Raw genomic sequence first — 115,343 nt, 5'->3', positions numbered from 1 at the left:
GAGCGTCAGTCCCGCCCGGAAGCCACTGCCGCCCGGGGCCCGGTTCGCCGTCATCCCGGCTCAGCCCTTCAGACCCGAGGTTGCCACACCGTCGACGATGTAGCGCTGGAAGAGTACGAAGAAGATGATGACCGGTGCCAGCGCGAGGACGGCTGCGGCCATCTGGGCGCCGTAGTCGGAGACCGAGGTCTGGTCGGAGAACTGACGCAGCATCAGCGGTAGTGGGTACTTGTCCGGGCTGCGCAGATAGATCAGCGGCGCCAGGAAGTCGTTCCAGCTCCAGATGAAGGCGAAGATCGACGCGGTGGCCAGCACCGGGCGCATCAGCGGCAGCATGATCGACCAGTAGATGCGGCCGTGGCCCGCGCCGTCGATCCGCGCCGACTCATCCAGTTCGCGCGGCACCCCGCGCATGAACTGCACCATGAGGAAGACGAAGAACGCCTCCGAAGCGAGGAACTTCCCGATCAGCAGCGGAATGTAGGAGTCGGTCCAGCCCAGCTCGTTGAACATGATGAACTGCGGAATGATCACCACATGGAACGGCAGCAGCAGCGTGCCGATCATCAGGCCGAAATAGAGCTTCCGCCCCGGGAATTCGATCCGGGCGAAGGCGTACGCCGCCACCGAGCAGGACAGGCAGACGCCGATGACCGAACCGATGCCGAGAATCATGGAGTTGCTGAAGAAGGTCCAGAAGGACACTCCGCCGATTCCCTCGAACGCCCGGGTGAAGTTGTCCAGGGTGGTGTTCTTGGGGATCAGCCCGACCTCGCCGATGATCTGGTTCGTCGGCCGGAACGAGGACAGGATCATCCACACCCCGGGATAGAGCATCACGATGCCCAGCGCCCAGGTGACGGCGTGAAAGACAACGGATTTGGCGCCGCCGCGCACTTTCGCCTTCCGCCGGGCGACCTGTGCCTGGGCGGACCGGGTTTCCTCGATTCGGGTGGGAGTCGGGGTGGGAGTGGGGGTGGTGGCGCTCATCGTGTCTCCCCGCCGTAGTGCACCCAGTATTTCGAGGTTTTGAAGAAGACCAGCGTGATGATGCCGACGACGATCACCAGCAGCCACGCCATCGCGGCGGCATAACCGAGCTGCCCCTGGCCGAAACCGCGCTGGTAGAGATAGAGCGTGTAGAAGAGCGTGGAGTTCGCCGGGCCGCCCTTGCCACCGGAGATGATGAACGCGGAGGCAAAGACCTGGAAGGAGTTGATGGTCTCCAGCACCAGATTGAAGAACAGCACCGGGGAGAGCATCGGTAGGGTGATCCGCCAGAATTTGCGCAGCGGACCCGCGCCGTCGACGTCGGCCGCCTCGTACAACTCGGTGGGGATCTGCTTCAGACCCGCCAGGAAGATCACCATCGGCGCGCCGAACTGCCACACCGCCAGCAGGATCATCATCGGCAGCGTCATGTCGGGGTTGCCGACCCAGCCGCCCGGCTTCATGCCGAAGAACTGGCCGACCTCGTCCACGATGCCCTGGTCGTTGAACATCGCCTTCCAGATGATGGCGATGGAGACGCTGGCCCCGATGAGTGACGGCGCGTAGAAGAGCGAGCGGTACGTGCCCTGGCCGCGCCGCCGGTTGTTCAGCAGCATCGCCACGGCGAGCGCGGCGGCCAGCTTGATGGGGGTGCCGATGACCGCGTAGAGCCCGGTGACCTGGACCGAGTCGAGGAAGCGGGGGTCATCGACGAGCCGGGTGAAGTTGTCGAAACCGACCCAGCCCCAGTCCCGGATGGGGTGGTAGTTGGTGAAGGAGAGATAGAGCGAGGCGATCATGGGGCCGGCCGTCAGGGTGATGAAACCCAGCAGCCAGGGGGCGAGGAAGACGTAGCCGGCCCGGGTCTCAGCCCCCCGCCGCGGCGGCCGCTTCGGGCGCGGCCGCTGGGCGGGGGTGCTGGTCGCCGAACCCCGGGACGCCTCAGGCGTGAGTGACACGGGGATTCATCCGTTCGGTGTGTCAGTGCGGGGGATCGGCGGGTCAGCGGACGAGGTGGTTGCCCGCCTCGGAGAACCAGCGCTGTACGAAGGTGTCGGTGTCGATCTGGCGGAAGCCGAACTCCTGGGCCAGCACCTCGACATACTCGTTCTCCACGCCGCCGAAGCCCTCGGGCTGGAACGGCACGGTGGCGGTCATGTAGCCCTCGTCGCGGGCGCGCTGCTGGTACTCGATGACCCGCGCGTTCAGGCTGCCCGGCTCGATGTCCAGGGCGTTGAGCCGTTCGGCGGAGGCCGGGACGCCCAGGTCGGTGCCGATGATGGCGCCGGCCTCGGGTGAGTTGATCAGGAAGTCGATCAGCTTGGCGGCTTCCTCGGGGTGCTTGGTGTTGGCACCCATGCTCAGCTGCATGGTGGGCTTGAAGAACATCTGCTTCTGCCCGTCCGGGCCGCTGGGCACCGGCATCAGCTGGACGTTGTCGCTGCCCAGGTCGTGCGAGTAGTTGTGGATGAAGTTGTCCCAGTGGAACTCCATCACGGCCTCGCCGTTGGTGAACCCGCCCAGCGGGTCAAGCTGTTCGACGCGCTCGGCCGGGAAGATCTGGTCATCGGGGCTGCGCAGGTCTGCGGCGCTGTCGATGAATTCCCGCATGTCGTCCTCGGTGAAGTTCATGTCGCCGTTCTCCGCGAACGGTTCTATGCCCTTCTGGACGAGGCTCTGCATGAACAGCCACCACACCATGGTGGGGTCGTTGGCGCCGTAGACGCGCGGGCTGTGGTCGGCGCCGGCCGCGCTCACCTCGGCGAGGAAGGAATAGTACTCGTCCCAGGTGTAGTCCCAATCCGGGATTTCCAGGCCGAGTTCCTCGATCAGATCCGGGTTGTACATCAGGGTGAGCGTATTGGTGCCGGTGGGGATGGCCACCAGTTCGCCGTTGGCCTCACCGGAGGAGAGCAGCTCGGCATCGATCTGCGAGACATCCAGCTGGTCGCCGGCGTAGTCGTCCATGCCGAGCAGCAGGCCGGCTCCCGCGTACTCCAGCAGCCGGGAGGCGTCCATCTGGAAGACATCGGGGAGCTGGCCGGAGGTGGCGTCCGTGGAGCGCTGCGTCCAGTAGTCGGGGAACGCGGCGAAAGACGTCTGGACCTTGATGCCGGGGTTCTCGTCCTCGAACAGTTTGATGGCCTGCTGATAACGGTCCGCCCGCTCGTCGCCGCCCCACCAGGTGAACTTGAGGGTGACATTCCCTCCGTCACCGCTGCCGCCGTCGGAGCCGCACGCGGTAAGGGCCAGAGATCCCGCTACGGCGATCGCCAGACCCCGCAGCGCGGTCTTCTTGAATGACATGTAGAGCCTCCTTGCTCCGTTATGCACAACGGCACTCCACGGGAGGTGTCAATGGCTTTCCCACGCCTTACCGGCCCCCGGTGACACCCGAAGTGAATCGTTACAATACCGCCGGGGCCTGCTCCGGCAACCGGGCGGTGGATAACTTTTCGGAAACGCCGACGTCATGTCGGCGGGGCCCGAACGCGGCCGGGCGGCCCGCTGATCGGGCCGCCCGGCGCAGCGCGGAGCCTGTTTGGACTCTGTGCGGTCCTGGTGATTCCTGCGCTGACCTGCGCTGTTGTGGGGAGTGTGAGGGGGAGTCGTCAGCGGGCGTTCGGCGCCGGCACGTACCGGATCCGCGGCTTGGCCGGCTCGCTCATCCCGTCCCCGATGAAGAAGGACGGATGCGGCGGCTGGTTGTACGCCACGTTCTGCCACGCGATCGCCAGCCGGTACTGCGGATCGTGCATCAGCGTGCGCAGCCGCACATCCGTCTCGTCCACCGTGGTGAACACCCGCAGCGCCGAGTCGTCCTGGGTGCGGTAGACGACCTCCTCACGCCAGTCCCCGTACAGATCCGCCTGGATCACCGGCGTGCCCTTGGTCCAGTTGTTGGAGTAGACGCCCTCCGGATGGAAGATCTCCACCTGCTCCTTGTTCACCCAGTCCCACTTGGCGATGAACGGCACCCCGGCCGGATCGGTCGCCTCGTTGAAGGTGTGGTCCAGGATCTCCCGCAGCGGATCAGCGTCCCACCAGATCATGAAGTTCGCCGACGGGATGGTCCTGCTGAGCAACGTGCCGTCCGCCGCCCGCAGTTCACCCTCACGCGAGTTCCACGCCCCGGTGGCCGTCACCGCCCAGCCCTCCGCGCCCGGATGGGTCGGGTCGATGTCACCGATCGCCGCCCGCCCGGTGTCCCGGGTGGCCGGCATGTCGTACAGGATCTCGCCGGTCGCCGCGTCCCGGAACGTCGCGCCCCGGTTGCCTGACTGCGACATGCTCTCGTGCGCGCCGAACACCTCAAGCCCCGGCCGCGACGGGTCGAAGTCCCCGACATGCAGCGCGTCGCCGTGCCCCAGCGTCGTGTTGTACAGCGGGCTGCCGTCGTCGTCGATGGTGAGCTGGCCGTAGATGATCTCGTCCAGGCCGTCGCCGTCCACATCGGCCACCGACAGACTGTGGTTGCCCTGCCCCTCGTACGCCCGGCCCCAGTCCCTTGAGTCGAACGTCCAGCGCCGGGTGAGCGCACCGTCCCGGTAGTCGTACGCCACCAGCACCGTACGGGTGTAGTAGCCGCGCGCGAAGATCACGCTGGGGTTCTTGCCGTCGAGATACGCCACCCCGGCCAGGAAGCGGTCCACCCGGTTGCCGTAACCATCCCCCCAGTCCGCGACCGTGCCGCGCGGCGGCAGATAGTCGACCGTCTCCACGGCGGCTCCGCTCTCGCCGTCGAAGACGGTCAGGAACTCCGGCCCGGCCAGCACATAACCGGCGGAGTTGCGGTAGTCGGCCGCCGGATCGCCGAGCACGACACCCGTGCCGTCCGTCGTACCGTCCGCCGTCTTGACCACCACCTCCGCCTTGCCGTCGCCGTCCAGGTCATAGACCATCAGCTGCGTGTAGTGCGCCCCGGCCCGGATGTTGCGCCCCAGATCGATCCGCCACAGCTGCTCCCCGTCCAGGGTGTAGGCGTCGATGAGGACATTGCCGGTGTGCCCCGAGTGCGAGTTGTCCTTGGCATTGCTCGGCGACCACAGCTGAATGATCTCGTAGCGGCCGTCGCCGTCCAGATCGCCGATGCTCGCGTCGCCCAGGTGGTACGTGTACGTCACCCCGTCGGGAGTCGTCCCGCCCGCCGGGCGGTTGACCGGGATGTCGCGGTACTGCTGCGACCAGACCCCGAACTCCTCGGTGGTCTCCCCGCGCGGACCGTTGCCGCCCTGGACGACCGCCACCCGGTAGCGGGAGTCGACGGTGCCGCCCGGGTCGGTGTAGTTGGTGGCGCCGCGCAGCGGCTGCCGGGTGATGCGCTTGCCGTCCCGGTACACATGGAAGGAGATGTGGTCCGGATCCAGGCCCAGCATCCGCCAGCCCACGTACACACCGTCCTCGGTGAGCACGGCGACCGGTGAGCGGTCCAGCTGCTCCATGCCCCGGACCGGCGCGGGCGAGGGCCGTCCGGTGGGGGCGGCGGCCCCGGCCGGGGCGGTCAGCAGGGCGGCGGCGGTGGCCAGCGCGGCGAGGCCGGCCACGGCGAGCATACGGGTACGGGTACGGGTACGAGTGCGGGTGGATCTTCGGACGGTTGCGGCTCGGGAAGCCATCCGTGCTCCTTAGTGCGGGGTTGGCGCGGTGGGCCCCGGCGGGAAGGGGTGTGCCGGGGCCCACGACTGGCGGGTGGGGCGTGGTGGGGCCGGCGGGTCAGCCGACCCTGGTCAGCTCAAGGCCGTTGAGATGTGCGGTCTGTCCGGAGATGGAGACGTTCAACTGCCCGTCGCGGACGGTGATCCCGTTGAACGTCGCCTTGGTGACGCCGCCGGTGCCGGCCGAGACCTGGCCGTAGTCCACGCCTTCGAAGGCGAAGACGGTACGGGCCGAGCCGAGCAGATCGCCGACGTGCACGGTGGCCGAATAGGTGCCGTTGGGGACGTCCACCTTGAACTCGTAGACACCGCCGAAGTACGCGACGAAGTCCCGCTGCACGGCGTCCAGGGAACCGCCCCGGTCGCGATCGATCACATTGGTGGTGTTCGTGAAGCCGTAGCCGCGCTGCGCGGTGTACAGCGTCTGGGTGTTGACCTCGGTGTAGCCGGGCGCCACCACCTGGCCCACCGGACCGAAGTCGTAACGGTAGTCGGCGGAGCGGGTGGTGAGGGTGAGCGGATCGGAAGGGGCGGATTCGCCCCGGGCGTTGACCGCGATCACCCGCAGCTGATAGGCGCTGCCCTCGGCCAGCCCGCTGATGTCGGCCAGCGGGATGGTGGAGGTGGTGGCCAGGGTGTACTGGCTGTCGGCCGCGCCCTGCGGCTTGCGCTGGATCCGGTAGATGTCGGCGCCGGATACCGCGTTCCAGGTGAGCCGGGCGCCCTGGTTGGAGACGTTCTGCGCGGCCAGACCGGCCGGCTTGGCCGGCACCGTCCCCGGGGTGCCGGCGCCGGTGACCCGGCCGGCCAGCGGGGTGTTGAGGCGGGCCACGTCCTGGGCGACGAGGCGGGCCATCTGGATGGCGCCGTACTCCTGGAAGTGGGTGTCATCCACGGTGCCGGTGGGCCGGTTGGGATAGACTCCGGCCGGCACGTGCAGGAAGACCGACTTGGCCTCCTCCGGGCCGATGCTGTCCAGATAGGCGCGGGAGGTCGCGGACAGGTCGATCAGCGGGACGTTCTCCTCCCGGGCGACCGCGATGGCGCGGTCCACGTACTGGGGGAAGGAGACATTGAACTTGCCGGTGTCCGCGTTGAAGGAGCGGCGCGAGACGGGGGTGACGATCACCGGGATGGCGCCGCGTGCCTTGGCGCCCCGGATGTAGTCGTTGCGCAGGAACTCCTTGTAGTCGTCCGGCGGGGTGTAGCGCTCGGGCCGGTCGACGGTGGCGTCGTTGTGGCCGAACTGCACGAAGAGATAGTCGCCCGGCTTGATCTGGTTGAGGATGGTGGCGAGCCGCCCCTCCTCGATGAAGCTGCGGGAACTGCGCCCGCCGATGGCGTGGTTGGCGATGGTGACATCGCTGGTGAAGAACCGGTCGAAGACCTGGCCCCAGCCCGCCTGGGGGACCCAGTACGGGTCGTAGGTCTGGACGGTGGAGTCGCTGGCGAGGTAGACGGTGATCGGCTCGGCGGCCCGGGCCTGTTGGGCCTGGGCCGGGAGGGCGAGACCCACCACGGCGGTCGCGGTGGCGGCGACCGCCGTGACCACGGTGCGCAGCAGGGCGCGGCCCCTGCCTCGGGGACGGCCTCGGCCGCGTGGGCGCCTTGGGGTGGGTGTAGCAGCACTTCCGCCCATCATCACTCCTATGTGGTGGGTGGTACGGGACACGTGCGGGGGCGTGGTGGCACGCGAACGAATCTGAATCGATTCATTAGACATGCGCACGACACGATGCAAGCACTTGCTGATTCGCGGGGAGTGTTGCCAACCGGTAACCGGGCTGTCAAGACGTCTGCACGGATTCACACGCGAGCCAACATGACCGCGCAGGTGGCGCCGTCAGGACGGGACGATCCCCAGCGCCCTGGCGGCCACCTCGTACACCAACCGGTCCTCGGGAGCCCGGTTCTCCTTCAACTCATCCAGCGTCTCCGGGCCGAACCAGCCGTACCGCGGATGCTTGGACCACTCAAGACGCGGCGCGGACAGATCACCGTCCACCTCGACCACGTAATCCGCCTCGTGCCGCGGCCCCAGACCGTCGTCGCCCTCCCAGGTCAGCACCCCGAGATACCGGCGCACCCGGCGCACCCGCCAGCCGGTCTCCTCGGCCACCTCGCGGACGAGGGCCGCCAGCAGGGTCTCGCCGGGCTCGACATGGCCGCCGATCAGATCCCAGGTGTCCGGGAACAACCGCCGGTGAACGGACCGGCGCTGGGCGAAGACCTCCCCCCGCGCATTGAGCACCACCGCCCCGACGACCCACAGCTCACCCACCCCGGGCTCGGGGAACCCAACGCCCGCATCGATCCGTACGGAAGCGGTGCCATCAGTCATTCCACCACCCTGGAACGTACGGCACACGGTCGCGCCGGACGACGCAGAGTATGCGCCTTGCCACGCATCACCATTGACCTCAGCGAGGACGACATCGCCGCGCTGCCCGCCGAGGCCGCCGAGCGACGCGTCCCCCTCCGCCGGCCGGCACACGACCCCCTGGCCACCAAGGTGGCGAGGGGAACGGCTCAAGCGTCGGTTCACCGACGGCACCGTGCGCGCACCGGAGCAACGCGCCGGGTTCGAGCGTGGGTTTCCCGGAGACAGGACCTAGTCTTCTGAGTCAGGAATTCTGTTCAGATATGAGGCGAGGCGTTCGAGGATGTCGTCCGCGGTTTTGGTCCAGATGTAGGGCTTCGGGTTGGTGTTCCATGCGGCGATCCAGGAGTGGATGTCTTTCTTGTCGACGGCTTGATCCGGCGCACCAGGCCTGGCCAATCGGCTCTCTGGCCAGTTGTCAATGGCCGCGAAAGCCTCGTCCTGTATGCGCTGGGCGTCACTTCCTTGCGCCGAGGACGCTACCGCGAGCACCTGCAACGACCTGACGAACCTAGTCGCCGCGTCCATGCCGTCGCCGGTCACGCCGGATCGCCCATTCCCTCAAGTGGCCCTTCAGTGTCCAGGCGGGTTTCCACGTCATTGATGATGGTCCAGCATTCCAACCCGTATGGCCAGAGCTTGGTTAGGTGGGCACGGGCTTCGGCCGGGTCTAGGAAGATAAACGCGACGCTGTCGATCGGCTGTTCTGGACCGAGTACGTTGTCCCGGCGTGCGGCGCAAGCGTCGAGCATCTCCATTGGCTGAACTGTCCGTCCCAGCACCACGATCTTCAGCACACGACGGGTTTCGTCGTAGAAGCCTTTAAGTTCGTTCTCGTAGAAGTGTGGTCTCGGCAGGAATCCGCCCTCATCCGAGTAACCCATTCTGTGATGTGCCGGCCGCGCCTGGGCAAGAGCCGCCGCAGCGTCCAGATCTAGATCGTGGAACTGCACCAGCGTCGTATCGTTCGGCCCCCGCCGAAGGGTCCACGGCCCGGTGTCCAGCCAGCGACGGGAGACCAAGGAGCGATGACCCTGTCCACGGAATGCGCAGGCCCAGCCGTGGGGATAGTGTTCGCCTCCAAACCCCGGAGCCCAATAGCTCTCCCTGGTCTGCCATTCCCTGTACTGGCTTCGGAACGAAGCGATCTCAAACGGATACTCGCTCAGCACGTCGACGAGTTGGTCTGGACTGTCGTCGAAGTCGAATGCCACCTTGACCAGCTTGTTCGCGACAATGGTGAGGTAACGGTCGGAGCCCTCCCCGAAGAAGGCCGCAATGGTGTCGGTGGCACCAGCATGCCGGTCGATCCAGTCCATCGAAGGTACGACCGTGCGCGAGTCGACCGTGACTCTCCGCGGGAGCTCATCCGGGAACCATCGCATCCGCAGGCCATGCGCTATGTCAGTAATGTCGGGACCGGAAAGTGCCATTCCAATGCGCCCCACCGTCATCCTCAACCTCCGCCAGTTGGCGTACCCCGTGTCGCGGGTTGGTCACCAAGCTACTCACTCAGTGTCGCACCACCGCAGCCCGGGGGACGCAACGATCCTATATCTTGCGAGAAATCAAGCCCGGAATTTGCACCGATTGTCACAGGCTCCCCACTTGCGTTGAATATTTCGAGCTCAAGATTGAGCCCCTCACGCGCCCCGAGAAAATTGAGCAGCCATTCAGAATTCGCACGAAATCCCGCAGGATTAAGAAGCGAGTAAATTGCTCGGTTTATACGACGAGTTGCCTCATCACTTAGAGGGATCCTGTGGTTAATCATGTTTACGAGGTCTTCGAGTTGCCCCTCAAGCTTTCCCTTGTCCACATCCGTGATGTTCTTGATTTCCCTGATGGTGTTCCCGTCCACCAAGTCGATCCGACGCTCCGTGCTCAGGCTGAAGCCAAGCTGCTCAGCCTGCTGGGGAGTTACGGAAACCTGAGGCGTTGCGCCCTGTGCGTACCGATGCGCATACCATGCCTCACCCAAACTTCCCGTGTCCCCACTGTCCAGATTCCGGCATTGCCTCCAGCATCTCCGCATGACTCAGCTTCTCGGCCAATGCCTTGACATAGTCCTCCTTCACTCTGCTTCTTACGGTCCTGTGAGTCAGGTTCCCCGGCTTGTCGTGCATCGCCCTGAATCCAGGGCACCCATTGACGAACTTATCCACAGTGGTAAATAGTCCATGCCGCTTCAGGGCCTCGATAAACTTTCCGAACGGCTTGGTCGGATCGCTTCCTCCCAGCTGATCAAATGCATCTTCCTTTGAAGTGTTGGGACCGAATCTCGACTCAGGCTTCCTGGCACTCTGGGGCTGCGCATCAACAATGACACCCTTTACGTTCGGGTCGGCGGCAGGAACGTACCAACGCCTCGGAGAGCTTGAATCGGTATAGACAAGTTCCAGCGGCTTGCCAGGGCTCATTCTCCAATGGTGGCCTGGTGGCGGATCTCCCAAGCCAAGCCTTCCGGCTTCTTGTTGGCCTGCGCTCGTGGACCCAGCGGCGACGTAGCCGACACCGGGGTCGAGGTCCATCTCCCTGAGGGTGTTGGCGTGGGTTTCGACCTGGGAGATGAGGGAGTTGAGCTCGGCTTCGAGTTCAGCGCGGGAGACGGGATCGGCATCGGCATAGGCGCGGGCGCGGTCGGCAATGATGTCGGGGAGTTTGCGCAGTTCAAGCTCGGCTTCCCAGGCGCGGGAGCCGACCGGGGGTGCGCCGTGGATACCGACCCATTCGCCTGCCTGGCCAAGCAGTTGGCGCAGACGACCCGAGAGGCCGCCGTAGCGCAGCATGGTCCGGGCGGTGGGGGCGTACAGGCGAATGTCGGTAGGGGTGGCGGAGGGGCCAGCGGCCAAGCGGACATTGGTGACGAGGCCGTCGGCGTCCTGGTCGTAGTGGACGCGTACGGTGCGGCCGGGCAGTTCCGGGTCGATCGTGACGTCGACCCGGTTGGCCAGAGAGCCCAGGGCGTTGCGGAGTTCGGCTTCGACACCGTCCTGGTCGCGTGGCCGTACCGGACCGTCCGCGCTGCCGGTGCCGCCGCTCGGGTCGATGTCAGTGACGTCCCAGGAAGTGGCGCCGTCGGGGCCACGACGAGGCTGAGGGCTCCCTCCGCTCCCAGGACTGCCCCTTCCAGGCGTCGGGCCGGAGACATCCGGTTTGGGAACGGAGGGAGTGCCCGGGCTAGGCAGTTTCGTTTGGATCAGTTGGTCGTTGGTCCGGGTGTGCCGTTGACTGATGCGCAGTGGGCGCGGATCGAGCCGTTGCTCCCGGGCCGGACGCCGAAGCGGGGTGGCCGCTGGCGTGACCGTCGTGAGGTGATCGATGCGATCGCCTTCAAGTTCCGGACCGGCACGCAGTGGGTCCACCTGCCGGAGAAGTACGGTAACTGGCGAGGGGTCTGCAACCGGCTGCGGATGTGGGCCGTCGACGGCACGTGGGAGCGGGTGTTCACCGCTTTGGTGGCGCAGGCCGACGCGGACGAGGACCTCAACTGGGCCGTCCCGGTCGATTCCACGATCGTGCGGGCCGACCAGCACGCGGCCGGAGCCCGTAAGAAGGGGCTCCGGCAGGCGAGCCGCCCGACCGTGTCATCGGCCGCTCCCGCGGTGGACTGACCACAAAGATCCACCTTGCCGCCGATGCCCGCTGCCGGCCCCTCGCGTTCGTCCTCACCGCGGGCCGGGCCGGTGATGCACCCGCCTTCACCGAGGTCATGGCCCGCCTGCGCGTTCCCCGTCCGCGCGGCCGGCCCCGCACCAGGCCGGACGTGGTCCTGGCCGACAAGGCGTACTCCTCCCGCGCGCACCTGCGCGCACCTGCGCAAACGCGGCATCCAAGCCGTAATCCCCGTCCCCGCAGACCAGCGCAGCCACCGGCTCCGTCGAGGCAGCCGAGGCGGCAGGCCACCGGCATCCGACCGCGAGACCTACAAACAGCGCAACACCATCGAACGCTGCATCAACCGCCTGAAGCAGTGACGAGGCATCGCCACCCGCTACGAGAAGACCGCCACCATCTACCTGGCCGGACTCCACATCGCAGGCATCTTCCTCTGGTCCGCCCGATGATCCAAACGAAACCGCCTAGCCGCCCAGGCCCAGCTTCGCGCCGCCGGCCGCCTTCACCGCCGCCTCGTCGCCGTCCAGGGTCACCTTCGCCGCGCGCTGACGGCCCGACGCGAACAGCAGCAGCTCGCCGGGGTCGCCGGTCACCGTCACCACCGGGGTGCCCTTGTGCGCCACCACCGTCTGGCCGTTCGGCCGGCGCAGCACCAGGCCCACCGGGCTCTTGCGGCCCATCAGCCGCGCCGTCGACTCCAGCCGCTTCCACAGCGCGTCGGCGAACACCGGGTCCAGCTCGCGCGGCTCCCACTCCGCGCCCGCCCCCGCCCCCGCCCGGCGGACGTCCTCGGCGTGGATGAAGAACTCCACCGTGTTCGCCGCCTCGTCGATCGGCTTCAGCGAGAACGGCGAGGTACGCCCCGGGCCCGACCGGATCAGTTCCAGCAGCTCGGCGTACGGCTTCGCGGCGAACTCCGTGCGGATGTTCTCCCCGCGCGCCGCCAGCGGCTTGATCACCATGCCCGCCGCCGCGTCCGGGCGGCGCTCCCGCACCACCACGTGCGCCGCCAGATCACGCGTGTTCCAGCCGTCGCACAGCGTCGGGGCATCGGGCCCGGCCTCTTCCAACAGGTCCGCGAGCACCAGTCGTTCACGTTTGGCATGGGTAGACATGCCCTCCAGAGTAGGCGGCCCCCGCGCAAGCCGCCCAGCCACCGCGCCGCGCCCGGCACAATGGGAGTATGGCCCGCACCGCATCCGCCCTCGATCCCGCCGTCGCCGCCCGCCTCAAGCGCACCGCCGACGGCCTGGTCCCCGCCATCGCCCAGCAGTACGACACCGGCGAGGTGCTCATGCTCGGCTGGATGGACGACGAGGCCCTGCACCGTACGCTCACCACCGGCCGCTGCACGTACTGGTCCCGCAGCCGCCGCGCCTACTGGGTCAAGGGCGACACCTCGGGACACCACCAGCACGTCAAGTCCGTCGCCCTCGACTGCGACGGCGACACCCTGCTGGTGAAGGTCGACCAGGTCGGCGCCGCCTGCCACACCGGCGACCGCACCTGCTTCGACGCGGGCCCGCTGCCCGTCAGCGGTGGGCAGTAGCGTCACGGGCTAGGCTCACCAGCCATGACGCAGCAGCCGCAGCAGCAGGTGCACCGGGCAACGCCGGACCTCGACCGCTTCCGGATCCTGGCCAAGGACCGCAGAGTCATCCCGGTCACCCGCCGGCTGCTCGCGGACGGCGACACCCCGATCGCCCTCTATCGCAAGCTCGCCGCCGAACGCACCGGCACCTTCCTCCTCGAATCGGCCGAGAACGGCCGCACCTGGTCCCGCTACTCCTTCATCGGGGTCCGCAGCGCCGCCACCCTGACCGTCCGGGACGGTGCGGCCCACTGGCTGGGCACCCCACCCGTCGGCGTCCCCACCGGCGGCGACCCGCTGGACGCCCTGCGCGCCACCCTCGCCGCGCTGCACACCCCGCGCGAGCCGGGGCTGCCGCCCTTCACCGGCGGCATGGTCGGCTACCTCGGGTACGACGTGGTCCGCCGCCTGGAGCGGATCGGCGAGCACACCCGCGACGAGCTGGGCCTGCCCGAGCTGACCATGCTGCTCGCCTCCGACCTCGCCGTCCTGGACCACCGCGACGGCACGGTCCTCCTCATCGCCAACGCCATCAACCACAACGACCGCGCCAGCGGCGTCGACGAGGCGTACACGGACGCCGTGGCCCGCCTCGACGCGATGACCGCCGACCTCGCCCGCCCCGTCCCCGCGCAGGCCGTGCCGCTGCCGCCCTCCGAGCTCCCCCCGTACACCGCGCACTGGGGCGGCGCCGACTACCGCGCCGCCGTCGAGGACGTCAAGGAGCACATCCGGGCCGGCGACGCCTTCCAGGTGGTGCCCTCGCAGCGCTTCGAGACCCCGTGCGAGGCGAGCGCCCTCGACGTCTACCGGGTGCTGCGCGCCACCAACCCCAGCCCGTACATGTACCTCTTCCGCCTCGACGGCTTCGACATCGTCGGCTCCAGCCCCGAGGCCCTGGTCAAGGTCGAGGACGGCCGCGCCATGGTGCACCCCATCGCCGGCACCCGGCCGCGCGGCGCCACCCCGCAGCAGGACGCCGACCTCGGTACGGAACTGCTCGCCGACCCCAAGGAGCGCGCCGAGCACCTGATGCTCGTCGACCTCGGCCGCAACGACCTGGGCCGGGTCTGCGCCCCCGGCAGTGTCGAGGTGATCGACTTCATGACGGTGGAGCGCTACAGCCACGTCATGCACATCGTCTCCACCGTCACCGGCACGCTCGCCACCGGCCGTACCGCCTTCGACGCGCTCACCGCCTGCTTCCCGGCGGGCACCCTGTCCGGGGCCCCGAAGCCGCGCGCGCTCCAGATCATCGAGGAACTGGAGCCGGTACGGCGCGGCCTGTACGGCGGCTGCGTCGGCTATCTCGACTTCGCCGGCGACGCCGACACCGCCATCGCCATCCGCACCGCCCTGCTGCGCGACGGCACGGCGTACGTCCAGGCCGGCGCCGGTGTGGTGGCCGACTCCGACCCGGCCGCCGAGGACACCGAGTGCCGTAACAAGGCGGCGGCGGTTCTCAGGGCGGTCGGCACCGCCGCGAAGCTGCGCGGTAGCGTGGAGCGGTGACTCGTGAGCCGGCCAGCAGCAGCCCCACCCGTGCCCCGCGCCGCGCGCTCGGCGCGGCGCTGCTCAGCGGCGCCGCCGGGGCCGCCATCGTTCTGATCGCCGCGGGGCAGACCTGGGGCGAGGCCGTGGCGAGCCAGTCCGGGTTCGGTGCCGGCGAACTGCCCGTCGCGGCGAGCGGCAGCGCCGTCTCCGGGCTGCCGAGCGCGTTGGCGCTGGTCGGCCTCGCGTCGCTGGTCGCGGTGTTCGCGGTACGCCGTACGGGGCGGGTGATCGTGGCCACGGTGCTGGCGCTCAGCGGGGCGGGCGCGATCGGCGCGGCGCTGGTCGGCGCGTCCGACACCAAGGCATTGGAGCGGGCGGCGGCCGACACGCTGGGGCTGACCGAGGCGGCGGTGACCGGCGTGAGCCACAGCGGCTGGCCGTGGCTGTCGGCGCTGGGCGGGCTGCTGCTGCTGATCGCGGGGCTGCTGGCGCTCAGTTACGGGCGGCAGTGGCCGGCGATGTCCGGGCGGTACGAGCGGGCGGAGCGCGGCGCCGAACGCGGCGATCGGCGCGGGCGGCGTACCACCACCGACCCGGACCGGCCCGAGGACATCTGGAAGGCCCTGGACCGGGGCGAGGATCCGACGACCTAGGACAGGTCCCCCCGGGACCAAGGGCCTCATCCGGTCGCGGGGGAGGGCCTGACACAATGACGGGTGGGCATACCCCACACCTGAGAATCACAAGGAGCATGCGCATGGCGGGCCACGACGACCACGGAAACACCCCGGCCGCCTGGACCGGTGTCATCATCATGATCGCCGCCTCGATCGTGGGCAGTTACTTCATGGTCACGGGTCAGCCCTTCGTGGGCCTCGGGGCGTGGGTCGCCCTGTCCGCCGTCGGCGTCGTCGCCGGGCTGATCCTGCGGGCGATGGGCCTGGGCAAGCAGCCCCAGAAGCTGCCGGCGCAGCGCACCGCCCCGGCGGCCGAGCGCACCGACGAGCCGGCCCCGGAGCCGGTCGCCTCCGGCAGCTGACCGCACCGATACCCGTGCACGGCGCGGCACCGATCCCCCGATCGGCGCCGCGCCGTTGCGCGTGCGCGGTGCCGCCCGGAAGCTGAGCGAGTGCCGGCATCAGCACCTACCGCGCGTACCGCGCGTACCGCGCGTACCGCCCGAAGCGCCCGTACGAGACTGCGGCGGGCCGCCGCCCCGCTCGCCGCGCTGGGTACGGCCGGGGCCGCCTGGGCGGTGGTCGCGGCGGTGGACCCCGGCGCGCCCGGCAACCCGTACCCCGCCTGCCCGCTGCCCGCCCTCACCGGCTGGGACTGCCCCGGCTGCGGCGGCCTGCGCGCCGCCCACGCCCTGGCCCACGGGCGGCCGGCCGAGGCACTGGGCGCGAACCTCCTCGTGGTGGTGGCCGCGCTCGTCCTCGGCGCGGCGATGCTGTGGTGGCTGGTACGGGAACTGCGCGGCAGGCCGGCCGAACCGCCGGCGCTGGGCGCGCCGTACCGCTGGGCCCTGCTGGGCGTGGTCGCGGCGTTCACTGTGCTGCGCAATCTGCCGCTGCCCCTGCCTGGGGCGTAACCTCTGCCCCAGGCCCGATACCATCGGTGGTATCCGATGCGATCGGTTTTCGATCCTCGATCCCTTACGACAGGAGGCCGCCGCGTGAGTGTGCTCGATGAGATCATCGACGGAGTGCGCGCCGACCTCGCCGAACGGCAGGCCCGGGTCAGCCTCGACGAGCTCAAGCAGCGCGCGGCGAAGGCGCCGCAGGCCAGGGACGGCGTCGCCGCCCTGCGCGGCGACGGGGTGCGGGTGATCTGCGAGGTCAAGCGCTCCAGCCCGTCCAAGGGCGCGCTGGCCGCGATCGCCGACCCGGCCGGGCTCGCCGCCGACTACGAGGCGGGCGGCGCGGCCGTGATCTCCGTCCTGACGGAGGAGCGGCGGTTCGGCGGCTCGCTGGCCGACCTGGAGGCGGTCCGCGCCAAGGTCGACATCCCGGTGCTGCGCAAGGACTTCGTTGTCACCTCCTACCAGCTGTGGGAGGCGCGGGCGTACGGTGCGGACCTGGTGCTGCTGATCGTGGCCGCGCTGGAGCAGGACGCTCTGGTGTCGCTGGTGGAGCGGGCCGAGTCGATCGGTCTGACGCCGCTGGTGGAGGCCCACGACGAGGAAGAGGCGGAGCGGGCGGTGGCCGCCGGCGCGAAGATCGTCGGGGTGAACGCGCGCAACCTGAAGACGCTGGAGGTCGACCGGGGCACCTTCGCCCGGGTCGCCCCGGAAATCCCCGATCATCTGATCAAGGTCGCCGAGTCGGGGGTGCGCGGTCCGCACGACCTGATCGCGTACGCGAACGAAGGAGCCGACGCCGTACTGGTCGGCGAGTCGCTGGTGACCGGCCGCGACCCGCGTACGGCGGTGGCCGACCTGGTGGCGGCGGGGGAGCACCCGGCGCTGCGGCACGGGCGCTGACCACGATGCACGCCGCCGCCGCGAAGGACTTCCCCCGGCTGGTGCGGGGCGCCGCCCCGCGCGGCTGCCGCGCGCCGGCGCGGCGGATCCTGGGGCGGCGGGTGCGGTACCACATCGGCAGTGAGCCGGGCCAGATCAGCGGCCGGCGATGGCCGGGCCGCACGGAGCAGGGGCCGAGGGCTGCGCGCGGCCAGGTCATCTGATTTTTTGGATCTTCGTGGATCGGGTCTTGTCTCTCTCCCCCCGGCCTTCGCGGCCCCACGAAGATCCGGAAGAGCCGACCCGGGCGGCGCGGCACACCGTGATCAGCGTGGGCACCTCACGCCCCGCCGCACGCGGATCGGCCGCGCCGACGCGCCGTCGATCCTGATACGTCACTGACGAGCCGGCCGTGCGGCCTGCCGTACGGGCGACGGCTCCAGGCGTGGTCCGGAACCGCGGTGGCGTGGGCGATTCCGCCCGGCGCCCGCCGCTGCCCCTGCCTCCGCCCCTGCCTTCTTCGGTTCGTCCGTCTCTTCGTCTGTTCGTCGATCCATCGATCCAACGATCCATCCACACCCGGAGGGCTCACACATGTCCGACGCGTACTTCCATCCCGACCCGCAAGGGGCGGTCCCCGACGCCGGGGGGTACTTCGGGGCCTTCGGCGGCACTTTTATCCCCGAGGCGCTGCGCGCCGCCGTGGAGGAGGTGGCCGCCGAGTACGAGAAGGCCAAGGCCGACCCCGCCTTCGCCACCGAGCTGAACGACCTGCTGGTGGACTACACCGGCCGCCCCTCGCCGCTGACCGAGGTGCCCCGGTTCGCCGAGCACGCCGGCGGAGCCCGGATCTTCCTCAAGCGCGAGGACCTCAACCACACCGGCTCGCACAAGATCAACAACGTGCTGGGGCAGGCCCTGCTCACCCGCCGGATGGGCAAGACCCGGGTCATCGCCGAGACCGGCGCCGGCCAGCACGGGGTGGCCACCGCCACCGCCTGCGCGCTGTTCGGCCTCGACTGCACCATCTACATGGGCGAGATCGACACCGAGCGCCAGGCGCTCAACGTCGCCCGGATGCGCATCCTGGGCGCCGAGGTGATCCCGGTGCGCTCCGGCAGCCGCACCCTCAAGGACGCCATCAACGAGGCGTTCCGCGACTGGGTCGCCAACGTCGACTCCACCCACTACCTCTTCGGCACCGTCGCCGGCCCGCACCCCTTCCCCGCCCTGGTGCGCGACTTCCACCGCGTCATCGGGGTCGAGGCCCGCCGGCAGATCCTGGAACGTACGGGGCGGCTCCCGGACGCCCTGGCCGCCTGCGTGGGCGGCGGCTCCAACGCCATCGGGCTGTTCCACGCGTTCATCCCGGACGCCGGCGTCCGGCTGGTCGGCCTGGAGGCCGCCGGGCACGGCGTCGAGTCCGGCGAGCACGCCGCGACCCTGACCGCCGGCGAGCCCGGCATCCTGCACGGCTCCCGCTCGTACGTCCTCCAGGACGACGAGGGGCAGATCACCGAGCCGTACTCGATCTCCGCCGGCCTGGACTACCCGGGCATCGGCCCCGAGCACGCGTACCTCAAGGACAGCGGACGCGGCGAGTACCGTCCCATCACCGACGACCAGGCGATGCGCGCCCTGCGGCTGCTGTCCCGTACCGAGGGCATCATCCCGGCCATCGAGAGCGCCCACGCGCTCGCCGGCGCCCTCGACCTGGGGCGCGAGCTGGGCCCCGAGGGCCTGATCCTGGTCAATCTCTCCGGCCGGGGCGACAAGGACATGGACACCGCCGCCCGCTACTTCGGGCTCTACGACGACACCGAGGGAGCAACGGCATGACGGGCAATCTGGACCTGCTCAGCACCACCCTGGCCACCGCCCGTACCGCCGACCGGGCCGCGCTGATCGGCTACCTGCCGGCCGGCTTCCCCACCGTCGACGGCGGCATCCGCGCCGCGATCGCCATGGTGGAGGGCGGCTGCGACGTCATCGAGATCGGGCTGCCGCACAGCGACCCGGTCCTGGACGGCCCGGTCATCCAGACCGCCGACGACATCGCGCTGCGCGGCGGGGTCCGGATCGAGGGCGTGCTGCGTACGGTCCGCGAGGTGTACGAGGCCACCGGGGCGCCGGTGCTGTGCATGACGTACTGGAACCCGGTGGACCGGTACGGCGTCGAGCGGTTCGCCGCGGAGCTGGCGGCGGCCGGCGGGGCGGGCTGCATCCTTCCCGACCTGCCGGTGGAGGAGTCGGAGGGGTGGCGCAAGGCGGCCCAGCAACACGGCCTGGCCACCGTGTTCGTGGTCGCGCCCAGCAGCAGGGACGCCAGGCTGGCCACCATCACGGCGGCGGGCAGCGGCTTCGTGTACGCGGCCTCGCTGATGGGGGTCACCGGCACCCGGGAGTCGGTGGGGCAGGAGGCGGCCGGGCTGGTGCGCCGCACCCGTGCCACCACCGAACTGCCGGTGTGCGTGGGGCTCGGCGTGTCCAACGCCGCGCAGGCGGCCGAGGTCGCCTCGTTCGCGGACGGGGTGATCGTCGGCACGGCGTTCGTGAAGGCGCTGCTGGCCCACGAGGGCGACGAGCCGGCCGGTCTGGACGCGGTGCGCGCGCTGGCCGGGCAACTGGCCGCCGGGGTACGGCGCGCGGGCTGATTCCCGGCGGGCCCGGCCGCCCCGTACCGCACGGCGCGGGGACGGCCGGGCCCGATAGGGTCTGGGCCCATGGGGAGTATGGGGGCCACACCACAGGGGCCTTGGCAGCCGCCGACCACGGTGGAGGCGGGCCTGTACGCGGCCGGGATGAACGGCGACTGGCCGGCGTTCTTCGATGTGCTGGCCGGCACCGATCTGTTCTTTCCGATGTCGCGGGAGGTGGTGGACGCGGTGCCCGGCGGGTTCCGCTTCGCGCCGTTCCGCGATCCGCAGGTGGACGGGCTGTGCGTGGCCGTCTTCACCCGCGGGATGCTGCCGCCGCCGGCCGGCGGGCAGGTCTTCGAGCGCGGCAACCTGGGGCCGCTGGCCAAGGCATGGCCCAAGACGGTGCGCTGGCTTGCGGTGAACCCGGGGACGCCGGTGGAGACGTTCGTACCGGCCGATCCGCGGCAGTGGAAGCGGCACGCCAAGCGGGCCCGCCAGGAGCCGCGGCTGAAAACGCTGTGGACCGGGCCGCGTACCGACGCCATGGCGCACGGCATGGCCTGCGGGGCGCTGCTGCTCGTCAACAACGGCACGCTGTGGAACCAGCTGGGCTGGCAGAACGGCGGCTACTCCGAAACCCGTGACCTGCTGAAGACCTGGTGGGGGATCACCGGGCGGGAGGGCTGGCTGGAGGCGTCGGAGGGGCTGCTGCGCGGCGAGATGTCGCCGCCGGCCTGGGAGTTCTGTCTGCGGGTGCGGCAGGCGCTGATCCAGGAGTACGGGACGGCGCCGGGCGCGGTGAAGTGGCGGGAGACGGCCGAGCGGGTGCTGCTGGCGCGTACCGCCGAGGTGGTCGACAAGACGGGCCGGCCGCCGAAGTTCGACCTGGACGCGGACATCACGCTGGCGCAGGAGCTGATCGGGCGCATCCTGCGGTACGAGGCGCGGTTCCGGGCGGACGGCATTCTGGCGGCGGACGCCTCCGTACGATCCGTGCTGGCCTGGGACTTCGGGCGGGCGTCGTTCATGGCGCGGGACGGGCTGGGGGCGCGCTACTGCGACACGCACGAGGCACAGACGGCCCTGTTGCGGGCGGGTGCGGCGGCGCGGCAGGTGTACCGCTCGTGGCCGGAGTTCGCGGCCGGGTACATCCTGGGGCGCTGTCTGCACTTCGACGACGAGAAGTTCGGCGACTGGTACCGGGAGATGCTGGAGGTGCACCGCATCCTCAGTACGGAGCCGGAGAGTCCGTGGCTGACGGTGCCCTGGGAGACGGTCGACGGCTGACCGTGTCCTGCGGGCGGGTGGTTCGTTGGCTCAGGCGTGAGCCAGAAGAACCGTGACGGAAAAGGCAGGGCCCGCGATCGGATGCGGGAGGAGCGCGAGCGCGAGAAGGCCGCCGAGCGGCGGATGCGCACGCTGAAGGTCGGCGGGGCGGCGGCCGGGATCCTCGCCGTGGCCGCCGTCGTGGGGGTGCTGGCGGCCAACTCGGGCAGCGGCGGCGGCAACGACGGCCCGCCGGCGGAGCCGATCACGGTGGGCGTCGCGTCGGCGCCGGCCACGCTGACCGTGTACGAGGACTTCCGCTGCCCGGCGTGCGGGCAGTTCGAGAACGGCTTCCGGGACGTGATCCACGAGCTGACGGACGCCGGGAAGCTCAAGGCGGAGTACCACCTGGTCACGATCATCGACGGCAACATCCGCGGCGACGGCTCGAAGAACGCGGCGAACGCCGCCCAGTGCGCCAACGACCAGGGGAAGTTCCCGGCGTACCACGATGTGCTCTTCGAGAACCAACCGGCGGAGTCGGACGACGCGTTCGCGGCCAAGAACCATCTGATCGACCTGGCCGGCAAGGTCGACGGCCTGGACAACGACCAGTTCCGCACCTGTGTGAACGACGGCACCCACGACGACTGGGTGAGCCGCAGCAACGCCGACTTCATGAGCTCCGGCTACAACGCCACCCCCACCATCCTCCTCAACGGCGACAACATCTACGGCAACCCCTCCGAACCCCTGACCCCCGACACCCTCCGCGACCGCGTCAACCAACTGGCGGGCGGTTCCTAGAAGTCGATCACCATCCGGTCTCAACCCGCGGGCTATAACCGCACATGAGACGATCTTTCCTCTGACGGCGCGAGCCTGTCCGCCGTGACCCCCTTGCGAAGAGATCGTGAAGACCACAGTCCGTCCCCCACGGCTGTACGTTTCCCGTGGGGGGCTTCTGTGCGCCGCGCTCGGCCGCCGGGCACACCGTCCGGGCCGACTGCACCACCGCAGGTGACGTGCTGGCGGTGACCAATCGGGCGGGGGAGAGCGACACCTTCCGCTATGACGCGTTCGGCCGCCGGACCGGGACCGTAGACGCGACCGGGCGGCGCGGGGCGACGGCGTACAACGCGCTGGGGCTGGTGGTGCGCACGGAGGAGTACGGCACCGGAGAAACGATCCTGCGCAGCACCTCGGCCACCTATGACGCCGAGGGCAACCAACGGACGGTCACCAGCGCGACCGGCGTCACGACCACCTACCGTCATGACGCCCTGGGGCGGCTGATCGAACAGTCGGAGCCGGTGGCCGAGAACAGCGCCATCACCACCAGCTTCGGCTACGACGCGGCGAGACACCGCCCCCGGACCACGGACGGGCGGGGCAATTCCACCCACTACACCTACACCCCGTGGGGCCTGCCGGAATCGGTGACCGAGCCCGTCACCGAGTCCCATCCGGACGCCTCGGACCGCACCTGGACCACCCTCTACGACGCTGCGGGTCAGGACGTGCGGCAGTTGCTCCCCGGCGGGGTGGAACGGAACCGTACGTACGACGGCCTCGGCCGGCTGGTGCAGCCCTCGGTCGGCTACCAGTCCGGCTGGACCGACCCCGACAGCGGCGACGTCAACATGGCCGCCCGCTGGCACCAACCCGGCACCGGCACCTTCTCCTCCCGCGACACCTGGACCCTCCCCCCAACCCCCTCGGGCAACATCAACTCCTACGCCTACATCAACGCCTCCCCCCTGAACGGCACGGACCTCAGCGGCCACTGTTTCTGGGATGCGTGCGTCGCGGAGGGATACGGATCCGCACCCGCACTCATCACTGGCGAACAGCATCAGGGCCCAGGCCGTGGCCCAGGCCAGTGCGGCCTCGGCTGCGGCAGCGGCTGCCGAGGCCAGATTCATGTGGAACGCACTGTGGCAGCGGAGCCCGAGGAGTGGTCCCGGAGTCTCCCTTCCGGTTGCAGGTGGCCCCAGGGGCGCGGGCGGCGGTGGCGGTGGCGGCGGGAGCTTCCGTGGGGTGGATACAGCAGGCAGAGGGTCAACCGCCACTCGACCCAAGCCTCCGCCACCCCCGGCGAATCCCAACTGCGGCCCCAACCCGCCGTCTGCTCCTGCGCAAACCCCGGCCAGTCCCCACTGGGACCCCAGCGCGGGAATCTGGGTCCTGGCGAAGGGCTGGGATCTCATTATCACCCTGTCGGGGTTCCTCAACTCCTTGTCAGGCGCACCGTTCACGCCAGGTAGTTCGGAAGATATCTCGGGAGGAAGGGTCGGACCGGATGCGACCCCTGAAATCCGATGTCGAAAAATCACCCCGTCCTCCCGGTTGTCAATGGGCCGTTAATTATGCATGGTTCCTGAAGATTCTTCCGCGAGATAACATCAATAACTGCCATCTTCTCGGAAAGCAGCTGGATGGATCAGGAACAGATCTGGAGAATCTTGTAACCTGCACCCGGGTGGCAAACGCGATCAAGGGCGGCGATGATGGAATCAGAAGAAACATGCTGACGTTCGAAAATCGAGTGAGGGATGCCTTGCGGGACGATCGAGTTGTGCATTATTCCGTTGCGCCCTACTATATTGGCGACAGGACGGTTCCTGTGGCTATTGGAATCACTGCGACCGGATTCCATGAAGACGGAAGGGGTGGGATTCAGATAAATTCCCTTGTCCCTAATATTGTGCGTAGCGGGAACGGTTCCTGGAAGAACATGGGGCTGGTGACCGACCCAAGGAGCGGGCAGGCGGTCCCGGTTGGGTCGATGCCTTGAGGTCGACAATGGATGTCATATGATCAATATCAGCGATTACATGAGAAATGTCGACGGCCACCATTTCCAGGGCGTGGATACGAACTGGGGTGAAGTCGAGCGAATCTGGAAAACCGGGTTTCCGGATGATTATGTTCAGTTCATGGGCGCATATGGAGAGGGGGCTTTCGAAGACTTCTTGAGCATTTACTCCCCCATGTCGGTGTTTCCTTCTGGGCAGGGGAACATCATGGAGGATGAAAGCGCGACCGCTCGGCACACGTGGCTGATGTCTGGTGGTGGGGATCGGCCGGGCGGAGTCGTGGAAAGTTCCTTGATTGCATGGGGGGTAGATTCCAGCGCTGATCTCCTCTGCTGGGACTCTTCCGATAAAGACCCTAATCGCTGGCCGGTTGTGATATTTGGGAGACAGAAATATCCTGCTTGGAGTGTGTACAAGTGCGGGATGACAGAATTTCTAGTCGCCTCTTTCCTCCGGAAATTTGACGAGAATCCTTTGAGCGAAGGGAGCCTTTGGGGGAATCGCTTTCCAAGGTTCTTGAGCAGGGCCGAGGAGGAGCGTGCCCGTGCTGAAGGAATCGATCCGTGGACAGGAGAGGCGGATCCGTACTTTGGAATGTTTGGATAGTCGCAGCAATCTCCTGGAATTGACTGGGATCGTCACCTATGCCGATCTGGTCGATTCGCTGAGGTCCCGGCGTTGGGCAGCGGGGATCCGGGGGGCCTTTTATGCCCTGATGGTGGCCACCGTGGCGGCTTTGGGTGGATTATTGGGTTCGCGCATGCCGATTCCCCTGAGCCGGATCTCATGGCGTACGTTGCCATCTCCGGTGGTGCCGTGCTCAGTGGAAAGGATGTGTCCCGGGGGCAGTTGTGGTTCTCGGGCGTGACAGAACAGACGTAAGGGCCGGCTCCTGATCAGGGTGGGAGAGGGCGAGATCGAGGTCGCGGAGCGGGATGTGGTGATCCGCTTCGCGGTGGAGATGTTTCCCTTTTCCCGGGAGGCCCGGCGCTCCTTTGTGGTCTTTGCTTCGCGACGGCCGTTCTGCGGTGTGCTGGTGATTCCCAAGAGATTTGCCGTGGAAGATGCCGATGTGGATCGGCTTCGGGAATTGCTGAGTGGGACGCGGAAGCCGCTCAGGTGAGGAAGGGTGCGTGTGGTGGGGATGGGTGAGGGGCAGAAGTGGGAGCCCGAGGGGTGGCGGACCGGGCCCGCTTGGTGGAAGGGGTGGGGGGACGGGGTCGAGGGGATCGAGGTGCCCGAGGCCGGGGCGGTCGGGGGGATGTCCGCCGAGGCGGTCGCCGGGAGTCTTGAGCTGGCGCGGGAGTTTCTGATCGGCACCGACCTCGACCCCGACGTGCTCGCCGGGGCGGTGCCGGCCGACGCGCTCGCGCTTCTCGACCCGCTGTCCGGCGTGCCCGGCGACCTGGAGAGCGCTCTGGCGGAGCCCACCGTGGAGAACGATCCCACGATGGTCTTCAGCCGGTTCGATCCCGAGTGGGCGAAGGTGTTGGGAGACGCTGTGGCTCACCGAATGGATGGCCTACCTGGGGAACCACGACTGCACCCGCGTCGACGGCTATCTCAGCCCGATGTTCGACTCCCAGCTGCGCGCCTCCTCGCCCAGTGGCCCCGAAACGGATCCCTATGACAGAAGTGGTGACATCCCCGAAGGATGGGGCGTGACGTCACGCATCTGAGTGTGCGCTCAGTGTGATCTCGGTCGGGAATCCCGGGCGTGGATTCCCGGCCGGGGGTCCGGCGCGGTAGCGTCGGGGGCACCATGGAGATCCTTGCCTCTATTCCCAGCCCAGGCACCAGTGAGGTCCATCTCGGGCCGCTGCCCCTGCGTGGCTATGCCCTGTGCATCATCATCGGTGTCTTCGTCGCCATCTGGCTCGGCGGGAAGCGCTGGGTCGCCCGGGGAGGGCAGCCCGGGACCGTCGCCGACATCGCCGTGTGGGCGGTGCCCTTCGGTCTGGTCGGTGCCCGGCTGTATCACGTGATCACCGACTATCAGCTGTACTTCGGTGAGGGCCGCGACTGGGTGAACGCGTTCAAGATCTGGGACGGCGGTATCGGCATCTGGGGTGCCATCGCCGGTGGCGCGGTCGGCGCCTGGATCGCGTGCCGGCGGCGCGGGATCGCGCTGCCGGTGTTCGCCGACGCGGTGGCGCCGGGGATCGCGTTCGCGCAGGCGATCGGCCGGTGGGGCAACTGGTTCAACCAGGAGCTGTACGGGAAGCCCACCGATCTGCCCTGGGCTCTGAAGATCGACAACGGCATCGACGTCGGCACCTTCCACCCCACCTTCCTGTACGAGTCGCTGTGGTGCGTGGGCGTGGGTGTGCTGGTGATCTGGGCGGACCGGCGGTTCACGCTCGGACACGGCCGGGCGTTCGCGCTCTATGTGGCCGCGTACACCGTCGGCCGGTTCTGGACCGAGTATCTGCGGATCGACGAGGCCCATGAGGTGCTGGGGCTGCGGCTGAACAACTGGACCGCCGTCGTGGTCTTCCTCGGCGCTGTGACCTACCTGGTGCTCTCCGCCAAGCGGCGGCCCGGCCGCGAGGAGAACATCGAGCCGCAGGCTGCCGAGGAGCAGCAGCAGGAGGCGGAAGCCCCCGCCGAGGACAAGGCCGAGGACAAGGCCGAGGGTGAGTCGGCTGCCGCCAAGGACAGCGGCGACGGTGAGCCGGGGGACGGGACCGACAAGGCCGGAGCCGCTTCCGCGTCATGACGTCCGCCGAGGCCCATCACCGGCACCGCGATGTGAGCGGGGGCTGGCTGCGTCCCACGGTCTTCGGGGCCATGGACGGGCTGGTCTCCAATCTCGGGCTGATCAGCGGTGTCGTCGGGTCCTCGGCGTCCTCCCACACCATCGCCATCGCCGGCATGGCGGGCCTGGCCGCCGGCGCGTTCTCCATGGCGGCCGGGGAGTACACCTCGGTCGCCTCGCAGCGCGAGCTGGCGCTCGCCGAGATCGACGTCGAGCGGCGCGAGCTGGCCCGCAATCCCGTCGATGAGCTGGCCGAGCTGACCGAGGTCTATGTACGGCGCGGGGTGGAGCCGGAGCTGGCCCGCGAGGTCGCCCGGCAGCTGTCCCGGGATCCGGACCAGGCGCTGGAGATCCACAGCCGGGAGGAGCTGGGCGTGGGCCCGGCCGATCTGGCGTCGCCGCTGGTCGCGGCGGTCTCCTCGTTCGGTTCGTTCGCGCTGGGCGCCCTGCTGCCGGTGCTGCCCTATCTGCTGGGCGGTACGGCGTTCTGGCCGGGCGCCCTGCTGGCGCTGGCCGGGCTGTTTCTGTGCGGTGCCGTCGTGTCGCGGGTGACGGCCCGTTCCTGGTGGTACAGCGGGCTGCGCCAGCTGCTGCTGGGGGCCGGGGCGGCGGCGCTGACGTACGGGATCGGATCGCTTTTGAGTACCGCGATCGGTTGAGCTGATCGCCGGGAATATACCGGATGTCCGTGCACGCTATGTACTCAGCGGCGTGCTCATGGGTGAGCTTTGTTTCCGGAGGGTTTCAGCTCGTGTCCTGCGGGCATGAGCATGCAAGTCCAGCAGCAGTGACATATCCGCCAATTCCCCGGCGTGGCCCGGCAGAGCGAAGTCCGCATCGTGGACAGAGGTATCCACTTCTCGGGAACCTCGTCATCGTGTAACCTGCACGAAAATTTAAGCCAGCCAGGGCCAGCGTCGTCCCTCGGTACCAACACCTACCAAGAGACGACGGGAGAGCCGATGCGTTCTGCGTCCCACCCGGTGAAGCAGGGTATGTATGACCCGGGCAATGAACACGACGCCTGTGGCGTCGGCTTTGTCGCCACCCTGACGGGCGAGGCCAGCCACGAGCTGGTCGATCAGGCGCTGACCGTGCTGCGGAATCTGGAGCACCGCGGCGCCACCGGCTCGGACCCGGACACCGGGGACGGCGCGGGGATCCTCCTCCAGATCCCCGACGCATTTTTGCGGGATAACGTTCCTTTTGGTCTCCCCGAGGCCGGCTCCTACGCCGTCGGGACCGGTTTCCTTCCCGTCGACACCGACGAGCAGGCCACCGCCGTCGCCGCCATCGAGGCCATCGCCGCCGCGGAAGGGCTCACCGTCCTCGGCTGGCGCGAGGTCCCCGTCGCCCCCCAGCTGCTCGGCGCCGCCGCCCGCGAGGCCATGCCCGCCTTCCGCCAGCTCTTTGTCCAGGATGTGGACGGCGGCCGGACAGGCATCGAACTCGAACGGCTCGCCTTCGTGCTGCGCAAGCGCGCCGAGCGCGAGGCCGGCGTCTACTTCGCCTCGCTCTCCGCCCGCACCCTCGTCTACAAAGGGATGCTCACCACCGGACAGCTTGAGCCGTTTTTTCCTGATCTTTCAGACCGTCGCCTGGCATCGGCCATCGCCCTGGTCCACTCCCGCTTCTCCACCAACACCTTCCCCAGCTGGCCGCTCGCCCACCCGTACCGGTTCGTCGCCCACAACGGTGAGATCAACACCGTCCGCGGCAACCGCAACTGGATGCGCGCCCGCGAGTCCCAGCTGGCCTCCCCGCTCTTCGGCGACCGCATCGGCGACCGCGACGCCCTGGAACGCATCTTCCCCGTCTGCACCCCGGACGCCTCCGACTCCACCTCCTTCGACGAGGTCCTGGAGCTGCTCCACCTCGGCGGCCGGTCCCTCCCGCACTCGGTGCTGATGATGGTCCCCGAGGCGTGGGAGAACCACGAGTCCATGGACCCCGCCCGGCGCGCCTTCTACCAGTTCCACTCCACCCTCATGGAGCCCTGGGACGGCCCCGCCTGCGTCGCCTTCACCGACGGCACGCAGGTCGGCGCCGTACTCGACCGCAACGGCCTGCGCCCGGGACGGTACTGGGTCACCGACGACGGGTTCGTCGTCCTGTCCTCCGAGGTCGGGGTTCTCGACATCGACCCCGCCACCGTCGTACGCAAGGGGCGGCTCCAGCCCGGCCGGATGTTCCTCGTCGACACCGCCGAGCACCGCATCATCGAGGACGACGAGATCAAGGCGACCCTCGCCGCCGAGCACCCCTACGCCGAATGGCTCGACGCCGGCCTCATCGGCCTCGCCGACCTGCCCGAGCGCGAGCACGTCGTCCACACCCACGCCTCCGTCACCCGCCGCCAGCAGACTTTCGGCTACACCGAGGAAGAGCTGCGCGTCCTGCTCACCCCCATGGCCGGCAGCGGCGCCGAGCCCATCGGCTCCATGGGCACGGACACCCCCATCGCCGCGCTCTCCAACCGGCCGCGGCTGATCTTCGACTACTTCACCCAGCTGTTCGCCCAGGTCACCAACCCCCCGCTGGACGCCATCCGCGAGGAACTGGTCACCTCCCTGCACTCCTCGCTGGGCCCCCAGCACAACCTGCTGGCACCCTCGGCCGCCTCCTGTCGCACCGTGAACCTCCCCTTCCCGGTCATCGACAACGACGAGCTGGCCAAGCTCATCCACATCAACGCCGACGGCGACCTCCCCGGCTTCGGCTCCGCCACCCTCTCCGGCCTCTACCGGGTCAGCGGCGGCGGCACCGCGCTCGCCGACCGGCTCGCCGAGATCCGCGCCGAGACCGACGCCGCCATCGCCGACGGCGCCCGCCTCATCGTGCTCTCCGACCGGCACTCCGACGCCGAGCACGCCCCCATCCCCTCCCTGCTGCTCACCTCGGCCGTCCACCACCACCTCATCCGTACCAAGCAGCGCACCCAGGTCGGGCTGCTCATCGAGGCCGGCGACGTACGCGAGGTGCACCACGTCGCCCTGCTCATCGGGTACGGGGCCGCCGCCGTCAACCCCTACCTCGCCATGGAATCGGTCGAGGACCTCGTCGCCCGTGGCACCTACCTCCCCGGCATCGAGCCCGAGACCGCCATCAAGAACCTCATCAAGGCGCTCGGCAAGGGCGTCCTGAAGGTCATGTCCAAGATGGGCATCTCCACCGTCGCCTCCTACCGGGGCGCGCAGGTCTTCGAGGCGATCGGCCTGGACGAGTCCTTCGTCGACACCTACTTCCACGGCACCACCACCAAGATCGGCGGCGCCGGGCTCGACGTCATCGCCGACGAGGTCGCCGCCCGGCACGCCAAGGCGTACCCCGCCTCCGGCATCGCCCCCGCCCACCGCGACCTGGAGATCGGCGGCGAGTACCAGTGGCGCCGCGAGGGCGAGCCGCACCTGTTCGACCCCGACACCGTCTTCCGGCTCCAGCACGCCACCCGCGAGCGCCGCTACGACATCTTCAAGCAGTACACCGAGCGGGTGAACGAGCAGGCCGAGCGGCTGATGACGCTGCGCGGACTGTTCCGGCTCAAGGACGGCGAGCGCACCCCCGTACCCCTGGACGAGGTCGAGCCGGTCAGCGAGATCGTCAAGCGGTTCTCCACCGGCGCGATGAGCTACGGCTCCATCTCCCAGGAGGCCCACGAGAACCTCGCCATCGCCATGAACCGCCTCGGCGCCAAGTCCAACACCGGCGAGGGCGGCGAGGACCCCGAGCGGCTCACCGACCCCACCCGGCGCAGCGCCATCAAGCAGGTCGCCTCCGGCCGGTTCGGCGTCACCAGCGCATACCTGGTGCACTCCGACGACATCCAGATCAAGATGGCCCAGGGCGCCAAGCCCGGCGAGGGCGGCCAGCTGCCCGGACACAAGGTGTACCCGTGGGTCGCCAAGACCCGGCACGCCACCCCCGGCGTCGGCCTCATCTCGCCGCCGCCGCACCACGACATCTACTCCATCGAGGATCTCGCCCAGCTGATCCACGACCTGAAGAACGCCAACCCGGCCGCCCGCATCCACGTGAAGCTGGTGTCCGAGGTCGGGGTCGGTACGGTCGCGGCCGGTGTGTCCAAGGCGCACGCCGATGTGGTGCTGATCTCGGGGCATGACGGTGGTACGGGGGCTTCCCCGCTCACCTCGCTCAAGCACGCGGGCGGCCCCTGGGAGCTGGGCCTGGCCGAAACCCAGCAGACGCTGCTGCTCAACGGGCTGCGCGACCGGATCGTCGTCCAGACCGACGGCCAGCTCAAGACCGGCCGCGACGTCCTGGTCGCCGCGCTGCTCGGCGCCGAGGAGTACGGCTTCGCCACCGCCCCGCTGGTCGTCTCCGGCTGCGTGATGATGCGGGTCTGTCACCTGGACACCTGCCCGGTCGGCATCGCCACCCAGAACCCGGTGCTGCGCGAACGCTTCAGCGGCAAGCCCGAGTTCGTCGTCAACTTCTTCGAGTTCATCGCGGAGGAGGTGCGCGAGCTGCTGGCCGAGCTGGGCTTCCGCACTCTGGAGGAGGCCGTCGGCCACGCCGAGCTGCTGGACGTGACCCGCGCCGTCGACCACTGGAAGGCGGCGGGGCTGGACCTGGAGCCACTGCTGTACGTACCGCAGCTGCCGGACGGCGCGCCGCTGCACCGTACCGTCGACCAGGACCACGGCCTGGAGAAGGCCCTGGACAACGAGCTGATCCGGCTGTCCGCGGATGCCCTGGCGGCGGAGACCGCCGAGGATGCCCGGCCGGTGCGCGCCCAGGTCGCCATCCGCAACATCAACCGCACCGTCGGCACCATGCTCGGCCACGAGGTGACCAAGCGGTTCGGCGGCGCCGGACTGCCCCAGGACACCATCGACATCACCTTCACCGGCTCGGCCGGCCAGTCCTTCGGCGCCTTCGTCCCGCGCGGCATCACCCTGCGGCTCGAAGGCGACGCCAACGACTACGTCGGCAAGGGCCTCTCGGGCGGGCGGCTGATCGTACGACCCGACCGGGGCGCCGAGCACCTGCCCGAGTACTCCACCATCGCCGGCAACACCCTCGCCTACGGCGCCACCGGCGGCGAACTGTTCCTGCGCGGCCGGGTCGGCGAACGCTTCTGCGTCCGCAACTCCGGCGCCACCGTCATCGCCGAAGGCGTCGGCGACCACGGCTGCGAGTACATGACCGGCGGCCACGCCGTCGTCCTCGGCGAGACCGGACGCAACTTCGCGGCCGGCATGTCCGGCGGCATCGCCTACGTCATCGACCTCGACGAGAACAACGTCAACCCCGGCATGGTCGCCATCGAGACGACCCTCGGCGAGAACGACCGCGAATGGCTGCACGAAGTGGTGCGCCGGCACGCAGAGGAGACCGGCTCCACCGTCGCAGGCAAGCTGCTGAAGGACTGGGACACGGCCGTCACCCGCTTCAGCAAGATCATGCCCACCACGTACAAGGCCGTGCTCGCCGCCAAGGACGCCGCCGAGCTCGCCGGACTCAGCGAGTCCGAGACCCACGAGAAGATGATGGAGGCGGCGACCCATGGCTGACCCGAAGGGCTTCCTCACCACCGGCCGCGAGACCGCCACCTCCCGGCCCGCCGCCGAACGCGTCAAGGACTGGAACGAGGTCTACGTCCCCGGCTCGCTGCTGCCCATCATCAGCAAGCAGGCCGGCCGGTGCATGGACTGCGGCATCCCGTTCTGTCACAACGGCTGTCCGCTGGGGAACCTGATCCCCGAGTGGAACGACTACGCCTACCGGGAGGACTGGGCGGCGGCCAGCGAACGACTGCACGCCACCAACAACTTCCCCGAGTTCACCGGCCGGCTGTGCCCCGCGCCGTGCGAGTCGGCGTGCGTGCTCGGCATCAACCAGCCCGCCGTCACCATCAAGAACGTCGAAGTCACCATCATCGACAAGGCGTGGGCCGCCGGTGACGTCACCCCGCAGCCGCCGCAGCGCCACTCCGGCAAGACCGTCGCCGTCATCGGGTCGGGTCCGGCCGGGCTCGCCGCCGCCCAGCAGCTCACCCGGGCCGGGCACACGGTCGCGGTGTACGAGCGCGCCGACCGCATCGGCGGGCTGCTGCGCTACGGCATCCCCGAGTTCAAGATGGAGAAGCGGCACATCAACCGGCGCATCGAGCAGATGCGCGCGGAGGGCACCAAGTTCCGTACCGGTGTCGAGATCGGCCGCGACATGGACGCGACCAAGCTGCGCAAGCGGTACGACGCCGTCGTCATCGCGGCCGGCGCCACGACCGCCCGCGACCTCCCGGTGCCCGGACGCGAACTCAACGGCGTACACCAGGCGATGGAGTACCTGCCGCTCTCCAACAAGGTGCAGGAAGGCGACTTCATCACCTCGCCGATCAGCGCCGAGGGCAAGCATGTGGTCGTCATCGGCGGCGGCGACACCGGCGCCGACTGTGTGGGCACCGCCCACCGGCAGGGCGCGGCCTCCGTCACCCAGCTGGAGATCATGCCCCGGCCGAGCGAGAACCGCCCCGGGCACCAGCCGTGGCCGACGTTCCCCATGACGTACAAGGTCACCTCCGCGCACGAGGAGGGCGGCGAGCGGGTCTACTCCGTGTCCACCACCCACTTCGAGGGCGACGCGGACGGCAATGTGCAGTGGCTGCACCTGGTCGAGGTCGAGTTCATCGACGGCAAGCTCACCCAGAAGCCCGGCACCGAGCGGAAGATCCCGGCCCAGCTGGTCACGCTGGCGATGGGCTTCACCGGGACCGACCAGGAGAACGGCCTGGTACGGCAGTTCGGCGTCGAGCTGGACGCGCGCGGCAACATCGGGCGGGACGCGGACTACGCCACCAATGTGGACGGCGTGTTCGTGGCCGGCGACGCCGGGCGCGGCCAGTCGCTCATCGTGTGGGCCATCGCCGAGGGCCGCGCGGCGGCCCGTGGCGTGGACCGCTATCTGACGGGCCTGCCCAGCGCGCTGCCCTACCCGATCCGGCCGACCGACCGCTCCCTGACGGTCTGACCCGGATCCTCTGACCCGAGTCCACGACCCGGGTCACCACCGGCTTCCGTACAACGTCGTACGGAAAGTGGCCACGGCGCCTGCCTCTCCCCGACCGAGTGAGGGCAGGCGCCGAGGCATGTCCGGACACGGGTACGGGAGGTGCCCGGGGACGGGGTACGGGGCGGGGCAGGGGCGGGCGGGCCGACGTTGCCACGGTGCGGTCGGACCACACCGATGGAGCAGTACGTACCTGTCCGCACCACCTGACCGACCTCCAGTGGTCCAGGCCACAAACGGTGCCGTTCCGTGATGTCAGGACCTGGATCGGGTGAACACACCGCTGTCACAATCAACGCTCAGTCCGGCTGGATGATCTACATACCTTCAGGAGGGGACTGACCATGCCGCACATTCCCGGCACCCCCGGCACCCCCGGCACGCCCGCCCGCCGACTCCTCGCCGGCGCGGCAGTGCTCTCCCTCGGCCTGCTCACGGCCGGCTGCGGCGGCGACTCTTCCCCGTCCTCCTCGGACCCGGACGACAACGCGGGCAAGACCCTCGACGTCTGGATCATGGAAGGCACCAACCCCGACGCCGGGCCCTACTTCGAGGAACTGGAAGCCGCCTTCAAGGAGCAGACCGGCGCCTCCCTCAACGTCCAGTTCATCCAGTGGGCCGACGCCCACGACCGGATCACCACCGCCATGGCCGGCCGGGAACTCCCCGACGTCGCCGAGATCGGCACCACCTGGGCCCTGGAGTTCGGCGCCGTCGGCGCCCTGCGCGACCTCGCCGCCGACATCGAGGCCGACGGCCTCACCGGCGACCTCGTCCCCGCCCTCCACCAGGCCGGCACCATCGACGGCGTCACATACGGCATGCCCTGGCACGCCGGCACCCGCTCCCTGATGTACCGCGCCGACATCTTCGCCGAGCACGATCTCGCGCCCCCCACCACCTGGGACGAACTCCTCGACGTCGCACTCCAGCTGAAGGAACTGGAGCCCGACATGATCCCCTTCCCGGTGATCGGCGGCACCGAGTACACCGTGGACCCCTTCATCTGGGGTGCCGGCGGCCAGATAGCCGAGGCCGACGACAGCGGCCGGTGGGCATCCACCATCAACTCCCCGGAGGCGGTGGCCGGCATCGAGTTCTACACCTCGCTCGCCACCGAACACGGCCTGTCCGTCGCCGCCGCCGAGACCTGGCTGGAGACCGACCAGCTCCAGAGCTTTCAGACCGGCCAGGCCGCCATGGTCATCAACGGCAACTGGACCGTCAACACCCTCCTTGAGGACGACCCCACCTGGGCAGACCGACTCGGTATCGTCCCCATCCCCGGCCAGCAGCCCGGCAGTTACAGCCCCTCCTTCGTCGGCGGCTCGCTGCTCGGCGACTTCAACAGCGACGAACCCGAACTCGCCTGGGAACTCATCAAGCTCATGTCCACCGGCGAGTACGGCGCCAAGTGGGCCGAAGAATCCGGGTTCTTCCCCGGCCAGCAGTCCCTCCTCGAAGGCGTCGCGGGCGAAGCCGGCCCGCTGGTCGCCCCGTTCGCCACCCAGATGCTCGAAGCCGGCGCCAGCGTGCCGGTGACCGAGCTGTACGGCCAGGTCCAGGGCGCCCAGGTCATCCCGCAGATGCTCCAGTCCATCCTCTCCGGCTCCGCCTCCGTCCAGGACGCCGCCGACCGGGCGGCAGCGGCGATGGACGAGACCTTTGGCAACTGAACGCACCGATCCCGCGCGGCACCGGAACCGTGACCGGAACCGGCGTCCCGACCAGGACGCCGCCCGGCGCCGCGCGGAACGGGCCCGCGCCCTGCGCCCCTGGCTGCTGCTCGCGCCCGCCCTCGCCGTCCTCGCCGTCCTCCTGCTGTGGCCGCTGGTCCGCGTCCTCATGCTGTCCTTCCAGGACTACGGCCTGCGACAGATCTACACCGGTGAAACCAACTACACCGGCCTGGACAACTACCGCACCCTGCTCAGCGACGCCGCACTGTGGACCACGGTGCTGCCCAACACCGTCGTCTTCGCCGTCGTCTGCGTCGCCCTCACCGTCATCATCGGCACCCTCGTCGCGCTGCTCCTGCAACGCCTGGGCACCGTATGGCGGGTGATCTGCTCCACCGTCATCATGATGGCCTGGGCCATGCCCGCCGTCACCGGCACCTACGTGTGGATCTGGATCTTCGACCCGCTCAACGGCGTCGTCAGCGGCGGCCTCGACGCCCTCGGACTGATCGAACCCCGCGAGACCAACTGGTTCACCGACCGCTGGTCCTTCTACGCCATCGCCACCCTCAACGTCGTCCACCACGGCTTCCCGTTCGTCGCCATCACCGTGTTCGCCGGGCTGCTCACCATCCCCAAAGAGCTGCCCGAAGCCGCCCTCATGGACGGCGCCAACGCCTGGCAGCGATTCTGGAAGATCACCGTGCCGACCATCAAACCCGTCTTCATGGTCGTCACCATCCTGTCGACCATCTGGGACTTCAAAGTCTTCGCCCAGATCTATCTCATGCCGGGCGGCTCGGGCTCCAACCCCGACATCTTCAACCTCGGGGTCTGGTCGTACCACCAGTCCTTCGTCAAGAACCAGTACGGCATGGGCTCGGCCATCGCCGTCCTGCTGACCCTGCTGCTGCTCGGCATCACCGTCGTCTACATCAGGGCCCTGTTCAAGGAGAGGGACGAACTGTGAAGACCAGCCGCCGCACCTGGCCCCGCATCGGACGGGGCGCCGCCGTCGCCGCGCTGCTCGCCTTCTCCCTCTTCCCCGTCTACTGGATGGTCAGCTCCGCCTTCGACCCCGGCGCGAAGACCCGAGGCGCCTCCGTCCTGCCCTCCGGCTTCACCCTCGACCACTTCCGATACGTCCTGGACACCGGGGACTTCACCACCTTCCTCACCAACTCCGCCATCGTCGGCGCCGGTACGGTGCTGCTGTCCGGACTGCTGTCCCTGTTCGCCGCCGTCGCCGTCGCCCGCTTCCGGTTCCGGATGCGCACCAAGGTGCTGGTGATGATCCTCGTGGTCCAGATGGTGCCGCTGGAGGCCCTGGTCATCCCGCTCTTCCTCCAGATGAGCGACCTCAACATGCTCAACAGCCTGCTCGGGCTCACCGTTGTCTACCTCGCCTTCTCCCTGCCGTTCGGCATCTGGACCCTGCGCGGCTTCGTCGCCGCCGTGCCCAAGGAGATCGAGGAGGCCGCCTACCTGGACGGCTGCGGCTGGTGGCGGATGTTCCGCTCCGTGCTGCTGCCCCTGGTGGCACCCGGCCTGGTCGCCACCAGCATCTTCGCCTTCATCGTGGCCTGGAACGAGTTCATCTTCGCCTTCACCTTCATGCAGGACGACAGCAAATACACCGCGGCCGTCGGACTGCACCGGTTCTTCGGCCAGTACAGCACCGACTGGGGCGCCGTCATGGCCGGCTCCACCCTCATCACCGTGCCCGTACTCATCTTCTTCGTGGTGGTACAGCGACGGCTCGCCGGCGGCCTCGCCGCCGGCGCCATCAAGGGGTAGGGGCAAGGGGGCAGGGATATGGGGCAGGGGCCCGCTGTCAGGTCTCGCAGTCCAGCACCGTACGGCACAACCCGCAGCGCGCCCGGCGCCGCCCCGCCACCGGCAGCCGCAACCGCTGACCGCACACCGGACAGCCGAACACCACCTTCAACGACCGATCGGGCCCCCGCTCGAACGAGTAACCCGCGCCTCCCTCACCCGGAACCGCCCGGCCCCGTACGGCCAGCGCCCGCTCCGCCGCGTACCGCTGCCGCACCGCCCACGCACCCCCGGCCAACGGCGGTCGCACCGCGTCCCGCTCCGCCAGCCGGCGGCCCGCCTCGTACGCCTCGTACGCCTGCGGGCTGGTGAACCAGATCCGCGGATCCTCACCGAACAACGCCGCCCGCCGGGCCAGCACATACCCGTACTCCTGCGGCGTCAGATAACCCAGCCGCTGCGAACCCAGCGCGTCCGCACGGAACGCGTCCAGCAGCAGCCAGCCCGCACCCAGATACGCGGCGGCCGTATCGGTACGGATCTCGTCCTCGGCCGTGTCCGGCAGCGACAACCCGGCTCGATGCAGATACACATGCATCACCTCATGCGCCAACACCCCACCGATGTCACGCCGTTGCCCGTCAAAGCGGCGATGCAGATCCACCACGTACGCGCCCCCCGGCGCAGCCTCCAGCTCCACCCACGCCGCCTCCGGCATGTCGTCGCGGAACCGCACCCGTACCGGCCCCTCGGGCAACCCCAGATGACGCACCATCACCAGCGCCACCCGCTCCACGCCCGCCCGCAGATCCTCACCGTCGTCGAACGCCACATCCACCGGCAGCACACTGGTGGCGAAGCCCCGCACCGCCGCCGGCGACAGGCCACGATAGAGCGCGGTGATCGCCGAACGGACGGACGCGAGATGCGGAAACGCCCCCGACCCCGCCGACGTCAGGGCAGCTGTCCGTAACAGAGACAGAACGGATGGCCGGCCGGATCCTCGAACACGACGAAACCGCGCCGCTCACCGCCACTGTCATGCAGAAAACGCGCACCCAACGCCAGCACCTCCTCCTGCGCCCGCACCACATCCTCGCGGGTGGGCACATCGAAATCGAGATGCATCTGCTGCGGGTGGGACGGATCCGGCCAGCGCGGCGGCTGATGGTCGGGCGCGTACTGGAAGGCGATCTTCCGGCGGGTGGCCGCGTCGGTGAGCGTCACCCACGGGGGCTCCGTGGCATCCAGCTCCCAGCCCAGAATGGAGTGATAGAAGCCGCCCAGGGCGACAGGGTCAGGGCAGTCGATCACCGTACACTGCAACGTCGCGATCATAGGGGCAGCATAAGCCGCATAGGGTATACGACATGAACCACATCGACGACGACGTGCGCGCGGAGCTGACACGGCTGCGGGAAAGCATCGACAACATCGACGCCGCCGTCGTCCATATGCTGGCCGAACGCTTCAAATGCACCCAGCAGGTCGGCCGCCTCAAAGCCGAACACCAACTGCCCGCCGCCGACCCGGCGCGCGAGGCACGACAGATCACCAGGTTGCGGCAGCTCGCGGAGAGCGCCCACCTGGACCCGGCGTTCGCCGAGAAGCTGCTGAACTTCATCATCGCCGAGGTCATCAGGCACCACGAGACCATCGCCGGGGAGAAGACCGGGGAGAAGACCGGGAGCGACAGTCCAAGTGAAAGTAATAGCGAGAGTGGATCGGGGAGCGGTTTGACAGCATGACCCCATGGCCACACCACTGACGCGTGACGAAGCACAGCAGCGAGCCGCGCTGCTCGATGTCCACAGCTACACCATCGACCTCGACTTCACCCGTGGCGAGCACACCTTCGCCTCGACCACCACGGTGCGCTTCACCACCCGCCAGAACGATCAGGCCCAGCCCCATGCCCAGGCCGAGACCCAGCCCGAGAGCGGCGCCGACACCTTCGTCGAAGTGCGCCCGCACACCCTGCACCGCGCCACCCTCGACGGCCACGACCTCGACCCCGGCACCCTCGTCGACGGGCGCCTGCCCCTCACCGGACTCACCGCCGGCCCCCACGAACTCACCATCAGCGCCGACATGCCCTACTCCCACACCGGCGAGGGCATGCACCGCTTCACCGACCCGGCAGACGGGCTCACGTACCTCTACAGCATGTGCTGCATGACCGACAGCCCGCTGGTGTACGCCGCCTTCGACCAGCCCGACCTCAAAGCCACCTTCGACGTCACCGTCACCGCCCCCGACGACTGGACCGTCCTCGGCAACGGCATCGCCACCCCCATCGCCGGCGCCCCAGGACGCTGGCGCTGCGCCACCACCCCGCCCATCAGCACCTACCTGATGGCCATCGCCGCCGGCCCCTACCACTCCGTACGCACCGAACACGCCGGCCTGCCCTTCGGCATCCACGTACGCCAGTCCCTCGCCCCGTACCTCGACCAGGACGCCGACGAAATCCTCGGCATCACCCGCGCCGTGTACGACCGGTACGCCGAAATCCTCGACGAGCCCTACCCCTTCGACTCCTACGATCAGGCATTCGTCCCCGAATTCAACGCCGGCGCCATGGAGAACCCCGGACTGGTCACCTTCCGCGACGAATACATCTACCGCTCAGCGGTCACCGACACCCAACGGCAACTGCGCGGAGTCGTCATCGCCCACGAGATGGCCCACATGTGGTTCGGTGACCTCGTCACCCTGCGCTGGTGGGACGACATCTGGCTGAACGAGTCCTTCGCGGAGTTCATGGGCTACCAAGTCCTGGCCGACGCCGTACCCCACTACACCCCATGGACCGAGTTCGCCCTGGACCGCAAATCATGGGGCTACGACGCCGACCAGCGGCCCACCACCCACCCCGTCGCACCCGAACCGGACGGCGTACCCGACACCGCCTCCGCCTGGCTGAACTTCGACGGCATCTCCTACGCCAAAGGCGCCAGCGCACTGCGCCAACTCGTCACCTGGCTCGGCGAAGAAACCTTCCTGGCCGGCGTCAACGACCACTTCGCCCGGCACCGCTTCGGCAACGCCACCCTCGCCGACTTCATCGACGCGATGGCACGAGCCTCGGGACGCGACGTACACGGCTGGGCCGACGCCTGGCTCCGAACCAGCGGACCGGACCTCATCGCTCCGGACGACGTACAGGAGACGGAGGACGGCTGGGCGGTCACCCTGACACACGAGGGCACCCGCCCGCACCGGCTGCGCCTGGGCGCGTACGACGGCGCGCAGCCGCGCAACACCATGGACGTCGAGCTGGGCGCGGACCAGGCCACGACCACGGTGCACGCCACCGGCCACCGCCCCGACCTGCTCATCGTCAACGACGGCGACCTCACATACGCCAAGGTGCGGCTTGACCCCCGATCCTGGGAAACGGCGCAGGCCGTACTGTCGGAACTGCCCGACTCACTCAGCCGCACAGTGGTGTGGAACGCGGCCAGAGACATGGTGCGCGACGCCGAACTCTCCCCGCACTCCTATCTGGAGGCAGCCCGCCGACACCTGCCGACCGAACCCGAAACGGCCATCGTGGAAGGCGTCCTGGCCTTCGCCACCGGTCAGATCACCGACCGCTACCTCCCGCCGGCAGAGCGGAGCGCGGCACTGACGCTGCTGACAGAACTCTCCACCGACCTCGCCGGCCACGCGCGAGACACCAAGGACGAGGCCAAGCACCTCATCGCGGTGCGCACCGCCATCGCCTGCGCGACGGACGACCACGAACTACGGAACTGGCTGACCGACGACACCACCGGGGCCGACCCCGAACTGCGCTGGCAGATCCTCTACCGGCTCGCGACCCTGGGCGCAACGAACCAAGCCGAGATCCAGTCCGAGGCCGAACGCGACCCCAGCGCGAAGGGCGAGGAAGGCGCCGCCCGCTGCCGGGCCGCCCTCCCGGACGCCACGGCCAAGGCCGACGCCTGGCACGCCCTCTTCGACCCGGCGGACAGCCTGTCCAACTACCTCTTCACGGCAACGGCCCAGGGCTTCTGGCAACCGGGGGAGGAGCAGCAGGAACTGCTGCGCCCGTACGTGGAACGCTACTTCCCGGCTGCCGCCGCAGTAGCCACCCGCCGGGGCCACGCCCTCGCGGTGGCGGCAGCCCGCCAGGCGTTCCCGCACGCCTTCACCGAGCCGGCCACGCTGGCGCTGGCGGAAGCGGCACTGGGGCAGGACCTCCCCCAGGCCCTCCACCGCAAACTGACCGACGAAACGGACGACCTGCGCAGGGCGCTGCGGGTCAGGGCCAGGTTCTGACCCGGAGGGCTGGCCGGGTCGGCTGGGGGTAGCCCGGGGTGGTGTGCGGGGCCTCGTGCCCTGCACACCACCCCGGGGTCGCCCCCCTGGGCGAGACGGCGCGGCGGGCGCCGGGCAGCGGGAACACCGCGTGCGCGGGGAGGACGCCCACGGGGCAGCCTCGCGCCGCTTGTGGGCGGGCGCCTGGGGTGGGTGTCGAGGTTGCTCCTGGTGGGGTTGGCGGCTTGCGGTTCCTGCGGCACGGGTCCGTGACCGGTTGTTGTCTCGCTTCCCCATGCCCTGTCCGCCGGTTCGGGGTTGGTGTCACGGCTGGCAGCGGCGGGGGAGGGGTGGTGGGTGGCGGGGCGGTGTCTGCCGAGACGGCTGTTCGCTCCCACGCGGGCAGGCCCGACCGGGCGCAACCCCGCCACGTATGAAGGTGGCCGGCCCTTGTGGGCTCTTCGGCGACACTTTTCCCACCCCATACAAGGCTGGTTACGGGGATTGGATCGTCCCTGATCGATATCGACCGCCTTCCCGTTGTTGTGCCCGACTGGGTGATCGGTTGGGGCTTTCGTTGGTGATCACTGGGCCTTCGCTTCTCGTTTGTGTAGGTAGAGGTGCGCGTCACGCCGATGGAAGCGCGATTCCCTAAACGAAAGCAGCTGCCCGACATCAATCGGGACGTAAACGCGGCCACCCTCCCCCCGAGTGACCACACCCTGACCTCTACCGGTCGAATGAGTGGAATGAGTGACTGAAGTTGATCGCCACGACGATCGTCTGTGCTCAGGCCCTCAGAAGAGGTGGGAAAAGTGTCGCCGAAGAGCCCCCAAGGGTCCGCCACCCTCGACGTGCCGGGGTTGCGCCGGGTCGGGACTGCCCGCGTGGGAGCGAGCAGCCGTCTCGGCGAGCACGGCCCCGCCGCCCACCACCTCTCTCTCCCCCCCCCGCCGCTGCCAGTCGTGACACCAACCCCGAACCGGGGGACAGGGCATGGGGGAGCGAGACCTTGATGAGAGCGGACCCGTGCCGCAGGAACCCGCACGCCGCCAAGCCCACCAGGAGCAACCTCGACACCCACCCCAGGCCCCAACCCACCCACCCCCCACCTGACACCCACCCAAACTTGGCGGGAAGAAACGCCCTCCCTGTCACCCGTATGGGGGAAGAATGGCATTCCGTGGGATTGATGGTCCGCGTGGCGCGTAGCTTGTGGCCACTCATCCGCCCTCGTTGAAAGGGCTTTCCCATGCCCGCCTCTCCGCCCCATGACCCCACCCTGCTCGCCGGTGGCACCGCTGGGCCGCGTGCGTTGCGGCCGTTGGTCGACACTGTGCTCGCCGCCCTCGCCGAGGGCGCCGCCGCGCGGTGTGGGCCACTGCCCGGTGGAGGGCCGGACGGCGTGGCGAGACGGGTCGCCGACCGCGGCACTCCCGTACTGCCGGAGCAGGGGCACGGCGCCCATGACGCCCTGCGTGAGCTGGTGCACGTCCTCGCCGAGGGCGCGGCCGATCCCGCCGATCCGCACTGTGCCGCGCATCTGCACTGCCCACCGCTCGCCGTCGCCACGGCCGCCGATCTGGCGGCCTCCGCGCTCAACCCCTCAATGGATTCCTGGGATCAGGCCCCCGCCGCCTCCGCCCTCGAAGAGCGGGTCGGCGCCGGGATCGGCGCGCTCGTGCACCCGCACGGCGCCGACCCCGACGCGCTGGTGACGACCGGCGGCACCGAGTCCAATCTGCTGGGGGTGCTGCTCGCCCGCGAGGCGTTCGGCCGGCGGGTCCGGCTGGTGTGCGGCGCCGCCGCGCACCACAGCGCGCATCGCGCCGCCTGGCTGCTCGGACTCGCCGAGCCGGTCGTCGTACCCACTCCCCGGGGGGTGTTGGAGCCGGCCGCTGTTGCCGAGACGCTGCTCCGCCTCGATGCCCTGGACTGTTCGGCCCCGCAACAGCCCACCCCCGCCGTGCTGTTCGCCACCGCCGGTACCACCGACACCGGCGCCATCGATCCGCTCGGCGCTCTCGCCGATGTTGTCGCAGCCCACCGCCCCCGGCGGCCCGTCATCCTGCACGTGGACGCCGCGTACGGTGGCCCGCTGCTGTTCAGCGACCGGCACCGTACCCGGCTCGCCGGGATCGAGCGGGCCGACTCCGTCACCCTCGATCTGCACAAGCTGGGCTGGCAGCCGGTGGCCGCCGGCCTGCTCACCGTGCCGGACCGGGCCGCCCTGGCACCGCTCGCGCACCGCGCCGACTATCTCAACGCCGATGACGACACCGAGGCCGGCCTGCCGGATCTCCTGGGCCGGTCCATCCGTACCACCCGCCGCCCCGACATCCTCAAGATCGCCGTCACCCTGCGCGCGCTGGGCCGCCGCGGCCTCGGTGACCTCGTCGACACGGTGTGCGCCCTCGCCCACCAGCTCGCCGACCTGATCGAGGCCGAACCCCGGCTGCGGCTGCGCGCCCGCCCCGGGATCAGCACGGTGCTGTTCCGGCCGTGCGACGCCTCCGACGCGCAGGTCGCCGCGATCCGCCGCCGGCTGCTGCACGAGGGCCATGCCGTACTCGGCCGGGCTCAGGCCCCCGACCCCGCCACCGGCCGTCCCGCCCTGTGGCTCAAGGCCACCCTTCTCAACCCGCACGCTCAAGTCAGCGATCTGCACGCACTGCTCAAGCTCGTACTCGATCAGCACGACCACCCCAACCAGGACGGGGACCTGCCGCGATGACCACCCAGCAGCCCTACGATCTCGTCGGCATCGGCATCGGCCCCGCCAACCTCTCCCTCGCCGCCCTCGCCCACACCCAGCCCGGGCTGACCGCGGCCTGGTACGAGCAGCGCCCGGCGTTCCACTGGCACCCCGGACTGCTGATCGAGGGGGCCACCCTCCAAGTGCCGTTCCTCGCGGACCTGGTGACCCTCGCCGACCCCACCAACCCGTGGAGTTTCCTCAACTATCTGCGGCAGCACGACCGGCTGTTCCCCTTCTACTTCTCCGAGCGGTTCCACAGCCCGCGCGCCGAGTACGACGACTACTGCCGCTGGGTGAGCCGCCAACTCCCCTCCCTCCATTTCAGACATCACATCGACGCGGTCCGCTGGAACCCCGAACACGCGCTTTTCGACATCGACTTCACCCGCATCAGCCACGGCGGCGAGGCCGAGGCGGTCGGCCGCACCCACGCCCGTAACCTGGCGATCGGCATCGGCACCGCCCCGCACGTACCGGAGCCGTTGCGACTGCTCGCCGAGCGTCCCGTCGTCCCCGTCGTGCACTCCGCCGACTACCTCGATCACCGTGAACGGCTGCTGGGCGCCGGGCACATCACCGTCATCGGCTCCGGACAGTCGGGCGCCGAGGTCTTTCTCGACCTGCTGCGCCACCGCCCGCCCGGCCGGGAGCGGCTGCACTGGATCACCCGCACCCCGGCCTTCGCACCCATGGAGTACAGCAAGCTGGGCCTGGAACACTTCACCCCCGACTACACCCGCTACTTCCACGCCCTGCCCGAGCAGCGCCGCGACGAGCTGGTGGCGCGGCAGTGGCAGCTGCACAAGGCCATCGACCACGAGACGCTGGCGGCCATCCACGACGAGCTGTACCAGCACGGCATCGGCGGCGGCTGGCCGGATGTGGTGCTGACACCGGGGGTGAGCGTACGCACGGCGGGCCGGCTCGGTACGACGCAGGTGGAGCTGCATCTGGAGCACACCGAGCAGGGCGAGCGGTCCCGGCTGGTCACCGAGGCGGTGGTGCTGGCCACCGGCTATCGGGAGCGCCCGCTGGACCCGCTGCTCGCGGCGCTCGACCCGGTGCTGCGCCGGGACGGCGCCGGACGGATCGTGGTCGATGAGCAGTACCGGCTGGGGCTGGGCCGGGAGGTGACGGGCGCGGTGTACGTACAGAACGCGGAGCGCCACACCCATGGGGTCGGTGCCCCGGATCTGGGGCTGGTCGCGCATCGCAGCGCCACCATCGTGAACTCGCTCACCGGGGAGGAGCGGTATCCGTTGCCGGCGCGCAGCGCCTTCACCACCTTCGGGCTGCGGCCGGCGGGTGGCGACTCCCGGCGGAGTCGGCCGGCCGGGCAGTGGTCGGCGCGGGTCGGTGCGGCATTTCCCGGGTGAAACCGTCCGAATATTCCGAACATATGCCGTCCGGAAATGCCGGAAAGCTCAGAAGAGCGGCCTTCTGCTCATGGGGGAGTTGTCAATGCCTCTTTAATTTAAGGTCGTTGCCTGGTCACTTTCCGATAGCTCTCTACCCGCTGGTACCGCCTACTGTTGAGGTATGCGCCGAGCAAAAATTGTCTGCACACTTGGGCCCGCCACTGACTCATATGAGCGCATCGCCGCGCTCGTCGAAGCAGGAATGGACGTAGCCCGACTCAACCTCAGCCACGGCAGCCACCGCGATCACGAACAGCGCTACCAGCGCGTCCGCCGCGCCGCCGCCGAAGCAGAGCGCAGCATCGGAATTCTGGCCGATCTCCAAGGCCCGAAAATCCGCCTCGGCAGCTTCCGCGAAGGCCCCGTACTCCTCGAACCCGGCGACACCTTCACCATCACCACCGACAACATCGAAGGCGACCAGCACCGCTGCGGCACCACCTACGCCGGACTCGCCACCGACGTACGGGCCGGCGAACGCATCCTCATCGACGACGGCCGCGTCGCCCTCGACGTCACCGCCGTCGAAGGCCCCGCCATCCACACCACCGTCGCCGAAGGCGGCATGATCTCCGACCACAAGGGGATCAACCTCCCCGGCATCGCCGTCTCCGTACCCGCCCTGTCCACCAAAGACATCGACGACCTGCGCTGGGCCCTGCGCACCGGCGTCGACATCATCGCCCTCTCCTTCGTCCGCTCCGGCGACGACATCAAGGACGTCCACCGCGTCATGGCCGAGGAAGGCCGCTTCCTCCCCGTCATCGCCAAGATCGAAAAGCCCCAGGCCGAGGAGAACCTCCAGGACATCGTCGACGCCTTCGACGGCATCATGGTCGCCCGCGGCGACCTCGGCGTCGAAGTCCCCCTCGAAGTGGTCCCCATGCTCCAGAAGCGCGCCATCAAACTGGCCAAGCGCAACGCCAAACCAGTCATCGTCGCCACCCAGATGCTCGACTCCATGATCGAATCCTCCCGCCCCACCCGCGCCGAAGCCTCCGACGTCGCCAACGCCGTCATGGACGGCACCGACGCCGTCATGCTCTCCGGCGAGACCAGCGTCGGCCGCTACCCCATCGAAACCGTGCGCACCATGGGCCGCATCGTCACCGCCGCCGAGGAAGAAGTCCTCGCCCACGGCCTGGTGCCCCTGGACGAAGCCACCAAACCCCGTACCCAGGGCGGCGCCGTCGCCCGCGCCGCCGCCGAAATCGGCGACTTCCTCGGCGCCAAACTCCTCGTCGCCTTCACCCAGAGCGGCGACACCGCCCGCCGCCTCTCCCGCTACCGCTCACCCATCCCCGTCATCGCCTTCACCCCCGACCCCGCCACCCACGCCCAGCTCACCCTCACCTGGGGCGTGGAGACCTACCTGGTGCCCACCGTCCGCTCCACCGACGAGATGGTGGCCCAGATGGACGAGCAACTACTGCGCATCGGCCGCTGCGCCAAGGGCGAGATCGTCGTGATGACCGCCGGGTCCCCGCCCGCCATGGCCGGGACCACCAACCTGGTACGGGTCCACCACGTCGGCGAGGACGACGCGCCGAACTGACGGCGCACCGACACCGGACATACGCGTACCCGGGTACGCAGCCCCACGGGCGCCGCGGAGATTGCGCGGCGCCCCTTGTCATGCCGGGCGACGGCGTGGTTGGCTTTTGGCGCTTTCCGTTCGAAAGCGCTTACTACCGCCCAGCCAGGAGTCGCACCGCATGGCTGACCACCCCGCCACCGCCCCCGCAACCCCCCACCACCGCATCCGCACCGCCGTCGTCGGCACCGGCGGCATCGTCACCGGAGCCCACCTCCCCGCCATCGCCGCCCACCTCGACGACCTCGAACTCGTCGCCGCCGTCGACATCGACCAGGACCGCCTCGACGCCTTCCACACCACCGCCACCGCCATCAACGGCATCGGCCCCGTCACCGGCCACACCGACCTGGCCACCATGCTCACCACCGAACAACCCCAACTCGTCCTCCTCGGCACCCCACCCTCCCTCCACCACAGCCAGGCCCTCGCCGCCCTCCAAGCCGGCGCCTGGGTCTGGGCCGAGAAACCCCTCTGCCTCACCCTCGCCGAATTCGACGCCATCGCCGCCGCCGAAGGCAACGACGACCGCGACGCCGACAGCGGCGCGACCCACGGCCCATACGCCGCCGTCGTCGCCCAGCACCGCTACGGCTCCGGCACCACCCACGCCCGCCACCTCCTGACCACCGGCGAACTCGGCACCCCACGCGTCGCCCACTGCCAAACCACCTGGTACCGCGACACCGACTACTACGCCGTCGACTGGCGCGGACGCTGGGCCACCGAAGGCGGCGGCCCCACCATGGGCCACGGCATCCACCAAACCGACCTCCTCCTCCACCTCCTCGGCGACTGGACCGAAATCCGCGCCCTCGCCGGCCGCCTCGTCCACGACATCGAGAGCGAAGACGTCTCCACCGCCCTCGTCCGCTTCACCAACGGCACCATCGCCACCGTCGTCAACAGCGTGCTCTCCCCCGACCAGGTCAGCCGCATCCGCATCGACTGCGACGACGCCACCGTAGAACTCACCCACCTCTACGGACACACCAACAACGACTGGACCTACACCCCCCGCCCCGGCATCCACCAAGACCGCGTCACCCACTGGCACACCAACCCCAACAACACCCCCAGCTCCCACGCCGCCCAACTCACCGGCATCATCCACGCCTACCGCACCGGCACCCGCCCACCCGGCAGCGGCCCCGACGCCCGCCGCACCATCGAATTCAACGCCGCCCTGTACAAAGCCGCCTTCACCGGCCGCCCCGTCCACGCCGGCGAAATCACCCAAGGCGACCCCTACTACACCGCCATGCACGGCAACCACCCCGACTGGGCCCCCGCCCCCGCCACCGCCCCCGCCACCGAGGAGCAACCGTGACCGACACCCCCCTCACCGTCACCCACACCCACGGCGACCGCATCACCATCACCGCCGCCGGCACCGACATCCTCGGCTACGTCTACCGCCCCGACCCCGAAGCCTACGAATCCCCCAAACCGTACGCACACCCCCTGCGCACCCTCGCCGGCAACCTCGTCACCGGCTACCGCCCCAACGACCACCGCTGGCACAAAGGCGTCCAGATGACCGCCAGCCACCTCTCCGAACAGAACTTCTGGGGCGGCAACTCCTACCTCCACGGCCAGGGATACCAACGCATCCCCGAACGCGTCGGCTCCATGCGCCACGACGGCTTCACCACCGTCACCGCCACCCCCAACCGCGCCGACATCACCGAAAACCTCACCTGGCTCCACCACAACGGCCAGGAATGGGCCCGCGAAACCCGCACCATCGCCATCCACTCCGCCGACACCACCGAAGGCGCCTGGACCCTGGAATGGTCCATCCACCTCACCAACGTACGCGGCGAACCCCTCCACTTCGGCAGCCCCACCACCGCCGGCCGCACCATGGCCGGCTACACCGGCCTCCAATGGCGCGGCCCCCGCGACTTCACCGGCGGCCAGATCCTCACCCCCACCGGCCCCAGCACCGACGCCGACACCATGGGCACCCCGGCCACCGACACCCCATGGATCGGCTTCACCGCCCAACACGACGACCACGACGGCCACTCCACCCTGATCTTCGACCACGCCCCGCAGAACACCGGCGAAGCCGCCATCCACCCCTCCCACTGGTTCGTACGCTCCACCCCCATCCCCACCGTCGCCTTCTCCTGGGCCTTCTTCGACGAATTCGAACTCCCCCCCGGGAAATCCTTCCAATACCGCTACCGCATCGTGATCGCCGACGGCGCCTGGAACACCGACCGCATCGCCGGCTACCTCAAGAACCACCCCTGGTAAGCGAGACCACAAGGACGGAACCGCACACATGACCACCCTGCACAACCCCCTCCCCGGCGCAATCGGCGTCTCCCACATCACCGCCTACGACTGGCTCGCGGCCGACGGAGCATGCGGAGGCAGCCCACACATGCACCTCGCCTGCACCGAGGCATACGTCGTCACCGCGGGGGAGGGGGCGGTGCAGACCCTCACACCGGCCGGATACACCGAAACCCCACTACACCCCGGCGTCATCGCCTGGTTCACCCCCGGCACCGTGCACCGCATGATCAACGGCGACGGAGCACTGCGCGTCACCGTCCTCATGCAAAACAGCGGCCTCCCCGAGGCCGGCGACGCCGTCTTCACCTTCCCACCCGACATCCTGGCCGACCCAGACCGCTACGCCCAGGCCGCCGCGCTACCCGGCAAAGAAGGCGAGGCGGTGGAAGCCGCCGCCCTAGCCCGCCGCGACCTCGCCATCGAAGGCTACGAGGCGCTGCGCACGGCCCTGCGCGACGGGGACCCGGCCCCGCTCCGAGCCTTCCACGCCACGGCGGCCCGCCTGGTCGCCCCGAAGGTCGCCGCCTGGCACACCCGCTGGCAGGACGGCGCCCAAGCGGCGGCCCGCCGCACGGAAGAGCACCTGAAAGCGCTGTCGGAGGCCGACCCCACCCACCTCGCGGAGGCGAGGATCACGACCAGCACCCCCACCCGAGCCGCGGGCTACGGCATGTGCGGCCGCCGCCAGGAATACGAAATCCCGGGCACCACGCTCCCCTACTACGGCGAGTAACCGAGGGAATACGCTTCCACCCGATGACACATACGAGCTGGCACAGCTGCGCGACGAGGTCATGAACCGTCCAGGCGCGGGCGCCGCCTACGAGGCGGCCCGCAAGACGCTCAGTACTTCGCCCCCACATGAGCATCCATGAGCGCCACGGACTCCCGGCGGGCCACCGACACATTGAACGGGTCGGCGCCGCGCGCGAGGACCGTCCACTCGACGCCGACCATGCGCAGGGCGTCGGTGAACAGGGCGCGGATGTCGTCGGACTTGTTGCTGAAGAAGTAGCGCGGGTACTCATACCGCTTCCGCTCGCCGCCGACGATCTTTGTCGTCCAGTTGACGATCCGGCAGCCGTCGGAGTGGATGAGCCCCCGTATGAACTCCCAGGGGTGGGCCCGGAGGATGTTCTGCTGCCACGGTTCCAGAGCAATACGCCGCTGGTGCTTCTTGCCGGGGCCGTGTTGCGGGAACAGGCACGGCCAGTGGTTGCTGTAGGAGCCGACCATGACACAGCCCTGCTTCTGCACACGTTGGACGCTGTTGTCGGGTCGCACTGCGCGCAATGCGCCTTCGCATGCGTCGACCAGGCCGGGCCAGGCATCGGAGCAAGCTATACGCAGGATGTGGGTTCGGGGGTGTTGGCTGATGCAGCCATCGCCGAGGTACAGACCCAACAAATAGGCGTACGCAGCTTCGTCCAGATCGCACCCGTCGCAGCGAGGGCAGGGGCGAAAGGGAGGGTTTGGTGCGGTGCCGGACCTGGAGCGGTCGAGATGGACCCAGTAACTAACGGTTCCCCGGGGTACGTTGAGCTGTCGGGCGACTTCGGAGACCGTCACACCTGAGCGCACCCTGGCGAGGGCTTTGTGTCGGATGAGGGGATCATGCATGGCTCGATCATGGTGAGACCCGGCAACCGCACATGCGCAATCGAAGACATGCTTCCCTAAAAGGTGGAAACATTCTCAAAACGTTGACGACCTTCGAATCGAAGGTAAAGTGCCCCGGGTGGGATTCGAACCCACGCTATATGCTGTTTGAGAGCATCGCCTCTGCCGCTGGGCTACCGGGGCCTCCTGCGATAGCAAGGCTACCGGAAACCCTCCGTGCCTCAAACTTATCTCGGATAGGTAGTCTCGTGGGTGCCCCCATCCTGTAGGAAACGAGGAGCATCGTGAGCACCCCCGAGGTCCCCGACGAGCCCGCCGGCGTGAGCGCCGGTGCCGACACTGGTACGAGCGCGGGAAGCGCCCATGTGCCGCCGCTGACCACGCGTGTGGTCATCGCCGAGGACGAGGCCCTGATCCGGCTGGATCTCAAAGAGATGCTGGAGGAGGAGGGGTACTCGGTCGTCGGTGAGGCGGGGGACGGGGAGCGGGCCGTGGAGCTGGCGCGGGAGCTGGCGCCGGATCTGGTCATTCTCGATGTGAAGATGCCGGTGATGGACGGCATCTCGGCCGCCGAGAAGATCGCCGGGGAGTCGATCGCTCCCGTGCTGATGCTCACCGCCTTCTCGCAGCGTGATCTTGTGGAGCGCGCGCGGGACGCCGGGGCGATGGCGTACCTGGTGAAGCCGTTCAGCAAGAGTGATGTGATTCCGGCCATCGAGATCGCGGTGTCGCGCTTCACCGAGTTGCGGACGCTGACGCAGGAGGTTGCTGATCTGGCGCAGCGTCTGGAGACGCGGAAGCTGGTGGATCGGGCGAAGAGTGTGTTGCAGACGCAGTACGGGTTGTCGGAGCCGGCGGCGTTTCGGTGGATTCAGAAGACGTCGATGGATCGGCGGTTGTCGATGCATCAGGTGGCGGAGGCTGTGATTCAGGACGCGGAGGAGAAGAAGCAGCGGAAGTAGGTTTCGGCTGTTGGGTTTTGGGGAAGCCGGGTGGTTTTTGCCCGGCTTCCCCTTTTTGTTGCCTCTTGGGGGCGGGGTTGGGTCTTTGGCTGGATTGTTCGCTCAGCGGTAAGCAGTGTTCTGTTTCCGACGCGTGACGCAGATCACGAGGCGGTCACATCTGTGTCGGCCGTCTATCTGTGTCGCGTGCGTGGGCAATAGATTCCGCACACGCCATGCGACTGTCGTACGGCGTTCATACAGATCTTGTGGCTGCGCTCCAGGGGGTTTCCTCGTGCTCAACAGATCCATCGTGAAGCTGGCGATACCTGTCGCCATCGGCGCGCTCGCGCTCACCGCGTGTGGCAGTGACGATGGCGGCAGTGACGGTGGCGGTGGCGGAGGCGGCGGCGGTACGACGTACAAGATCGCCTTCCAGGGTCCGCTGTCGGGCAAGAATGTGGCCCTTGGCGAGAACATGCAGAACGGTATTCAGCTGGCCATCAATGAGGCCAATGCGTCGGGTGATTACGACTTCACGCTGGAGTATGTGCCGACGGATGACCGTGGTGAGCCGGGTCAGTCCTCGGCGGCGGCGCAGCTGGTCATTGATGATTCGGCGGTGATCGCGGCGATCGGTCCGGCGTTCTCGGGGCCGGCGGAGGTGGCGGCGCCGTTGTACGGCGAGGCGGGGTTGTTGGCGGCTTCGTCGTCGGCGACGAATCCGACGCTGACGCAGCAGGGTTTTCCGACGTTCTTGCGTGCGGTGCCGAACGACTATGCGCAGGGTGCGGGTATGGCGCAGTTCCTGGCGTCGCAGGACGGTGTGGAGAAGGTCATCGTGGTCGATGACGTTTCGCCGTATGGTGAGGGGCTGTCGGATGTGGCGTTCGAGTCGCTGACGGAGCTGGGTCTTGAGGTGGAGCGGGCGAGTGTTCCGGCCGATACTCCGGATTACAGTGGTGCGGCGCGGAACGTGGTGCAGTCGGGTGCGGACGCCATGATCTACGCGGGTTACTACGAGGCGCTGGGTCCGTTCGCGGTGAGCCTTCAGGCGGCTGGTTTCGAGGGGATCGGGATCTCGGGTGACGGTAGTAATGACACGCAGTTCATTTCGCTGGCGGGTTCTGCGGCGGATGAGTGGTATCTGACCTGCCCGTGCACGGATGCTTCGGCGGAGGCGGCGACGGTTGATTTCGCGGAGCGGTATCAGGCGGAGTACAACCAGCCGCCGGGGACGTATTCGGCGGAGTCGTACGACGTGGCGATGATGATCATCAATGCGTTGGCCGAGCTGGGTGCGGACGTGACCCGGGAGTCGGTGTACGAGAAGGTGGCGACGGGTTCCTATGAGGGGCTGACGAAGACGTTCTCGTTCGACGAGGCGGGTGAGTTCACGAATGATGCCATCTTCATCTATCAGGTGGAGGGTGATGGTATCGAGTATCTGGGGCCGATCGAGGAGTTGACCGGCGGCTGATCGGCGGGGTTCCGTCGCTTTCCCAGTGTGTTGGCGGGGCGCGGTGTACTCATCGCGCCCCGCTTGCTTTGTGCCCGTTCCCACAAGGAAGTCAGCTCCATGTCCCTTCAGGATTTCTGGGACGTTTTCGTCCTCGGGGTGGTGCTCGGCTCGCTGTATGCCGTCATCGCCATTGGTTATACCCTTGTTTATGGTGTTCTTCAGTTGTTGAACTTCGCGCACAGCGAAGTGTTCATGTCCGGCGGTTTCGGCGGGCTCATTATTTTGACGATTGTGGTGCCGGCTGCTGATCCGAGTGGGATTCAGTCGGTGGGTTATGTGCTGCTTGGTATCGCCGCTGGGGCGTTGCTGGGTGGTGGTGTGGCGTACGGTTTGGAGCGGGTGGCTTATCGTCCGTTGCGTAGGCGGGGTGCGCCGCGTCTGGTGTTTTTGATCACGGCGATCGGTGCGTCGTTCTTTATTTACAACTTGGCGGGGAAGGTGTTCGGGCGGAATGCCAACCGGATGCCGCCGATGTATGAGAACAAGACGTTGTTCACGTTGTTCGGGACGCCGGTCAATGTGACGCAGGCGCTGGTGGTGGTGTCGGCGGTGCTGATGCTGATCCTGGTGGATTACGTGGTGAATCGTACGAAGTTGGGGTCGGGGATTCGGGCGGTGGCGCAGGACCCGGAGGTTGCGTCGTTGATGGGTGTGAACATCGACCGGGTGGTGTCGCGGACGTTTGTGCTGGGTGGGCTGATGGGTGGGGTGGCCGGCTTCCTGTACGGGACGACGACGCAGGTTTGGTACACGATGGGTTTTCTGCCGGGTATCACGGCTTTTGCGGCGGCGGTGCTGGGGGGTATCGGTAATGTGCGCGGGGCGATGCTCGGCGGGTTGGTGCTGGGTGTGGTCGAGGCCATGACGGTGGAGGTGTGGGGTGACTCCTGGCGTTATGTCGGGGCGTTCGCGGCACTGGTAGCGGTGCTGATGTTCCGTCCGACCGGAATTCTGGGCGAGCGGGTGGCGAGGGCGGCATGAGCACGGTGATGAGTAGGGAAAGGGTGCCGTCCGCGGCGAGTCTGCGGCGGGTGCGCTGGTATCAGGAGCCGCGTTGGAAGCGGCTGGGGGCGCTGTTGGTGCTGGCGGTGGTCGGTGCGCAGGTGACCGGCGAGCAGGGCACGTCGACGGATATTTTTTATGCGTTGGGCGAGAATTTTACGGGGACGGGTATCTGGATCTGGCTGGCGCTGTGTGTGGGCGTGTGGTTGGTCCGGGAGTTTTTGAGCGCGCCGGTGAATGAGGGCTGGAGGTGGGTCCGGGATCGGGTGTCGCCTCCGGTGGAGCAGGCGCGCGGGGTGTGGCAGGCGGATCGTCGGTGGCGGTTCGGTGGTGGCGTGCTGCTGTTGGCGGGGTTGATTGCGCTGCCGTTGTGGGTGTCGACGTACTGGCAGCAGGTGATGGTGGATCAGATCGCCATTTTTGTGCTGTTGGCGATCGGCTTGAATGTGGTGATCGGTTGGGCGGGGATGCTGGATTTGGGCTTTGTGGCGTTTTTCGCCATTGGGGCCTATTCCGCGGCGTATTGGACGGGTTCGCTTCCGGTGGAGCCGCCGATCGTGTTGAACACGTTTTTGGTGATTCCGATCGCGATTGTGACGTGTTTGCTGGCGGGGGTGTTGCTGGGGGCGCCGACTCTGCGGCTGCGGGGTGATTATCTGGCGATTGTGACGCTTGGTTTCCACGAGATCGTGTATCTGGCGGCTCGTAACTGGACGGACTTCACCGGGGGTTCGCGGGGTGCGCGGATGTCGGAGCGGTTCGTTGTCGATCTGGGGTTCTGGCGGTTCGAGTGGGGGCTCGATCCGAAGCCTTATTACTGGCTGCTGTTGGGCTTCATCGTGGTGATCATCTTCTTGTTCCTGCGGTTGGAGCACTCGCGGATCGGGCGGGCTTGGACGGCGATCCGGGAGGACGAGGTGGCTGCTGCCGCGACCGGGGTGAACACGGTGCGGATGAAGCTGCTGGCGTTCGGGATCGGGGCGTCGACGTCGGGCGTGGCGGGGGTGGTGTACGCGAGCAAGGTGGCGTTCATCTCGCCGGAGAACTTTGTGTTGCTGATGTCGATTCTGGTGCTGGCGTATGTGATCTTCGGTGGCATGGGTTCGGTGCCCGGGGTGCTGGCGGGTGCTGCGCTGCTGGTGTGGCTTCCGGAGTTCCTGCGGGATTCGGTGGATCCGCAGGACCGGTTCATGTATCTGGGCGGGTTGCTGGTGATCATGATGATCTACCGGCCGCAGGGTCTGCTGCCGTCCAAGCGCAGACAGCGTGAGCTCCAGCTGGCGGAGGTGAAGGCGTGATGGCGGCTGCGGAGCGGACGATGGAGGCGCGGCCGGAGGTGGCGGCGGAGAACGTACTGGAGGTGTCCGGTGTCACCTTGCGGTTCGGGGGTCTGACGAGCCTGAACGATGTGGCGCTGTCGATGGGGCGCGGGGAGATCCTGGCGATCATCGGGCCGAACGGGGCGGGGAAGACGTCGTTCTTCAACTCGCTGACGGGCGCGTACATTCCGCAGGAGGGTGCGATCGGTTTTCTGCCGCGTGCCGGTGGCCGGCACGAGTTGCGCGGCTGCAAGCCGCATCTGGTGTCGCGGCGCGGGGTGGCGCGTACGTTCCAGAACATTCGGTTGTTCGGGGCGCTCACCGCGCTGGAGAATGTGAAGATCGCGGTCGAGACGCGGCAGAAGACGGATGCCCTGTCGATCATGCTGGGGCTGCCGCACGCGCGGCGCGCCGAGCGGGAGAGTGACCGGCGGGCACATGAGGTGCTGTCCTTCGTGGGCTTGGAGGGTCGGCTGAATGAGCTGGCGTCCTCGCTGAGTTATGGCGAGCAGCGGCGTCTGGAGATCGCGCGGGCGCTGGCGACCGCTCCGGAGCTGTTGCTGCTGGATGAGCCGGCGGCGGGTACCAATCCGACGGAGAAGCGGGATCTGGAGGATCTGATCCGCCGGATCAACGGCGAGCTGGGCGTGAGTGTGCTGCTGATCGAGCACGACATGCGACTGGTGATGTCGGTGGCGGACCGGGTGGTGGTGCTGAACTTCGGCAAGAAGATCGCGGAGGGGACTCCGGGTGAGGTGCAGCGGGATCCGGCGGTGATCGAGGCGTATCTGGGTGCTTCGTCGGACCAGGACGCGGCGGCGGTGGCCGAAGTGGTGGCCGAGCAGCAGGAGCAGGAGCAGGAGCAGGAGCAGGAGCAGGCGGGGGCCGCCGAGGGTGAGGTGAAGGGCGCATGAGTACCCAGCTGGAGAAGGACGCGGTACCGGCGCCGCGCGGCGCGGAGCCCGCGCCGGCGCTGCTGGAACTGCGTGATCTGCACGTGTTCTACGGTGCGATCGAGGCGCTCAAGGGTGTCGAGCTGACGGTGGCCGAGGGGGAGGTCGTGGCGCTGCTCGGCGCCAATGGCGCGGGCAAGTCGACGACGCTGAAGACGGCTTCGGGCATGCTCAAGCCGCGCTCGGGTGAGGTGGTGCTGCGCGGGGAGCGGGTGGACGGCATCCCCTCGCACGAGCTGGTGCGGTTCGGCATCGGCCATGTGCCCGAGGGGCGGCGGGTGTTCGCCCGGATGTCCGTGCTGGAGAATCTCCAGATGGGCGCGTACCGGCTGCGCCGCCCCGATCCGGCGGATCTGGACCGGGCGTTCACGCTCTTTCCTCGGCTGGCGGAGCGGCGTAAGCAGCTGGCGGGCACGCTGTCGGGCGGTGAGCAGCAGATGCTGGCGATCGGCCGGGCCCTGATGGGGAAGCCGGAGTTGCTGCTGCTGGATGAGCCGTCGATGGGTCTGGCGCCGCTGATCGTGCAGCAGATCTTCGACATCCTGCGGGAGATCAACGAGCAGGGGACGACGTTGCTGCTGGTGGAGCAGAATGCCTCGCAGGCGTTGCAGCTGGCCGATCGCGGCTATGTGCTGGAGACGGGTTCGGTGGTGATGTCGGACGAGGCGTCCGCGCTGCTGGCGCATCCTCGGGTGCGGGCGGCGTATCTGGGGGAGGCCGCCGAGTAGGGCGTGTTCCGGAGGTTGCGCCGTTCTCCCGGAGCGGGCGGGACGTTCGGAACACGCCCAGGACTTGGTCCCGGTACGCCGGGCCCCGCCGCTCGTTCAGTGGGTGGCGGGGTCCGGCGTTTCCGCGTTGCCGTTGGGGGCGGCGGGGCGCAGGGCGCAGGTGAGACGGGCGGTGCACACCCGCTTGCCGTGGTCGTCGGTGATGACGATCTCGTAGGTGGCGGAGGTGCGTCCGGCGTGTACGGGGGTGGCGGTGCCGGTGATGGAGCCGGTGCGGACGGCGCGGTGGTGGGTGCAGTTGAGGTCGACGCCCACCGCGATCTTCTGGGGGCCGCCGTGCAGCATGGCTCCGATCGAGCCGAGGGTTTCGGCGAGTACGGCGGAGGCGCCGCCGTGCAGCAGGCCGTACGGCTGGGTGTTGCCCTGGACGGGGAGGGTGCCGATGACCTTGCCGGGGGCGGCTTCCTGGACGCGGACGCCCATGCGTTCGCCCAGGGCGCCGGCCGAGAACAGCTGGGGAAGGTCGAGGCCGAGGCCGGCCCACTGCTCGATGATGTCGTGCGGGAACCGGGTACTGGTGGTGGTCGGTTCGGTCATGGCGTACGGCTCCGATCGTGCGGCGCTTGTGGCGTGACGGGACGGTGGTCCGTACAGGGTTGTATCAGGTGGCGTCAGCGGTGGTGGGGGTGAGGCGGATGATGACGGACTTGCTGGTGGGGGTGTTGGCCCTGTCGGCGGTGGAGTCGAGCGGGATGAGGACGTTGGTCTCGGGGTAGTAGGCGGCGGCGCAGCCGGGCGCGGTGGGGTAGTGGACGACGCGGAAGCCGGGGGCGGTGCGTTCGCTGCCGTCGGTCCACTCACTGGTGAGGTCGGCGTAGGAGCCGTCCGGCAGGCCGAGCCGGGTGCCGTCGTCGGGGTGGACGAAGACGACGCGCCGGCCGCCCTTGATGCCCCGGTAGCGGTCGTTGAGGCCGTAGATGGTGGTGTTGTACTGGTCGTGGGAGCGCAGCGTCTGGAGCAGCAGCCGGCCTTCGGGGACGTGCGGCCAGGTGAGTGGTTCGGCGGTGAAGTTGGCCTTGCCGGTGGTGGTGGGGAAGGTGCGGCTGTCACGGGGCGGGTGGGGGAGGGTGAAGCCGCCGGGCTGGGCGACCTTGGTGTTGAAGTCGGTGAAGCCGGGCACGACGCGGGCGACGCTGTCGCGGATGCGGGCGTAGTCGGCGGCGAACCCCTCCCAGGGGGTGGTGCTTTCCTCGCCCAGCACGTGCCGGGCGAGGCCGCACAGGATGGCGGTCTCCGAGCGCAGTTGGGGTCCGGCGGGGGCGAGCCGGCCACGGGAGGCGTGCACCATGCCCATGGAGTCCTCGACGGTGACGAACTGTTCGCCGCCGTCCGGGCGCAGGTCGCGTTCGGTGCGGCCCAGGGTGGGGAGGATGAGGGCGCGGCGGCCGGTGACGCAGTGCGAGCGGTTGAGTTTGGTGGAGACCTGCACGGTGAGCGCGGCGTTGCCGAGGGCTGCTTCGGTGAGGGCGGAGTCGGGGGTGGCGGCCACGAAGTTGCCGCCGACGGCGAAGAACACCTTGACCTTGCCGTCGCGCAGGGCGCGGATGGTGTCGACGACGTCGAGGCCGTGTTCGCGGGGCGGTGGGAAGCCGAATTCGCGCTCGATGGCGTCGAGCAGGCTCGGGGTGGGGCGTTCGGAGATGCCCATGGTGCGGTCGCCCTGGACGTTGCTGTGGCCGCGCACCGGGCACACGCCGGCGCCTGGCCGGCCGATGTTGCCGCGCAGCAGGAGGAAGTTGACGATCTCCTGGATGGCGGGCACCGAGTTCTTGTGCTGGGTGAGGCCCATGGCCCAGCACACGATGATGCTGCGCGAGGCGAGGACCATGTCCAGGGCGGCCTCGATGCCCTCGCGGGTGAGGCCGGTGGCCTCCAGCGCCTGGTCCCAGGTGATGGTGCGGGCGGCGGTGGCGAAGTCCTGGAAGCCGTGGGTGTGTTCGCGGATGAACGCGTCGTCGGTGGCGCCGTCGCGTTCCAGCAGCAGTTTGTTGAGGAGCCTGAAGAGGGCCTGGTCGCCGCCGAGCCGGATCTGGAGGAAGAGATCGGTGAGGTTGGTGCCGGGCCCGGCCAGGCCGCGCGGGGTCTGCGGGTTGTGGAAGTGCTGGAGGCCGGCCTCGGGCAGCGGATTGACGGTGATGATCTTGGCGCCGTTGCGCTTGGCGCCCTCCAGGGTGGTGAGCATCCGGGGGTGATTGGTGCCCGGATTCTGCCCGGCGATGATGATCAGATCGGCCTGGTGCAGATCGTCGAGCAGCACGCTGCCCTTGCCGATCCCGATGGTGTCGGTCAGGGCGTGCCCGGAGGACTCGTGGCACATGTTGGAGCAGTCCGGCAGATTGTTGGTGCCGAACTCGCGGGCGAACAGCTGGTAGACGAACGCCGCCTCGTTGCTGGTGCGCCCCGAGGTGTAGAACGCGGCCTGGTCGGGGGAGTCCAGCGCCTTGAGTTCGCCGGCGATCAGCTCCAGGGCCGCGTCCCAGCCGATGGGGGTGTAGTGGGTGGCCCCCTCGGCGAGGTACATGGGTTCGGTCAGCCTGCCCTGCTGCCCCAGCCAGTAGCCCGAGCGCTCACGCAGCTCGGCGACCGAGTGCCGGGCGAAGAACTCGGGGGTGATCCGCCGCAGGGTGGCTTCCTCGGCGACGGCCTTGGCGCCGTTCTCGCAGAATTCGGCGGTGTGCGGCTTGCCGGGTTCGGGCCAGGCGCAGCCGGGGCAGTCGAAGCCGTTGTGCTGGTTGACCCGCAGCAGGGTGAGCGCGGTGCGCCGTACCCCCATCTGCTGCTGGGCGGCGCGCAGGGCGTGGGTGATGGCCGGCAGGCCGACGGAGTTCTCCTTGGGGGCGCCGACGTGCGGGGCGTCCTGGACCGGGTCGGAGGCGGGGGGCTTGGCAGACATGGGACGGCTCTCCCTCGGCGGCGTGGCGGCTCGGGACATGATCGTGCCATGCCCCGCCGCTGGTGGCACAGGGCGCGGCACGGGCGGCCGGTGGTGACGCGCCATCGTGGCCGGGCCGCGCTGTCAGTGGTCCGTGGGAGGATCGAGGACGTGGCTGAGAACGCATCGCAAACCCAGACGGCCCCGGCGCCGCGCCTGCTCCTGCTGGACGGGCACTCGCTGGCGTATCGCGCGTTTTTCGCGCTGCCCGCGGAGAACTTCACGACGGCGGTGGGGCAGCCGACGAACGCGATCTACGGCTTTGCCTCCATGCTGGCGAATACGCTGCGTGATGAGGAGCCCACGCATCTGGCGGTGGCGTTCGATGTCTCGCGCAAGACCTGGCGCTCGGCGCGCTATGACGGCTACAAGGCGACCCGCTCGGCGTCCCCCGACGAGTTCAAGGGGCAGGTGGAGCTGATCGGGGAACTGCTGGACACCATGCGGGTGCGGCGCTTCGCCGTGGACGGCTTCGAGGCCGACGATGTGATCGCCACGCTGGCGACCCGTGCGGCCGACGAGGGCTTCCAGGTGTCGATCGTCACCGGCGACCGGGATGCGTTCCAGCTGGTCAGCGACCGGGTGACGGTGCTGTATCCGACAAAGGGCGTCTCCGAGCTGACCCGGTTCACCCCGGCGAAGGTGGAGGAGAAGTACGGGCTGACCCCGGCCCGTTACCCCGACTTCGCCGCCCTGCGCGGCGACCCGTCGGACAATCTTCCCGGCATCCCGGGGGTGGGGGAGAAGACCGCCACCAAGTGGATCAACCAGTTCGGTTCGCTGGACGAACTGCTGGAGCGGGCGGAGGAGGTCAAGGGGAAGGCCGGCGCCAATCTGCGCGAGCACCTGGAGTCGGTACGGCTCAACCGTGAGCTGACCGAGCTGGTCCGGGACATGGAGCTGGAGTGCGGCCCGGTGGACCTGGTGCGCTCCCCGTACGACCGGGAGGCGATGACGGTCCTCCTCGATGTGCTGGAGTTCCGCAACCCCAGCCTGCGGGAGCGGCTGTTCGCGGTCGACCCCGGCGCGGCCGGGGAGGAGCTCGTCCTCGCCGAGGGCGTCACCGTGGACGGGACACTGCTGACGGCGGGCGAGCTGGGGCCCTGGCTGGCCGGGCACGGCGGGCAGCGGCTGGGTGTGGCCACCGTGGACGACTGGAAACTGGGCGCTGGCGCCGTACGCGCCGTGGCGCTGGCCACCGGGGACGGGCCGGCCGGCTGGTTCGACCCGGCGGCGCTGGACGAGGCGGACGAGCGGGCGTTCGGCGACTGGCTGGCGGACGCCGGCCGGCCCAAGGTGGTGCACGGCGCCAAGGGCCTGCAACGGGTGTTCGCCGAACACGGCTGGACCCTGGCCGGGATCGCCATGGACACCGCCCTGGCCGCCTACCTCGTACAGCCGGGACGCCGCTCCTTCGCGCTGGACGCGCTCAGCGTGGAGTTCCTGGGCCGCGAGCTGGACCAGCCGGAGGACGACGGCGGCCAGCTGGCGTTCGGCGCCGACGACGAGGCCGAGGCACAGGCGCTCATGCGGCAGGCCCGCGCCGTACTGGACCTGGGCACCGCCTTCGAGGGCCGGCTGACCGAGGTCGGCGCCGGCGAACTGCTGCACGATCTGGAGCTGCCGGTCTCCGCGCTGCTGGCCCGCATGGAGCGGGCCGGCATCGCCGCCGACCGGGCGCATCTGGAGCGCATGGAGCAGCGGTTCGCCGTCGCCGTGCAGCAGGCGGTCACCGAGGCGCACGCCTCGGTGGGCCACGAATTCAACCTGGGCTCGCCCAAGCAGCTCCAGGAAGTGCTCTTCGGCGAGCTGGGCCTGCCGAAGACGAAGAAGACCAAGACCGGCTTCACCACGGACGCGGACGCCCTGCTGTGGCTGGCCGGGCAGACCGAACACGACCTGCCGGTGATCATGCTGCGGCACCGGGAGCAGGCCAAGCTGCGCACCACAGTGGAGGGGCTGATCAAGACGATCGCCTCGGACGCCCGGATCCACACCACCTTCCAGCAGACGGTGGCCGCCACCGGCCGGCTCTCCTCCACCGACCCCAATCTCCAGAACATCCCGGTGCGTACGGACGAGGGCCGCGCGATCCGCGGCGGGTTCGTGGTCGGCGAGGGCTTCGAGACGCTGCTGACCGCCGACTACAGCCAGATCGAACTGCGGGTGATGGCCCACCTGTCCCAGGACGCCGGGCTGATCGAGGCGTTCACCTCCGGGGAGGACCTGCACACCACGGTCGCCTCGCAGGTCTTCGGCGTCGCCAAGGACGGCGTGGACGCCGAGATGCGCCGGAAGATCAAGGCGATGAGCTACGGGCTGGCGTACGGCCTGTCCGCGTTCGGCCTCTCCCAGCAGCTGTCGATCAGCCCCGACGAGGCGCGCAAGCTGATGGACACCTACTTCGAACGCTTCGGCGGGGTGAGGGACTACCTCCAGCGGGTGGTCGACGAGGCGCGGGCCACCGGCTACACCGAGACCATGCTGGGCCGCCGCCGGTATCTGCCGGACCTCACCAGCTCCAACCGGCAGCGCCGGGAGATGGCCGAACGGATGGCCCTCAACGCCCCGATCCAGGGCACGGCGGCGGACATCGTGAAGATCGCGATGCTGCGGGTGGACGAGGCCCTGACGGAACGGCGGCTGCGCTCGCGGATGCTGCTCCAGGTCCACGACGAAATCGTGCTGGAGGTCGCACCGGGTGAACGCGAGGCGGTGGAGGCCCTGGTCCGCGAACAGATGCCGAGCGCGGTCACCTTGCTGGCCCCGCTGGACGTCTCGGTCGGCTGGGGCCCTACCTGGGAGTCGGCCGCGCATTAGGCCGTCTCTTTCGGTTCTTCGCGGGCCGCGCCGCCGGCTGCAGGGGGCACCTCCCGGCCATGGGGTATTCCCTGCTCGAAGAGCTTGGGGAGGGCTGGGGGAGCCTCGGTGCGTTGCCGGACTGCCCGAAGGACATCACCGGGAGGGCACCCCGGGCGCCTTGCGATGCACCGCATCCGACGACGCGGCCTGATCCACGAAGATCCAAAAGAGACGGCCCGGTCCGGGCGGGGCCGGGCCGGCCACATCGATGCGGTCCGCCCGGAAACCGGCCCCCCGCGCCGGACGGCCGGTCACGGCGGGCCGCTTCCCGCGCGGGTGCCGCGCGGGAAGCGGCAAGTTCCTCAAAGTGTCACGGGGTTGGGACACGCGCGCACGTTCGGGCGCCTGCGGGCAACCGTGTTCGCACGTATCGTAATGTCGAACCCGTCGATGGGGACTGAGCGTGACAAGGGAGGGGACTCGTGTGACGTTGCGCATCGGGAGGATCCGCAGGGGGATATCCGGCTCGGCGGTGGCGGCGGTCGCCATGGCCGCGCTGACCGCCTCCCAGGCGTCCGACGTGCTGGGCGCCGAGCCCGCGGGCGAGCCGGACGCACGGGAGAACACCGCACAGGAGCAGCCGGAGTTCTCCCAGGAGGAACTGGGGCTGCCGTACCACACCGACCTGCCGCCGCTGCGGTTGATCGGCCCGGCCGAGCCGCCGCTGGATCTCGGGTACGACCCGGACGACGAGGGTGGGGCCGGCGGGGGAGCCGGCGGCCTGGTGGGGGCGGCGGAGGCCGGTATCCCGGCCACCGTGCTGGACGCCTACAAGCGGGCCGAGGCGGCGCTGGCGCGCTCCACGCCCGGCTGCGGCCTGGACTGGCAGGTGCTGGCGGCGATCGGCAAGGTCGAGTCGGGCCACGCCAGCGGCGGCAGGGTGGACGCCGACGGCACCACTCTCGTCCCGATCCTGGGCCCGCAGCTCAACGGCAACGGCTTCGCCAGGATTCTCGACACGGACGGCGGCCGGTGGGACGGCGACCCGGTCTACGACCGGGCGGTGGGTCCGATGCAGTTCATCCCGTCCACCTGGGCGATCTGGGGTGCGGACGGCAATGGGGACGGCGTCAAGGACCCCAACAACGTGTATGACGCGGCTCTGGCGGCCGGGAACTACCTCTGCGCCGGCGGGCGCGACCTGACCACCGAGGACGGCCTCAACCGCGCGCTGCTGAGCTACAACCACTCGTGGGACTACGTCCGCACGGTGCGCTCCTGGCTGGACTTCTACTACCAGGGCACCCACGAGGTGCCGGACGGTACCGGGCAACTGCCCACCAGTCCCGGGCCCGGCAAGCCGTCCGGCGGCACCGAGCGGGACGGCAAGCAGGACGGCAAGCGGGAGCAGCCGGCCCCGGAGCCCAGGCCCCAGACGCCCCCGCCGGGCGATGGCGGGAAGCCCACCGCTCCCAAGGATCCTGACCCGGTCACCGGCGGCATCAAGCCGATTCCGCCCAAGGAGGACGGCGGCAAGCCGGCCGACCCGCCGGCCGAGGAACCCGGGACGGAGAACCCGGGCGGCGAGGAGCCGGACCCGGACCCGGACCCGGAGAACCCCGAGGAGCCGGGCGAGGAGCCCGAGTGCCCGGTGGACCCGGACGAGGAGGAGCCCGGCGAGGACGCTGATGCCGGAACCGGAACCGGAACCGGAACCGAGGTCAGGACCGATGCCGGGACCGGGACCGAGGTCAGGACCGATGCCGGGGCCACCGAGACGGATCCCGACGCCGAGGACCCCGACGCCGTCGAGGGGTGCGACGACCCCGAGGACACCGACGACGAGGAGCAGGACGAGGACGGGGCGGACGGCGAAGCCCCCGTGACGCCGGCCGTCGAGACCGTCACCCGCCGCGTCTGAACCACCGGCACCGCGCACGGCGCGCTCCGGGCCCCACTGGCCCGGGGCGCGCCTTTTGCGTAAGTTCCATCGCGCGCCACGCCGGGCTGGGGAGTGATGTACGTCCCGGCTGACCTGTGAACTGCCGGTTTTGGCTCGATATCGCATGTGGTGGGGCGAACCACGCGTTGACCCTGATGGGATGCACCCGTATGCTATAAGACGCGCTGCGGGCCTGTGCGCCTCGGACGGAGCAGGCCGCGCTCGCATCTGTTGTATGTCCCCTCGGTTGATCGGGGCGCTTCCGGAACCCAGGTTCGGGTGAGCGCTTCTCAGGCTGTCCGGCTTCGGCGGTGCGATAACGGGCCCCATGCGTAGCAGTGCCTACGACACCTTGTCCGTACCGGAGCCCTTTACCACATGACGAGCAGCACCGAGACCACCGTGACCACCCCGCAGGTTGCGGTCAACGACATCGGTTCCGAGGAAGACTTCCTCGCCGCGATCGACGAGACGATCAAGTATTTCAACGACGGCGACATCGTCGACGGCGTCATCGTGAAGGTCGACCGGGACGAGGTCCTGCTCGACATCGGCTACAAGACGGAAGGGGTCATCCCCTCCCGCGAGCTGTCGATCAAGCACGACGTGGACCCCAACGAGGTCGTGGCCGTCGGTGACGAGATCGAGGCCCTGGTTCTCCAGAAGGAGGACAAGGAAGGCCGGCTGATCCTGTCCAAGAAGCGCGCTCAGTACGAGCGTGCCTGGGGCACCATCGAGAAGATCAAGGACGAGGACGGCATCGTCACCGGTACCGTCATCGAGGTCGTCAAGGGTGGTCTCATCCTCGACATCGGCCTCCGCGGCTTCCTCCCGGCCTCCCTGGTCGAGATGCGCCGCGTCCGCGACCTCCAGCCGTACGTCGGCAAGGAGCTTGAGGCCAAGATCATCGAGCTGGACAAGAACCGCAACAACGTGGTCCTGTCCCGCCGTGCCTGGCTGGAGCAGACCCAGAGCGAGGTCCGCCAGACCTTCCTCACCACCCTCCAGAAGGGTCAGGTGCGCTCCGGCGTCGTCTCCTCCATCGTCAACTTCGGTGCCTTCGTGGACCTGGGTGGCGTGGACGGTCTGGTCCACGTCTCCGAGCTGTCCTGGAAGCACATCGACCACCCGTCGGAGGTCGTGGAGGTCGGCCAGGAGGTCACCGTCGAGGTCCTCGACGTCGACATGGACCGCGAGCGTGTCTCCCTGTCGCTGAAGGCGACCCAGGAAGACCCGTGGCAGCAGTTCGCCCGCACCCACCAGATCGGTCAGGTCGTCCCGGGCAAGGTCACCAAGCTGGTGCCGTTCGGTGCGTTCGTCCGGGTGGACGAGGGCATCGAGGGTCTGGTCCACATCTCCGAGCTGGCCGAGCGCCACGTGGAGATCCCGGAGCAGGTCGTCCAGGTCAACGACGAGATCTTCGTCAAGGTCATCGACATCGACCTGGAGCGTCGCCGCATCAGCCTCTCGCTGAAGCAGGCGAACGAGAACTTCGGCCCGGACCCGCTGGCCGTCGAGTTCGACCCGACCCTGTACGGCATGGCCGCGTCCTACGACGACCAGGGCAACTACATTTACCCCGAGGGCTTCGACCCCGAGGCCAACGACTGGCTGGAGGGGTACGAGAAGCAGCGCGAGGAGTGGGAGCGCCAGTACGCGGAGGCGCAGACCCGCTTCGAGCAGCACCAGGCGCAGGTCGTCAAGTCCCGCGAGGCGGACGCCCAGGCCGAGGCCGAGGCGGCGGGTGCCGGCGTTCCGGCGCCGCAGTCCGGCGGCAGCGGTGGCGGCGGCACCTCGTACTCGTCCGAGGGCGCTGAGGACACCGGCGCGCTGGCCTCCGACGAGGCGCTGGCGGCGCTCCGCGAGAAGCTGGCCGGCGGCCAGAGCTGACCGCTCGCCGCTGACACTGCCGAGCGGTAGGGCAGGCTGATCGACGTCAGGGCCCGCACCCCACCAGGGGCGCGGGCCCTGACGCATGTTCCGGGAATGCCCTGGCGTCAGGGGGCGTTCAGCACTGTGCACGCAAGACAGCGGAAGGGGTGCGGTGACGGTGCGCGATCCGCAGGAGTTGTACGCATGGGACCCTCGTGGTCTCCGGCTGGCCGAGCAGAGCGGGGACGGGGTGGACGGCGCCGGGCCGGTGCTGATCTACCAGTTCGACGGCTTCATCGACGCGGGGGAGACCGGCGCGCAGCTCATCGAGGAACTGCTGGACGGGCGCCCGTACACCACGGTGGCGCGCTTCGACCACGACCGGCTGATCGACTACCGGGCGCGGCGCCCCGCGATGACCTTCCGGCGTGACCGCTGGACGGCGTACGAGACCCCGCGGCTTGAGCTGCGGCTGGTGCACGACGAGACGCACCAGCCGTTCCTCGTGCTGTCCGGGCCGGAGCCCGATGTGGAGTGGGAGCGGTTCGCGGCGGCGCTGCGGCAGATCGTGGAGCGGTTGCGGGTACGGCTGGCGGTGACCTTCCACGGCATTCCGATGGGGGTGCCGCACACCCGGCCGGTGGGGCTGACGCCGCACGGCAACCGTACGGATCTGCTGCCCGCGCACCGGGGCATGTTCGACGAGGCGCAGGTGCCGGGGAGCGCGGCGGCGCTGGTGGAGCTGCGGCTGGCCGAGGCGGGGCACGATGTGCTGGGCGTGGCGGCGCACGTGCCGCACTACATCGCGCGCTCGCGGTATCCGGACGCCGCGCTGGTGGTGCTTGAGGCGATCACCGGGGCGACGGGTCTGGTGCTGCCGAAGGTGGCGCACGCGCTGCGCAACCGGGCGCTGAAGACGCAGAACGAGATCGAGCGGGAGCTGGCCGAGGGCGACTCGGAGCTGGTGGCGGTGGTGCGCGGCCTTGAGCAGCAGTACGACGCGCTGGCGGGGGCGGCGACGCGCGGTTCGCTGGTGGCGGAGCCGGCGGAGCTGCCGTCCGCCGACGAGCTGGGTGAGGTCTTCGAGCGGTTCCTCGCCGAGCGGGAGCAGGGGGACGGCGAACGGTAGCCTGCGGGCATGCTGAGCGTGGGACTGACCGGCGGGATCGGGGCGGGCAAGAGCGAGGCCGTACGGCTGCTGGCGGAGCACGGTGCGGTGGTCGTGGACTCGGACCGGATCGCCCGGGAGGTGGTGGCACCAGGGACGCCGGGGCTGGCGGCGGTGGTCGAGGAGTTCGGGCCCGGGGTGCTGGCGGCCGATGGTTCGCTGGACCGGGCGGCCCTGGGGCGGATCGTCTTCGCCGATCAGGAGCGGCTGGCGGCGCTGAACGCGATCGTGCATCCGCTGGTCGCGCGGCGCTCGGCACAGCTGCGGGCGGCGGCGCCCGAGGGGGCGGTGGTGGTGCACGACGTGCCGCTGCTGACCGAGAACGGGCTGGCCGGCCAGTACGACCTGGTGGTGGTCGTGGACGCGGCGCCGCACGTGCGGCTGGAGCGGTTGGTGCGGGCGCGCGGGATGAGCGAGGCGGACGCCCGGGCCCGGATGGCGGCGCAGGCGAGCCGGGAGCAGCGGCTGGCGATCGCCGATGTGGTGCTGCGCAATGACGGCACCCGGGAGGAGCTGGCCGGGCAGGTGGAGCGGCTGTGGGAGCGGCTGCGGGAGTGGCCGAACCGTACCGCCGGGGCCTGATGGCACCAGCGGTACGGTCCGGGCCGGCCCGTACCGTACGGCTCGCTAGGTCCTGTCTGACAATCCCGCCTGGCCCGCGTCGCCTGGCACAGGGGGCACCTCCCAGGCCCCCAAGGGCCTGGGGGAACCTCGCTGCACTCCGCTTCGCTCCGTCTCTGCTCTGTTGAGGGACCTGGGAAGCAGAGCTGTCGAGACGCCCAAGTAGCCCCTCCCCAAGCTCTTCGAGCAGGGGATGCCCCAGCGAGGATGCCCCTCCGCCGTGCGATGCGCCCCCAGCCCTCCCCAAGCTCTTCGAGCGGGGGATACCCCATGGCCGGGAGGTGCCCCCTGCACCAGACAACGCGGGCCTGACCGGCGCCATGTGTCAGACAGGACCTAGCCGGTGGCCGGACCGTTCGTCCCTGGCACGGGGCGCTCGTCCCGGCCGGCGTAGGCGGCGAGCGGCCGGATGAGGGAGTTGGCGGCCAGCTGTTCCGTGATGTGGGCGGTCCAGCCGGTGATCCGGCTCATCACGAAGATCGGGGTGAAGGCGGCCACGTCGAAGCCCATCAGGTGGTAGGCGAGCGCCGCCGGATAGTCGAGGTTGGGGTGGATGCCCTTGCGGGCGAACACCTCCTCGCGCAGCGCGCCGTGCAGCGCCGCCAGCCGCAGGGCGGCCGGGTCGGTGGCGGCGGCCACCAGCTCGTCGGTGGCCCGCTGCATGATCGGGACCCGGGAGTCGCCGTGTTTGTACACGCGGTGCCCGAAACCCATGATCCTGCGGTGGCCGGCCAGTGCCGCCTCCAGCCACGGCGCCACCCGGTCGGGGTCGCCGATCTCGCGCAGGGTGTGGAGTACGGCCTCGTTGGCGCCGCCGTGCAGCGGGCCCTTGAGCGCGCCGATGGCGGCGGTGACCGCGCTGTACAGGTCGGAGAGGGTGGAGGTGACCACCCGGGCGGTGAAGGTGGAGGCGTTGAAGCTGTGTTCGGCGTACAGGATGAGGGAGATCTCGAAGCAGCGGACGGTCCGCGGGTCCGGCACCTCGCCGAAGCACATGTGGAAGAAGTTCTCCGCGTAGCCGAGTGAGCCGTCCGGGCCGATCGGGGCCAGGCCGCGGCGGCGGCGCAGCTCGGCGGCGACGACGGTGGGCAGCTTCGCCAGCAGGGCGAGTGAGGTGGCGCGGTTGGCGGCCGGGCTGCTGTCGTCCTCGGCCGGGTCCTCGGCGCCGAAGAAGCTGACGGCGGTGCGCAGTACGTCCATCGGGTGGCAGGTGCGCGGCAGGGTGGCCAGCAGTTCGGCGGTGGTGCGGTCCAGGGGCCGCATGGCGCGCTCGCGGGCCTGGAACTCGCGCAGCTGTACGGCGTCGGGGAGTTCGCCGTACCACAGCAGATGGGCGACCTCCTCGAAGGAGTGGCGTCCGGCCAGGTCCTGGACCGGATAGCCGCGGTAGGTGAGGGAGTTGGTGGCCTCGATGACGGTGGAGATCTCGGTGGTGTCCACGACGACGCCGGCCAGACCGCGGTGGATCTGGGGCTGCGCGGGGGTGAGGGTGCTCATGGCTGTCTCCAGCGGGTCGGGTCAGCTGCCGGGCGGGAGGGTGAAGTCGTGGACGGAGGAGTCGAAGGCGGTGTAGCCGGCGTAGTCGAGCACCTCGTAGAGCCGGGAGCGGGTCTGCATCCGGGGCAGCAGGGACTCCTGGGTGCCGGTGTCGGCGAGGGTGCGCAGGCCCTCCTCGACGGCGCCGTTGGCGAGCCGGAAGAGGGTGACGGGGTAGAGGGCGATGGTGTAGCCGAGGTTTTCCAGTTGGGCGGCGGTCAGCAGCGGGGTCTTGCCGAATTCGGTCATGTTGGCGAGCAGCGGTACGTCCAGGGCGTCCCGGAAGGCGGCGAACTCGGCCTCGCCGGAGAGCGCTTCGGGGAAGATGGCGTCCGCGCCGGCCTCCACGTACGCCTTGGCCCGGTCGATGGCGGCCGGCAGGCCCTCGACGGCGCGGGCGTCGGTGCGGGCCATCAGTAGGAAGTCCGGGTCGCGGCGGGCCTGGGCGGCGGCGCGTACCCGTTGGACCATCTCGTCGCGGGTGACCAGGGTCTTGCCGTCCAGATGGCCGCAGCGTTTGACGGCGATCTGGTCCTCCAGATGCAGCCCGGCCAGGCCGGCGTCCTCCATCAGCTGGACGGTGCGGGCGGCGTTGACGGGTGCGCCGAAGCCGGTGTCGGCGTCGATGAGGACGGGCAGGTCGGTGACCCGGGTGATCTGCTGGGCGCGGCCGGCGATCTCGGTGGCGGTGGTGAGGCCGATGTCCGGCAGGCACAGCTCGGCGGCGAGCACGGCGCCCGAGAGGTAGGCGGCCTCGAAGCCGTGCTCCTGGATGAGGCGGGCGGTGTACGGGCTGGTGGCGCCGGGCAGTTGCAGCAGCCGGCCGGTGGCGAGCCGGTCGCGCAGGGCGCGGCGGCGGCCGGCCGCGGTGGTGCGGGTGTGGAACATCAGAACAGGCCCTTCGGGAGGCGGCGGTCGTGGTCGGCGAGGGCCGCCGTGTCGACGGCGGGGAAGAGCGCGTCCAGGCCGGCGGCGTCCAGGGTGGGCAGTTGGCCGGCGGCGGCCAGGAAGTCGTCCTGGGCGGTGGGCTGGACGCTGTCGGCCGCCAGGGCGCGGAACTTGGCGTGGTAGGCGGCCCGGTCGAAGGGGCGGGCGCCGGCCGGGTGGGCGTCGGCGACGGCGAGTTCGTCCTCGATGACGGTGCCGTCCCGCAGGGTGATCTCGGCGCGGGCGCCGAACGCCCGCCGCTCGGGGTCGGGATGGTGGTAGCGGCGGGTCCACTCGGGGTCCTCGACGGTGGAGATCCGCTGCCACAGGGCGACGGTGCCCGGCCGCGCGGCGCGCTCGGGGGTGTAGGAGTGCTCGTGGTGCCAGGCGCCGTCCTCCAGGGCGACGGCGAAGATGTACGGCACGGAGTGGTCCAGGGTCTCCCGGGTGGCGGCCGGGTCGTACTTCTGCGGGTCGCCGGAGCCGGAGCCGATCACGTGGTGGGTGTGGTGGCTGGTGTGCAGCACGATCCGCGCGATGCCGGCCGGCGGGCCGGTGCGTTCGCGCAGCCGGCGGGCGAGGTCGATGACGGCCTGCGCCTGGTATTCGGCGGAGTGTTCCTTGGTGTAGGTGTCGAGGATGGCGCGGCGCGGCTCGCCGGGCTCGGGCAGCGGCACGGTGTACGCGGCGTCGGGTCCGTCCAGCAGCCGGGCGAGGAAGCCGTCCTCGCCCTCGTAGATGGGGGAGGGGGAGCGTTCGCCGCGCATCGCCCGGTCGACGGCCTCGATGGCGGCCTTGGCGGCGAAGGCCGGGGCGAACGCCTTCCAGCTGGAGATCTCGCCCTTGCGGGACTGCCGGGTGGCGGTGGTGGTGTGCACGGCCTGCTGGATCGCCTGGTGGACGACCTCGGTGGGCAGCCCCAGCAGCGCGCCGATGCCGCCGGCGGTGGCGGCGCCGAGGTGGGCCACGTGGTCGATGCGGTGCTTGTGCAGGCAGATGCCGCGCACCAGGGCGACGTGGAGGTCGTAGCCGGCGAGGATGCCGCGCAGCAGGTCGGCGCCGGTGCGGCGGGTGTGCTGGGCGACGGCGAGCAGCGGCGGGATGTTGTCGCCGGGGTGGGAGTAGTCGGCGGCCAGGAAGGTGTCGTGGTAGTCGAGTTCGCGGACCGCCGTGCCGTTGGCCCAGGCGGCCCATTCGGGGGTGACGCGGCGCCGGGCGCCGAGCACGGTGGCGCCGGGGGCGGCGGCCGGGTGCGCGAGGGCCTGGGCGCGGGCGACCGCGACCGGGCGGCGGCGCAGCGCGGCGACGGCCACGGCGGCGTTGTCGATCACCCGGTTGGCGGCCATCTCCACGGCGCGCGGGTCCTGCTCGGCGGCGTCGGCGGTGCCGGTGGCGACGGCGGCCAGCCGCCAGGCGAGCTGATCCTCGCGGGGCAGCGGATCGGCGCTGGCGTGGACGCGTACCTGATGGTCGATCACGGGACTCCTCGGCCGGGGGTGGTGGTGTTTTCACTGTGAGACTTCCCTGCGGGGAAGCGGCGAGCGACCCGTCCACGCTGCGAAATCCATCCGCCGGAAGGTGTGGAACAGCGAATCCTGCGAACTTTGCGGATGCTAGATTCGCAAGCCGGGGGAGGTACGTACGGCGATGTACGGGAAGGCGGCCGACGCGATGGCACGGACCCCGGGGCGCAAGATCTACGCTCACGCGAAGGTGCGGCGGCTGCGCACCGGACGCGGCATGAACCAGGTGCAGCTGGCCCGGGTGCTGGGGATCTCCACCAGCTACCTCAATCAGATCGAGCACAGCCAGCGCCCGCTGACCGCGCCGGTGCTGCTGCGGCTCGCGGAGGTCTTCGGCGTCGATCCGGAGTTCTTCTCCCAGGCCGAGGAGGAGCGGCTGGCCACCGGCGTACGGGCGGCGCTGGCCGATGAGGCGTCCGGGGTGACGGTGGGGGTGGAGGAGGCCGCCGAGGTGGCGCGCGACCATCCGGAGGTGGCGCGGGCGCTGGTGGCGCTCCATCAGCGCTACCGGGACGCCGCCGAACGGGTGGCGACGCTCGCCCCGCGCGACGGCCCGGCCGGACCGGCGGCGCTGTCCCCTGCGGAGCCGCACGACGACGTACGGGACTTCTTCTACGCCCACCACAACCACTTCGCGGAGCTGGACGCGGAGGCGGAGCGGACGGCGCGGCGGCTGGGCCTGGACCCGGCGGCGCCGGCCGGCGCGGCGGTGCTGCGGGCGTATCTGGCGCGGCAGCACCAGGTACGGGTGCTGCGGGCCGGCCCCGAACACGCGGGGGACGCGCGCCGGCTGGACGCGGAGAACCGGCTGCTGTTCCTGTCGCCGTGGCTGACGGAGGGCCAGCAGGCGTTCCAGCTGGCCACCCAGCTGGCGCTGCTGGAGCAGGGGCCGCTGTTGGACGCCCTGGTGGGCGGCGCCGACCTGTCGTCGGCGCAGGCCGCGCGGCTGGCGCGGATCGGCCTGGCGAACTACTTCGCGGGCGCGCTGCTGATGCCGTACACCGGGTTCCTGGCGGCGGCCGAGAGCCTGCGCTACGACATCGAACTGCTCCAGGCGAGGTTCGGGGTGGGGTTCGAGACGGTGTGCCACCGGCTGAGCACCCTCCAGCGGGCGGGCCGGCGCGGGGTGCCGTTCTCGTTCCTGCGGGTGGACCGGGCCGGGAACATCTCCAAGCGGCAGTCCGCCACCGCGTTCCACTTCTCCCGGCTGGGCGGCACCTGCCCCCTGTGGACGGTGTACGAGGCGTTCTCTGCGCCGGGCCGGATTCTCACCCAGGTGGCGGAGATGCCGGACGGCGAGCGGTACTTCTGGATGGCCAGGACGGTGACCCGGGGCGGCTTCGGGCACCGGGCGCCGCGCGCGGAGTTCGCGGTGGCGCTGGGGTGCGAGCTGCGGCACGCGCAGCGGCTGGTGTACGCGGAGGGGATCGCCCTGGACGACCCGCGGGCGGCCACCCCGATCGGTCTCGGCTGCCGGATCTGCGACCGCCGGGACTGCGCCCAAAGAGCCCGTCCCCCGGCCACCGGCCGGCTGGCGGCCGACCCGAACCGCCGCACCCTGGTCCCCTATCCGGTGGAGACGCCGGACCACCCCGGCGACGCGTGACCGACACCGGGGGCCGCCTCCGCCGCTTCCACGTCCGACGGCGCCTGCCGGTGCTCCGCCGGATCACCGGCCCGCCGGGATCGCCGGCCCGGGCGGCCCGGGCGGCCGGGCCGGCCGGGGCACTCCTGGCCGACCCCGTTCGGCGGCGGCTGCCCGGCGGCTGCCGGGCCGCCGGAGCAGCGAGCGAGCCGGGTGGGCCGCCGCGTGAAGCTGCTCAGCGGCGGAGGTGGAAGCGGGCCCGGCGGCGCAGTCGGCGCATGCGGTCGGTGCGCTCCCGGGAGTACCGGTCCAGCTCCTCCATCACCCGCAGTGACCGCTTCTCCACATCCAGCTCGTCGAGCATCCGGTCCGCCTCCGCCAGCATCGAGCCGTGGAACTGCCACTGCCGGGGATGCTCCCGCACCCCGGCCAGCATCAGCCGCGCCAGCCGCTCCCGGCTGGCGCGACTCGCCTCCAGCTCCTTGATCAGCTTGCCCTCCGCCTCCTCCGCGGCGGCGTTGACCTGGCTGGTGATGAGCGTGGCGAAACTGTCCACGGCGCTGGCCAGGTGCGCCAGCAGATCCCGCAGCGCCGGAGCCACCTCGGGCGGTACCAGTGGCTCCCCGGTGCGGCGGGCGGCGATGTCGGTCTGCGAGCGGGACATGGTGCGCAGGATGACGGCGCACACCTCCAGGGTGTCCAGGCCGGTGCGCAGCACGATCCTGGTGAGCAGTCCCTCCTTCACCCGGGGGTTGAGCCGCAGGCTCTCCTCGGCCTGCCGCAGTGAGGCGTCCACATAGGTGATGTCCTGGTCGAGCTGCCGGGCCTCCTCCAGCTTCTGCTCGGCGCGGGTCACCGACAGCCGCTGGGTCTCGGACTGCTCGGCGAGGCGCAGCAGCAGATCGCGCATCCGGGCGGCGAGATCCTCGATGTCCTCGCCGGCGCTCTGGACCCACACCGGTGGTACGAAGATCACGTTGAACAGCAGTCCGACGATCGCGCCGATCAGGGTCTCCGCCACCCGGTCCCAGGCGGTCTCGGCGACCTGCGCCACGCCGAGCACCAGCATGGCGCTGATGGCCACCTCGGGAACGAACTCGCTGACCCGTACCAGGTGCCCCACGGTGAGGGCGCACAGGATGAGCAGGCCCAGGCTCCACCAGCTCAGCCCGACGATGGCGCTGAAGCCGGCCGCCACGGTGACGCCGACCACCACGGAGGTGACCCGGCGGATGCCGGTGGTGATCGTCGCGTACAGGGTGACCTGGACGACCAGCAGGGCGGTCAGCGGAGCGAGCAGCGGGGCACTCACGGTGGTCAGCCACAGCGCGGCGAGATAGGCGAGGGTGGCGGCGGCGGTGGAGCGCAGCGTCTGGGCGACGACCGGCTCCCGGCCGCCGCGTTTGGCGAGGTCGACGACTTGCTCGGACAGATCGGGCACGCTGCCGCCCTTCTGACTGTTCTGCTGCCGCTGGTGACCGGCTCACCCATGTGGCCGCATCGGACATCACACTCTAATCTGACAAAAAGGATGACAGCCAGCGGTCGGGGGCCACACAGCAGGGAGAACCCAGTGAAGGCGGTTGTGTACCAGGAACCCTTCTCCGTCGCGGTCAAGGACGTCGAGGACGCCCGGATACAGGCCCCGAACGATGCCATCGTCCGGGTGACGACCGCGGCGATCTGCGGCTCCGACCTCCATATGTACGAGGGCCGCACCGGAGCCGAACCGGGCATCGTCTTCGGCCACGAGAACATGGGCATCGTCGAGGAGATCGGGGCCGGCGTCACCACCGTCAAGAAGGGCGACCGGGTGGTGATGCCGTTCAATGTGGCCTGCGGCTTCTGCAAGAACTGCCTGGCCGGAAAGACCGGCTTCTGTCTCACGGTCAACAAGGGCTTCGCGGGCGGCGCGTACGGCTATGTGTCGATGGGCCCCTACATGGGCGGCCAGGCCGAGTACCTGCGCGTGCCGTACGCCGACTTCAACTGCCTCCAACTGCCGATGGGCGAGGAACACGAGGACGACTTCGCGCTGCTCGCGGACATCTTCCCCACCGGCTACCACGCCGCCGAAATGGCCCAGGTGTCCCCGGGCGAGTCGGTGTGCGTCTTCGGCGCAGGGCCGGTCGGACTGATGGCGGCCTACTCCTCGATCCTGCGCGGCGCCGCCATGGTGTTCGTGGTGGACCGCCAGCCCGACCGGCTGCGGCTCGCCGAGCGGATCGGCGCGATCCCCATCGACTACAGCCAGGGCGACCCGGTCGGGCAGATCAAGGACCGCACCGGCGGCGAGGGCACCGACAAGGGCATCGACGCGGTCGGCTACCAGGCCACCGTGCGCGAGGGCAGCGAACAGCCGGCCGTCGTGCTCAACACCCTGATCGAGTGCGTACGGCCCACCGGGATGCTCGGCGTGGTCGGCCTGTACGTCCCGGCCGACCCGGGCGGGCCCTCCCAGAGCGCACAGCACGGCGAACTGCTCTTCAAGATGGGCCGGTTCTTCGAGAAGGGCCTGCGGATGGGCACCGGACAGGCCAATGTGAAGGCGTACAACCGGCAGCTCCGCGACATGATCGTCGCCGGCCGGGCGACCCCCAGCTTCCTGGTCTCGCACCGCCTCCCGCTGCGCGAGGCGCCCGGCGCGTACCAGCACTTCGACCAACGCGACGACGGCTGGACCAAGGTCCTCCTCAAACCGGCCATGGCCTGACCCGGCCGCGCCCGCCGCTCACGCCGCGCCCGCCCCTCACGCGTCGGTCTCCCGGGCTCCGACGCGCTCGCCTCGGGCGCGCACCCCCAACCCCTCGTACGGGTGAATACGGGGCGGCCGAGCACTGTGCGACGTGTCCGGCGGGCAGGCTCCGGGCGGTCAGCGGGGGCCGCCGAGGGAGGGTGACGAGATCATGCCGGACAGCACCACCGACACCGGGCTGCCCGGGGCGCCCACGCCGCAGGCGGTGGGGGAGTTCTACGACGCGAACAACCGGGTGATCACCGAGATCTACGGTGGCAGCATGCACTACGGGTACTGGCTGGGCCCGGACGACACCAGTGACTTCGCCACCGCCGGGGAGCGCCTCACCGACCTGCTGATCGGCCGGCTCGGCGTCGGGCCCAGGGACAAGGTGCTGGACCTGGGCTGCGGTACGGGCGGGCCAGGGCTGCGGCTGGCCGCCGCGACCGGCGCGGGGGTCACCGGGGTGTCCATCAGCGCCGGGGACATCGCGCTGGCCGGCGCCCGGGCGGAGGCCGACGGGCTGGCGGGGCAGGTCTGCTTCGAGTTGGCCGACGCGATGGATCTGCCGTACCGGGACCACTCCTTCGACGCCGTGCTGGCCTTCGAGTCGATCGTCCATCTCCCCGACCGGGGCCGTGCCCTCAAGGAGATCGCCCGGGTGCTGCGCCCCGGCGGCCGGCTGGTCCTCACCGATCTCGTGGAACGCGGCCCGGCCGAGGAGGACGAGCACAAACGGCGCGCGGTGGCCGAGATGCTGGCGATCTGGCGGGCCGCCCCGATGGCCCGCGCCGAGCACTACCCCGGCATGGCGCGCGCCGCCGGCCTGGTCATCGACGAGATCACCGACATCACCGACCACACCAAGTACACCGCGGCCCACATCTACGCCGGCACCGACGCCCATCTGCGCCGGCACGGTGAACTCCCGCCGGATCTGGCCCGCATCCACGCCATGGGCGCCCACGTCGACTGGGCGGAGTTCACCGCCGCAGAACAGCGCGACGGCATGATCATCGTGACCGCGCACCGCCCGCACACCGTCACATGACCAGCACCGCCGCGCCGTTGACGCGGTCGGCCGCCAGGTCGTCGAGAGCTCTGTCGGCCTCCGCGAAGGGGTAGGGGGTCGTGGTGGTGCGCAGCGGGTGGGTCTGTGCGGAGGCGAGGAAGGTGCGGCCGTCCTCGCGGGTGTTGGAGGTGACGCTGCGCAGCGTGCGTTCGTGGAAGAGGTGCCGCTCGTAGTCCAGGGCGGGGATGGGGGACAGGTAGATCCCGGCGATGCTCAGGGTGCCGCCCGCGTCCAGGGCCGACAGGGCGGTGGGGACCAGACCGCCCACCGGGGCGAAGAGGATCGCGGCGTCCAGCGGTTCGGGCGGGGCGGCGTGGGCGTCGGCGGCCGAGGCCGCGCCGAGGTCCAGGGCGAGGCGCCGGGCCGCCGGTGAGCGGGTGAGGACATGCACCGTGGCGCCCTCGGCCATGGCCACCTGGGCGGTCAGATGCGCCGAGCCGCCGAAGCCGTAGATGCCGAGCCGGCCGCCCGGCGGCAGGTCGGCGCGGCGCAGCGCGCGGTAGCCGATGATGCCGGCGCACAGCAGCGGGGCCAGCTCGATGTCCGAGTAGCCGGCGGGCAGTTCGTAGGCGTACGCGGCGGGGACGGTGGTGTACTCGGCGTAGCCGCCGTCCGCGTCCCAGCCGGTGTAGCGGGAGTGCGGGCACAGGTTCTCCCGGCCGCGCCGGCAGAACCGGCAGCGCCCGCAGGTGTGGCGCAGCCAGGGGATGCCGACCCGGGAGCCGATGGGGTGGCCGGTGGCGTTCGGTCCGGTCGCCACCACCTCGCCCACCACCTCGTGGCCCGGGACCACCGGGGACCGGTGCGGCGGCAGTTCCCCGTCCCGTACATGCAGATCGGTACGGCACACCCCGCACGCCCGCACCCGTACCAGCAGCTCGTCGGCGGCGGGGCGGGGCACCGGCAGTTCGGCCGGCTCCAGGCGGCCGGGGGTGCGTACGGTCCAGGCGCGCATGGTCGCGGGCACCGCTGCGGGGTTATCGGCAGTCATGTCCGACAAGGTAGTGGTGGCCGTGCCAGGTTGGCCGGGAGGCGACCCGCTCGTTTTGAGGTGGACACCTGACGGTCAATAGGATCCGCCAATGATCATAAGAAAGTGGTCGGTTGCCCTGAGCGGGTTGCTGGCCGTCCTGATGGCGGGCGCGTTCGCGCCCGGCGCCCTCGCCGATGGCGTGGCGCCCGAAGGGGAGCCGCCGCCCCGGGTGGAACTGGTGCTTGATGTCAGCGGTTCCATGAAGACGCGGGACATGGCCGGCGGCCAGTCCCGGATCGCCGCCGCGCAGCAGGCGTTCAACGAGGTGATCGACGCGATGCCGGAGGAGGTGCACCTCGGCATCCGTACGCTGGGCGCGGGCAACCCAGGGGACGACAGGGACGCCGGCTGCCGCGACAGCGATCAGCTGTATCCGGTCGGGCCGGTGAACAAGCTGGAGGCCAAGACCGCCGTGGCCACCCTGCGGCCCACCACCGGCTTCACCCCGATCGGGCTCGCCCTGCGCGAGGCCGACCAGGACCTCGGCGACGTCCCCGGCACCCGCCGGATCGTGCTCATCACCGATGGTGAGGACTCCTGCGGCCAGCCCGACCCGTGCGTGGTGGCCCGGGAACTGGCCGCCAACGGCACCCACCTGGTCATCGACACCCTCGGTCTGACGCTCGATGACGCCGTTCGTGAGCAGCTGAGCTGCATCGCCGAGGCCACCGGTGGCACGTACACCGCCGTCCAGGACGCCGACCAGCTCGCCGACCGGATCGGACAACTCGTCCGGCGCGCCGACATCCCGGTGGAGAACCCGGCCGCCGTCGAGGGCGCCACCGCCTGCGCCGACGCGCCGCTGCTCGGCGCCGGCGTGTACACCGACCGCGCCGAGTTCGGTCAGCCCCGCTGGTACCGGGTGCCGGTCCGGCCCGGCCAGGAGCTGCGGGCCTCGGTCAGCGTCGCCGCCGACCGGGCGATGGACCCCGACCACGGGGTGCTGCTGCGCGCGGTGAGCGAGGACGGCCAGGAGCTGACCCGGGGCACCGGCGCCGGCCACGGCCGTACCGATGTGATGTCCACCGGGCTGCGCTACCCGCTGCCCGAGCCCGAGGAGGGCGACCCGAAGAGCGCGGTCGCCGTCTGCATCGAGGTCTCCAACTCCTTCTCGGTGCCCGAGGGCCAGCCGCGTACCCCTGGTCTGCCCGTTGAGCTGTCCATCGACGTGGTGGCCGGCCCCGACAACCCCTCGGACGTCGCCGCCTTCGGCCTCGCCCGGGGCTGGGTGCCGCTGCTGCTGCTGACCGTCGTCGGCCTGATCGCCGGCGTGCTGTGGGGCCTGCTGGTCCGGATGGGGATCGCGCTGGGGAGGGCCCACTGATGCGACAGGGACTGCGACGTACGATCCAGGGCGCGGCGCTGCTGCCGCTGGCGGGGCTGCTCCTGACCGGGGCCGGCGCGGGCGCTGCCTGGGCCGACGCCCAGGGCGGCCCGGGCGAGGCGGGCACCAACTTCCGCACCGCCACCGTCATCGACCAGGACGAGAGCGCCACCGCCACGGCCTCCACCGGCGACTACCTGTACTGGACGTTCCCGGCCGGCGCCGGGCAGACGGCGACCGCCGAGGCCACCGTCACGCTGCCGGACTCGGCCGCGCGCAGCGGTCCGGTCACCTGGCAGCTGGACGTCTACGACGGGCTGCGCCGGCGCCAGGCGTGCACCCAGGGGCAGCAGACGGCGACCGCGGCGCAGGACGCCGCCTCGCTCACCCTGAGCTGCACCCTGCGCCCGGTGAAGCCGTGGTCCGAGCCGTGGGCGGATGACCCGCTGCCCGGCGCCTACTATCTGCGGCTGACCGTCGTCGAGCTGCCGGAGCGTGACCTCGGGCTCGCGGTCACCGCGCAGGTCGAGGTCACCGCCACCGAGTCGGGCGGCGCGCGGGCGAGTGGCGGCGAGCTGTCCGCGCCGCTGATCCCGGCGGCCAGGGCCGGCTCGATCGTCGATCTGGAGGCCGACCCGGACGCGGACGAGGACGGCGGCGACGACACGGCGACCGGCGTGCAGCCGGTGGCCGTCGCCGAACCCGAGTCCGGCTGGATGGGCTCGTGGTGGACGGACCGCTGGGTGTGGACGGCGGCAGGCGGCGTGCTCGGCGCCATCGCGGGTGTGGCCGGCTACGTACTGATCCGGCCGCGCCACCGGGAGAACTGACCCGGCGGAGCATGTTGGGAACGGAACCGGCCGCCGGGGCACGATAGCCTGGCGGCCGGCTCCGTTCCCGGCCGGTCACAGAATGCGACCACCACCGGTAAGTCCGCCGGGCCGGAGCGCTGTTGACGGCTGAGGGTGAAGCGGGGGGACTGTATGCGCACCGCCTTTGTGGACCGGGTCGACTCCATGGGCGTACTGCTGGAGATGGCGGGCGGGCTGACGTCGGGTCAGGGCGGCGCCCTGGCGGTCGAGGGCGCCTCGGGGATGGGCAAGTCCGCCCTGCTTGACGCCTTCGCCCAGCAGGTCGAGGACGACCCCGAACTACGACGCGGGGTACGGCTGGTGACCGTACGGTGCGCGCCCGAGGTCGGCGACGCCGGCACCGGCCCGTACGCCCCGATGGCCGAGATCCTGCTGGAGCTGGCCGACCAGGCCGGCACCCGCCGCCGCTGGCAGCGGGCCGCCGGGTCGCTCGGCAGAAGCATTCCGCGCCTGCTCGGCCAGCTCGTCCCCGGTGCCGGCCCGCTGCTCGACGCCGGCCAGGACATCGTCGAAGCCGCCCTGCGGACCGGCTCGATGCCCGGCGACAGCCTGCTGCCGCAGCAGGAGTCGATGGCCCAGCGCACCGCCGAGGCGCTGCTGGCCGAGGCCGCCGCCGGCCGCCCCGCCCTGGTGCTGCTCGACGACATCCAGTACCTCGACCTCAGCAGCCTCCAGGTCCTGGACCGGCTGGTGCGGGCGCTGCCCGCTGCCCCGCTCGGCCTGGTGCTCGGCCATCGGACGGACGGCCGCGACGGCGAGGCCGCCATCGCCGAACTGCTCCAGCGCTGGGAGTACGCCGGGCAGTTGCGTCGCGAGCCGCTGGACGGGCTGCCCCGCGACGCGGTGGCCCAGCTGGCCCGGGCCCGGCTGACCGGGCGGGCCGTCCCCGACGCCTTCTCCGCCCAGCTCGCGGACGCCACCGGCGGTCATCCGATCTTTGTCGAGCAGGTTCTGCGCCAACTGCCGCCCGGCGGCCTCGAACGCGTCCGGCTGCCGCACGACCTGCCGCAGGCCGTGCACAACCGCTTCCGTGAACTGGACTCACCGACACAGGAGTTGCTGCGGGTCGGCGCCGTCCAGGGCCGGGCCTTTCTGTCCCGCACCGCCGCCGAAGTGGCCGGCATCCCGCACGACGAGGCCATGGAGCGGCTGCACGAGGTGGCCGCCGGCCGCCGGCTGATCCGGGAGCGCACCGACCGGGCACCCGACTGGGTACGGCTGGCCGGTGCCAATCTGTACGAGTTCGAGCATCTGGCGCTGCGCGAGGGCATCTACCGGCAGCAGCAGTCCACCGCGCGCCGCGAGGCCCGGCACGCCGAACTCGCCGCCGCCCTCAGCACCTTGGCGGCGGAGTTCAGCGCACAGGAGGTGCCGTACGAACTGCTGCGGGACATCGCCGGCCAATTGCGCGCGGCCGGCCCGCGCTGCCTGGCCGCCTCCGCCACCGCCCATCACCAACTGGCCCTCAGCTCGGCGCTGTCCGCCCTGTCCTTCGCCGAAGCCGAGCGCTACTGCGCCATCGCCATCGAGGCCGCCCGGCGGCTGCCGGCCGACAGCGGCGAACGCGACGAGGCACTGGTCCGCTCCGCCGAACTGCTGCTCTCCCTCACCGAGGTGCGCTGGCAGGGCGGGCGGAACGCGGCACACGACATCGACGCGCTGGCCGCCGAGGCGGAGGCGGCGGCGCACCGGCTCGGCGACCGGCGGCTGATCGCCCGCAGCGCGTTGCAGCGCGGCAAGACCCTGATGGCGACCCGGGGTCTTGACCCGTCGCTGGACAAGCTGGCCGAGGCGGTGCGCCGGGCGGAGGAGAGCGGGGACCCGGTGGCCCGGTTCGTGGCCAAGGTCGAGTACGGGCGGCAACTGCCCAAACGGGACCTGGCCGCCGGGCTGCGCGAGCTGACCGAGGCGGAGGAGCTGTACGTCACCGAGCCGCTGCTCGGCGCGACGGACAACCCCGTACTGCGGCACGCCCGCAACCTCAACGAGATGCAGCTGGGCGTCAATCTGTACGACAGCGGGCAACTGGGGGAGGCGCTGGCCCGGCTTGAGCACTGCACCGGGCGGCTGCGCGCCGAGCAGCTGCGGGCGGAGCTGCCGATCGCCCTTAACTATCTGGCGCAGCTGTACATCGCGCTGGGCGCCGAGGACGAGGCGGCCGGCGTTCTGCGCGAGGCGCTTGCCTTCGAGGAGGAGCGGGGCGGGGACAGCGGCTGGCACGCGTACAACGCGGCGCTGCTTGCGCTGCTGATCTCCCGGGACCCGGCCCGTCGCGCCGAGGCGCTGGAGCTGGCCGAGGCCGGCTGGCTGGAGACCCAGCGCACCTGGCTGGCGAATCTGGTGCCGATCGTGCGCAATCTGTACGCCGAGCTGCTGCTGGACACCGCAAGCGGGCCGGCCGAGCTGGAGCGGGCGCACCGGCTGGCCGTGGACACCTGTGTGGAGACCGCCGCCCCGCACGGGAGCGGCATGGTGCGCAGCGAGATCGCGGCGCTGGTCCTGCGCTCCCGGATCCGGCTGCGGCAGGGCGCGGTGACGGAGGCCGCCGAGCTGGGCCGGGCGGCGCTGGCGCTGCTGGAACGGCACGGGGAGCTGCCCGCGCTGCGTACCGAGGAGGTGCTGTACTGGGTGGCCCGCGCGCTGCTGGCCGACGGTGCGGACGGGGCCGAGGAGGAGGCCGGCGCGCTGCTGGCGCGGGCCAGGGAGCGGGTCGGGAGCAAGGCGGACAGCCTGGTGGGGCACCCGGCCCGGCGGGAGCGTTTCCGCACCGGGGTACCGCTGAACCGGTGGATCATCGAGGGCGAGGGACTGTGCTGACCGGTACGGTGCGAGCACAGGAGCGCGCGGAAGGGGGCGCCGGATGTTCATGATCAGCAAGGAGTTCCACTTCTCCGCGAGCCATGTCCTGGACCGCCTCCCCTCCTGGCACCAGTGTGCCCGGATGCATGGGCACAACTATGTGGTGGTGCTGGAGCTCTCCGCCCGCGACGACGATCTGACCGAAGCCGGATTCGTCCGGGACTACCGCGATCTCGACCCGTTCAAGAAGTGGCTGGACGACACGCTGGATCACCGGCATCTGAACGAGGCGATGGGGGAGTCGATCTCGCCCTCGGCCGAGAACCTGGCGAAGTGGCTCTTCGACGCCTGGGCGGAGCGGATCCCGGAGCTGGCGGCGGTGAGGGTATCGGAGACGCCGAGGACATGGGCGGTGTACCGGCCGGATTGACCCTCGGGAGAATGATCCGGGGCTGATCCGCTGCGAAGTGCGTGACGGGACTACCACAATGCGTGTATGAGCGATGGCCAAGCGGAACTTCCCGAGCCCCACCGTGTCATCAGCATGACGCGGTTCGACGATCCGGTGTCGGTGATCTCCGATACGGAGGCGTGGCGGGCGCGGGACAGCTATCCGGACATTATGGGCCGAGGGCCGATGTTTGCCCTGGTCGAGCAGGAGATCGACGGCCGGTGGCGGGTGCTGGTGGCCGATGAGGGCAATCCGCAGGGGTGCCGGGACGAGCTGGCCCGGGAGTGCCGGATGCGGGCGGCCGACGCCGTGGCGGTGCAGGACCGTGAGGCGCAGCGGCTGTGGCTGACCGGGGCGCGCCGGATGGACTGGGAGAAGCTGAATGAGCTGAAGGTGGGGGAGTGCCGGTTCCGGATCGCCCGGGGTGACATGTTCATCCGGATGGGGCCGGACGGTCCCGAGCCGCCCCGGCCCAGTGATCCCGATCCGATGCGGCCGGGGGAGGGGTACCGGGCCAGGTCGCGTACCAAGGGCTTTCTGATCGATCCGGCGGCGGCCACCGGGATGTCCGAGGGCATGCTGCGGATCGATCTGCTGAGTTTTGTGTATCCGTCGTCCCGGGTGCCGCACGATGTGCGGGCCGATTCGCTGCGCGCGTTGCAGAGCCATCCGGGTGGGGTGCTGCTGCCGCCGGTGTTCGCGATCACCGAGTTCACCGAGGGGCGCTGGACGCCGATGACCGGCGGTGCGGACACCCCGCAGGCGATCCGGGACACCCTGGTGACGTATCTGCGCGAGATGGGCCCGGCGCTTCATGCCGAGGACGATCTGCTGGTGGCGGGGTTCCGGGCGGCGGCCGTCGAGTTCGCCGGGACCCGGCGGGACGAGGTACGGGTCGGCGACCGGCAGTACCGGGTGATGCGGCTGGAGCGGCTGGTCCGGGTGGGGCCCGATGGCCCCGAGCCGCCGCGGGCCTCCGACTGGGATCCGGAGCTTCCGGTGGAGGCCCAGGCCGAGCGGGACCGGCTGAACGGGGTCCGGTACGAGGAGTAGCCGCCGCTTGTCGCGCTCCGCCGGCCGCTCAGGCCAGCCGGCGTATCTCGCCCTGCACCCGGTAGAAGCCGCCGGAGGAGGTGTGCAGCGAGTCGACCACGTAGCGGGCACCGGCCTGCCGTACGTGCCGGGGGAACTGCACATTCCAGCTGGGGTCGTAGCCCTCGGTGATGACCCGCACCCGGAGCCGGGAGCCGACCTTGACGCACTCCACCACCACCCCGCCGGCCGGGGCGGCGCTGACGGTCTCCACCGTCCGGCTGGGGGTGTAGGTGGGCAGTGCCGCCGCCGACTTGACGTCCACGGCGGTGGGCACGGTGCCCCGCTGGGCGTCGGCGATGGCGGCCTCGCGGGCGTCGATGCAGGCCAGGGAGCCGTCGCCGGTCACGATGTACAGCTTCTCGTCTCGGTACTGCATGGACAGGGCCGATCCGGCGCCGGTGCCCAGCTTCCACAGCCGGGTGCCGTCCTGGGCGAAGCAGTAGACGGCGGAGGAGGAGTCGCCGGCGAAGACATACCGGCCGCCCGGTGCGGTGGCACAGGAGTAGACGACCGTGTCGCAGGTGTAGGTGGCCGCCACCCGGCCGTCGGCCTTGGACAGCCGTTGGACGACCCGGCGGTCGGTGCCGGCGTACACCGAGTCGTGCTCCTGCCAGCCGAAGAGCACGGCGCCCCGGGTGGTGCTGTGCCACAGCTCCCGGTCGCCGCCCGGGTCGTAGGCGGTGACCCCGCGGCCGTGGCCGTGGTAGACGGCCCGGTCATCCGAGCGGACCATCCAGGCATGGCCGCCGCTGCTCTGCCGCGACCACTGGAGTTCGTCCTCGTGGTCGATGACGGTCAGTCCGCCCTTGCGGTCGGAGACGGAGAGCATGCCCTCGTGGATGTCCATCCAGAAGATGTCCACATCGGCGGTGACCTCGTAGGCGGCGAAGGGCACTTTGGACGACAGGTCGTAGACGGTGCCGTCGTCGCAGCCGGCGTAGATCCAGAAGTCGTCGGCCACCAGGCACTTGACGCCGTCCGGCAGCTTGAAGTGGGCGCGTACCTCGCCGTGGTGCCCCAGGGCGTAGACATCGCCGTTCTGATTGCCCACCCAGCAGCGGTCCTCGCCGACATGGATGCCGAAGGCCGTGGAGTCGGTGCGGAACCGCCACAGCACCGGGGCGGGCCGCATCGCCGGCGCGGCCGGGACCACCGGGGCCGCCGTCCGGGCCACCGACGCGCGCTGGGGGCTCCGTGGCCGTCGTACCTGGCGGCGGGTCACCGGGCGGGCGCCGCCCGTCCCTTGGGTGGTGGTGGCGTATCCCTTGCGGACCTTCTCCCCGATCTTCTTGGCCGCCGCCGCCCTGGCCAGTTCCTCGGTGGCGAAGTCCTGCGTCCTGGCCTGTCCTGCGGTGCCGATCCGGCCGTACCGCACCGTGACCGCCGTGCCGGCCACCGTCACCTCGTAGAACTTGTGGGCGCCGCCGCCGCTTTCGGAAAGTTCCAGATAGGTGGTGGTGGACATGGCGATCTCCCTGCTGTTGCGTCGGTCGCGTCAGTGATCTCAACGTACGGGCGGGCACTGACAATCGGCCGGGCGGCGATAGCGTGGCGGTATGACGACTGATGCGGATGAAGTACACGGGCGGGGTGGTCCCACCGGGACCACTGAGGTGCGGGCGGGCTCACTGGGAGTGGTGCGTACCGAGTACGCGCCGGAGTTCGACGGCGATCCGGACCCGGGCGAGATCGTGTGGACCTGGGTGCCGTACGAGGAGAACGACGGCCGCGGCAAGGACCGTCCCGTGCTGGTGGTGGCCCGTGAGGACGGCGGCACCGTGCTCGCCGTCCAGCTGAGCAGCAAGGACCGGGACGGGGATCCGGAGTGGTTCCCGCTGGGCTCGGGGCCCTGGGACGGCTCGGGCCGGGAGTCGTGGGTGGACCTGGAGCGGGTGCTGCGGGTGTATCCGCAGGGCATGCGGCGGGAGGCGTGCGCGCTGGACCGGGCCCGGTACCAGGGCGTGGTGCACAGCCTCCAGGCACGGCACGGCTGGCGGTGAGACCGCGGCCCGGCCGGGGTGGGCCGGGCCATACCCGTGGAATATGCCGCAGCACACTTTGATCACAGACGGCACAACCTTGATCGATTCGGTCTTAACATCCTCACAAATGACCTGGTGGGGAGACGCATGGTGCTTGCAGTCGAGGTGACCGTCGATCACTTCAGTTATGGAACGATCACACCCGTGCTGGGCTATCTGATGGCGGTCCTGGGCGCGGCACTGGGGCTGCGCTGCACCGCCCGGGCCCTGTCGGCGGCGCCCGGCCGCCGGCTCGGCTGGCTGGCGCTGGGCGCGCTGGCCCTGGGGTCCGGGATCTTCACCATGCACTTCATCGCCATGATGGGCTTCACCACCGGCGGCGTGCACATCGACTACGACATGGGCCGGGCCTTCGCCAGCCTCGGCATCGCCATCGCGGTGGTGGGCATCGGGCTGCTGCTGGTGGGCACCGCCCGGCGCGCCGCCCCCGCCGTGCTCGGCGGCGGCGTGATCACCGGAGCGGGCATCGCGGCGATGCACTACGTGGGCATGGGCGGCCTGGTCATGGCGGCCGAGGTGCGGTACGAGCAGGTGTACGTCGCGGCCTCCGTGGTGATCGCGGTGGGTGCCGCCGTGGTGGCCCTGTGGTGCGCCGTCACGGTGCGTGGCGCCAAGGCGGCCGTGGGGGCCAGCGCGCTGCTGGGCGTCGCGGTCAGCGGCATGCACTACACCGGCATGGCGGCGATGTCGGTGCACGCGCACACCGTCAGCTCTCTGGACACCCGGGCGCCCATCGAGACCCTGATGCCGATCCTTGTGGTCCCCCTGCTGCTGATGCTCTTCACCGGACTCTTCGTGGGCCTGGATCCGATGACTTCCCGTGCTCCGGAAAGGGCGGATCAGCGCATTTGAGGCCGCCTTTCTGTGGCCCTCGACACAGCCCTCATCGGCGATACGAAGGGCCATAGGAGAGAAATGTGACCAAAGGCCGGGACTTTCGTCCCTGCGGTCCGGGGAATTTGGCAGGGGAGCGGGCGGGAATTCCGGCCGGGAGGTAGAAAGCCCAGGCCGGGGCGGTACGGTGCCGGGCGGCGTGGGGGCCGCGGCCCAGAATTCGGGCCGGGCAGGGTTTCTCCGGGGTCTGTGGAGGGACCTTTTTCCCCTCCTTTTGCTACGCCTTCCGCTAGTAATAGCGGCACTTGAATGCCGGGGAATCGGTCGCTAAAACTGGATGTTGATCCGGCCGATGGTCGAATTTCCCCGAGCACCGCGAGGTAATCCCCGAATGTCGAATCGCATCACGAACCGCATCGCCAAGATCCCCAATGTCCGTACCCGTGCCGCAGTGCTGGCCGCAGGTGTCGGTGCCTCGGCGATCCTGACGGTGGGCGTGGCGACGGCCGCCGAGGGTTCCCAGCAGAGCCCCGATCTGTTCGCCGCCCACACCGCCAGCCAGCTCGCCGACTCCACCGGCGCCCAGGCCGACGCCGTGACCGCGACCCAGAACTCCTGGGTGAGCCCGATCGGCGGCGACTACAGCCTCAGCGCGAAGTTCGGCAACAGCGGTGACCGCTGGACCAGCAAGCACAGCGGCCAGGACTTCGCCGTACCGGTGGGCACCGACGTACGCGCCGTGCACAGCGGCACCGTCGTCAAGGCCGGCGGCAACGGCGCCGGCGACGGCCCGGCGTACGGCAACGCCATCGTGATCAAGCACGACGACGGCACCTACTCGCAGTACGCCCACCTCAACAAGATCGATGTGAAGGTCGGCCAGCAGCTGAACACCGGCGACAAGATCGCCGAGTCCGGCAACACCGGCAACAGCAGCGGCCCCCACCTGCACTTCGAGATCCGGACCACGCCCAACTACGGCAGCGCCGTCGACCCGATGGCCTTCCTGCACAACAAGGGCGCGACGGTCTGACGCACCCCCCTCGACCGCGCCCCGCCCGGCACCGCACAGGTGCCTGGCGGGGCGCCGCCATGCGCCGGGACACCGCCTAGAACAGCGGGGCCGGCAGTACCCCCTCCAGGGCGAGCAGCGTGCGCTTGACCGGCAGCCCGCCCCCGAAACCCCCGATCCCGCCGTCGGCCGCCACCACCCGATGGCACGGGACGACCACCGGCAGGGGATTCGCCCCCATCGCAGCGCCGACCGCCCGCGCCGCGCCCGGATCGCCCACCCGGACGGCCAGCTCCTGATAGCCGACGACCTGGCCGAACCGTACGGAAGCGGCCAGCTCGCGCAGCACCCGTTCGTGGAAGCCGGCGGTCAGCGACCAGTCCAGCTCCACCGTGAACCGCGTCAGCTCCCCGCGGAAGTACGCGTCCAGCTCGGCCACCGTACGGGCCAGCCGGGGATCATCCGCCTGCCCGGCCCGCGGCGGCGCCCCCAGGGCCGCCGTCAGCCGGGACACCGCCCGCCGGGCCGTGCGCTCGTCGGCGTGGAACCCCACGTTCACCAGACCGCGGTCGGTGGCGGCCAGCAGCAGCGGCCCGATCGGGGTCTCCCGCACCGTCCACACCCAGGCCCGCCCGGGGGCGTTCTCCTCGCTCATACCGGGGAAGCCTAGGGCCTGTCAGCCGCCGATGGCTTCCCGCACCACATCCGGGAAGTTGGTGATGATCCCGTCCACCCCGAGCCCCGCGATCCGGGCGGCGGTCGGGCCGTCGTTGATCGTCCAGGCGTTGACCTCCAGCGGCTCCCCGTGCACCCCGTCCACCCCCTTGATGGCGGCCACGTACTCGGCGGTGAGATCCGTGTACCGGGGCCCGATCTGGTCGGCGAACCCCGCGTAGTACGGCAGCTCCGTCACCTTGGGCGTGCCCAGGAAGCCGGTCTTCACCTCGGGTGCCCGCTGGTGCACCGTGCGCACCGAGTCCGCGTTGAAGCTCTGGAGCACCACCCGCTCACCCGGATACGCCTCCTCCAGCCAGCCGGCGTCGTCCAGCGCGGCCAGGATCTGCCGCTCCACCCCCGGGTACAGCTCGGGCGACTTGATCTCCAGCAGCAGTTTCTGCCCGTTCACCGTCAGCCGGTGCAGAAACTGCGGCAGCGTGGGCACCCGCTCGGCCACGAACTCGTCGCCGAACCAGCTGCCGGCGTCCAGCCGGGCGATCTCCCGGGCGGTGAAGTCGGCCACGTTCCACGGCGAGCGGTCCGGGAAGACGGCCGCCGCGTTGGTGGTGCGGGACAAGGTGGTGTCGTGCATCAGGATCAGCTTGTGGTCCTTGGTGCGCTGGACGTCGATCTCCACCCACTCGGTGTTCAGCCGGGCCGCCTCGTCGGCGGCCACCAGCGTGTTCTCCGGGGCGTAACCGGAAGCACCGCGATGGGCGACGATCAGCGGAGTGGTGGTGGCCGTCGCGTTCGCCGCCGGGGCGGCAGCGGCGCCGCCGGCGGGAATCACGGTGAGCAGAAGCGTGATGACACCGAGGGCCGCGCCCGCGACCGCCGATCCGGGGCGTTTCGACACATTGACTCCTATGCGTCGGTGATAGGACGTAATGATCTTTTCCCCGTCGAAGCCCGCACCCAACAGAAAAATGGTTACCTGCGGCTGAACAGGTAGCGACAATGTGTCACCAACGGTGCTCGCCCGGTCGGCGCTCGGGCCCCGATTGTCAGTGCCGGGTCGTACCGTGGGGGACATGCGGCCCGTTTCCCACATCGAACGTACGGTGGCGCCCTTCGAGGTCGTCAGCCCCTATCAGCCCAGCGGCGACCAGCCGGCGGCCATCGCCGACCTGGAGCGGCGGATCAAGGGCGGCGAGAAGGATGTCGTCCTGCTGGGAGCCACCGGCACCGGCAAGTCGGCCACCACGGCCTGGATGATCGAACGGGTCCAGCGGCCCACCCTGGTGATGGCCCCCAACAAGACGCTGGCCGCCCAGCTGGCCAACGAGTTCCGCGAGCTGCTGCCGAACAACGCCGTCGAGTACTTCGTCTCGTACTACGACTACTTCCAGCCGGAGGCGTACGTCCCGCAGACGGACACCTACATCGAGAAGGACTCCTCGATCAACGAGGAGGTCGAGCGGCTGCGGCACAGCGCCACCAACTCGCTGCTCACCCGGCGCGACGTGGTCGTGGTCGCCTCCGTCTCCTGCATCTACGGCCTGGGCACCCCGCAGGAGTACGTGGACCGGATGGTGCCGCTCAAGGTCGGCGAGGAGATCGACCGGGACGCCCTGCTGCGCCGCTTCGTCGACATCCAGTACGCCCGCAACGACATGGCCTTCACCCGGGGCACCTTCCGGGTACGCGGGGACACCATCGAGATCTTCCCGGTCTACGAGGAGCTGGCCGTCCGGATCGAGATGTTCGGCGACGAGATCGAGGCGCTGTCCACCCTGCACCCGCTCACCGGCGAGATCATCTCGCAAGAGGACCACCTGTACGTGTTCCCCGCCTCGCACTATGTGGCGGGCCCCGAGCGGATGGAACGCGCCATCGCCGGTATCGAGCGGGAGCTCGCCGAGCGGCTGGCCACCCTGGAACAGCAGGGCAAGCTGCTGGAGGCCCAGCGGCTGCGGATGCGCACCACCTATGACATCGAGATGATGCGGCAGATCGGCACCTGCTCCGGCATCGAGAACTACTCGATGCACATCGACGGCCGCGAGCCCGGCACCGCGCCGCACACCCTGATCGACTACTTCCCCGACGACTTCCTGCTGGTCATCGACGAGTCGCACGTCACCGTGCCGCAGATCGGCGCCATGTACGAGGGGGACGCCTCCCGCAAGCGCACCCTGGTCGACCACGGCTTCCGGCTGCCCTCGGCGGTCGACAACCGGCCGCTGAAGTGGGAGGAGTTCCTGGGCCGGATCGGCCAGACGGTGTATCTGTCGGCCACCCCGGGCAACTACGAGCTGTCGCGTGGCGACGGTGTGGTGGAGCAGATCATCCGGCCCACCGGTCTGGTGGACCCCGAGGTGGTGGTCAAGCCCACCGAGGGCCAGATCGACGACCTGGTGCACGAGATCCGCACCCGCACCGAGAAGGACGAGCGGGTGCTGGTCACCACGCTCACCAAGAAGATGTCGGAGGACCTCACCGACTACTTCCTTGAGCTGGGCATCCGGGTCCGCTATCTGCACAGCGACGTGGACACCCTGCGACGGGTGGAACTGCTGCGCGAGCTGCGGGCCGGCGAGTACGACGTGCTGGTCGGCATCAACCTGCTGCGCGAGGGGCTCGACCTGCCCGAGGTCTCGCTGGTGGCGATCCTGGACGCGGACAAGGAGGGCTTCCTGCGCTCGGGCACCTCGCTGATCCAGACCATCGGCCGCGCGGCCCGGAATGTCTCCGGTCAGGTGCACATGTACGCGGACCGGATCACCGCCGCCATGGAGCGGGCGATCGACGAGACCAACCGGCGCCGCGCCAAGCAGATCGCGTACAACGAGGAGCGCGGCATCGACCCGCAGCCGCTGCGCAAGAAGATCGGCGACATCGTGGCGACCATCGCCCGCGAGGAGGTCGACACCCAGCAGCTGCTGGGCACCGGTTACCGGCAGGGCGGCGAGCCACGCAAGGGCAAGGCGCCGGTCCCGGCGAAGCAGGCCCGCGCGGGCGCCGGCACGGGTACGGGTACGGGTACGGAGGGGCTGACCGAGCGCCCGGCGGCCGAGCTGGCCGAGACCATCGAGGCGCTCACCGAGCGGATGCGGTCGGCCGCCGCCGAGCTTCAGTTCGAGGTCGCGGCCCGGCTGCGGGACCAGGTGTCCGACCTGAAAAAGGAACTGCGTCAGATGCGCGAGGTGGGGCTGCGCTAGCGTCGCTCTTGACTCTCTCTTTACCGGAGTCGCCTTACAAGGAAGGGGAGCTGTTGTGGGCGTAAACCTCTCGAAGGGGCAGGCGGTCAGTCTGGTCAAGTCCGGGGGCGGCGGACTGACCGCCGTCCGGATGGGGCTGGGCTGGCAGGCGGTGCGGCGCGGCTTCTTCAGCAAGATGCTCGGCGGCGGCGGGGACATCGACCTCGACGCCTCGGCGGTGCTCTACGCGGGGACCGAGACGAAGGACGTGGTCTTCTTCCAGAAGCTCACCAGCGACGACGGCTCGGTGATCCATACCGGCGACAACCTCGTCGGCGGGGCCGGCCAGGAGGACGACGAGTCGATCATCGTCGATCTGGCCCGGCTGCCCGCCACCGTCGACACCATCGTCTTCACCGTGAACTCCTTCACCGGCCAGACCTTCGCCGAGGTGGAGAACGCGTTCTGCCGGCTGGTGGACGAGAACACCGGCGAGGAGCTGGCCCGCTACACGCTGGCCGGCGGCGGCTCATACACCGGACAGATCATGGCCAAGGTCAGCCGGCGGGACGGCGGCGACTGGAAGATGACAGCGATCGGCGAGCCCGCCTCGGGACAGACCTTCCAGGACCTGCTGCCGGCGATCGCCCCGCACCTGTAGCAGCGGAACGGGCGAGCTGCCCCGGGGCCGGGGCCGGGGCCGGTGCGGGCCCGGCCCCGGGCCAGGGCCTGGCCGAGGCGTCCCGCCCGGCCCGCGCGACGCCCTGGTGCCAGGGACACCTCCCCACGCCCCGAAGGCCGGGAGAAACCCCGCCGCACCGGACGCCACACGGGCTCGACCGGCGCCCGCGCCGGACGGGCCCCGGCTCAGCGGGTGATCCGTACGGTGGCCTGCTGCCGTACCCCGCTCACCCGTACCTCCACGGTCACCTCACCGGCCCGCAGCGCCGTCAGCCGGCCGGTCACCGGGTCGAAGGCCGCCACATGGCGGTGCCGGTCGGCCGCACCGGGCGGGCCCACGTACAAGGCCCGCGACCCCGACCAGTCCGCGCTCACCGGGAACGCCACCGGCACCTGCCGGGCCCCCGGCCCCACGCCCTGGCGCACCGTCGCCGTCACCGCCGCCTCCGCACCGGCCGCCAGCGACGCGGGCGCGGTCAGCGTCAGACCGTCCACCTGGGGCCTGGTCTGCACCGACAGCCAGTCCGCCGCCGTACCCCGCCGGTCGACGCCCACCAGCGCCCATCCGGTGAAGCCGCCCTCCCCCGGCGCGGCGGCCGGCGCCTTCCCCGCGTCCCCGCCGATGACGTACGGCACCCCGTCCCGCCAGGAGCTGTCGAAGACCCCGACGTGCGCCCCGAAGAACGCCACTCCCTTGCCGGAGCCGCGGCGGAAGTCCGCCAGCCAGCGCTCCAGCAGAGCGGCCTCCATCCGGTCGGTCAGCTGACTGGCCGGCCGGATCGTGGGATCGCGCGGCGGCACATGGCTGACCACCACCACCGACCCCACCGACCGGTCCCCGGCCGCCGCCACCAGCTCCGCCCGCAGCCGCTGGAACTGCGCGAACCCGCCGCCCCTGAGCGTCAGCGAGGAGGTGTCCAGGGTGATGAACCGGGTGCCCCGGTGATCGAAAGTGCGCTGCGCCGGGCCGATGATCTCCTCGAACAGCTCGATGGAGCCGCCCATCACCTCATGATTGCCGGGGACGTACGTCCAGGGCAGGGAGTCCCCCAGCTCCTCCTCGATCATCTCCCTGGCGAACTCCAGATCGGCGCGCGAGCCCTCGTCCACCCAGTCCCCGTTGATCAGCACGAAGTCCGGATCGGCCGCCCGGGCCTCGCGCAGCGTGCGCCGGGCCGCCGCCGCGATGGCGCTGTCCGGGTCCCGGGCCACGAACTGGGCGTCCGAGACCACCGCGAACCGCCAGTCCCGGCCCGCCACCTCCCGCTCGGAGCCGATCAGCGGTCCGGTACGGGCACCGGCGGCCGGCAGCTCCACCTCCGGGGCGGTGCGCACCGTCAGTGAGTCGAGAGCGATCGAGCCGTTGTACGCCGCGTCCGGCCGGGTCTCGGCCACATAGAAGCGATGCACCGAGACCGGCAGCGCGATGCCCTCCGGCACCTCGAAGTGCACCTGCCGCCAGCCGCGCCAGGTGATGTGGTCGCCGCGCAGCACCTGATCGGTGCCGGCCGCGTCCTTCAGATGCAGCGACGGCCAGCCGCCGTGCCCGTCCCCCTCGATCCACAGCGCGAAGCTCTGCGGCTGCCCGGCCACCTCCAGGTCCCGGGGCGGCGTGGCGTAGGCGGCGCGGGTGGCGGTGCTGAGCGTGAAGTCGTACGTCATGCGCAGCGCGCCGCCGCCGTCCCGCCCGGCCGGCTCCGGGGTGAGGGACCCGGCCGCCCGGGCGTGGCTGAAGGTCCAGCGCGCCGCGTCCTCGAAGTCCGCCACGGTGGATTCCGTGCCGCCGATGGTGAGGGCGAGCGCCGTGGTCAGCCCGCCGGCGGTGGCCCGTACCTCCCCGGCCGCGCCGTCCCGCCCACCGGCCGCCGTCACCGTGAAGCCGCCGGCCGCCGGCTCGGGCGTGATGGTGAACAGCGAGCGGTCGTACTCCAGCGTCACATCGGCCGGCTCGACGGGGGCGCTGTGCCCGGTGGCGTCCTGGCCCAGCAGCCCGAACCGCGCGGTGTCCTGCGGGCCGGCCAGCGCGATGCGGCGCGCTGTCGGGTCGAGCCGGGCGAGGTCGCCCAGCACGGTCAGCTCGATGGAGCCGGTGGCCTGCCGCCGTGCGGCGGTCACGGTGGCGGTGCCGGTGCGGCGCGCGGTGAAGACCCCGTCCGCGGTCACGGTGCCGACGCCGGGGCGGCCGGAGTTCCAGGCGGGCCGGGCGTCGGGGGCCGGCCCGTACGTCTCGTCGTGGCCGGTCGCCGTCAGCTGCCTGGTCAGCCCCGGGAAGACCCGCTCGGGGTGCCCGCCGGGCACCGGGTCGGCGGTGGGGGTACGCGCCGGGTCGGCCTCCGTGGCCACCCGGAACCCGGCCGCCGCCCCGCTGCCCAGCGGTACGGTGACGGCCAGCCCGTTGGGCACCGGCCGCTCCGCGCCGTCCGAGGGCCGGTTGACCAGGCGCGGCTCGCTGTCGCCCGGCTGCCGGGCCAGCAGCGTGGTGGAGCCGCCGCCGTCCAGATTCAGCGCGGTGTAGGCGCCGAGGTCGGCCAGCAGCACCGCCAGCTCGGTGAGGGTGGCGCCGCCCGAGTGCTGCTGGCGGCCGTCCACCGTCAGCAGATACATCTGGCCGCCGTCCCGGGAGAAACCCACCGCCGTACGGGGCGCCGCCGTGTTGTTCGGCCGGCCCTCCCAGTTCTGCGGCTCGCCGTCGACCACCAGCAGGCCCCGGCCGCCGACCGCCGTGTCCGGCAGCGGGCTGCCGTCGCCGGTGCGCGGCCCGTACTCCAGTGCCACCCCGTCGCCCGGCGCCAGGCCGGCCAGGGCGGTGGCCCCGGCATCGCGGCCCAGCAGCACGGTGGTCCCGGCCGGGATCGGGTCGTGCCCGGCGCTGTCCGACACCGCCACCACCACGTCGTCGCGGACGGCCACCTCGGTGACCGCACCGGCCCCGGTGACGGTCAGCGCCCGGTCGGCCCCGCCCCAGCCGGCCGTGTACACCCCGATGCCGCCGGCCGGCACCCGGGCGGCGTTGTACGAGGCGAGGGGCGCCACACCGTCCGGCAGCAGCAGGCTGCCCTCGAAGTACACGTCCAGGATCCGGCCCGCGTCGCCCGGCCCGACGGCCGCCACCTCGGTGGGCGCCCCGTCCGAGGCGGAGTGCCGCAGCTCGCCGCCCGCGATGCCCGGCCCCAGCGGCGCGCTGGTGCCGTTGATGTCGAAGAAGTCGGCGTTGACGGCCGCTACCGTGGCGCGCCCCGGGCCCGGGTCGTGGTCCCGGACCAGCTCGCTGAGCGGGGCCGCGTCCGCCACCTCGGCGGGCGACAGCGATGCGACGCGGGCGCCGCCGGCAAGATCGACGGTGAGGGCCTGGGCGCTGCGCCAGCCGGTGGGCTCCAGGCTCTGATACTGGGTCAGCTGCGTGCCGGGGCCCAGTGGCTGGACGGTGCGCGACAGTTCGAGGCCGGCCCGCTCCGTGGTGACGGCCGCCCCGGCCGCCCCGGCCGCCCCGGTCGCCCCGGCCGGCGCCACCCCCAGGGCCAGCGCCGCGATGACCGCCGCCACGACCGGCGCCCGGGTCAGCGACCGCCCCCGGAAACGCTGTTGACGCTGTGTACTCGGTGCGTGGTGAACCACCAGGACTCCCTCGGACGCGTCGGCAACGGGCGCCTCAGCGTTCCAAGCCAGGCGGCGCCGCACCAGTGCGACGCCGCCAATTCCCGGCGAACTCCGGTGAACGGAGCCGGACAGCCTACTTCTTGGCGGTCTTCTTCCCGGTCGCCGCCGTCTTCCTGGCCGGGGCCTTCTTCCGGGTGGTGGCGCGCCTGGCCGCCGGGGTCGCGTCGCTCACCCGGTCACCGAGCACCTCACGCAGGAACTTCCCGGTGTGGCTGGCCGGCACGGCCGCGACCTCCTCCGGGGTGCCCTCGGCGATGACGCTGCCGCCGCCCTGCCCACCCTCGGGGCCCATGTCCACGACCCAGTCGGCGGTCTTGATCACATCGAGGTTGTGCTCGATGACGATCACGGTGTTGCCCTTGTCCACCAGGTCGGACAGCACCTCGATCAGCCGCCTGATGTCCTCGAAATGCAGCCCGGTGGTCGGCTCGTCCAGCACATAGACCGTGCTGCCGGTCGACCGTCGCTGAAGCTCGGAGGCCAGCTTGACGCGCTGCGCCTCACCGCCGGACAGGGTGGTGGCGGGCTGCCCGAGCCGTACGTAGCCCAGGCCCACATCGTTGAGCGTGCGCAGATGACGGGCGATGGCCGGGACCGCCTCGAAGAAGCCCAGCGCCTCCTCGATGGGCATGTCCAGCACCTCGGCGATGGACTTGCCCTTGTAGTGCACCTCCAGCGTCTCCCGGTTGTACCGCGCGCCGTGGCAGACCTCGCACGGCACATACACGTCCGGCAGGAAGTTCATCTCGATCTTGATGGTGCCGTCGCCCGCGCAGTTCTCGCAGCGCCCGCCCTTCACATTGAAGGAGAAACGCCCCGGCAGATAGCCGCGGACCTTGGCCTCCGTCGTCTCGGCGAACAGCTTGCGGACGTGGTCGAAGACCCCGGTGTACGTGGCCGGGTTGGAGCGCGGGGTGCGGCCGATGGGGGACTGGTCGACGTGGACCACCTTGTCGACCAGATCGTCGCCGGTGACCTTGGTGTGCCGCCCCGGCACCGCCTTCGCCCGGTTCAGCTCGCGGGCCAGGTGGGTGTAGAGGATGTCATTGACCAGCGTGGACTTGCCGGACCCTGAGACCCCGGTGACCGCGGTGAGCACCCCGACCGGGAAGCTCACATCGATGTTCTTCAGATTGTGCTGGCGCGCGCCGTGCACGGTCAGCCGCCCGGCGCCGTCCGCCGGGCGCCGTACCTCGGGCATCGGGATGGAGCGGGCGCCGGTCAGATACTGGCCGGTGATCGACTCCTCGTTGGCCAGCAGCTCGGCCAGCGGGCCGCTGTGCACCACCTTGCCGCCGTGCTCGCCGGCGCCGGGGCCGATGTCCACCACCCAGTCCGAGGTCTTGATGGTGTCCTCGTCGTGCTCGACGACGATCAGGGTGTTGCCCAGGTCGCGCAGCCGTACCAGGGTCTCGATCAGCCGGTGGTTGTCGCGCTGGTGCAGGCCGATGGACGGCTCGTCCAGGACGTAGAGCACGCCGACCAGTCCTGACCCGATCTGGGTGGCCAGCCGGATGCGCTGGGCCTCGCCGCCGGAGAGCGAGCCGGCGGCGCGGTTGAGCGAGAGATAGTCCAGGCCGACGTCGACCAGGAACCGCAGTCGCTCGTTGACCTCCTTGAGGACCCGTTCGGCGATGGCCTTCTCCCGGGCGTCCAGCCGCATGCCGCGCAGGAAGTCCGAGCACTCGCTGATGGACATGGCCGAGACCTCGGCGATGGACCTGCCCTGGACGGTGACCGCCAGCACCAGCGGCTTGAGCCGGGTGCCTTGGCAGGCGGGGCAGGGGGCCTCGCGCATGTAGCCCTCGAAGCGCTCGCGCCCGGCGTCGGTGTCGGCCTCGGCGTAGCGGCGGCGCAGGAAGGGGATCACGCCCTCGAAGGCGGTGGCGTAGGCGCGCTCCTGGCCGTGCCGGTTCTCGTAGCGGACCTCGATCTTGGTGCGGTGGCCGTTCAGCAGCGCCTTCTTGGCCCGCTGCGGCAGCGCTTCCCAGGGCACATCGGTGCGGAAGCTCAGCGCGTCGCCGAGGGCGGCGATCAGATGGTGGAAGTAGCCGCGGGTGTGGCCGTGCGACCACGGGTGGATGGCGCCCTCCTCCAGGGACTTCTCCGGGTCCGGGATGATCAGCTCCGGGTCCACCTCCATCCGGGTGCCGATGCCGGTGCACTCCGGGCAGGCGCCGAAGGGGGAGTTGAAGGAGAAGGAGCGCGGCTCCAGCTCCTCGAAGGACAGGTCGTCGTACGGGCAGTACAGATGCTCGGAGAACATCCGTTCGCGCTGCGGATCGTCCTCCGGCAGATCGACGAAGTCGAGCACCACCATGCCGCCGGACAGGCCCAGCGCCGTCTCCACCGAGTCGGTCAGCCGCCGCTTGGCGCTCTCCTTGACGGTGAGCCGGTCGATGACCACCTCGATGGTGTGCTTCTCCTGCTTCTTGAGCTTGGGCGGCTCGGCGAGCTGGATGGTGGCGCCGTCCACCCGGGCCCGGCTGTAGCCCTTGGTCTGGAGGTCGGCGAAGAGATCGACGAACTCGCCCTTGCGCTCGCGCACCAGCGGCGAGAGCACCTGGAACCTGCTGCCCTCCTCCAGCGCCAGCACCTTGTCCACGATGGCCTGGGGCGACTGGCGGGCGATGGGCCGGCCGCACTCGGGGCAGTGCGGCTTGCCGATGCGGGCGAACAGCAGCCGCAGATAGTCGTAGACCTCGGTGATGGTGCCCACCGTCGAGCGCGGATTGCGCGAGGTCGACTTCTGGTCGATGGACACCGCCGGCGACAGGCCCTCGATGAAGTCGACGTCCGGCTTGTCCATCTGGCCCAGGAACTGCCGGGCGTACGCGGACAGCGACTCGACGTAGCGGCGCTGCCCCTCCGCGAAGATCGTGTCGAAGGCCAGCGAGGACTTGCCCGAGCCCGACAGGCCGGTGAAGACGATCAGGGCATCGCGCGGCAGGTCGAGCGAGACGTTCTTGAGGTTGTGTTCGCGAGCTCCGCGAACGGTGAGCCGGTCGGCCACGCGGATGGCACCTTTCGTGTGAAGAACGGGGACCCCATGGCGCACGGAGCACCCCCGTCCAAGAGTAGGGGCGGCGGAACGAAGCAAGGCCGAGACGGCCTTCTGGCGCGATGAGCCAGCCTATAGCACGTGCGTTCGATTCCCGGGCGGATTCCGCCATCTTCACTCGAAGGAGTGGTCCCGGATAGCGTGTGATCATGACGCAGCCCACCGCCGATCTCACCGGTCTGCACGGCGCCACCCAACGCCTGCTGACCGCCCTCGACGCCCTGGACGACACCGCGCTCACCGGCCCCAGCCAGCTGCCCGGCTGGACCCGGGGCCACCTCACCACCCACCTCGCCCGCAACGCCGACGCCCTCGTCAATGTGCTGGCCGGCCGCCCCATGTACCCCAGTGAAGGCGCCAGGGACGCCGAGATCGCGGCCGGCGCCGCCCGCCCGCCCGCCGAGCAGCGCGCCGACGTACGTACCACCGCCGCCGCCCTGGCCGACGCCTTCGCCGCGCTGCCCGCCGACCAGTGGCGTACCGTCGCCGAACTGCGCAACGGCGTCCGCGACACGCTCGCCTCCCTGCCGCTGCGCCGCTGGGTCGAGATCGAGCTCCACCACGTCGACCTCGGCATCGGCCGCACCGTCGACGACCTCCCCGGAGCCTTCACCGACCGCGCCGTCGACTACCTCACCCGCCGCTTCGAGGGCCACCCGGAACTGCCGCCCCTCGACCTGCGTGCCGAGGACGGCCGTGCCTGGTACAGCGGCGGCCACGACGGCACCCGGGTGGTGATCGCCGGCACCCCCACCGCCCTCGTCGGCTGGCTCTCCGGACGCACCACCGGCTCCGGCCTCACCGTCAGCGGGGGGCCGCTGCCCGTGCTGCCCCCGCTCTGACACACTGACCGCCATGTCGTACACCGGAAATGTCACGGTCGGCGGGCCGGCGGACGCCCATGAACTGGCCCGCCTGATCATCTCCAAGGTCGCGGTCGGCCCCATGAACAACAACGCCTATCTGCTGCGCTGCCGCGCCACCGGCGCCCAGCTGCTCATCGACGCAGCCGCCGAACCCGCCACCCTGCTGGAGCTCATCGGTGACGACGGCATCACCGCCGTCGTCACCACCCACCGGCACGGCGACCACTGGCAGGCCCTCGCCGAGGTGGTCGGCGCCACCGGCGCCACCACCTACGCCGGCCGCCCCGACACCGAAGGCATCCCGGTGGACACCGACGTCCCGCTGGAGGACGACGACACCATCACCTTCGGTGACATCGCTCTCACCGTACGCCGCCTCACCGGCCACACCCCCGGCTCCGTCGCCCTCGTCTACGACGACCCCGACGGCCACCCCCACCTGTTCACCGGCGACAGCCTCTTCCCCGGCGGCGTCGGCAACACCCACGGCGACCCGGCCGCCTTCGGCAGCCTCCTGCACGACGTGGAGACCCGGCTGTTCGCCACCCTTCCGGATGAGACCTGGGTCTATCCCGGACACGGCGCCGACACCACCCTCGGAGCCGAACGCCCCCAGCTCCCCGCCTGGCGCGAGCGCGGCTGGTAGCCGCCGGCGGGGCCCGTACACCCCCCCCGGACGGCCGCCGGGGTGACCATGAAGTGTCAGTCCCCGGCAGTAGGGTTGTGCACATGGCCGACCCCTCCAGCTACCGCCCGAAGCCGGGCGAGATCCCCGAAGAGCCGGGCGTCTACCGCTTCCGCGACCAGCACGGCCGGGTCATCTACGTGGGCAAGGCCAAGAGCCTCCGGCAGCGGCTGTCCTCCTACTTCCAGGACCTCTCCGGGCTGCACCCCAGGACCGCCACCATGGTCACCACCGCCGCCTCCGTGGAGTGGACCGTGGTCTCCACCGAGGTGGAGGCGCTCCAGCTGGAGTACACCTGGATCAAGGAGTACGACCCCCGCTTCAACGTCAAGTACCGCGACGACAAGAGCTATCCCTCGCTCGCCGTCACCATGAACGAGGAGTTCCCCCGCGCCCAGGTCATGCGCGGCCCCAAACGCAAGGGCGTACGGTACTTCGGCCCGTACGGCCACGCCTGGGCCATCCGCGAGACCGTCGACCTGCTGCTGCGGGTCTTCCCCGTACGCACCTGCTCCGCCGGCGTCTTCAAGCGCGCCCACCAGATCGGCCGCCCCTGTCTGCTCGGCTACATCGACAAGTGCTCCGCCCCCTGCACCGGCCGGGTCACCCCCGAGGAGCACCGTCAACTCGCCGAAGACTTCTGTGACTTCATGGCAGGCCGGACCGGCACCCATCTGCGCCGGCTGGAGAGCGAGATGGACGAGGCGTCACACGCCATGGAGTACGAGCGGGCCGGCCGGCTGCGCGACGACATCGAAGCGCTCAAGCGCGCCATGGAGAAGAACGCCGTCGTCCTCGCCGACGCCACCGACGCCGACCTCATCGCCCTCGCCGAGGACGAGCTGGAGGCGGCCGTCCAGATCTTCCACGTCCGCGGCGGCCGGGTGCGCGGCCAGCGCGGCTGGGTCACCGACAAGGTCGAGCACGTGGCCACCGGGCAGCTCGTCGAGCACGCCCTCCAGCAGCTGTACGGCGAGGAATGGGGGGACGAGGCCGGCGCCGGCGGCACCGGCGGCGTCCCGCGCGAGGTCCTTGTCCCCGTGCTCCCCGAGGCCGAGGCCGCCCTCACCGACTGGCTCGGCGAACGACGCGGCTCCCGGGTCAGCCTGCGGGTCCCGCAGCGCGGCGACAAGAAGGACCTGATGGCCACCGTGCAGCGCAACGCCGAGCAGGCGCTCGCCCTGCACAAGACCAAGCGCGCCTCCGACCTGACCACCCGGTCCCGGGCCCTGGAGGAGATCAGCGAGGCGCTCGGCCTGGACTCGGCGCCGCTGCGCATCGAGTGCTTCGACATCTCCCACCTCCAGGGCGAGGACGTGGTCGCCTCCATGGTCGTCTTCGAGGACGGCCTGGCCCGCAAGAGCGAGTACCGCCGCTTCCAGATCAAGAGCTTCGCCGGGCAGGACGACGTCCGCGCGATGCACGAGGTGATCTCGCGCCGCTTCCGCCGCTATCTGCGGGAGAAGGAGCAGAGCGGCGGCTGGGTCGAGGAGTCCCCGGAAACACCGGAGGGCGAGGAGAACGGCACCGGCAACGGCGCCCCCCGCGACGACGGCCGCCACGACGAGGCCCCCCACGAGGACGGCCACCGGGATGACGACGGCCGCCCCAAGCGCTTCGCCTACCCGCCGCAACTGGTGGTCGTCGACGGCGGCGCCCCCCAGGTGGCCGCCGCCCGGCGCGCCATGGACGAGCTGGGCATCGACGACGTGGCGGTGTGCGGCCTCGCCAAGCGGCTCGAAGAGGTCTGGCTGCCCGACGACAGCGACCCGGTGATCCTGCCCCGCACCAGCGAGGGGCTCTACCTGCTCCAGCGGGTCCGGGACGAGGCACACCGCTTCGCCATCCGCTATCAGCGCGGCAAACGGGCACAATCGATGAAGAAAGGGCCGCTGGACGCGGTCCCCGGACTCGGTGAGACCCGCAAGAAGGCGCTCCTGAAGCACTTCGGCTCCGTCAAGCGGCTGCGCGCCGCCTCGGTGGAGGAGATCTGCGAGGTCCCCGGCATAGGCCGGAAAACCGCCGAGACGGTGCTGGCCGCGCTCACCGAGAGCGGCCGGGCCGCCCCGGCCGTCAACACGGCCACCGGCGAGATCATCGAGGACTGAGCGCACCGCCGCCCCGCGCGGCGCGCGCCCGGCCGCACCGCACCGCAACCACACCACCCACACACCACACAACGGCGGGGGAAGAGAGATCATGACCGAACACAGCAGAGCCCCGGAACAGCCCGAACCCACCGTCAACGGAGCCGTCACCGCCAGTGAGGAGACCGGCCCCACCCCCGAACTCGTGATCATCTCCGGCATGTCCGGAGCCGGCCGCAGCACCGCCGCCAAGTGTCTGGAGGACCTCGGCTGGTTCGTGGTCGACAACCTGCCGCCCTCCCTCATCCCCACCATGGTCGATCTCGGCGCCCGCTCCCAGGGCAATGTCGCCCGGATCGCCGTGGTCGTGGACGTCCGGGGCCGCAGCTTCTTCGACAGCCTCCGCGAATCCCTCGCCGACCTGGACACCAAGTCCGTCACCCGGCGCGTGGTCTTCCTCGAAGCCTCCGACAACGCCCTCGTCCAGCGCTTCGAATCGGTGCGCCGCCCGCACCCCCTCCAGGGCGACGGCCGGATCGTGGACGGCATCGCCGCCGAACGCGATCTGCTCCGTGAACTGCGCGGCGACGCCGACCTGGTGATCGACACCTCCAACCTCAACGTGCACGAACTGCGCGCCAAGATGGACGCCCAGTTCACCAGCGGTGACGAACCGGAACTGCGCGCCACCGTGATGTCCTTCGGCTACAAGTACGGCCTGCCGGTGGACGCCGACCATGTGGTGGACTGCCGCTTCCTGCCCAACCCGCACTGGGTCCCCGAACTGCGGCCGTTCACCGGCACCAGCGAGGAGGTGGCCGGCTATGTCTTCGACCAGCCCGGCGCCAAGGAGTTCCTGGAGCGCTACGCCGAACTGCTGCACCTGGTCGCGGCCGGCTACCGGCGCGAGGGCAAGCGCTATGTGACCATCGCGGTCGGCTGCACCGGCGGCAAGCACCGCTCCGTCGCCGTCTCCGAACGCCTTGCCAAGGTGCTGGCCGCCGAAGGCATCGAAACCGTCGTCGTACACCGGGACATGGGGCGCGAATAACATGCCACGAAAGGCCGCCCGGCAGGGCCGGGACCCCGGGCGCGGACGCACCGTCATCCGCCGCATCGGCCGCGCGGGGCGCACCCCGCGGCGCGGAGCCCAGCCCAAAGTGGTCGCCCTGGGCGGCGGCATGGGCCTGTCCGCCTCGCTCACCGCGCTGCGCCGCATCACCGGCGATCTGACCGCCGTGGTCACCGTCGCCGACGACGGCGGCTCCAGCGGCCGGCTGCGCGACGAGCTGGGAGTGCTGCCGCCCGGCGACCTGCGCAAGGCGCTGGCCGCGCTGTGCGGCGACGACGACTGGGGCCGTACCTGGTCGGAGGTGGTCCAGCACCGCTTCAAGAGCGAGGGCGCGCTGCATGATCACGCGGTCGGCAATCTGTTGATCGTCGCACTGTGGGAACAACTGGGCGACCACGTCCAGGCGCTCGATCTGGTCGGCAAACTGCTGGGCGCGCACGGCCGGGTGCTGCCGATGTCGGCCGTGCCACTGGAGCTCGAAGCACTGGTACGGGGCCACGACACCGGCCGTCCGCAGGCGCTGAGCCGGGTACGCGGCCAGGCCACCGTCGCGCTGACCCCCGGCGAAGTGCTCCAGGTGGTGCTGGTGCCGCACGACCCGCCCGCCGTCCCGGAGGCGGTCCAGGCCGTGCTGGACGCGGACTGGGTGATCCTGGGCCCGGGTTCGTGGTTCTCCTCGGTGATCCCCCATCTGCTGGTGCCCGAACTGCTGGACGCGCTCATCCGTACCAAGGCCCGCAGGGTGCTTTCGCTCAACCTCGCACCCCAGCCCGGGGAAACTGATGGCTTCTCCCCGCAGCGTCATGTGGAGGTTTTGGTACAACACGCCCCTAAACTCGCCTTTGACGTGGTGCTGGCCGATCGGGCAGCGGTGCCCGACCAGGAGAGCCTGAGCCTGGCCGCAGAGCGGCTGGGGGCTTCGGTCCAGCTGGCCCCGGTGGCCGCCGCCGGTGATCCGCTCACCGGCGGCGGCTCCGCACGGCACGACCCGGAACTGCTGGCCACCGCGTATGACCGTATTTTTCGTATGCATGGAAGGATCGGCCCATGGCGATGACGGCCGCGGTGAAGGACGAGATCTCACGGCTCCCCGTCACCCGCACCTGCTGCCGCAAGTCGGAGGTGTCGTCGGTCCTGCGGTTCGCCGGCGGCCTGCACCTGGTCAGCGGGCGGATTGTGATCGAGGCGGAGCTGGACACCGGAATCGCCGCCCGCCGGCTGCGCCGGGACATCCTGGAGATCTTCGGACACTCCTCCGACCTGGTGGTGATGGCCCCCGGCGGGCTGCGGCGCGGCAGCCGCTACGTGGTGCGGGTGGTGGCCGGCGGCGATCAGCTGGCCCGGCAGACCGGCCTGGTGGACGGCCGGGGCCGCCCCATCCGGGGGCTCCCGCCGCAGGTGGTCTCCGGCGCCACCTGTGACGCCGAGGCCGCCTGGCGCGGCGCCTTCCTCGCGCACGGCTCGCTGACCGAGCCGGGCCGCTCCTCCTCCCTGGAGGTCACCTGCCCCGGCCCGGAGGCGGCGCTGGCCCTGGTGGGCGCCGCCCGCCGGCTCCAGATCGCCGCCAAGGCCCGCGAGGTGCGCAGCGTGGACCGCGTCGTCGTCCGGGACGGTGACGCGATCGGCGCGCTGTTGACCCGCCTCGGCGCGCACGAGTCCGTGCTGGCCTGGGAGGAGCGCCGGATGCGGCGCGAGGTGAAGGCCACCGCCAACCGGCTGGCCAACTTCGACGACGCCAATCTGCGCCGCTCGGCCCGCGCCGCCGTGGCGGCCGGGGTCCGGGTGCAGCGGGCGCTGGAGATCCTCGGCGAGGAGGTCCCCGAGCACCTGGCGGCGGCCGGCCGGCTGCGCATGGAGCACAAGCAGGCGTCCCTGGAGGAGCTGGGCGCGCTCGCCGACCCGCCGCTGACCAAGGACGCGGTCGCCGGCCGGATCCGCAGGCTGCTGGCGATGGCCGACAAGCGGGCCCAGGACCTCGGCGTCCCGGGCACCGAGTCGAATCTCACCGAGGAAATGGTCGGCTGACCCCGGCCCTGCCGCCGGTCCCCGCCCCCGCCCCCGGCCGATGTCACCGCCCGGATCCCGGCGCGGTAGGCTCGGCGGAGGTCGGGGACGTCCCATACAGCATCGCCGGAATCCGCATCCGGCTACCAACGAGGAGATCGGTTCGTGACGATCCGCGTAGGAATCAACGGCTTTGGCCGTATCGGCCGCAACTACTTCCGCGCGCTCCTTGAGCAGGGTGCAGATGTCCAGGTCGTTGGCGTCAACGACCTGACCGACAACGCCACCCTGGTTCATCTGCTGAAGTACGACAGCGTCCTCGGCCGCCTCAAGGAAGAGGTGAGCCACACCGAGGACACCATCACGGTGGGCAACCAGACCTTCAAGACCCTGGCGGAGCGCGACCCCGCGAACCTGCCGTGGGCCGAGCTGGGCGCCGACATCGTCATCGAGTCCACCGGCATCTTCACCAAGCGCGAGGACGCCGCCAAGCACATCGCCGCCGGCGCCAAGAAGGTCCTGATCTCCGCCCCGGCGAAGAACGAGGACGTGACCATCGTCCTGGGCGTCAACCAGGACGACTACGACCCGGCGAAGCACGACATCATCTCCAACGCCTCCTGCACCACCAACTGTGTGGCGCCGATGGCGAAGGTCCTGGACGAGAGCTTCGGCATCGTCAAGGGCCTGATGACCACGATCCACGCGTACACCAACGACCAGCGGATCCTGGACTTCCCGCACAGCGACCCGCGCCGGGCCCGTGCCGCCGCGATCAACGTCATCCCGACCACCACCGGTGCCGCCAAGGCCACCGCCCTGGTGCTCCCGCAGCTCAAGGGCAAGCTGGACGGCATCTCGATGCGCGTCCCGGTGCCCACCGGCTCGGTCACCGACCTGGTCGTCGACCTGGACCGCGATGTCACCATCGAAGAGGTCAACGCCGCCTTCCAGGCCGCCGCCTCCGGTGAGCTCAAGGGCATCCTGGACTACACCGAGGACGCCATCGTCTCCTCGGACATCGTGAACTGGCCCGCGTCCTGCACCTTCGACGCCCAGCTCACCATGGTCCAGGGCAACCAGGTCAAGATCGTCGGCTGGTACGACAACGAGTGGGGCTACTCCAACCGCCTCGTCGACCTGACCGTCTTCGTCGGCGAGCGCCTGTGACCCGCTGATCGTTTCCACGATCGGCAGCAGGCCACAGCGGTTGTACGGGCACCGGCCGTCCGGCCGGCCCCCGCCCCGACACGCAGGGCCCGCGAGCCGCGCAGCACGCGCGTCGCGGGCCCTGCTGTGTGGGGCGGGGCCGCCGAACCCGGCTCCGGCGCGGGCCCGCCCTTTCACGAGGAGCGCAGCACAGATATGAAGACGATTGACGATCTTGAGGTGGCCGGGCGGCGGGTCTTCGTCCGCGCCGACCTCAATGTCCCGCTGGAAGGCGGGAAGATCACCGACGACGGCCGGATCAGGGCCGCCGTCCCGACGATCCGGAAGCTGGCCGCGGCCGGCGCCAAGGTGATCGTCGCCTCCCACCTCGGCCGCCCCAAGGGCGCGCCCGACCCGGCGTTCTCGCTGGCACCGGTCGCCGCCCGGCTCGGCGAACTGCTCGCCACCCCGGTGGCGTTCGCCGCCGACACGGTCGGCGACAGCGCCCGTACCACCGTGGCGGGCCTGGCCGACGGCCAGGTGGCGCTGCTGGAGAACCTGCGCTTCAACCCGGGCGAGACCAGCAAGGACGACGCCGAGCGCGGCGCCTTCGCCGACCAGCTGGCCCAGCTCGCGGACGCGTACGTCGGCGACGGCTTCGGTGCCGTGCACCGCAAGCACGCCTCGGTGTACGACCTCCCGGCCCGGCTGCCGCACGCCGCCGGCGGGCTGATCGAGAGCGAGCTGGGCGTACTCAAGCAGCTCACCGAGGACGTACGCCGCCCCTACGCGGTGATCCTCGGCGGTGCCAAGGTCTCCGACAAGCTCGGCGTCATCGACCATCTGCTGGAGCGCGCCGACCGGATTCTGATCGGCGGCGGCATGGTGTTCACCTTCCTCAAGGCCCAGGGCCACGAGGTCGGCAGCTCGCTGCTCCAGGAGGACCAGCTGCCCGTGGTGCGCGAGTATCTGCGCCGGGCGGCCGAGCGGGGCGTGGAGTTCGTGCTGCCGGTGGACGTGGTGGTGGCCGAGAGGTTCCCCGATCTGGCCACCAAGGCGCCCGCGCACCCCACCGTGGTGCCGGCCGACGCCATCCCGGCCGGTGTGATGGGCCTGGACATCGGCCCGCGCACCACCGAGCTGTACGCGGCCAAGCTCGCCGACGCCGCGACCGTCTTCTGGAACGGCCCGATGGGTGTCTTCGAGCACCCGGACTTCGCGGCCGGCACCCGGGCGGTCACCCAGGCGCTGCTGGACTCGCCCGCCTTCACCGTGGTCGGCGGCGGTGACTCGGCGGCGGCGGTGCGCATCCTGGGCTTCGACGAGACGGCGTTCGGCCACATCTCGACCGGGGGCGGCGCCAGCCTCGAATACCTGGAGGGCAAGACCCTCCCCGGCCTTGCCGCACTGGAGGACTGAACCATGGCACGTACCCCGTTGATGGCGGGCAACTGGAAGATGAACCTCAACCACCTTGAGGCCATCGCCCATCTCCAGAAGCTGGCCTTCGCCCTGTCGGACAAGGACTTCGACGCGGTGGAGGTGGCCGTACTGCCGCCGTTCACCGATCTGCGCACGGTGCAGACCCTGGTCGACGGCGACAAACTCAAGATCAAGTACGGCGCCCAGGACATCTCGGCGCACGACTCCGGCGCGTACACCGGGGAGATCTCCGGCGCGATGCTCGCCAAGCTGAGGTGTACGTACGCGGTGATCGGCCACTCCGAGCGCCGGCAGTACCACGGCGAGGACGACGCCACCTGCAACGCCAAGGTCAAGGCCGCCTACCGGCACGAACTCACCCCGATCCTGTGCGTCGGGGAGGGTCTGGAGATCCGCAAGGCGGGCGGGCAGGTCGCGCACACGCTGGCCCAGCTGGACGGCGCGCTCAAGGACATCCCGGCGGAGCAGGCGGCGACCATCGTGATCGCCTATGAGCCGGTGTGGGCGATCGGGACCGGCGAGGTGGCCACCCCCGAGGACGCCCAGGAGGTGTGCGGGGCGATCCGTGCCCGGCTGGCGGAGCTGTACGACGCCGAGCTGGCGGACGGCGTCCGCATCCAGTACGGCGGCTCGGTGAAGTCCGGCAATGTGGCGGCGATCATGGCGCAGCCCGATGTGGACGGCGCCCTGGTGGGCGGTGCGGCGCTGGACGCCGAGGAGTTCACCAAGATCGTCAGGTTCCGCGACCAGTAACGCTTTGGCCGTGGACTAGCGATACCCTGTCCGGGGGCCGGACCGGAGACGTCCCGCGTCTCCACCCGGCCCCCGACGCCCTGTACATTGTGTGTGTCCATCCGTCCGAGAGAGTTGGTCCCAGTCGTGGAATTGGCGCTCCAGATCGCCCTGATCGTCTTCAGCTTCCTGTTGGGGCTGCTTGTGCTGATGCACAAGGGGAAGGGCGGCGGCCTCTCCGACATGTTCGGTGGCGGCATGCAGTCCTCGGTGGGCGGTTCATCGGTCGCCGAACGCAACCTTGACCGGATCACCGTGATCGTCGGGCTCGCTTGGTTTGTGATCATCGTGCTGCTCGGTCTGCAGATGAAGTCCTGAACCACCGCACGTCCCCGCGTGAGCGGGGACGGTCCCGGTTCTTCGTAACTCGGGCACTGGACGTGCGTTGAGCCTTGCATAGACTGAGGCGACTTCTTAGCACGTGTAGTGAGGCAGGGAGTTACGACAGTGGCAGGTGGCAACGCGATCCGGGGCAGCCGGGTCGGCGCGGGGCCCATGGGCGAGGCCGAACGGGGCGAATCCGCGCCACGGCTGCGGGTCTCCTTCTGGTGCGCCAACGGACACGAGACACAACCGAGCTTCGCCAGCGACGCACAGATCCCGGACACCTGGGACTGCCAGCGCTGCGGCTTCCCCGCCGGCCCCGAACGCGAGGCCCCCCCGGCCCCGCCCCGCACGGAGCCGTACAAGACCCACCTGGCCTACGTCCGCGAACGCCGCAGCGCGGCGGACGGCGAGGCCATCCTGGCGGAGGCGCTGGCGAAACTGCGCGGCGAGATCTGACCCCTGGCCCCGGTCGCCCGTCGCTCATGCGTCTTTACGGTGTGGACATATGCGCTGATCATCTTTACGATTTACGCTCATGTGGTCGCGGCGTGTGACGTATGGGGTGGGAGCGGGCTCAGTGGCCCGCGCGGTGTTGGTACTACTGCTGGGCGCTGCCCTGTCGCTCGGCCTGACGGCCGGACCGGCGGTCGCCGGGGAGCGGACGGCGGCGCAGGGGGAGCTGGCGGCGCCGGACATCTTCTCGGCGGAGTATCCGGAGATTGATTCGGACGATCCGCTCGATCCGTGGTGGGACGGCGTGGGCAAGCCCAGTGTGATCACCATCAGCTCGCCCGATCCGGAGGCGGATCTCTTCTGGTACGGGATCAACAGCGATCCGACGGAACGCAACAGCATCCGTACGGTCGCCGGCGCCCCCAGGACCTTCCTGTTCACGCCCGACCAGCCTGGTCTGCATTTGATCATGGTGCGTGCCTTTGACACCTCGCGCACCAAGAACCCTTCGCCGATCCGTATCTACCGGGTGAAGGTGAGCGCCGGCGAACCACCCCGGCTGATCTGGGACATGACGGAGTCCGCCGAGGCGAGCGCCGTCACCGCCCAGGCCGAGCCCCGGCGGGCCGTCATCCGTGGCCGGGTCACCCTCGGCACCCCCGGCGTCAGCGGCGATGGTGCGCGGTTCGACGGGCAGGGCGGGTACGCGGCCACCACCCACCCGGTGGTGGACACCTCCCGCAGTTTCTCCGTCTCCTTCTGGGCCCGGCTTCCCGAGGAGGGAATCGACCGGGCCATGGTGCCAGTGGCGCAGGGAGGTGCCCGGGGTAGTGGGATCGAGTTCACCGCGCGGCCGGGAGCGGACGGCTGGAGCTTCTCCGGTGCCGTTGACAGCGCCAAGGGCGCCGAACGCGCCGAGGCCGGGCAGGGGGAGCCCGCCGCCCTGGGGGTCTGGACCCACGTCACCGGAGTCCATGACGCGGCGGCCCGGCGACTGCTGCTCTACGTCGACGGAAAGCCCGCCGGATCGGTGCCGTTCACCACGCCCTGGGACATGCGCGGTGGCGTGGTCCTCGGTGCCGCGCTCGATGTCAGCACGCTCCGGGACCACTTCGCCGGAGATCTCGACGAGGTGCGGTTCTACGACTATGCCCTGAGCGCCGGCCAGGTCGCCGACCTCGGCGCTCATCAGCCTCTCGATGACGGTGCGCGGCCCGCCAAGATGCTGTGGGCCATGGAGGAAGCCTACGGTGCCACCGCCCTGGTGGGGCGGAGCGAGCCGGTCTCCGCAGCCCTGTACGGCGCGGCCCGGGCCGGGGTACCGGCCCGTAAGGACACGGTGCTCGAACTGGACGGGGCGACCGGGTACGCCGCGACCGACCGGCCCGTCCTGGACACCGCACGCTCCCACACGGTCGCCGGCTGGGTCCGGCTCGACGAGCGGGCCCAGGACGCCGTCCTGATCGCGCTGAACGGAACACACCAGGCGGCGATCGCCCTCGGCTTCGACGAAAAGGACGGCTGGTCCGTCCGGCGAGCCGGCCGGGACACCGCCGATGCCTTGGTCACCAGCGTCGCCGCCGGTGCGGGCGCCGTCGACCCCACCGAATGGACTCATCTCATCGGGGTATTCGACGCCCACACCGGGGAACTGCGGCTGTACGTGAACGGCGAGCGGGTCGGTACCGCGGCCGTCGACGCCGGGTTCACCGCGACCGGGCGGGTCACCATCGGGGCGGCCGACGGACCCGCCGGAGCGGTGCGCCACCTCGACGGACAGGTGGATGACGTGCGCTTCTACGACCGGAACTCCACCGACTACCAGGCCCGTCAGCTCTACTACGTCAGCCAGCCGTGAACACGGGCGGGTGGCACGTCGTGCCGTCGGTCGATCGGCTAGCTTGGGCAAAGTGACTGAGAACAACAACGGCGCCGGTCGTCGTGGCAGGCTGGATCGTTCGGAAGAGTGGCGGGCGCTCGGGGAGCATCGGGTGGCGCTGGGGGAGTCCTCGCTCCGGGAGCTGTTCGCCAAGGATCCGGCACGGGCCCAGCGGTACGTGCTCGATGTCGGTGATCTTCATGTGGACTTCTCCAAGCAGTTGGTGACGGACGAGACGCTGCGGCTGCTGCGCGAGCTGGCCGCCTCCCGGGGGGTGGCCGAGCTGCGGGACGCCATGTTCCGGGGCGAGCGCATCAACACCACCGAGGACCGGGCCGTACTGCACACCGCGCTGCGCGCGCCCCGGGGCGCTGTGGTCGAGGCCGACGGGGAGAACGTCGTACCGGGCGTGCACGCGGTGCTCGACAAGATGGCCGCCTTCGCCGACCGGGTGCGGTCGGGGGAGTGGCGCGGGCACACCGGGGAGCGGATCACCACCGTCGTCAACATCGGCATCGGAGGCTCCGATCTGGGGCCCGCGATGGCGTACGAGGCGCTGCGGCCGTTCACCGCGCGGGAGATCGGCTTCCGGTTCGTCTCCAATGTGGACGGCGCCGATCTGCACGAGGCGGTGCGCGATCTCGATCCGGCGCGCACCCTGTTCATCGTCGCGTCCAAGACCTTCACCACCATTGAGACCATCACCAACGCCACTTCCGCCCGGCGGTGGCTGCTCGACGGGCTGGGCGGGGACGCGTCGGCCGTCGCCCGGCATTTCGTCGCCGTGTCGACCAACGGCGCCAAGGTCGCCGAGTTCGGCATCGACACCGACAACATGTTTGAGTTCTGGGACTGGGTCGGCGGGCGCTACTCCTACGACTCGGCCATCGGGCTGTCCCTGATGATCGCGATCGGGCCGGAGCGGTTCCGCGAGATGCTCGACGGGTTTCATCTGGTCGATGAACACTTCCGTACGGCCCCGGCCGAGGAGAATGTGCCGCTGCTGCTCGGGCTGCTCGGTGTCTGGTACGGGGCGTTCCACGACGCCCAGTCACATGCCGTGCTGCCCTACAGTCACTACCTGTCGAAGTTCACCGCGTATCTCCAGCAGCTCGACATGGAGTCCAACGGCAAGCGGGTGGACCGGCAGGGCGAGCCGGTGAGCTGGCAGACCGGGCCGGTGGTGTGGGGGACGCCGGGCACCAACGGGCAGCACGCCTACTTCCAGCTGCTGCATCAGGGGACCAAGGTCATTCCGGCCGATCTGCTGGGCTTTGCCCGTCCCGTCGCCGAGCTGGCGCCCGAACTGAGCGCTCAGCACGATCTCCTGATGGCGAATCTCTTCGCCCAGGGGCAGGCCCTCGCCTTCGGCAAGACCGCCGAGGAAGTGCGGGAGGAGGGCGTCGCCGAGGAGCTGGTGCCGCACCGGACGTTCCCGGGGAACAAGCCCACCACCACCATCCTGGCCACCGAACTGTCCCCGTCGGTGCTGGGCCAGCTGATCG

General features: G+C 70.1%; 94 protein-coding genes, 1 tRNA gene and 2 pseudogenes (2 of these 97 cut by a window edge). 69 read left to right on the top strand and 28 right to left on the bottom strand.

Features of this window, described 5'->3' with window-relative positions; all coding sequences use genetic code 11:
* The 11 genes and pseudogenes from AC5WRL_RS04720 to AC5WRL_RS04670 all read right to left on the bottom strand — a co-directional run.
* Positions 1–54, bottom strand: the 5' portion of a protein-coding gene (locus AC5WRL_RS04720) for a DUF624 domain-containing protein (protein ID WP_496086998.1). 579 nt of this gene lie to the left of the window's left edge; only the first 54 of its 633 coding nucleotides appear in the window; it begins with the start codon at positions 52–54; its stop codon lies off the left edge, out of view.
* Positions 55–60: 6 nt separating this feature from the next.
* Positions 61–990, bottom strand: coding sequence for a carbohydrate ABC transporter permease (locus AC5WRL_RS04715; protein ID WP_496086997.1), 930 nt, complete (start codon positions 988–990; stop codon positions 61–63).
* Positions 987–1,949 (bottom strand): carbohydrate ABC transporter permease, encoded by a 963-nt coding sequence (locus tag AC5WRL_RS04710; RefSeq protein WP_496086996.1) that lies wholly within the window; start codon positions 1,947–1,949, stop codon positions 987–989. Before AC5WRL_RS04710 ends, AC5WRL_RS04715 begins: the two co-directional genes overlap by 4 nt.
* 43 nt (positions 1,950–1,992) lie before the next feature.
* The gene (locus tag AC5WRL_RS04705) at positions 1,993–3,297 is read right to left on the bottom strand and encodes an ABC transporter substrate-binding protein (RefSeq protein WP_496086995.1); all 1,305 of its coding nucleotides are present in this window, start codon (positions 3,295–3,297) and stop codon (positions 1,993–1,995) included.
* A 305-nt stretch (positions 3,298–3,602) separates the two neighbouring features.
* Positions 3,603–5,606: a rhamnogalacturonan lyase gene (locus tag AC5WRL_RS04700; RefSeq protein WP_496086994.1), complete on the bottom strand. Its 2,004-nt coding sequence runs from the start codon at positions 5,604–5,606 to the stop codon at positions 3,603–3,605.
* Between the two features lie 97 nt (positions 5,607–5,703).
* A complete protein-coding gene (locus AC5WRL_RS04695) occupies positions 5,704–7,197 on the bottom strand; it encodes an SGNH/GDSL hydrolase family protein (RefSeq protein WP_496086993.1) in 1,494 nt (497 codons plus the stop codon).
* Positions 7,198–7,488: 291 nt separating this feature from the next.
* Positions 7,489–7,986 carry an NUDIX hydrolase gene (locus AC5WRL_RS04690; protein WP_496086992.1) on the bottom strand — a complete coding sequence of 166 codons (498 nt, stop codon included), beginning with the start codon at positions 7,984–7,986 and terminating at the stop codon, positions 7,489–7,491.
* A gap of 270 nt (positions 7,987–8,256) precedes the next feature.
* A pseudogene (locus AC5WRL_RS04685) lies at positions 8,257–8,382 on the bottom strand (IS630 family transposase); the annotation flags it as partial.
* A gap of 182 nt (positions 8,383–8,564) precedes the next feature.
* Positions 8,565–9,344 carry a hypothetical protein gene (locus AC5WRL_RS04680; RefSeq protein ID WP_496086991.1) on the bottom strand — a complete coding sequence of 260 codons (780 nt, stop codon included), beginning with the start codon at positions 9,342–9,344 and terminating at the stop codon, positions 8,565–8,567.
* Positions 9,345–9,529: 185 nt separating this feature from the next.
* Positions 9,530–9,886: a hypothetical protein gene (locus AC5WRL_RS04675; RefSeq protein WP_496086990.1), complete on the bottom strand. Its 357-nt coding sequence runs from the start codon at positions 9,884–9,886 to the stop codon at positions 9,530–9,532.
* Positions 9,887–9,998: 112 nt separating this feature from the next.
* A complete protein-coding gene (locus tag AC5WRL_RS04670; RefSeq protein WP_496086989.1) occupies positions 9,999–10,814 on the bottom strand; it encodes a hypothetical protein in 816 nt (271 codons plus the stop codon).
* A 414-nt stretch (positions 10,815–11,228) separates the two neighbouring features.
* Here AC5WRL_RS04670 and AC5WRL_RS04665 point away from each other — a divergent pair.
* Positions 11,229–12,092, top strand: a pseudogene (locus AC5WRL_RS04665) (IS5 family transposase).
* A gap of 15 nt (positions 12,093–12,107) precedes the next feature.
* Here the strand turns inward: AC5WRL_RS04665 and AC5WRL_RS04660 are convergent.
* Entirely contained in the window at positions 12,108–12,758 is a 651-nt protein-coding gene (locus AC5WRL_RS04660; protein ID WP_496086988.1) for a TIGR03085 family metal-binding protein, read from the bottom strand.
* 68 nt (positions 12,759–12,826) lie between these two features.
* Here AC5WRL_RS04660 and hisI point away from each other — a divergent pair, with 68 nt between their 5' ends.
* The 23 genes from hisI (at position 12,827) to AC5WRL_RS04545 (ending at position 37,176) form a co-directional block, all read left to right on the top strand.
* Positions 12,827–13,192 carry a phosphoribosyl-AMP cyclohydrolase gene (hisI, locus tag AC5WRL_RS04655; RefSeq protein WP_496086987.1) on the top strand — a complete coding sequence of 122 codons (366 nt, stop codon included), beginning with the start codon at positions 12,827–12,829 and terminating at the stop codon, positions 13,190–13,192.
* A gap of 24 nt (positions 13,193–13,216) precedes the next feature.
* A complete protein-coding gene (locus tag AC5WRL_RS04650; RefSeq protein ID WP_496086986.1) occupies positions 13,217–14,746 on the top strand; it encodes an anthranilate synthase component I in 1,530 nt (509 codons plus the stop codon).
* Complete coding sequence (locus AC5WRL_RS04645; protein WP_496086985.1) at positions 14,743–15,381, top strand: TIGR02234 family membrane protein; 639 nt, start codon at positions 14,743–14,745, stop codon at positions 15,379–15,381. The genes AC5WRL_RS04650 and AC5WRL_RS04645 overlap by 4 nt, the downstream gene beginning before the upstream one ends.
* Positions 15,382–15,485: 104 nt before the next feature.
* Complete coding sequence (locus AC5WRL_RS04640) at positions 15,486–15,767, top strand: HGxxPAAW family protein (protein ID WP_496086984.1); 282 nt, start codon at positions 15,486–15,488, stop codon at positions 15,765–15,767.
* Positions 15,768–15,857: 90 nt separating this feature from the next.
* Positions 15,858–16,319, top strand: coding sequence for a DUF2752 domain-containing protein (locus AC5WRL_RS04635; protein ID WP_496086983.1), 462 nt, complete (start codon positions 15,858–15,860; stop codon positions 16,317–16,319).
* 84 nt (positions 16,320–16,403) lie between these two features.
* Positions 16,404–17,210 carry an indole-3-glycerol phosphate synthase TrpC gene (gene trpC, locus AC5WRL_RS04630; RefSeq protein WP_496086982.1) on the top strand — a complete coding sequence of 269 codons (807 nt, stop codon included), beginning with the start codon at positions 16,404–16,406 and terminating at the stop codon, positions 17,208–17,210.
* 5 nt (positions 17,211–17,215) lie between these two features.
* A complete protein-coding gene (trpM, locus tag AC5WRL_RS04625) occupies positions 17,216–17,413 on the top strand; it encodes a tryptophan biosynthesis modulator TrpM (RefSeq protein ID WP_496086981.1) in 198 nt (65 codons plus the stop codon).
* A gap of 370 nt (positions 17,414–17,783) precedes the next feature.
* A complete protein-coding gene (gene trpB / locus AC5WRL_RS04620) occupies positions 17,784–19,028 on the top strand; it encodes a tryptophan synthase subunit beta (RefSeq protein ID WP_496086980.1) in 1,245 nt (414 codons plus the stop codon).
* On the top strand, positions 19,025–19,843 hold the full coding sequence (gene trpA, locus AC5WRL_RS04615; protein WP_496086979.1) for a tryptophan synthase subunit alpha: 819 nt from the start codon (positions 19,025–19,027) through the stop codon (positions 19,841–19,843). Before trpB ends, trpA begins: the two co-directional genes overlap by 4 nt.
* A 78-nt stretch (positions 19,844–19,921) precedes the next feature.
* Complete coding sequence (locus tag AC5WRL_RS04610) at positions 19,922–21,115, top strand: DUF1266 domain-containing protein (protein WP_496086978.1); 1,194 nt, start codon at positions 19,922–19,924, stop codon at positions 21,113–21,115.
* An 81-nt stretch (positions 21,116–21,196) separates the two neighbouring features.
* The gene (locus tag AC5WRL_RS04605) at positions 21,197–21,901 is read left to right on the top strand and encodes a DsbA family protein (protein WP_496087516.1); all 705 of its coding nucleotides are present in this window, start codon (positions 21,197–21,199) and stop codon (positions 21,899–21,901) included.
* A gap of 146 nt (positions 21,902–22,047) precedes the next feature.
* Complete coding sequence (locus tag AC5WRL_RS04600) at positions 22,048–23,361, top strand: RHS repeat domain-containing protein (protein WP_496086977.1); 1,314 nt, start codon at positions 22,048–22,050, stop codon at positions 23,359–23,361.
* Positions 23,362–23,396: 35 nt separating this feature from the next.
* The gene (locus tag AC5WRL_RS04595) at positions 23,397–23,891 is read left to right on the top strand and encodes a DNA/RNA non-specific endonuclease (RefSeq protein ID WP_496086976.1); all 495 of its coding nucleotides are present in this window, start codon (positions 23,397–23,399) and stop codon (positions 23,889–23,891) included.
* A gap of 19 nt (positions 23,892–23,910) precedes the next feature.
* Complete coding sequence (locus AC5WRL_RS04590) at positions 23,911–24,519, top strand: SMI1/KNR4 family protein (protein WP_496086975.1); 609 nt, start codon at positions 23,911–23,913, stop codon at positions 24,517–24,519.
* A 295-nt stretch (positions 24,520–24,814) separates the two neighbouring features.
* Positions 24,815–25,036 (top strand): hypothetical protein, encoded by a 222-nt coding sequence (locus AC5WRL_RS04585; RefSeq protein WP_496086974.1) that lies wholly within the window; start codon positions 24,815–24,817, stop codon positions 25,034–25,036.
* Positions 25,037–25,057: 21 nt separating this feature from the next.
* Positions 25,058–25,543, top strand: coding sequence for a hypothetical protein (locus AC5WRL_RS04580; protein WP_496086973.1), 486 nt, complete (start codon positions 25,058–25,060; stop codon positions 25,541–25,543).
* A gap of 132 nt (positions 25,544–25,675) precedes the next feature.
* The gene (lgt, locus tag AC5WRL_RS04575) at positions 25,676–26,632 is read left to right on the top strand and encodes a prolipoprotein diacylglyceryl transferase (RefSeq protein WP_496086972.1); all 957 of its coding nucleotides are present in this window, start codon (positions 25,676–25,678) and stop codon (positions 26,630–26,632) included.
* Positions 26,629–27,330, top strand: a complete 702-nt coding sequence (locus AC5WRL_RS04570) for a VIT1/CCC1 transporter family protein (protein ID WP_496086971.1) — start codon at positions 26,629–26,631, stop codon at positions 27,328–27,330. Before lgt ends, AC5WRL_RS04570 begins: the two co-directional genes overlap by 4 nt.
* Before the next feature lie 303 nt (positions 27,331–27,633).
* Positions 27,634–32,205 (top strand): glutamate synthase large subunit, encoded by a 4,572-nt coding sequence (gene gltB, locus AC5WRL_RS04565; RefSeq protein ID WP_496086970.1) that lies wholly within the window; start codon positions 27,634–27,636, stop codon positions 32,203–32,205.
* Positions 32,198–33,661, top strand: coding sequence for a glutamate synthase subunit beta (locus AC5WRL_RS04560; RefSeq protein ID WP_496086969.1), 1,464 nt, complete (start codon positions 32,198–32,200; stop codon positions 33,659–33,661). The genes gltB and AC5WRL_RS04560 overlap by 8 nt, the downstream gene beginning before the upstream one ends.
* Before the next feature lie 383 nt (positions 33,662–34,044).
* Positions 34,045–35,376, top strand: a complete 1,332-nt coding sequence (locus AC5WRL_RS04555) for an extracellular solute-binding protein (protein ID WP_496086968.1) — start codon at positions 34,045–34,047, stop codon at positions 35,374–35,376.
* Complete coding sequence (locus AC5WRL_RS04550; protein WP_496086967.1) at positions 35,366–36,349, top strand: carbohydrate ABC transporter permease; 984 nt, start codon at positions 35,366–35,368, stop codon at positions 36,347–36,349. The genes AC5WRL_RS04555 and AC5WRL_RS04550 overlap by 11 nt, the downstream gene beginning before the upstream one ends.
* Complete coding sequence (locus AC5WRL_RS04545) at positions 36,346–37,176, top strand: carbohydrate ABC transporter permease (RefSeq protein ID WP_496086966.1); 831 nt, start codon at positions 36,346–36,348, stop codon at positions 37,174–37,176. Before AC5WRL_RS04550 ends, AC5WRL_RS04545 begins: the two co-directional genes overlap by 4 nt.
* A gap of 37 nt (positions 37,177–37,213) precedes the next feature.
* On the opposite strand, the gene AC5WRL_RS04540 is transcribed toward AC5WRL_RS04545, so the two are convergent.
* Together AC5WRL_RS04540 and AC5WRL_RS04535 are read right to left on the bottom strand one after the other, a co-directional pair.
* Complete coding sequence (locus tag AC5WRL_RS04540; RefSeq protein ID WP_496087515.1) at positions 37,214–38,113, bottom strand: hypothetical protein; 900 nt, start codon at positions 38,111–38,113, stop codon at positions 37,214–37,216.
* Positions 38,110–38,493: a VOC family protein gene (locus AC5WRL_RS04535; RefSeq protein WP_496086965.1), complete on the bottom strand. Its 384-nt coding sequence runs from the start codon at positions 38,491–38,493 to the stop codon at positions 38,110–38,112. The genes AC5WRL_RS04540 and AC5WRL_RS04535 overlap by 4 nt, the downstream gene beginning before the upstream one ends.
* Positions 38,494–38,525: 32 nt before the next feature.
* On the opposite strand from AC5WRL_RS04535, the gene AC5WRL_RS04530 reads away from it, so the two are divergent.
* The 8 genes from AC5WRL_RS04530 (at position 38,526) to AC5WRL_RS04495 (ending at position 50,234) form a co-directional block, all read left to right on the top strand.
* Positions 38,526–38,903, top strand: a complete 378-nt coding sequence (locus AC5WRL_RS04530; RefSeq protein WP_496086964.1) for a chorismate mutase — start codon at positions 38,526–38,528, stop codon at positions 38,901–38,903.
* Between the two features lie 4 nt (positions 38,904–38,907).
* Complete coding sequence (gene pepN / locus AC5WRL_RS04525; protein ID WP_496086963.1) at positions 38,908–41,442, top strand: aminopeptidase N; 2,535 nt, start codon at positions 38,908–38,910, stop codon at positions 41,440–41,442.
* 1,231 nt (positions 41,443–42,673) lie between these two features.
* Positions 42,674–44,155, top strand: a complete 1,482-nt coding sequence (locus AC5WRL_RS04520; RefSeq protein ID WP_496086962.1) for a pyridoxal phosphate-dependent decarboxylase family protein — start codon at positions 42,674–42,676, stop codon at positions 44,153–44,155.
* Positions 44,152–45,555, top strand: coding sequence for a lysine N(6)-hydroxylase/L-ornithine N(5)-oxygenase family protein (locus tag AC5WRL_RS04515; RefSeq protein WP_496086961.1), 1,404 nt, complete (start codon positions 44,152–44,154; stop codon positions 45,553–45,555). Before AC5WRL_RS04520 ends, AC5WRL_RS04515 begins: the two co-directional genes overlap by 4 nt.
* 163 nt (positions 45,556–45,718) lie before the next feature.
* Positions 45,719–47,152 (top strand): pyruvate kinase, encoded by a 1,434-nt coding sequence (gene pyk, locus AC5WRL_RS04510; protein ID WP_496086960.1) that lies wholly within the window; start codon positions 45,719–45,721, stop codon positions 47,150–47,152.
* 160 nt (positions 47,153–47,312) lie between these two features.
* Positions 47,313–48,521: a Gfo/Idh/MocA family protein gene (locus tag AC5WRL_RS04505; RefSeq protein ID WP_496086959.1), complete on the top strand. Its 1,209-nt coding sequence runs from the start codon at positions 47,313–47,315 to the stop codon at positions 48,519–48,521.
* A complete protein-coding gene (locus AC5WRL_RS04500; RefSeq protein ID WP_496086958.1) occupies positions 48,518–49,456 on the top strand; it encodes a DUF6807 domain-containing protein in 939 nt (312 codons plus the stop codon). The genes AC5WRL_RS04505 and AC5WRL_RS04500 overlap by 4 nt, the downstream gene beginning before the upstream one ends.
* A 28-nt stretch (positions 49,457–49,484) precedes the next feature.
* Entirely contained in the window at positions 49,485–50,234 is a 750-nt protein-coding gene (locus AC5WRL_RS04495; protein WP_496086957.1) for a cupin domain-containing protein, read from the top strand.
* Positions 50,235–50,344: 110 nt separating this feature from the next.
* Here AC5WRL_RS04495 and AC5WRL_RS04490 read toward each other — a convergent pair whose 3' ends face one another.
* Both AC5WRL_RS04490 and AC5WRL_RS04485 read right to left on the bottom strand, forming a co-directional pair.
* On the bottom strand, positions 50,345–51,121 hold the full coding sequence (locus AC5WRL_RS04490; RefSeq protein ID WP_496086956.1) for a helix-turn-helix domain-containing protein: 777 nt from the start codon (positions 51,119–51,121) through the stop codon (positions 50,345–50,347).
* Positions 51,122–51,231: 110 nt separating this feature from the next.
* Positions 51,232–51,304, bottom strand: a tRNA-Leu gene (locus AC5WRL_RS04485).
* A 101-nt stretch (positions 51,305–51,405) separates the two neighbouring features.
* On the opposite strand from AC5WRL_RS04485, the gene AC5WRL_RS04480 reads away from it, so the two are divergent.
* The 6 genes from AC5WRL_RS04480 to AC5WRL_RS04455 all read left to right on the top strand — a co-directional run bounded on the left by AC5WRL_RS04480 (position 51,406) and on the right by AC5WRL_RS04455 (position 57,586).
* The gene (locus AC5WRL_RS04480; protein WP_496086955.1) at positions 51,406–52,083 is read left to right on the top strand and encodes an ANTAR domain-containing response regulator; all 678 of its coding nucleotides are present in this window, start codon (positions 51,406–51,408) and stop codon (positions 52,081–52,083) included.
* Positions 52,084–52,375: 292 nt separating this feature from the next.
* A complete protein-coding gene (locus AC5WRL_RS04475) occupies positions 52,376–53,542 on the top strand; it encodes a branched-chain amino acid ABC transporter substrate-binding protein (protein ID WP_496086954.1) in 1,167 nt (388 codons plus the stop codon).
* 99 nt (positions 53,543–53,641) lie between these two features.
* Positions 53,642–54,565, top strand: a complete 924-nt coding sequence (locus tag AC5WRL_RS04470) for a branched-chain amino acid ABC transporter permease (RefSeq protein ID WP_496086953.1) — start codon at positions 53,642–53,644, stop codon at positions 54,563–54,565.
* On the top strand, positions 54,562–55,884 hold the full coding sequence (locus tag AC5WRL_RS04465; RefSeq protein WP_496086952.1) for a branched-chain amino acid ABC transporter permease: 1,323 nt from the start codon (positions 54,562–54,564) through the stop codon (positions 55,882–55,884). The genes AC5WRL_RS04470 and AC5WRL_RS04465 overlap by 4 nt, the downstream gene beginning before the upstream one ends.
* Entirely contained in the window at positions 55,884–56,819 is a 936-nt protein-coding gene (locus AC5WRL_RS04460) for an ABC transporter ATP-binding protein (RefSeq protein WP_496086951.1), read from the top strand. Before AC5WRL_RS04465 ends, AC5WRL_RS04460 begins: the two co-directional genes overlap by 1 nt.
* The gene (locus AC5WRL_RS04455) at positions 56,816–57,586 is read left to right on the top strand and encodes an ABC transporter ATP-binding protein (RefSeq protein ID WP_496086950.1); all 771 of its coding nucleotides are present in this window, start codon (positions 56,816–56,818) and stop codon (positions 57,584–57,586) included. The genes AC5WRL_RS04460 and AC5WRL_RS04455 overlap by 4 nt, the downstream gene beginning before the upstream one ends.
* Positions 57,587–57,682: 96 nt before the next feature.
* Here the strand turns inward: AC5WRL_RS04455 and AC5WRL_RS04450 are convergent, their stop codons facing one another.
* Positions 57,683–58,183: a PaaI family thioesterase gene (locus AC5WRL_RS04450; RefSeq protein ID WP_496086949.1), complete on the bottom strand. Its 501-nt coding sequence runs from the start codon at positions 58,181–58,183 to the stop codon at positions 57,683–57,685.
* 64 nt (positions 58,184–58,247) lie between these two features.
* The gene (locus AC5WRL_RS04445; RefSeq protein ID WP_496086948.1) at positions 58,248–60,539 is read right to left on the bottom strand and encodes an FdhF/YdeP family oxidoreductase; all 2,292 of its coding nucleotides are present in this window, start codon (positions 60,537–60,539) and stop codon (positions 58,248–58,250) included.
* A gap of 150 nt (positions 60,540–60,689) precedes the next feature.
* On the opposite strand from AC5WRL_RS04445, the gene polA reads away from it, so the two are divergent.
* The 5 genes from polA to coaE all read left to right on the top strand — a co-directional run bounded on the left by polA (position 60,690) and on the right by coaE (position 68,944).
* Positions 60,690–63,398 carry a DNA polymerase I gene (polA, locus tag AC5WRL_RS04440; protein WP_496086947.1) on the top strand — a complete coding sequence of 903 codons (2,709 nt, stop codon included), beginning with the start codon at positions 60,690–60,692 and terminating at the stop codon, positions 63,396–63,398.
* Positions 63,399–63,864: 466 nt separating this feature from the next.
* Entirely contained in the window at positions 63,865–65,301 is a 1,437-nt protein-coding gene (locus AC5WRL_RS04435; protein ID WP_496086946.1) for a lytic transglycosylase domain-containing protein, read from the top strand.
* Positions 65,302–65,700: 399 nt separating this feature from the next.
* The gene (gene rpsA, locus AC5WRL_RS04430; RefSeq protein WP_496086945.1) at positions 65,701–67,212 is read left to right on the top strand and encodes a 30S ribosomal protein S1; all 1,512 of its coding nucleotides are present in this window, start codon (positions 65,701–65,703) and stop codon (positions 67,210–67,212) included.
* 160 nt (positions 67,213–67,372) lie between these two features.
* The gene (locus AC5WRL_RS04425; protein WP_496087514.1) at positions 67,373–68,323 is read left to right on the top strand and encodes a proteasome assembly chaperone family protein; all 951 of its coding nucleotides are present in this window, start codon (positions 67,373–67,375) and stop codon (positions 68,321–68,323) included.
* Positions 68,324–68,332: 9 nt separating this feature from the next.
* Positions 68,333–68,944 (top strand): dephospho-CoA kinase, encoded by a 612-nt coding sequence (coaE, locus tag AC5WRL_RS04420; protein WP_496086944.1) that lies wholly within the window; start codon positions 68,333–68,335, stop codon positions 68,942–68,944.
* Positions 68,945–69,319: 375 nt separating this feature from the next.
* Here coaE and AC5WRL_RS04415 read toward each other — a convergent pair whose 3' ends face one another.
* Genes AC5WRL_RS04415 through AC5WRL_RS04405 form a run of 3 tightly spaced genes read right to left on the bottom strand, consistent with a single transcriptional unit; the run spans position 69,320 to position 72,924 of the window.
* Positions 69,320–70,480 (bottom strand): bifunctional 2-methylcitrate synthase/citrate synthase, encoded by a 1,161-nt coding sequence (locus AC5WRL_RS04415; RefSeq protein WP_496086943.1) that lies wholly within the window; start codon positions 70,478–70,480, stop codon positions 69,320–69,322.
* A 21-nt stretch (positions 70,481–70,501) separates the two neighbouring features.
* Positions 70,502–71,407, bottom strand: a complete 906-nt coding sequence (gene prpB / locus AC5WRL_RS04410; RefSeq protein WP_496086942.1) for a methylisocitrate lyase — start codon at positions 71,405–71,407, stop codon at positions 70,502–70,504.
* Positions 71,407–72,924 (bottom strand): MmgE/PrpD family protein, encoded by a 1,518-nt coding sequence (locus AC5WRL_RS04405; protein WP_496086941.1) that lies wholly within the window; start codon positions 72,922–72,924, stop codon positions 71,407–71,409. Before AC5WRL_RS04405 ends, prpB begins: the two co-directional genes overlap by 1 nt.
* 193 nt (positions 72,925–73,117) lie before the next feature.
* Here AC5WRL_RS04405 and AC5WRL_RS04400 point away from each other — a divergent pair, with 193 nt between their 5' ends.
* Positions 73,118–74,575 (top strand): short-chain fatty acyl-CoA regulator family protein, encoded by a 1,458-nt coding sequence (locus AC5WRL_RS04400; RefSeq protein WP_496086940.1) that lies wholly within the window; start codon positions 73,118–73,120, stop codon positions 74,573–74,575.
* A 214-nt stretch (positions 74,576–74,789) separates the two neighbouring features.
* Here AC5WRL_RS04400 and AC5WRL_RS04395 read toward each other — a convergent pair whose 3' ends face one another.
* Positions 74,790–75,995 carry an FUSC family protein gene (locus AC5WRL_RS04395; RefSeq protein WP_496086939.1) on the bottom strand — a complete coding sequence of 402 codons (1,206 nt, stop codon included), beginning with the start codon at positions 75,993–75,995 and terminating at the stop codon, positions 74,790–74,792.
* Between the two features lie 132 nt (positions 75,996–76,127).
* On the opposite strand from AC5WRL_RS04395, the gene AC5WRL_RS04390 reads away from it, so the two are divergent.
* Positions 76,128–77,267: a glutathione-independent formaldehyde dehydrogenase gene (locus tag AC5WRL_RS04390; protein WP_496086938.1), complete on the top strand. Its 1,140-nt coding sequence runs from the start codon at positions 76,128–76,130 to the stop codon at positions 77,265–77,267.
* A 193-nt stretch (positions 77,268–77,460) separates the two neighbouring features.
* Positions 77,461–78,342: a methyltransferase domain-containing protein gene (locus AC5WRL_RS04385; RefSeq protein WP_496086937.1), complete on the top strand. Its 882-nt coding sequence runs from the start codon at positions 77,461–77,463 to the stop codon at positions 78,340–78,342.
* On the opposite strand, the gene AC5WRL_RS04380 is transcribed toward AC5WRL_RS04385, so the two are convergent.
* Positions 78,335–79,318: a zinc-binding alcohol dehydrogenase family protein gene (locus AC5WRL_RS04380; RefSeq protein ID WP_496087513.1), complete on the bottom strand. Its 984-nt coding sequence runs from the start codon at positions 79,316–79,318 to the stop codon at positions 78,335–78,337. The genes AC5WRL_RS04385 and AC5WRL_RS04380 overlap by 8 nt on opposite strands.
* Positions 79,319–79,445: 127 nt before the next feature.
* Here AC5WRL_RS04380 and AC5WRL_RS04375 point away from each other — a divergent pair, with 127 nt between their 5' ends.
* The 5 genes from AC5WRL_RS04375 (at position 79,446) to AC5WRL_RS04355 (ending at position 85,895) form a co-directional block, all read left to right on the top strand.
* Positions 79,446–80,720 carry a VWA domain-containing protein gene (locus tag AC5WRL_RS04375; protein WP_496086936.1) on the top strand — a complete coding sequence of 425 codons (1,275 nt, stop codon included), beginning with the start codon at positions 79,446–79,448 and terminating at the stop codon, positions 80,718–80,720.
* Positions 80,720–81,550, top strand: a complete 831-nt coding sequence (locus AC5WRL_RS04370) for a hypothetical protein (protein WP_496086935.1) — start codon at positions 80,720–80,722, stop codon at positions 81,548–81,550. Before AC5WRL_RS04375 ends, AC5WRL_RS04370 begins: the two co-directional genes overlap by 1 nt.
* A gap of 153 nt (positions 81,551–81,703) precedes the next feature.
* On the top strand, positions 81,704–84,409 hold the full coding sequence (locus AC5WRL_RS04365; RefSeq protein ID WP_496086934.1) for an AAA family ATPase: 2,706 nt from the start codon (positions 81,704–81,706) through the stop codon (positions 84,407–84,409).
* Positions 84,410–84,452: 43 nt separating this feature from the next.
* Entirely contained in the window at positions 84,453–84,821 is a 369-nt protein-coding gene (locus AC5WRL_RS04360; protein ID WP_496086933.1) for a 6-pyruvoyl trahydropterin synthase family protein, read from the top strand.
* Between the two features lie 66 nt (positions 84,822–84,887).
* Positions 84,888–85,895 (top strand): DUF5954 family protein, encoded by a 1,008-nt coding sequence (locus AC5WRL_RS04355; RefSeq protein WP_496086932.1) that lies wholly within the window; start codon positions 84,888–84,890, stop codon positions 85,893–85,895.
* 28 nt (positions 85,896–85,923) lie between these two features.
* Here the strand turns inward: AC5WRL_RS04355 and AC5WRL_RS04350 are convergent, their stop codons facing one another.
* On the bottom strand, positions 85,924–87,402 hold the full coding sequence (locus AC5WRL_RS04350; RefSeq protein ID WP_496086931.1) for a WGR domain-containing protein: 1,479 nt from the start codon (positions 87,400–87,402) through the stop codon (positions 85,924–85,926).
* A 91-nt stretch (positions 87,403–87,493) separates the two neighbouring features.
* On the opposite strand from AC5WRL_RS04350, the gene AC5WRL_RS04345 reads away from it, so the two are divergent.
* The 3 genes from AC5WRL_RS04345 to AC5WRL_RS04335 all read left to right on the top strand — a co-directional run bounded on the left by AC5WRL_RS04345 (position 87,494) and on the right by AC5WRL_RS04335 (position 89,846).
* Entirely contained in the window at positions 87,494–87,937 is a 444-nt protein-coding gene (locus AC5WRL_RS04345; protein WP_496086930.1) for a type II toxin-antitoxin system PemK/MazF family toxin, read from the top strand.
* Positions 87,938–88,066: 129 nt separating this feature from the next.
* Complete coding sequence (locus AC5WRL_RS04340; RefSeq protein ID WP_496086929.1) at positions 88,067–88,831, top strand: MHYT domain-containing protein; 765 nt, start codon at positions 88,067–88,069, stop codon at positions 88,829–88,831.
* A 373-nt stretch (positions 88,832–89,204) separates the two neighbouring features.
* The gene (locus tag AC5WRL_RS04335) at positions 89,205–89,846 is read left to right on the top strand and encodes a M23 family metallopeptidase (protein WP_496086928.1); all 642 of its coding nucleotides are present in this window, start codon (positions 89,205–89,207) and stop codon (positions 89,844–89,846) included.
* Between the two features lie 76 nt (positions 89,847–89,922).
* Here the strand turns inward: AC5WRL_RS04335 and AC5WRL_RS04330 are convergent, their stop codons facing one another.
* On the bottom strand, positions 89,923–90,480 hold the full coding sequence (locus tag AC5WRL_RS04330; RefSeq protein WP_496086927.1) for a methylated-DNA--[protein]-cysteine S-methyltransferase: 558 nt from the start codon (positions 90,478–90,480) through the stop codon (positions 89,923–89,925).
* A 21-nt stretch (positions 90,481–90,501) separates the two neighbouring features.
* On the bottom strand, positions 90,502–91,398 hold the full coding sequence (locus tag AC5WRL_RS04325) for a glycerophosphodiester phosphodiesterase (protein ID WP_496086926.1): 897 nt from the start codon (positions 91,396–91,398) through the stop codon (positions 90,502–90,504).
* A 175-nt stretch (positions 91,399–91,573) separates the two neighbouring features.
* Here AC5WRL_RS04325 and uvrB point away from each other — a divergent pair, with 175 nt between their 5' ends.
* Both uvrB and AC5WRL_RS04315 read left to right on the top strand, forming a co-directional pair.
* Positions 91,574–93,703, top strand: a complete 2,130-nt coding sequence (gene uvrB / locus AC5WRL_RS04320; protein WP_496086925.1) for an excinuclease ABC subunit UvrB — start codon at positions 91,574–91,576, stop codon at positions 93,701–93,703.
* A gap of 55 nt (positions 93,704–93,758) precedes the next feature.
* The gene (locus AC5WRL_RS04315; protein WP_496086924.1) at positions 93,759–94,343 is read left to right on the top strand and encodes a TerD family protein; all 585 of its coding nucleotides are present in this window, start codon (positions 93,759–93,761) and stop codon (positions 94,341–94,343) included.
* A gap of 206 nt (positions 94,344–94,549) precedes the next feature.
* On the opposite strand, the gene AC5WRL_RS04310 is transcribed toward AC5WRL_RS04315, so the two are convergent.
* Positions 94,550–97,906: a phosphodiester glycosidase family protein gene (locus AC5WRL_RS04310; RefSeq protein ID WP_496086923.1), complete on the bottom strand. Its 3,357-nt coding sequence runs from the start codon at positions 97,904–97,906 to the stop codon at positions 94,550–94,552.
* A gap of 187 nt (positions 97,907–98,093) precedes the next feature.
* A complete protein-coding gene (gene uvrA / locus AC5WRL_RS04305) occupies positions 98,094–101,033 on the bottom strand; it encodes an excinuclease ABC subunit UvrA (protein ID WP_496086922.1) in 2,940 nt (979 codons plus the stop codon).
* 197 nt (positions 101,034–101,230) lie between these two features.
* On the opposite strand from uvrA, the gene AC5WRL_RS04300 reads away from it, so the two are divergent.
* The 13 genes from AC5WRL_RS04300 to pgi form a co-directional block, all read left to right on the top strand.
* Positions 101,231–101,923 (top strand): maleylpyruvate isomerase family mycothiol-dependent enzyme, encoded by a 693-nt coding sequence (locus AC5WRL_RS04300; RefSeq protein ID WP_496086921.1) that lies wholly within the window; start codon positions 101,231–101,233, stop codon positions 101,921–101,923.
* A gap of 13 nt (positions 101,924–101,936) precedes the next feature.
* The gene (locus tag AC5WRL_RS04295) at positions 101,937–102,593 is read left to right on the top strand and encodes an MBL fold metallo-hydrolase (RefSeq protein WP_496086920.1); all 657 of its coding nucleotides are present in this window, start codon (positions 101,937–101,939) and stop codon (positions 102,591–102,593) included.
* Between the two features lie 83 nt (positions 102,594–102,676).
* On the top strand, positions 102,677–104,740 hold the full coding sequence (uvrC, locus tag AC5WRL_RS04290; RefSeq protein ID WP_496086919.1) for an excinuclease ABC subunit UvrC: 2,064 nt from the start codon (positions 102,677–102,679) through the stop codon (positions 104,738–104,740).
* Between the two features lie 91 nt (positions 104,741–104,831).
* Complete coding sequence (gene rapZ, locus AC5WRL_RS04285; RefSeq protein ID WP_496086918.1) at positions 104,832–105,770, top strand: RNase adapter RapZ; 939 nt, start codon at positions 104,832–104,834, stop codon at positions 105,768–105,770.
* A gap of 1 nt (position 105,771) precedes the next feature.
* Entirely contained in the window at positions 105,772–106,848 is a 1,077-nt protein-coding gene (locus AC5WRL_RS04280) for a gluconeogenesis factor YvcK family protein (RefSeq protein WP_496086917.1), read from the top strand.
* Positions 106,839–107,816 (top strand): DNA-binding protein WhiA, encoded by a 978-nt coding sequence (whiA, locus tag AC5WRL_RS04275; protein ID WP_496086916.1) that lies wholly within the window; start codon positions 106,839–106,841, stop codon positions 107,814–107,816. Before AC5WRL_RS04280 ends, whiA begins: the two co-directional genes overlap by 10 nt.
* Before the next feature lie 144 nt (positions 107,817–107,960).
* The gene (gene gap / locus AC5WRL_RS04270; protein WP_496086915.1) at positions 107,961–108,965 is read left to right on the top strand and encodes a type I glyceraldehyde-3-phosphate dehydrogenase; all 1,005 of its coding nucleotides are present in this window, start codon (positions 107,961–107,963) and stop codon (positions 108,963–108,965) included.
* 195 nt (positions 108,966–109,160) lie between these two features.
* Positions 109,161–110,363 carry a phosphoglycerate kinase gene (locus AC5WRL_RS04265; protein ID WP_496086914.1) on the top strand — a complete coding sequence of 401 codons (1,203 nt, stop codon included), beginning with the start codon at positions 109,161–109,163 and terminating at the stop codon, positions 110,361–110,363.
* Positions 110,364–110,366: 3 nt separating this feature from the next.
* A complete protein-coding gene (gene tpiA, locus AC5WRL_RS04260) occupies positions 110,367–111,140 on the top strand; it encodes a triose-phosphate isomerase (RefSeq protein WP_496086913.1) in 774 nt (257 codons plus the stop codon).
* Between the two features lie 132 nt (positions 111,141–111,272).
* Complete coding sequence (gene secG, locus AC5WRL_RS04255; protein WP_375878650.1) at positions 111,273–111,497, top strand: preprotein translocase subunit SecG; 225 nt, start codon at positions 111,273–111,275, stop codon at positions 111,495–111,497.
* 129 nt (positions 111,498–111,626) lie between these two features.
* Positions 111,627–111,962 (top strand): RNA polymerase-binding protein RbpA, encoded by a 336-nt coding sequence (locus tag AC5WRL_RS04250; protein ID WP_019433819.1) that lies wholly within the window; start codon positions 111,627–111,629, stop codon positions 111,960–111,962.
* A 121-nt stretch (positions 111,963–112,083) separates the two neighbouring features.
* Complete coding sequence (locus AC5WRL_RS04245; protein WP_496086912.1) at positions 112,084–113,817, top strand: LamG domain-containing protein; 1,734 nt, start codon at positions 112,084–112,086, stop codon at positions 113,815–113,817.
* A 52-nt stretch (positions 113,818–113,869) separates the two neighbouring features.
* Positions 113,870–115,343 carry the 5' portion of a glucose-6-phosphate isomerase gene (pgi, locus tag AC5WRL_RS04240; protein WP_496086911.1) on the top strand. Its footprint extends 194 nt past the window's final position, so 1,474 of the gene's 1,668 nt are visible here — the first part of the coding sequence; it begins with the start codon at positions 113,870–113,872; the stop codon falls past the right edge of the window.

This window comes from Streptomyces sp. NTD107 (assembly GCF_059510435.1).
Note: the sequence above shows the minus strand (reverse complement) of the source record. Positions and strands in the feature narration are given on the sequence as shown.

Excerpts from the sequence above, each read along its gene's own strand:
- AC5WRL_RS04680 (WP_496086991.1), bottom strand. The coding sequence starts at position 9,344 with ATGGACTGGATCGACCGGCATGCTGGTGCCACCGACACCATTGCGGCC.
- AC5WRL_RS04445 (WP_496086948.1), bottom strand. The coding sequence starts at position 60,539 with ATGTCTGCCAAGCCCCCCGCCTCCGACCCGGTCCAGGACGCCCCGCAC.
- hisI (WP_496086987.1), top strand. The coding sequence starts at position 12,827 with ATGGCCCGCACCGCATCCGCCCTCGATCCCGCCGTCGCCGCCCGCCTC.
- AC5WRL_RS04715 (WP_496086997.1), bottom strand. The coding sequence starts at position 990 with ATGAGCGCCACCACCCCCACTCCCACCCCGACTCCCACCCGAATCGAG.
- lgt (WP_496086972.1), top strand. The coding sequence starts at position 25,676 with ATGGAGATCCTTGCCTCTATTCCCAGCCCAGGCACCAGTGAGGTCCAT.
- AC5WRL_RS04460 (WP_496086951.1), top strand. The coding sequence starts at position 55,884 with ATGGCGGCTGCGGAGCGGACGATGGAGGCGCGGCCGGAGGTGGCGGCG.
- AC5WRL_RS04580 (WP_496086973.1), top strand. The coding sequence starts at position 25,058 with ATGGGTGAGGGGCAGAAGTGGGAGCCCGAGGGGTGGCGGACCGGGCCC.
- AC5WRL_RS04265 (WP_496086914.1), top strand. The coding sequence starts at position 109,161 with ATGAAGACGATTGACGATCTTGAGGTGGCCGGGCGGCGGGTCTTCGTC.
- AC5WRL_RS04280 (WP_496086917.1), top strand. The coding sequence starts at position 105,772 with ATGCCACGAAAGGCCGCCCGGCAGGGCCGGGACCCCGGGCGCGGACGC.
- AC5WRL_RS04670 (WP_496086989.1), bottom strand. The coding sequence starts at position 10,814 with ATGCTGCGCTACGGCGGCCTCTCGGGTCGTCTGCGCCAACTGCTTGGC.
- AC5WRL_RS04355 (WP_496086932.1), top strand. The coding sequence starts at position 84,888 with ATGAGCGATGGCCAAGCGGAACTTCCCGAGCCCCACCGTGTCATCAGC.
- uvrB (WP_496086925.1), top strand. The coding sequence starts at position 91,574 with ATGCGGCCCGTTTCCCACATCGAACGTACGGTGGCGCCCTTCGAGGTC.
- AC5WRL_RS04660 (WP_496086988.1), bottom strand. The coding sequence starts at position 12,758 with ATGTCTACCCATGCCAAACGTGAACGACTGGTGCTCGCGGACCTGTTG.
- rapZ (WP_496086918.1), top strand. The coding sequence starts at position 104,832 with ATGACCGAACACAGCAGAGCCCCGGAACAGCCCGAACCCACCGTCAAC.
- trpB (WP_496086980.1), top strand. The coding sequence starts at position 17,784 with ATGTCCGACGCGTACTTCCATCCCGACCCGCAAGGGGCGGTCCCCGAC.
- AC5WRL_RS04300 (WP_496086921.1), top strand. The coding sequence starts at position 101,231 with ATGACGCAGCCCACCGCCGATCTCACCGGTCTGCACGGCGCCACCCAA.
- AC5WRL_RS04530 (WP_496086964.1), top strand. The coding sequence starts at position 38,526 with ATGAACCACATCGACGACGACGTGCGCGCGGAGCTGACACGGCTGCGG.
- AC5WRL_RS04495 (WP_496086957.1), top strand. The coding sequence starts at position 49,485 with ATGACCACCCTGCACAACCCCCTCCCCGGCGCAATCGGCGTCTCCCAC.
- whiA (WP_496086916.1), top strand. The coding sequence starts at position 106,839 with ATGGCGATGACGGCCGCGGTGAAGGACGAGATCTCACGGCTCCCCGTC.
- AC5WRL_RS04520 (WP_496086962.1), top strand. The coding sequence starts at position 42,674 with ATGCCCGCCTCTCCGCCCCATGACCCCACCCTGCTCGCCGGTGGCACC.
- AC5WRL_RS04335 (WP_496086928.1), top strand. The coding sequence starts at position 89,205 with ATGTCGAATCGCATCACGAACCGCATCGCCAAGATCCCCAATGTCCGT.
- AC5WRL_RS04385 (WP_496086937.1), top strand. The coding sequence starts at position 77,461 with ATGCCGGACAGCACCACCGACACCGGGCTGCCCGGGGCGCCCACGCCG.
- AC5WRL_RS04490 (WP_496086956.1), bottom strand. The coding sequence starts at position 51,121 with ATGCATGATCCCCTCATCCGACACAAAGCCCTCGCCAGGGTGCGCTCA.
- AC5WRL_RS04690 (WP_496086992.1), bottom strand. The coding sequence starts at position 7,986 with ATGACTGATGGCACCGCTTCCGTACGGATCGATGCGGGCGTTGGGTTC.
- AC5WRL_RS04380 (WP_496087513.1), bottom strand. The coding sequence starts at position 79,318 with ATGCGCGCCTGGACCGTACGCACCCCCGGCCGCCTGGAGCCGGCCGAA.
- AC5WRL_RS04455 (WP_496086950.1), top strand. The coding sequence starts at position 56,816 with ATGAGTACCCAGCTGGAGAAGGACGCGGTACCGGCGCCGCGCGGCGCG.
- AC5WRL_RS04570 (WP_496086971.1), top strand. The coding sequence starts at position 26,629 with ATGACGTCCGCCGAGGCCCATCACCGGCACCGCGATGTGAGCGGGGGC.
- tpiA (WP_496086913.1), top strand. The coding sequence starts at position 110,367 with ATGGCACGTACCCCGTTGATGGCGGGCAACTGGAAGATGAACCTCAAC.
- trpA (WP_496086979.1), top strand. The coding sequence starts at position 19,025 with ATGACGGGCAATCTGGACCTGCTCAGCACCACCCTGGCCACCGCCCGT.
- trpM (WP_496086981.1), top strand. The coding sequence starts at position 17,216 with ATGCACGCCGCCGCCGCGAAGGACTTCCCCCGGCTGGTGCGGGGCGCC.
- AC5WRL_RS04515 (WP_496086961.1), top strand. The coding sequence starts at position 44,152 with ATGACCACCCAGCAGCCCTACGATCTCGTCGGCATCGGCATCGGCCCC.
- AC5WRL_RS04400 (WP_496086940.1), top strand. The coding sequence starts at position 73,118 with ATGGCACGGACCCCGGGGCGCAAGATCTACGCTCACGCGAAGGTGCGG.
- AC5WRL_RS04465 (WP_496086952.1), top strand. The coding sequence starts at position 54,562 with ATGAGCACGGTGATGAGTAGGGAAAGGGTGCCGTCCGCGGCGAGTCTG.
- AC5WRL_RS04640 (WP_496086984.1), top strand. The coding sequence starts at position 15,486 with ATGGCGGGCCACGACGACCACGGAAACACCCCGGCCGCCTGGACCGGT.
- AC5WRL_RS04705 (WP_496086995.1), bottom strand. The coding sequence starts at position 3,297 with ATGTCATTCAAGAAGACCGCGCTGCGGGGTCTGGCGATCGCCGTAGCG.
- AC5WRL_RS04360 (WP_496086933.1), top strand. The coding sequence starts at position 84,453 with ATGTTCATGATCAGCAAGGAGTTCCACTTCTCCGCGAGCCATGTCCTG.
- pyk (WP_496086960.1), top strand. The coding sequence starts at position 45,719 with ATGCGCCGAGCAAAAATTGTCTGCACACTTGGGCCCGCCACTGACTCA.
- AC5WRL_RS04370 (WP_496086935.1), top strand. The coding sequence starts at position 80,720 with ATGCGACAGGGACTGCGACGTACGATCCAGGGCGCGGCGCTGCTGCCG.
- uvrC (WP_496086919.1), top strand. The coding sequence starts at position 102,677 with ATGGCCGACCCCTCCAGCTACCGCCCGAAGCCGGGCGAGATCCCCGAA.
- AC5WRL_RS04560 (WP_496086969.1), top strand. The coding sequence starts at position 32,198 with ATGGCTGACCCGAAGGGCTTCCTCACCACCGGCCGCGAGACCGCCACC.
- AC5WRL_RS04555 (WP_496086968.1), top strand. The coding sequence starts at position 34,045 with ATGCCGCACATTCCCGGCACCCCCGGCACCCCCGGCACGCCCGCCCGC.
- AC5WRL_RS04330 (WP_496086927.1), bottom strand. The coding sequence starts at position 90,480 with ATGAGCGAGGAGAACGCCCCCGGGCGGGCCTGGGTGTGGACGGTGCGG.
- AC5WRL_RS04605 (WP_496087516.1), top strand. The coding sequence starts at position 21,197 with ATGCGGGAGGAGCGCGAGCGCGAGAAGGCCGCCGAGCGGCGGATGCGC.
- AC5WRL_RS04535 (WP_496086965.1), bottom strand. The coding sequence starts at position 38,493 with ATGATCGCGACGTTGCAGTGTACGGTGATCGACTGCCCTGACCCTGTC.
- AC5WRL_RS04450 (WP_496086949.1), bottom strand. The coding sequence starts at position 58,183 with ATGACCGAACCGACCACCACCAGTACCCGGTTCCCGCACGACATCATC.
- prpB (WP_496086942.1), bottom strand. The coding sequence starts at position 71,407 with ATGTTCCACACCCGCACCACCGCGGCCGGCCGCCGCCGCGCCCTGCGC.
- AC5WRL_RS04505 (WP_496086959.1), top strand. The coding sequence starts at position 47,313 with ATGGCTGACCACCCCGCCACCGCCCCCGCAACCCCCCACCACCGCATC.
- gltB (WP_496086970.1), top strand. The coding sequence starts at position 27,634 with ATGCGTTCTGCGTCCCACCCGGTGAAGCAGGGTATGTATGACCCGGGC.
- AC5WRL_RS04350 (WP_496086931.1), bottom strand. The coding sequence starts at position 87,402 with ATGTCCACCACCACCTATCTGGAACTTTCCGAAAGCGGCGGCGGCGCC.
- coaE (WP_496086944.1), top strand. The coding sequence starts at position 68,333 with ATGCTGAGCGTGGGACTGACCGGCGGGATCGGGGCGGGCAAGAGCGAG.
- AC5WRL_RS04295 (WP_496086920.1), top strand. The coding sequence starts at position 101,937 with ATGTCGTACACCGGAAATGTCACGGTCGGCGGGCCGGCGGACGCCCAT.
- AC5WRL_RS04650 (WP_496086986.1), top strand. The coding sequence starts at position 13,217 with ATGACGCAGCAGCCGCAGCAGCAGGTGCACCGGGCAACGCCGGACCTC.
- AC5WRL_RS04375 (WP_496086936.1), top strand. The coding sequence starts at position 79,446 with ATGATCATAAGAAAGTGGTCGGTTGCCCTGAGCGGGTTGCTGGCCGTC.
- pepN (WP_496086963.1), top strand. The coding sequence starts at position 38,908 with ATGGCCACACCACTGACGCGTGACGAAGCACAGCAGCGAGCCGCGCTG.
- AC5WRL_RS04340 (WP_496086929.1), top strand. The coding sequence starts at position 88,067 with ATGGTGCTTGCAGTCGAGGTGACCGTCGATCACTTCAGTTATGGAACG.
- rpsA (WP_496086945.1), top strand. The coding sequence starts at position 65,701 with ATGACGAGCAGCACCGAGACCACCGTGACCACCCCGCAGGTTGCGGTC.
- AC5WRL_RS04595 (WP_496086976.1), top strand. The coding sequence starts at position 23,397 with ATGCGACCCCTGAAATCCGATGTCGAAAAATCACCCCGTCCTCCCGGT.
- AC5WRL_RS04590 (WP_496086975.1), top strand. The coding sequence starts at position 23,911 with ATGATCAATATCAGCGATTACATGAGAAATGTCGACGGCCACCATTTC.
- AC5WRL_RS04415 (WP_496086943.1), bottom strand. The coding sequence starts at position 70,480 with ATGAGCACCCTCACCCCCGCGCAGCCCCAGATCCACCGCGGTCTGGCC.
- AC5WRL_RS04700 (WP_496086994.1), bottom strand. The coding sequence starts at position 5,606 with ATGGCTTCCCGAGCCGCAACCGTCCGAAGATCCACCCGCACTCGTACC.
- AC5WRL_RS04470 (WP_496086953.1), top strand. The coding sequence starts at position 53,642 with ATGTCCCTTCAGGATTTCTGGGACGTTTTCGTCCTCGGGGTGGTGCTC.
- AC5WRL_RS04365 (WP_496086934.1), top strand. The coding sequence starts at position 81,704 with ATGCGCACCGCCTTTGTGGACCGGGTCGACTCCATGGGCGTACTGCTG.
- AC5WRL_RS04610 (WP_496086978.1), top strand. The coding sequence starts at position 19,922 with ATGGGGGCCACACCACAGGGGCCTTGGCAGCCGCCGACCACGGTGGAG.
- AC5WRL_RS04345 (WP_496086930.1), top strand. The coding sequence starts at position 87,494 with ATGACGACTGATGCGGATGAAGTACACGGGCGGGGTGGTCCCACCGGG.